The sequence below is a fragment of the Segetibacter koreensis DSM 18137 genome, assembly GCF_000374045.1.
GTDB lineage: Bacteria > Bacteroidota > Bacteroidia > Chitinophagales > Chitinophagaceae > Segetibacter > Segetibacter koreensis.
In genome coordinates this window covers 173,014-288,356 of record NZ_KB893348.1, presented here as the reverse complement: position 1 = coordinate 288,356, position 115,343 = coordinate 173,014, and the positions used below count along the sequence as shown (strand labels likewise).

At 36.4% G+C, this 115,343-nt stretch carries 101 protein-coding genes (2 of these 101 only partly in view); 53 read left to right on the top strand and 48 right to left on the bottom strand.

The features are described 5' to 3' along the window. From gldE to idi, 5 genes are all read left to right on the top strand, one after another. Positions 1-1,101 carry the 3' portion of a gliding motility-associated protein GldE gene (gene gldE / locus B154_RS0120685; RefSeq protein WP_018616274.1) on the top strand. It extends 243 nt beyond the left edge of the window, so only the last 1,101 of its 1,344 coding nucleotides appear in the window; its start codon lies off the left edge, out of view; the stop codon is at positions 1,099-1,101. Positions 1,102-1,302: 201 nt separating this feature from the next. Beyond that, positions 1,303-1,803 (top strand): RNA polymerase sigma factor, encoded by a 501-nt coding sequence (locus B154_RS0120680; protein ID WP_018616273.1) that lies wholly within the window; start codon positions 1,303-1,305, stop codon positions 1,801-1,803. 12 nt (positions 1,804-1,815) lie between these two features. Then, positions 1,816-3,291, top strand: a complete 1,476-nt coding sequence (locus B154_RS0120675; protein WP_018616272.1) for a phytoene desaturase family protein — start codon at positions 1,816-1,818, stop codon at positions 3,289-3,291. A gap of 63 nt (positions 3,292-3,354) precedes the next feature. Next, on the top strand, positions 3,355-4,191 hold the full coding sequence (locus B154_RS0120670) for a phytoene/squalene synthase family protein (protein WP_018616271.1): 837 nt from the start codon (positions 3,355-3,357) through the stop codon (positions 4,189-4,191). Positions 4,192-4,211: 20 nt separating this feature from the next. Beyond that, positions 4,212-4,739, top strand: a complete 528-nt coding sequence (gene idi / locus B154_RS0120665) for an isopentenyl-diphosphate Delta-isomerase (protein ID WP_018616270.1) — start codon at positions 4,212-4,214, stop codon at positions 4,737-4,739. A gap of 99 nt (positions 4,740-4,838) precedes the next feature. On the opposite strand, the gene B154_RS0120660 is transcribed toward idi, so the two are convergent. Beyond that, positions 4,839-5,294, bottom strand: a complete 456-nt coding sequence (locus B154_RS0120660) for a cytochrome d ubiquinol oxidase subunit II (protein ID WP_157580897.1) — start codon at positions 5,292-5,294, stop codon at positions 4,839-4,841. Between the two features lie 254 nt (positions 5,295-5,548). Here B154_RS0120660 and crtD point away from each other — a divergent pair, with 254 nt between their 5' ends. The 7 genes from crtD (at position 5,549) to B154_RS0120620 (ending at position 12,222) form a co-directional block, all read left to right on the top strand. Beyond that, positions 5,549-7,048 carry a 1-hydroxycarotenoid 3,4-desaturase CrtD gene (gene crtD / locus B154_RS0120650; protein WP_018616267.1) on the top strand — a complete coding sequence of 500 codons (1,500 nt, stop codon included), beginning with the start codon at positions 5,549-5,551 and terminating at the stop codon, positions 7,046-7,048. Between the two features lie 15 nt (positions 7,049-7,063). Beyond that, complete coding sequence (locus tag B154_RS0120645) at positions 7,064-7,756, top strand: carotenoid biosynthesis protein (protein ID WP_018616266.1); 693 nt, start codon at positions 7,064-7,066, stop codon at positions 7,754-7,756. Beyond that, complete coding sequence (locus tag B154_RS0120640; protein ID WP_018616265.1) at positions 7,753-8,232, top strand: sterol desaturase family protein; 480 nt, start codon at positions 7,753-7,755, stop codon at positions 8,230-8,232. The genes B154_RS0120645 and B154_RS0120640 overlap by 4 nt, the downstream gene beginning before the upstream one ends. A 106-nt stretch (positions 8,233-8,338) precedes the next feature. Further along, positions 8,339-9,337, top strand: a complete 999-nt coding sequence (locus tag B154_RS0120635) for an AAA family ATPase (RefSeq protein WP_018616264.1) — start codon at positions 8,339-8,341, stop codon at positions 9,335-9,337. Positions 9,338-9,415: 78 nt separating this feature from the next. After that, the gene (locus tag B154_RS0120630; RefSeq protein WP_018616263.1) at positions 9,416-10,282 is read left to right on the top strand and encodes a DUF58 domain-containing protein; all 867 of its coding nucleotides are present in this window, start codon (positions 9,416-9,418) and stop codon (positions 10,280-10,282) included. After that, a complete protein-coding gene (locus B154_RS0120625) occupies positions 10,283-11,209 on the top strand; it encodes a hypothetical protein (RefSeq protein ID WP_018616262.1) in 927 nt (308 codons plus the stop codon). 5 nt (positions 11,210-11,214) lie between these two features. Further along, positions 11,215-12,222: a vWA domain-containing protein gene (locus B154_RS0120620; protein WP_018616261.1), complete on the top strand. Its 1,008-nt coding sequence runs from the start codon at positions 11,215-11,217 to the stop codon at positions 12,220-12,222. A 122-nt stretch (positions 12,223-12,344) separates the two neighbouring features. Here B154_RS0120620 and B154_RS0120615 read toward each other — a convergent pair whose 3' ends face one another. Then, positions 12,345-12,704 carry a diacylglycerol kinase family protein gene (locus B154_RS0120615; RefSeq protein WP_018616260.1) on the bottom strand — a complete coding sequence of 120 codons (360 nt, stop codon included), beginning with the start codon at positions 12,702-12,704 and terminating at the stop codon, positions 12,345-12,347. Between the two features lie 160 nt (positions 12,705-12,864). Between B154_RS0120615 and B154_RS0120610 the strand changes: the two genes are divergently transcribed. Then, positions 12,865-13,458 (top strand): acyl carrier protein phosphodiesterase, encoded by a 594-nt coding sequence (locus tag B154_RS0120610; RefSeq protein ID WP_018616259.1) that lies wholly within the window; start codon positions 12,865-12,867, stop codon positions 13,456-13,458. 160 nt (positions 13,459-13,618) lie between these two features. Here B154_RS0120610 and B154_RS0120605 read toward each other — a convergent pair whose 3' ends face one another. Together B154_RS0120605 and rlmN are read right to left on the bottom strand one after the other, a co-directional pair. Next, the gene (locus B154_RS0120605; RefSeq protein WP_018616258.1) at positions 13,619-14,620 is read right to left on the bottom strand and encodes a fatty acid desaturase; all 1,002 of its coding nucleotides are present in this window, start codon (positions 14,618-14,620) and stop codon (positions 13,619-13,621) included. Positions 14,621-14,794: 174 nt separating this feature from the next. Beyond that, positions 14,795-15,850, bottom strand: a complete 1,056-nt coding sequence (gene rlmN / locus B154_RS0120600; RefSeq protein WP_018616257.1) for a dual-specificity RNA methyltransferase RlmN — start codon at positions 15,848-15,850, stop codon at positions 14,795-14,797. Positions 15,851-16,176: 326 nt separating this feature from the next. On the opposite strand from rlmN, the gene B154_RS0120595 reads away from it, so the two are divergent. The 3 genes from B154_RS0120595 to accC all read left to right on the top strand — a co-directional run bounded on the left by B154_RS0120595 (position 16,177) and on the right by accC (position 19,888). After that, positions 16,177-17,376 (top strand): DUF4407 domain-containing protein, encoded by a 1,200-nt coding sequence (locus tag B154_RS0120595; RefSeq protein WP_018616256.1) that lies wholly within the window; start codon positions 16,177-16,179, stop codon positions 17,374-17,376. A 580-nt stretch (positions 17,377-17,956) separates the two neighbouring features. Further along, positions 17,957-18,451, top strand: coding sequence for an acetyl-CoA carboxylase biotin carboxyl carrier protein (gene accB / locus B154_RS0120585; protein WP_018616255.1), 495 nt, complete (start codon positions 17,957-17,959; stop codon positions 18,449-18,451). A gap of 99 nt (positions 18,452-18,550) precedes the next feature. Further along, positions 18,551-19,888, top strand: a complete 1,338-nt coding sequence (gene accC, locus B154_RS0120580) for an acetyl-CoA carboxylase biotin carboxylase subunit (protein ID WP_018616254.1) — start codon at positions 18,551-18,553, stop codon at positions 19,886-19,888. A gap of 204 nt (positions 19,889-20,092) precedes the next feature. On the opposite strand, the gene B154_RS0120575 is transcribed toward accC, so the two are convergent. From B154_RS0120575 to B154_RS0120555, 5 genes are all read right to left on the bottom strand, one after another. Continuing rightward, a complete protein-coding gene (locus tag B154_RS0120575; protein WP_018616253.1) occupies positions 20,093-20,710 on the bottom strand; it encodes an ABC transporter ATP-binding protein in 618 nt (205 codons plus the stop codon). Continuing rightward, a complete protein-coding gene (lpxA, locus tag B154_RS0120570) occupies positions 20,691-21,500 on the bottom strand; it encodes an acyl-ACP--UDP-N-acetylglucosamine O-acyltransferase (RefSeq protein WP_018616252.1) in 810 nt (269 codons plus the stop codon). The genes B154_RS0120575 and lpxA overlap by 20 nt, the downstream gene beginning before the upstream one ends. Continuing rightward, positions 21,497-22,906 (bottom strand): bifunctional UDP-3-O-[3-hydroxymyristoyl] N-acetylglucosamine deacetylase/3-hydroxyacyl-ACP dehydratase, encoded by a 1,410-nt coding sequence (locus B154_RS0120565; RefSeq protein ID WP_018616251.1) that lies wholly within the window; start codon positions 22,904-22,906, stop codon positions 21,497-21,499. The genes lpxA and B154_RS0120565 overlap by 4 nt, the downstream gene beginning before the upstream one ends. A 114-nt stretch (positions 22,907-23,020) precedes the next feature. Then, positions 23,021-24,082, bottom strand: coding sequence for a UDP-3-O-(3-hydroxymyristoyl)glucosamine N-acyltransferase (gene lpxD / locus B154_RS0120560; RefSeq protein ID WP_018616250.1), 1,062 nt, complete (start codon positions 24,080-24,082; stop codon positions 23,021-23,023). Between the two features lie 76 nt (positions 24,083-24,158). Continuing rightward, complete coding sequence (locus B154_RS0120555; protein ID WP_018616249.1) at positions 24,159-25,373, bottom strand: HD domain-containing protein; 1,215 nt, start codon at positions 25,371-25,373, stop codon at positions 24,159-24,161. A gap of 104 nt (positions 25,374-25,477) precedes the next feature. Between B154_RS0120555 and porX the strand changes: the two genes are divergently transcribed. Next, a complete protein-coding gene (gene porX / locus B154_RS0120550) occupies positions 25,478-27,034 on the top strand; it encodes a T9SS response regulator signal transducer PorX (protein WP_018616248.1) in 1,557 nt (518 codons plus the stop codon). A 179-nt stretch (positions 27,035-27,213) separates the two neighbouring features. Beyond that, complete coding sequence (locus B154_RS0120545) at positions 27,214-27,519, top strand: hypothetical protein (protein WP_018616247.1); 306 nt, start codon at positions 27,214-27,216, stop codon at positions 27,517-27,519. Positions 27,520-27,555: 36 nt separating this feature from the next. On the opposite strand, the gene B154_RS33660 is transcribed toward B154_RS0120545, so the two are convergent. Then, entirely contained in the window at positions 27,556-29,289 is a 1,734-nt protein-coding gene (locus B154_RS33660) for an ABC transporter ATP-binding protein (RefSeq protein WP_018616246.1), read from the bottom strand. A gap of 80 nt (positions 29,290-29,369) precedes the next feature. Then, positions 29,370-32,414: a ligand-binding sensor domain-containing protein gene (locus B154_RS0120535; RefSeq protein ID WP_018616245.1), complete on the bottom strand. Its 3,045-nt coding sequence runs from the start codon at positions 32,412-32,414 to the stop codon at positions 29,370-29,372. Between the two features lie 193 nt (positions 32,415-32,607). Here B154_RS0120535 and B154_RS0120530 point away from each other — a divergent pair, with 193 nt between their 5' ends. From B154_RS0120530 to B154_RS0120505, 6 genes are all read left to right on the top strand, one after another. Next, the gene (locus tag B154_RS0120530; protein ID WP_018616244.1) at positions 32,608-32,862 is read left to right on the top strand and encodes a hypothetical protein; all 255 of its coding nucleotides are present in this window, start codon (positions 32,608-32,610) and stop codon (positions 32,860-32,862) included. A gap of 57 nt (positions 32,863-32,919) precedes the next feature. Continuing rightward, the gene (locus B154_RS29265; protein ID WP_018616243.1) at positions 32,920-33,792 is read left to right on the top strand and encodes an alkaline phosphatase family protein; all 873 of its coding nucleotides are present in this window, start codon (positions 32,920-32,922) and stop codon (positions 33,790-33,792) included. A 521-nt stretch (positions 33,793-34,313) separates the two neighbouring features. Further along, positions 34,314-37,316 carry a PAS domain S-box protein gene (locus tag B154_RS30930; RefSeq protein WP_018616242.1) on the top strand — a complete coding sequence of 1,001 codons (3,003 nt, stop codon included), beginning with the start codon at positions 34,314-34,316 and terminating at the stop codon, positions 37,314-37,316. Between the two features lie 161 nt (positions 37,317-37,477). After that, complete coding sequence (locus B154_RS0120515) at positions 37,478-38,104, top strand: response regulator (protein ID WP_018616241.1); 627 nt, start codon at positions 37,478-37,480, stop codon at positions 38,102-38,104. 243 nt (positions 38,105-38,347) lie between these two features. Then, positions 38,348-38,707, top strand: coding sequence for a response regulator (locus B154_RS0120510; RefSeq protein WP_018616240.1), 360 nt, complete (start codon positions 38,348-38,350; stop codon positions 38,705-38,707). A gap of 198 nt (positions 38,708-38,905) precedes the next feature. Next, positions 38,906-39,343, top strand: coding sequence for a hypothetical protein (locus tag B154_RS0120505; RefSeq protein WP_018616239.1), 438 nt, complete (start codon positions 38,906-38,908; stop codon positions 39,341-39,343). Positions 39,344-39,436: 93 nt separating this feature from the next. On the opposite strand, the gene lptC is transcribed toward B154_RS0120505, so the two are convergent. From lptC to B154_RS0120485, 4 genes are all read right to left on the bottom strand, one after another. Continuing rightward, on the bottom strand, positions 39,437-40,012 hold the full coding sequence (lptC, locus tag B154_RS0120500) for an LPS export ABC transporter periplasmic protein LptC (protein WP_018616238.1): 576 nt from the start codon (positions 40,010-40,012) through the stop codon (positions 39,437-39,439). Further along, positions 40,005-41,333 carry a BamG family beta-barrel-assembly machinery protein gene (bamG, locus tag B154_RS0120495; RefSeq protein WP_157580896.1) on the bottom strand — a complete coding sequence of 443 codons (1,329 nt, stop codon included), beginning with the start codon at positions 41,331-41,333 and terminating at the stop codon, positions 40,005-40,007. Before bamG ends, lptC begins: the two co-directional genes overlap by 8 nt. Then, positions 41,296-42,030: a type III pantothenate kinase gene (locus B154_RS0120490; RefSeq protein ID WP_018616236.1), complete on the bottom strand. Its 735-nt coding sequence runs from the start codon at positions 42,028-42,030 to the stop codon at positions 41,296-41,298. The genes bamG and B154_RS0120490 overlap by 38 nt, the downstream gene beginning before the upstream one ends. Positions 42,031-42,130: 100 nt before the next feature. Beyond that, entirely contained in the window at positions 42,131-42,769 is a 639-nt protein-coding gene (locus tag B154_RS0120485) for an LON peptidase substrate-binding domain-containing protein (protein WP_018616235.1), read from the bottom strand. 102 nt (positions 42,770-42,871) lie between these two features. Between B154_RS0120485 and B154_RS0120480 the strand changes: the two genes are divergently transcribed. Then, positions 42,872-43,744 (top strand): glycosyltransferase family protein, encoded by an 873-nt coding sequence (locus B154_RS0120480; protein ID WP_018616234.1) that lies wholly within the window; start codon positions 42,872-42,874, stop codon positions 43,742-43,744. 3 nt (positions 43,745-43,747) lie between these two features. On the opposite strand, the gene B154_RS0120475 is transcribed toward B154_RS0120480, so the two are convergent. Continuing rightward, the gene (locus B154_RS0120475) at positions 43,748-44,545 is read right to left on the bottom strand and encodes a glycosyltransferase family 2 protein (RefSeq protein ID WP_018616232.1); all 798 of its coding nucleotides are present in this window, start codon (positions 44,543-44,545) and stop codon (positions 43,748-43,750) included. Between the two features lie 44 nt (positions 44,546-44,589). On the opposite strand from B154_RS0120475, the gene meaB reads away from it, so the two are divergent. After that, the gene (gene meaB, locus B154_RS0120470; RefSeq protein ID WP_033412189.1) at positions 44,590-45,477 is read left to right on the top strand and encodes a methylmalonyl Co-A mutase-associated GTPase MeaB; all 888 of its coding nucleotides are present in this window, start codon (positions 44,590-44,592) and stop codon (positions 45,475-45,477) included. Positions 45,478-45,496: 19 nt separating this feature from the next. Here meaB and B154_RS29255 read toward each other — a convergent pair whose 3' ends face one another. Further along, positions 45,497-46,480, bottom strand: a complete 984-nt coding sequence (locus B154_RS29255; protein ID WP_169337683.1) for a glycosyltransferase — start codon at positions 46,478-46,480, stop codon at positions 45,497-45,499. A 135-nt stretch (positions 46,481-46,615) separates the two neighbouring features. Between B154_RS29255 and pgl the strand changes: the two genes are divergently transcribed. After that, positions 46,616-47,350: a 6-phosphogluconolactonase gene (gene pgl / locus B154_RS0120460; RefSeq protein ID WP_018616227.1), complete on the top strand. Its 735-nt coding sequence runs from the start codon at positions 46,616-46,618 to the stop codon at positions 47,348-47,350. Here pgl and B154_RS0120455 read toward each other — a convergent pair. From B154_RS0120455 to B154_RS0120440, 4 genes are all read right to left on the bottom strand, one after another. Further along, positions 47,340-48,500, bottom strand: a complete 1,161-nt coding sequence (locus B154_RS0120455) for an N-acetylmuramoyl-L-alanine amidase family protein (protein ID WP_018616226.1) — start codon at positions 48,498-48,500, stop codon at positions 47,340-47,342. The genes pgl and B154_RS0120455 overlap by 11 nt on opposite strands. Positions 48,501-48,584: 84 nt before the next feature. Continuing rightward, positions 48,585-50,666 (bottom strand): tetratricopeptide repeat-containing sensor histidine kinase, encoded by a 2,082-nt coding sequence (locus tag B154_RS0120450; RefSeq protein ID WP_018616224.1) that lies wholly within the window; start codon positions 50,664-50,666, stop codon positions 48,585-48,587. A gap of 183 nt (positions 50,667-50,849) precedes the next feature. Continuing rightward, positions 50,850-52,637: an acyl-CoA dehydrogenase family protein gene (locus B154_RS0120445; RefSeq protein WP_018616223.1), complete on the bottom strand. Its 1,788-nt coding sequence runs from the start codon at positions 52,635-52,637 to the stop codon at positions 50,850-50,852. Between the two features lie 58 nt (positions 52,638-52,695). After that, the gene (locus B154_RS0120440; protein WP_018616222.1) at positions 52,696-53,145 is read right to left on the bottom strand and encodes a MarR family winged helix-turn-helix transcriptional regulator; all 450 of its coding nucleotides are present in this window, start codon (positions 53,143-53,145) and stop codon (positions 52,696-52,698) included. Between the two features lie 302 nt (positions 53,146-53,447). On the opposite strand from B154_RS0120440, the gene B154_RS0120435 reads away from it, so the two are divergent. The 3 genes from B154_RS0120435 (at position 53,448) to B154_RS0120425 (ending at position 56,681) form a co-directional block, all read left to right on the top strand. Next, positions 53,448-54,263 (top strand): alpha/beta fold hydrolase, encoded by an 816-nt coding sequence (locus B154_RS0120435; protein ID WP_157580895.1) that lies wholly within the window; start codon positions 53,448-53,450, stop codon positions 54,261-54,263. Between the two features lie 20 nt (positions 54,264-54,283). Continuing rightward, positions 54,284-55,429, top strand: a complete 1,146-nt coding sequence (locus B154_RS0120430; RefSeq protein WP_018616219.1) for a glycosyltransferase — start codon at positions 54,284-54,286, stop codon at positions 55,427-55,429. Between the two features lie 169 nt (positions 55,430-55,598). Then, the gene (locus B154_RS0120425; RefSeq protein WP_018616217.1) at positions 55,599-56,681 is read left to right on the top strand and encodes an ABC transporter permease; all 1,083 of its coding nucleotides are present in this window, start codon (positions 55,599-55,601) and stop codon (positions 56,679-56,681) included. Between the two features lie 111 nt (positions 56,682-56,792). Here B154_RS0120425 and B154_RS0120420 read toward each other — a convergent pair whose 3' ends face one another. After that, positions 56,793-57,383 (bottom strand): pseudouridine synthase, encoded by a 591-nt coding sequence (locus B154_RS0120420; RefSeq protein ID WP_018616215.1) that lies wholly within the window; start codon positions 57,381-57,383, stop codon positions 56,793-56,795. A 426-nt stretch (positions 57,384-57,809) separates the two neighbouring features. Between B154_RS0120420 and B154_RS0120415 the strand changes: the two genes are divergently transcribed. After that, positions 57,810-58,760 carry a UDP-3-O-(3-hydroxymyristoyl)glucosamine N-acyltransferase gene (locus B154_RS0120415; RefSeq protein ID WP_018616213.1) on the top strand — a complete coding sequence of 317 codons (951 nt, stop codon included), beginning with the start codon at positions 57,810-57,812 and terminating at the stop codon, positions 58,758-58,760. 96 nt (positions 58,761-58,856) lie between these two features. Here B154_RS0120415 and B154_RS0120410 read toward each other — a convergent pair whose 3' ends face one another. Both B154_RS0120410 and B154_RS0120405 read right to left on the bottom strand, forming a co-directional pair. Beyond that, the gene (locus B154_RS0120410; protein WP_018616212.1) at positions 58,857-59,918 is read right to left on the bottom strand and encodes an NAD-dependent epimerase/dehydratase family protein; all 1,062 of its coding nucleotides are present in this window, start codon (positions 59,916-59,918) and stop codon (positions 58,857-58,859) included. Between the two features lie 306 nt (positions 59,919-60,224). Continuing rightward, positions 60,225-60,971, bottom strand: a complete 747-nt coding sequence (locus B154_RS0120405) for an acyl-CoA desaturase (protein WP_018616210.1) — start codon at positions 60,969-60,971, stop codon at positions 60,225-60,227. Between the two features lie 224 nt (positions 60,972-61,195). On the opposite strand from B154_RS0120405, the gene B154_RS0120400 reads away from it, so the two are divergent. From B154_RS0120400 to B154_RS0120390, 3 genes are all read left to right on the top strand, one after another. Then, a complete protein-coding gene (locus tag B154_RS0120400) occupies positions 61,196-61,654 on the top strand; it encodes a gliding motility lipoprotein GldH (RefSeq protein WP_018616209.1) in 459 nt (152 codons plus the stop codon). A gap of 183 nt (positions 61,655-61,837) precedes the next feature. After that, entirely contained in the window at positions 61,838-62,692 is an 855-nt protein-coding gene (locus B154_RS0120395; protein WP_245542631.1) for a sensor histidine kinase, read from the top strand. 8 nt (positions 62,693-62,700) lie between these two features. Beyond that, a complete protein-coding gene (locus tag B154_RS0120390) occupies positions 62,701-63,411 on the top strand; it encodes a response regulator transcription factor (protein ID WP_018616206.1) in 711 nt (236 codons plus the stop codon). 72 nt (positions 63,412-63,483) lie between these two features. Here B154_RS0120390 and B154_RS0120385 read toward each other — a convergent pair whose 3' ends face one another. Further along, positions 63,484-65,286, bottom strand: coding sequence for a BatD family protein (locus tag B154_RS0120385; protein WP_018616204.1), 1,803 nt, complete (start codon positions 65,284-65,286; stop codon positions 63,484-63,486). A gap of 667 nt (positions 65,287-65,953) precedes the next feature. Between B154_RS0120385 and serS the strand changes: the two genes are divergently transcribed. Together serS and B154_RS0120370 are read left to right on the top strand one after the other, a co-directional pair. Continuing rightward, positions 65,954-67,225: a serine--tRNA ligase gene (gene serS / locus B154_RS0120375; protein ID WP_018616201.1), complete on the top strand. Its 1,272-nt coding sequence runs from the start codon at positions 65,954-65,956 to the stop codon at positions 67,223-67,225. Between the two features lie 144 nt (positions 67,226-67,369). Next, the gene (locus tag B154_RS0120370; RefSeq protein WP_018616200.1) at positions 67,370-68,323 is read left to right on the top strand and encodes an alpha/beta hydrolase; all 954 of its coding nucleotides are present in this window, start codon (positions 67,370-67,372) and stop codon (positions 68,321-68,323) included. Between the two features lie 2 nt (positions 68,324-68,325). On the opposite strand, the gene B154_RS0120365 is transcribed toward B154_RS0120370, so the two are convergent. From B154_RS0120365 to B154_RS0120350, 4 genes are all read right to left on the bottom strand, one after another. Further along, complete coding sequence (locus B154_RS0120365; RefSeq protein WP_157580893.1) at positions 68,326-68,895, bottom strand: L,D-transpeptidase family protein; 570 nt, start codon at positions 68,893-68,895, stop codon at positions 68,326-68,328. 236 nt (positions 68,896-69,131) lie between these two features. Then, positions 69,132-69,977 (bottom strand): outer membrane beta-barrel protein, encoded by an 846-nt coding sequence (locus B154_RS29250; RefSeq protein WP_157580892.1) that lies wholly within the window; start codon positions 69,975-69,977, stop codon positions 69,132-69,134. A 64-nt stretch (positions 69,978-70,041) separates the two neighbouring features. Further along, entirely contained in the window at positions 70,042-71,139 is a 1,098-nt protein-coding gene (locus tag B154_RS0120355) for an anti-sigma factor family protein (RefSeq protein ID WP_157580891.1), read from the bottom strand. A 46-nt stretch (positions 71,140-71,185) separates the two neighbouring features. After that, positions 71,186-71,674: an RNA polymerase sigma factor gene (locus B154_RS0120350; RefSeq protein WP_026260329.1), complete on the bottom strand. Its 489-nt coding sequence runs from the start codon at positions 71,672-71,674 to the stop codon at positions 71,186-71,188. Between the two features lie 358 nt (positions 71,675-72,032). Here B154_RS0120350 and B154_RS0120345 point away from each other — a divergent pair, with 358 nt between their 5' ends. The 5 genes from B154_RS0120345 (at position 72,033) to B154_RS0120325 (ending at position 77,791) form a co-directional block, all read left to right on the top strand. Further along, positions 72,033-72,866, top strand: coding sequence for a penicillin-binding transpeptidase domain-containing protein (locus B154_RS0120345; RefSeq protein WP_018616194.1), 834 nt, complete (start codon positions 72,033-72,035; stop codon positions 72,864-72,866). Between the two features lie 67 nt (positions 72,867-72,933). Continuing rightward, positions 72,934-73,944, top strand: a complete 1,011-nt coding sequence (locus B154_RS0120340) for a VWA domain-containing protein (RefSeq protein WP_018616193.1) — start codon at positions 72,934-72,936, stop codon at positions 73,942-73,944. Continuing rightward, a complete protein-coding gene (locus B154_RS0120335) occupies positions 73,932-74,567 on the top strand; it encodes a tetratricopeptide repeat protein (RefSeq protein WP_018616192.1) in 636 nt (211 codons plus the stop codon). Before B154_RS0120340 ends, B154_RS0120335 begins: the two co-directional genes overlap by 13 nt. A gap of 109 nt (positions 74,568-74,676) precedes the next feature. Next, a complete protein-coding gene (gene ispG, locus B154_RS0120330) occupies positions 74,677-76,755 on the top strand; it encodes a (E)-4-hydroxy-3-methylbut-2-enyl-diphosphate synthase (RefSeq protein ID WP_018616190.1) in 2,079 nt (692 codons plus the stop codon). Between the two features lie 184 nt (positions 76,756-76,939). Then, positions 76,940-77,791 (top strand): aminotransferase class IV, encoded by an 852-nt coding sequence (locus B154_RS0120325; RefSeq protein ID WP_018616188.1) that lies wholly within the window; start codon positions 76,940-76,942, stop codon positions 77,789-77,791. On the opposite strand, the gene B154_RS0120320 is transcribed toward B154_RS0120325, so the two are convergent. The 8 genes from B154_RS0120320 to B154_RS29245 form a co-directional block, all read right to left on the bottom strand. Continuing rightward, on the bottom strand, positions 77,786-78,424 hold the full coding sequence (locus B154_RS0120320) for an SET domain-containing protein (RefSeq protein ID WP_018616187.1): 639 nt from the start codon (positions 78,422-78,424) through the stop codon (positions 77,786-77,788). The genes B154_RS0120325 and B154_RS0120320 overlap by 6 nt on opposite strands. Positions 78,425-78,643: 219 nt before the next feature. Beyond that, positions 78,644-79,381, bottom strand: a complete 738-nt coding sequence (locus B154_RS0120315) for a hypothetical protein (RefSeq protein WP_018616185.1) — start codon at positions 79,379-79,381, stop codon at positions 78,644-78,646. Between the two features lie 145 nt (positions 79,382-79,526). Continuing rightward, the gene (locus B154_RS0120310; RefSeq protein ID WP_018616184.1) at positions 79,527-79,892 is read right to left on the bottom strand and encodes a DUF4296 domain-containing protein; all 366 of its coding nucleotides are present in this window, start codon (positions 79,890-79,892) and stop codon (positions 79,527-79,529) included. Beyond that, positions 79,889-80,812, bottom strand: coding sequence for a type IX secretion system protein PorD (gene porD, locus B154_RS0120305; protein ID WP_018616183.1), 924 nt, complete (start codon positions 80,810-80,812; stop codon positions 79,889-79,891). The genes B154_RS0120310 and porD overlap by 4 nt, the downstream gene beginning before the upstream one ends. Then, positions 80,799-82,001 (bottom strand): bifunctional phosphopantothenoylcysteine decarboxylase/phosphopantothenate--cysteine ligase CoaBC, encoded by a 1,203-nt coding sequence (gene coaBC / locus B154_RS0120300; protein WP_018616181.1) that lies wholly within the window; start codon positions 81,999-82,001, stop codon positions 80,799-80,801. The genes porD and coaBC overlap by 14 nt, the downstream gene beginning before the upstream one ends. A 66-nt stretch (positions 82,002-82,067) precedes the next feature. Continuing rightward, entirely contained in the window at positions 82,068-82,409 is a 342-nt protein-coding gene (locus B154_RS0120295) for a DNA-directed RNA polymerase subunit omega (RefSeq protein WP_018616180.1), read from the bottom strand. Continuing rightward, the gene (locus tag B154_RS0120290; protein WP_018616179.1) at positions 82,384-83,199 is read right to left on the bottom strand and encodes an outer membrane protein assembly factor BamD; all 816 of its coding nucleotides are present in this window, start codon (positions 83,197-83,199) and stop codon (positions 82,384-82,386) included. Before B154_RS0120290 ends, B154_RS0120295 begins: the two co-directional genes overlap by 26 nt. 243 nt (positions 83,200-83,442) lie before the next feature. After that, positions 83,443-85,164: an OmpA family protein gene (locus B154_RS29245; RefSeq protein ID WP_157580890.1), complete on the bottom strand. Its 1,722-nt coding sequence runs from the start codon at positions 85,162-85,164 to the stop codon at positions 83,443-83,445. A 437-nt stretch (positions 85,165-85,601) separates the two neighbouring features. On the opposite strand from B154_RS29245, the gene B154_RS0120280 reads away from it, so the two are divergent. The 3 genes from B154_RS0120280 (at position 85,602) to B154_RS0120270 (ending at position 88,857) form a co-directional block, all read left to right on the top strand. Beyond that, entirely contained in the window at positions 85,602-86,564 is a 963-nt protein-coding gene (locus B154_RS0120280; RefSeq protein ID WP_018616177.1) for a polyprenyl synthetase family protein, read from the top strand. Positions 86,565-86,566: 2 nt separating this feature from the next. Then, positions 86,567-88,267 (top strand): single-stranded-DNA-specific exonuclease RecJ, encoded by a 1,701-nt coding sequence (gene recJ / locus B154_RS0120275; protein WP_018616176.1) that lies wholly within the window; start codon positions 86,567-86,569, stop codon positions 88,265-88,267. Between the two features lie 218 nt (positions 88,268-88,485). Continuing rightward, positions 88,486-88,857, top strand: coding sequence for a DUF6970 domain-containing protein (locus tag B154_RS0120270; RefSeq protein ID WP_211217523.1), 372 nt, complete (start codon positions 88,486-88,488; stop codon positions 88,855-88,857). Between the two features lie 10 nt (positions 88,858-88,867). On the opposite strand, the gene uvrB is transcribed toward B154_RS0120270, so the two are convergent. Continuing rightward, positions 88,868-90,904, bottom strand: coding sequence for an excinuclease ABC subunit UvrB (uvrB, locus tag B154_RS0120265; RefSeq protein ID WP_018616174.1), 2,037 nt, complete (start codon positions 90,902-90,904; stop codon positions 88,868-88,870). 201 nt (positions 90,905-91,105) lie between these two features. Here uvrB and B154_RS0120260 point away from each other — a divergent pair, with 201 nt between their 5' ends. Together B154_RS0120260 and B154_RS0120255 are read left to right on the top strand one after the other, a co-directional pair. Further along, a complete protein-coding gene (locus B154_RS0120260; protein ID WP_018616173.1) occupies positions 91,106-93,067 on the top strand; it encodes a DUF3857 domain-containing protein in 1,962 nt (653 codons plus the stop codon). A gap of 3 nt (positions 93,068-93,070) precedes the next feature. Beyond that, a complete protein-coding gene (locus B154_RS0120255; RefSeq protein WP_018616172.1) occupies positions 93,071-94,987 on the top strand; it encodes a DUF3857 domain-containing protein in 1,917 nt (638 codons plus the stop codon). 141 nt (positions 94,988-95,128) lie between these two features. On the opposite strand, the gene B154_RS0120250 is transcribed toward B154_RS0120255, so the two are convergent. Next, complete coding sequence (locus B154_RS0120250; protein WP_018616171.1) at positions 95,129-95,635, bottom strand: GNAT family N-acetyltransferase; 507 nt, start codon at positions 95,633-95,635, stop codon at positions 95,129-95,131. A 289-nt stretch (positions 95,636-95,924) separates the two neighbouring features. On the opposite strand from B154_RS0120250, the gene B154_RS0120245 reads away from it, so the two are divergent. Further along, complete coding sequence (locus B154_RS0120245) at positions 95,925-97,064, top strand: formimidoylglutamase (RefSeq protein WP_026260327.1); 1,140 nt, start codon at positions 95,925-95,927, stop codon at positions 97,062-97,064. Positions 97,065-97,090: 26 nt separating this feature from the next. After that, the gene (locus B154_RS30925) at positions 97,091-98,410 is read left to right on the top strand and encodes a D-alanyl-D-alanine carboxypeptidase/D-alanyl-D-alanine-endopeptidase (RefSeq protein ID WP_018616169.1); all 1,320 of its coding nucleotides are present in this window, start codon (positions 97,091-97,093) and stop codon (positions 98,408-98,410) included. A gap of 125 nt (positions 98,411-98,535) precedes the next feature. On the opposite strand, the gene mqnC is transcribed toward B154_RS30925, so the two are convergent. After that, positions 98,536-99,660: a cyclic dehypoxanthinyl futalosine synthase gene (gene mqnC / locus B154_RS0120235; protein ID WP_018616168.1), complete on the bottom strand. Its 1,125-nt coding sequence runs from the start codon at positions 99,658-99,660 to the stop codon at positions 98,536-98,538. A gap of 142 nt (positions 99,661-99,802) precedes the next feature. Between mqnC and B154_RS0120230 the strand changes: the two genes are divergently transcribed. The 3 genes from B154_RS0120230 (at position 99,803) to B154_RS0120220 (ending at position 103,692) form a co-directional block, all read left to right on the top strand. Continuing rightward, positions 99,803-101,026: an aspartyl protease family protein gene (locus tag B154_RS0120230; RefSeq protein WP_157580889.1), complete on the top strand. Its 1,224-nt coding sequence runs from the start codon at positions 99,803-99,805 to the stop codon at positions 101,024-101,026. A 105-nt stretch (positions 101,027-101,131) separates the two neighbouring features. Next, the gene (locus B154_RS0120225) at positions 101,132-102,370 is read left to right on the top strand and encodes a M16 family metallopeptidase (protein WP_018616166.1); all 1,239 of its coding nucleotides are present in this window, start codon (positions 101,132-101,134) and stop codon (positions 102,368-102,370) included. 41 nt (positions 102,371-102,411) lie between these two features. Beyond that, complete coding sequence (locus B154_RS0120220) at positions 102,412-103,692, top strand: M16 family metallopeptidase (RefSeq protein WP_018616165.1); 1,281 nt, start codon at positions 102,412-102,414, stop codon at positions 103,690-103,692. A 14-nt stretch (positions 103,693-103,706) separates the two neighbouring features. On the opposite strand, the gene gmk is transcribed toward B154_RS0120220, so the two are convergent. Then, a complete protein-coding gene (gmk, locus tag B154_RS0120215) occupies positions 103,707-104,273 on the bottom strand; it encodes a guanylate kinase (RefSeq protein ID WP_018616164.1) in 567 nt (188 codons plus the stop codon). Positions 104,274-104,523: 250 nt separating this feature from the next. Between gmk and B154_RS0120210 the strand changes: the two genes are divergently transcribed. Further along, on the top strand, positions 104,524-104,796 hold the full coding sequence (locus B154_RS0120210; protein ID WP_018616163.1) for a hypothetical protein: 273 nt from the start codon (positions 104,524-104,526) through the stop codon (positions 104,794-104,796). 251 nt (positions 104,797-105,047) lie between these two features. After that, positions 105,048-105,965: a YihY/virulence factor BrkB family protein gene (locus B154_RS0120205; protein ID WP_018616162.1), complete on the top strand. Its 918-nt coding sequence runs from the start codon at positions 105,048-105,050 to the stop codon at positions 105,963-105,965. Positions 105,966-106,087: 122 nt separating this feature from the next. Here B154_RS0120205 and murA read toward each other — a convergent pair whose 3' ends face one another. The 7 genes from murA to B154_RS0120170 form a co-directional block, all read right to left on the bottom strand. Further along, positions 106,088-107,395 (bottom strand): UDP-N-acetylglucosamine 1-carboxyvinyltransferase, encoded by a 1,308-nt coding sequence (gene murA, locus B154_RS0120200; protein WP_018616161.1) that lies wholly within the window; start codon positions 107,393-107,395, stop codon positions 106,088-106,090. Further along, the gene (locus B154_RS29235) at positions 107,395-108,189 is read right to left on the bottom strand and encodes a DUF4290 domain-containing protein (protein WP_018616160.1); all 795 of its coding nucleotides are present in this window, start codon (positions 108,187-108,189) and stop codon (positions 107,395-107,397) included. The genes murA and B154_RS29235 overlap by 1 nt, the downstream gene beginning before the upstream one ends. A 335-nt stretch (positions 108,190-108,524) precedes the next feature. Further along, positions 108,525-110,777 carry a hypothetical protein gene (locus tag B154_RS0120190; protein WP_018616159.1) on the bottom strand — a complete coding sequence of 751 codons (2,253 nt, stop codon included), beginning with the start codon at positions 110,775-110,777 and terminating at the stop codon, positions 108,525-108,527. Between the two features lie 279 nt (positions 110,778-111,056). Beyond that, positions 111,057-112,877, bottom strand: a complete 1,821-nt coding sequence (locus B154_RS29230; RefSeq protein ID WP_018616158.1) for a response regulator — start codon at positions 112,875-112,877, stop codon at positions 111,057-111,059. Positions 112,878-112,938: 61 nt separating this feature from the next. Further along, complete coding sequence (locus tag B154_RS0120180; RefSeq protein WP_018616157.1) at positions 112,939-113,538, bottom strand: hypothetical protein; 600 nt, start codon at positions 113,536-113,538, stop codon at positions 112,939-112,941. After that, positions 113,492-114,076, bottom strand: coding sequence for a hypothetical protein (locus tag B154_RS0120175; protein ID WP_018616156.1), 585 nt, complete (start codon positions 114,074-114,076; stop codon positions 113,492-113,494). Before B154_RS0120175 ends, B154_RS0120180 begins: the two co-directional genes overlap by 47 nt. Positions 114,077-114,332: 256 nt before the next feature. Then, on the bottom strand, positions 114,333-115,343 hold the 3' portion of the coding sequence (locus B154_RS0120170; RefSeq protein ID WP_018616155.1) for a tail fiber domain-containing protein. The gene runs 2,139 nt beyond the window's last position; the window shows 1,011 of its 3,150 coding nt (coding positions 2,140-3,150); its start codon lies off the right edge, out of view — the gene reads right to left on this strand; the stop codon is at positions 114,333-114,335.

The window sequence follows — 115,343 nt, the reverse complement described above, 5'->3', positions numbered from 1 at the left end:
GCATCGCTGCTGATTGCTAACAGCTTCGTCAATATTGCCATAATTATTATTTCCAACTTCATCATTGATGCTATTATCGTTTTCAATAATCAGTTATGGTGGGTTGAGTTTTTGATAAAAGTATTATCTGTTACATTTTTACTTGTTTTATTTGGGGAGGTGATGCCAAAAGTAATGGCGTCACAAAATAATATCAGGTTTGCAAAAGACTCGGGGCCGTTGGTCGAAGGAATTGCTTTACTTTTTAAAGGTTTAAGTGAGCGCCTGGTAGGCACTTCTGATTTTGTAGAAAGAAAGTTAACTAAGAAATCACACACGTCTTACAGCCTCGAGGAGCTTGATCATGCCATTGACATTACGACTGACACTGAAGCCTCTCAAAAAGAGAAAAATATCTTGAAGGGAATTGTAAAATTCAGCAATATCACGGCACGCCAGGTAATGAAAGCAAGGCTTGATGTAAATGGTATTGAATATTCTACTTCTTTTGGCGATTTAATAAAAAGGGTGGAAGAGCTTCATTACAGCAGGCTGCCTGTCTATAAAGAAGACCTCGATGATCTGGTTGGCATTATACACACAAAAGACTTATTGCCATTTCTTGAAAATCCTCCTGATTTCGATTGGCATTCTTTAATAAGACCTCCTTACTTTATTCATGAGCAAAAAATGATAGAAGACCTGTTGCAGGAGTTTCAAACAAAAAGAATTCATTTTGCAATAGTGGTTGATGAGTTTGGCGGTACAAGCGGCATCGTCACTTTCGAAGACATCATGGAAGAAATAATAGGAGAGATAAAAGATGAATTTGATGAAGATGATGCAGCCCACGCAAAAGTTGATGAGTTCAACTACATTTTTGATGGCAAAATCATGATTCATGATGTATGCAAAGTAATGGAGTTACCAATAGAAACCTTTGATGATGTAAGAGGCGAAAGCGAATCGCTTGCCGGCCTCGTGTTAGAGCTTTCGGGTGAAATACCTGCAGTAAACGCGGTGATAGCAAGTGGTGACTTTGAGTTTACAGTTCTGGAAGTTGAAAAAAACCGGCTTCGAAAAATTATGGTCACTATAAAACCACATTCTTCTCCTCAATAAATTAATTTGGGGCAGCAATAACACTTACTGACCTATCTAAAAGGTATTCTAATTATCATTCAAATAATTATGGTACCTACATATTATTCTATTCCTTCAACTCTTTTTGTTTATAAATTTATTTTAAAATATTAAACAAAATAATGCTTGCTTTTTGAAAATCTTGTTTAACTTTGATTTATGCAAGATTAAACATTATATATGTCAACAGTAGAATTTAATAAGATGCTGGTAACCAATGCAGAGTTTCTTCGCCCCTTTGCAATTACACTCACCCGTGATAATGAAACGGCAAAAGATCTTTTCCAGGAGACTCTATTCAGGGCATTAGCTAATAAGGAAAAGTATAATGTAGGCACAAACATTAAGGCGTGGCTTTATACAATAATGCGAAATATTTTTATAAATAATTATCGCAGGAAAGCCAGGCAAAATACTGTTTTAGACAATAGTCCGAATGAATTTTTATTAGATTATAACCAGACAACTGCAAGTAACGGAGCGGAAGCTACTTTACAACTAAAAGAAATTCAGGCGTCTATTCAACAGCTTCCGGATATTTTTAAAAAACCTTTTTTATTATATTTCGATGGTTTCAAATATCATGAGATAGCAGGTATGTTAAAAGAGCCTTTAGGAACAATAAAGAGCAGGATACACTTTGCCCGGAAACTTTTAAAAGCGCAAATTCAGCGATATTAATTTCCTTATCGAATGTCTCTAAAAAAAGTAGTGATAATAGGAGCTGGATTTTCAGGTTTATCTGCTGCGTGCTTTATGGCAAAAGCCGGGTGGCAGGTCAGTGTTATAGAAAAACATTCTATTCCCGGGGGAAGGGCAAGAAAGCTGGAAGCTGAAGGTTTTACATTTGATATGGGACCGAGCTGGTATTGGATGCCAGATATTTTTGAACGTTTTTTTAATCAATTTGGTAAAACCGTTTCTGATTACTATTCTCTTTCTCGCTTAAACCCATCTTACAGGGTTTATTTTCCTGAAGGTGAGCTTGATATTCCTGCTGATTATAAAGAACTGCAGGAGTTGTTTAATCAAATAGAGCCAGGCAGTGCAAAGAAACTGGACATGTTTTTAAAAGAAGCTGCTTTTAAATATAAAACAGGTATGCAGAACCTGGTGCTAAAACCAGGTCTATCGTTTATTGAATTTATAGATTGGGATGTTTTAAAAGGAATAGTGAGATTAGATGTTTTTAACTCAATTAAAAGTCATGTAGCTCATTTTTTTAAAGACAAGCGTTTAAAGGAATTATTAGAATTTCCAGTTTTGTTTTTAGGGGCTTTACCAGAAAATACTCCTGCCTTATATAGCCTTATGAACTATGCAGATATGATAGGAGGCACCTGGTTTCCAAAAGGGGGAATGTATAATATAGTTGAAGGGATGTACAAACTGGCAACAGAATTAGGAGTGTCGTTTTACTTCGATCGGAATGTAACAGAACTCCAGGTTTCAAGTTCAGTGCTAAAAAAGGTGGTTACATCTTCCGGAGATTTTGAGGCAGATGTAGTAATTTCAGGTGCAGATTACCATTTTACAGAAATGAAGCTTTTAAAGGCTGAACATAGAAGCTATTCTGATAAGTACTGGGAAAGCAGGGTTATGGCTCCAGGCTGCCTCATTTACTATGTGGGCTTGAATAAAAAGCTGAAAAACATTAAACATCACATGCTTTTTTTTGATGCACCGTTTAAGCAGCATGCTGAAGAAATATACAAAACAAAAAGATGGCCCGATGAACCTTTATTTTATGTAAGTGTTACAAGTGCAACAGATGAATCAGTGGCTCCCGAAGGGTGTGAAAACCTGTTCTTCCTGGTTCCGGTGGCGCCGGGTCTTGAAAATGATAATGACGAATTACGCGAACATTATTTTTCTATAATTGTTAATAGATTGGAGAACAAGATTGGTGAGAATATAACTGGAAGTATCATTTATAAAAGAAACTATGCGCACAGCGATTTCGTAAATGATTATAATTCCTTTAAAGGAAATGCTTATGGGTTAGCTAATACCTTGTTGCAGACCGCTGTTTTAAAGCCTTCTATAAAAAGTAGAAAAGTTAAAAACCTTTATTATACAGGTCAATTGACAGTTCCTGGTCCAGGAGTTCCCTCTTGTTTAATCAGTGGCGAAGTGGCTGCTAAACAATTATTAAAAGATTTTAAATAGTAAGTGTTTATAACGTAATACAAATATTGGTAACGCTATTATTAGACATGTAAACTGAAAAGTATGATGCACTTATTTTACGAGGTCAGCCGCGAGTGCAGTAAGATAACGACAAAAAAATACAGTACTTCTTTTTCATCTGCAATAAGATTGCTGCACAAAGATCTTCGTACACCCATTTATAATATATATGGATTTGTAAGATTTGCAGATGAAATCGTAGATACTTTTCATGGTTATGATCAAGGTGCGTTACTGAAACAGTTTAAAGATGAAACTTTTTATGCTATTGAAAGAGGCATAAGCCTTAACCCGATACTGCATAGTTTTCAGCAAACTGTTAATCACTATGGTATCGCAATGGCTTTGATAGATGCTTTCTTCAAGAGCATGGAGCAGGACTTAAAAAAACTAGAGTATGACAGCGAAACCTATAATGAGTATATATATGGCAGTGCAGAAGTTGTTGGCCTCATGTGTCTTAATATATTTTGTGAAGGAGACATGGAAAAATACAGTATTCTAAAGCCTTACGCGCAAAGTCTGGGTGCAGCTTTTCAAAAAGTAAATTTTTTAAGAGATTTAAAGGCGGATACCCAAAATCTTGAGAGAATGTATTTTCCCGGCTGTAATCTTTTGCATATTTCTGATGCAGAAAAACAACAAATTGAGGCAGACATTCAAAAAGATTTTGAGCACGCGTACAAAGGCATCATTATGCTGCCCGTAAAGGCGCGTTTTGGGGTGTATGTTGCATACAAATACTACATGTCATTATTCAGTAAAATAAGAAAAATACAGGCAAAACGAATAATGGAAGAGCGAATAAGAATCCCTAATTATGGTAAAGCCATGATACTTGCAAAAGCAGGTGTAAGACAGCAGTTTAATATGCTATAGCTTTCCCTTATTTTTACCGCATGGAAGAAGTGATTTTAGTTACAGAAGCTAATGAACCGATTGGCACAATGGAAAAAATGGAGGCTCACAGAAAAGGAGTATTGCACCGGGCGTTTAGCATATTTATTATAAATGAGCGAAAGGAAATGCTTTTGCAACAAAGAGCAAAAACAAAGTATCATAGCAGCGGCCTTTGGACAAATGCCTGCTGTAGTCACCCACGCCCGGGTGAAGATACGGAGGCAGCCGCCCTTCGACGTTTACACGAAGAATTAGGTTTTACTGCCCCTGTTACAAAAATTTTTGATTTTCAATATAATGCAGCTTTTGATAATGGTTTAACCGAGCATGAATACGACCAGGTTTACTTTGGTACATATTCGGGTAAAATAAAACCGAATCCTAATGAAGTGCAGGATTATTGTTATAAGAAAATGGATGAGATCGCCAACACAATAAAAACTCATCCGCATAAGTACACTGCCTGGTTTTGCATTGCATTTCCTAAGGTAATGAAATGGATGGAGGGCGGCAAGATACTTTTTTAGAAGTGGGCATTTGAATAAAAATGGAGCATCGTTGTGTCACTCACTTGTACGGCAAATCTTTATGCAACATCATTTTTTTAAAATATAAAAATCAGAATATCATATTTCTGGGAGGCCTTTATCAATTTCAATTTCCTGAATATTTGCGACAGGTTTCTTCTGTAGTGTAACAAATATCGTGATGGCTATCCAACCCAGCCAGAACAAGTAGACTCCAAGATGAAATCGCTCTCCAAGCCAGCGGTGGGAAAGCGTGTTGCGAAAATCAACATATGAAAAAAATAACCCAAAAATTGCTATAGTTAAAAAAATAGGTTGAATGATTTTTGAAGTCTTTTTCCTTACTCTTTTATATAAAACAGACTGGATGAGAAACAATGAAATCCAAACGATAAATACCAGCAAAGAACCGATCCACCAGCTTTTTAGGAATTTGTATTGAGTATAAAATAAACTAATGCCTGCTCTACCAATCAAGGAAATCGCCGATAACAGATACCCGGCGATTAATGAGAAAAAAGCTATGAAAATGACTAAAATAAAATTTCTTTTCAAATTTGTTATTTATGTACAGCAAAATAAGGTTCAACAGGTTAATTTACAAAAAGCAGATGATTTTAGCTGATTGAAGTGTAAACAGTACAAGTGTGCGACGGAACCGAGGTTGAAGAAAATTCTACTGTTCGTAACCAAAAAAGGTTTTTGCTGTTTTAGTCGCTATTTTTATAACAATAATTCTCTAAAGTTTTTCTGCCAGGTTTCAAGAGTTACCGGGAATAACTAATTCACACTTTCGGTTTCTTAAATGTATGTCAACTCATCCTTCAGCAATTATAATAGGCGCAGGTGTAGCAGGCTTAGCAGTCGCTACCCGTTTGGCTATTCAAAAATTTAATGTAACTGTTTTCGAAAAAAATAGATATCCTGGCGGCAAACTGTCTCATTTTGCTTTGGGTGATTACAACTTTGATGCAGGCCCAAGTTTATTTACACAACCCCAAAATATTGTAGAACTATTTGAGCTTGCAGGTGAGCCAATTGAAGAATATTTTCAGTTTGAAAAAGTTCCCTTTTCTTGTAAGTATTTTTTTGAGAACGGAACAGTGATAAATGCATTTGCAGACATAACCGCATTTGCAGAAGAAATGAAAGTAAAAACGGGTGAAGACCCTGAAAAAGTAATTTCTTACCTGCAGCAATCGAGAAAATTATACGAAGAAATAGGAACTGTTTTTCTCGATTATTCTATTAGTAAAAAAAACAGCTTATTGAAAGCGCCGTTAATAAAAGCAATAAAAGCCACAAGGTTAAAATTTGTAGTTGATTCATTAAATGATTTAAATACAAAACATTTTACCCGCCCGGAAACTATCCAACTATTTAACAGGTTTGCTACTTACAACGGCAGTAATCCGTTTAAAGCTCCGGGTATGCTTAGTTTAATTCCTCATCTCGAATTTGGTCTGGGCACTTTTTATCCCAAAGGAGGAATGAAAAGTATAACGGATGCCTTGTATAAACTCGCACTTAAAAAAGGTGTGAAATTTAATTTTGAAAGTCCCGTACAAAGAATCATAAATGTTGATGGGTGGGTAAAAGGAGTAGTTGTAAATAATGCAAATTTTTACGGAGATATTGTAGTTAGTAACAGTGATGTTTATTTTACTTATAAGCATTTATTAAGAGATGATAGTAAGGCGAAGAAATCATTGAAACAGGAGAGAAGCAGCAGTGCATTAATTTTTTATTGGGGAATTAAAAAAGAGTTTTCCGAACTGCAATTGCACAATATATTTTTTAGTGAAGATTATAAAAATGAATTTGAGCATTTATTTGAAAAAAAGACAATTTCTGAAGACCCTACAATTTATATAAATATCACCAGTAAAATGGAAAGCGGGCAGGCCGGCGAAGGAAAGGAAAATTGGTTTGTGATGATTAATGCTCCAGCTAACGAGGAGCAAGATTGGGAACTTTTGAAAAGCAAATGCCGTGAAGCAGTTATTACGAAACTTAACCGGATGTTGAATACTGATGTAGAAAGTTATATAGAAGTAGAAGAAACGCTCGATCCGGTAAAAATAGAGGAACAAACTTCCTCTTTTATGGGTGCTTTATATGGAACGAGCAGCAACTCGAGGATGGCTGCTTTTTTGCGTCATCCAAACTTTAGTTCAACTATTAAAGGTTTGTATTTTGCGGGCGGAACTGTTCATCCCGGCGGAGGAATTCCTCTTTGTTTAAAAAGTGCAAGACTGGTAAGCGAATTAGTTAAGTCTGATATAAAAGGATTGGTCAGCCATCATTAAAGAGGAATAAGGTACATGAAGAAATGGAAGATTAACAGATTTACAGTAGCGACATTTATTGCTATCTTATTTCACGTTAGTGGTTTTATAGGAATGTTCACATCCAAATCTAATTGGTTTGTTGATAATACTCCTTTAAACCTGCTTATAATGTTTGCCTTAATCCTTTGGACAGACAAGGGTAAAAACGCTTCTTTTTTGGCTTTCTTTCTCATTTGCTTTGCGGTAGGTATGCTTACCGAAATCATCGGCGTAAATACATCTTTACTATTTGGAGAGTATGAATACGGAAAAGTACTGGGAACGGGAATATTAGATGTACCGTGGTTGATCGGAATAAATTGGTTTACGGTCATGTACTGTTCCGGTGTTGTAATAGCACATTTGCACCGACAAATAGAACAGAAATCTTCTGCAGCAGAAATCCTTCTTACTCCCCGAGTTAAATTATTGTCTTTTATTTTTGATGGCGCTCTTCTCGCCACTTTTTTTGATTTTGTTTTAGAACCCGTTGCCATTAAATTAGGATATTGGAAATGGCTTGGAAGTGGAAGTATTCCTTTCAGCAATTATTTATGCTGGTTTTTAATAAGCAGTTTGTTGTTGACTGTTTTCAAGCTGTTAAGTTTTCCTAAACACAACCAATTCGCAGTACATTTGTTAATTATTGAACTCCTGTTTTTCGGAGCTTTAAGAACTTTTTTATGAATTGGTTAATTTACATTCTTATTACTATTGGTACTTTCTGCTTTATGGAGTTTGTAGCATGGGCGACTCATAAGTATGTAATGCACAAATGGCTCTGGTTCCTTCATGAAGATCATCATACGAAAGGCCCGGGTTTTTTTGAAAAAAACGATGCATTTTTTTTAATATTTGCCATTCCAAGCTGGTTATCTATAATGCTGGGTAGCATGAAAGGGATGTATTGGCTGGTAAGTATAGGGGCGGGAATAGCGCTATATGGTCTTGCTTATTTCCTGGTGCATGATATCATTATTCACCAACGCTTTAAAATATTCTCACGAAGTAATAATACTTATGTAAAGGTGGTGCGATGGGCACACAAAATGCATCATAAGCACCTCGATAAAGAAAATGGCGAAAGTTTTGGAATGCTTATTGTTGCAGGCAAGTATTGGCAAAAAGTAAAAAATGACATCAGGAGGAACAGAGCGGGCTAATATATCGGTATTGAAAGAAATAGTAAAATAGGTATAACAAACAATTAAGTATGAGGCCGTGAGTAATCATGGCCTTAGTTATAATTTCACTCATTAAAAAATACTAATGCAAACGGCTGAAGATATAAGATTATTGAACAGTAAAATACAAGATAATGCTTTGTTTATAGAGAGGCTGAGATCGGAGCTATCAAAAGTAGTGGTGGGCCAGTTATACATGGTTGACCGGCTTCTGATTGGACTTTTAAGTAATGGTCACGTTTTGCTTGAAGGAGTTCCGGGCCTTGCAAAAACCTTAACAATAAAATCTCTTGCACAGGCTGTTCAGGCAAAGTTTAGTCGTATACAATTTACACCTGATTTATTACCTGCCGATGTAGTAGGCACTATGATCTACAACCAGCAACGCGGAGAGTTTGTAATTAGAAAGGGGCCGATTTTTGCAAATTTTATCCTGGCAGATGAAATAAATCGCGCTCCGGCAAAAGTGCAAAGCGCATTGTTGGAGGCAATGCAGGAAAAGCAGGTAACCATTGGTGAAGAAACACATAAATTAGAAGAGCCATTTCTTGTCCTGGCAACTCAAAACCCGATAGAGCAGGAAGGAACATATCCATTACCGGAAGCGCAGGTAGATCGATTTATGTTAAAGGTAGTCGTAGGCTACCCGTCGAGGAGTGAAGAACAGATGATTATCAGGCAACAAGTGCAAGGTGCGGAAATGCCAAAAGTAAAGCCTGTAGTAAGCACACACGAAATTTTGCAGGCAAGAACATTGGTAAGAGATGTATACATGGATGAAAAAGTAGAGCAATACATTATTGATATTGTGTTTGCCTCCCGTAATCCTGAAAAATATCATTTAGAGCGTTTGAAACCTTTAATTAGCTACGGCGGTTCGCCACGGGCGAGCATAAACCTGGCCTTAGCTGCAAAAGCTCATGCGTTTATGCATAAAAGAGGGTATGTAATACCTGATGATGTTAAAGCCATTTGTAAAGATGTAATGAGACACCGCATAGGTTTAACATATGAAGCAGAAGCAGAAAACATCACCACTGAAAAAATTGTGGATGATATTTTAAATGTAATTGCGGTACCATAAAGGCGGGCACGGCTGAGAGTTGAATGACTTAATATTAACAAATCTTGTATCGTCAACCTTCATCCAACAAATTGCAACATGACTACAGAAGACATACTAAAAAAAGTTCGGGAACTGGAAATAAAAAGTAAGAGATTGACTAATCATCTTTTTACAGGTGAATATCACTCTGCTTTTAAAGGTCGGGGTATGTCATTTAAAGAAGTAAGAGATTATTACGCAGGAGACGATCCACGGTTTATCGATTGGAACGTTTCGGCAAGAATGGGGCATACTTTTAGCAAAGTTTTTGAAGAAGAAAGAGAACTTACTGTTTATCTATTAATAGATGTAAGCGCAAGTAGTTTGTTCGGTACTTTCCGTCAAAATAAAAAAGATCTTATAACAGAAATCTGCGCGGTACTGGCTTTCTCAGCTATCGCTAACAATGATAAAATAGGTTTGATATTTTTTAGTGACCATGTAGAAAAATTTATTCCGGCAAAAAAAGGCCGGGATCATGTTTTGTATATGGTAAGAGAAATGTTATCTTTCAAATCACGGTGCTCCCAAACAGATGTGTTGAAAGCGCTAAAATTTTTAAATAATACCACACGTCATAAAAGTATTGTGTTTGTCTTAAGTGATTTTGCCGATGCAGGTTATCATGAAACTTTGCGCATAGCTGCAAAGCGACATGATGTGGTCGGTGTTCAAGTGTATGATAAGCGTGATGAACAATTGCCGGCGGTGGGTTTAATGCAACTTCGCGATGCAGAAACAGGAAAAATGGTTTTGCTAGACACGAGTGATCCCTATAGCCGCTCTAAGTATAGCCAGCAATTCCAGAAAATATTGGAAGATGCAAAAAATTCTTTCAGAAAAGCAGGGGCGGACCTTTTACAAATATCAACAGGACAGGATTACGTAAAATTATTACAACAATTTTTTATCAGAAGGGCATAAGTGAACTACAGAAAAATATATATTGTTTTTTTTATTGGGCTGATCTCATTAAGTATTCAATCAAATTTGTTTTCCCAAACGGTTAAAGCCTCGGTAAATAGAGACAGGATATTTATAGGAGAACAAATTATATTGAAACTGTCTGTAGAAAATGGAAAAGGTGGCACAAGCTGGTTTAGTTTCCCTGACAGCGTTAATCATATACAGGTAGTAAAAAGAAGCAAAATAGATACAGTTGTAAAGGGAAATTTTACCAATTATTATCAAACAATTTCCATTACTTCTTTTGATAGCGGCAGGTGGGATTTTCCGCCTTTGTCCCTTCCCCGCATAAACCAGTCAACCTCGCCAATAAGTATTGAAGTTTTACCTGTTGACGTGTCTAAAATGCAGGACTACAACGACATTAAAGATATTGAAGAAGTGAAGCCGGGAAATAACTGGCTTATCACCGCAGTAATAGCAGCTATTACTCTTATGTCTATAGCGGCAGTGTACTGGCTATTAATCAGAAAGAAAAAAGTCGCAAAGACAGAGACAGTCTTACAAGGAAAGCTTTCACCGATTGAATGGGCTATGGCTGAATTAAATAAATTAAATGGCCAAAATCCGCAGTCACCAATCGAAGTAAAAAAATATTATTCTGATTTAACCAACATCAGCCGCACTTTTTTTAATATGCAATTACAACAGCGTTCGTTGCAGCAGACAACGGATGAATGGATGATTAATCTTCAACCATTGCAGGTAGATAAGGAAATAAAAACGGCTTTTTTTCAAATTCTCCGCCTTTCTGACACCGTAAAATTTGCAAAATATTTGCCCCCTTCAAATGAAAATCAAACATCTGTGCTTGCGATAAAACAAATGCTGCAAAAAGTTTCTCTCTTACATTCACCAATACACTCAAATTTTCAACCTAAATAGTTCTGATGCTGTATCAATGGTTTCAAAATATCACTTTTGCAAATAAGGAAGCTTTGAGTCTATTACTCATTATTCCGCTATTGGCGTTTTGGTATTATGGCAACATTGAGAAACGGAAAGGTTCTATGTTGGTTACCACAACTCACTTTCTTAATAATATCCGTACATTCAAAACCTGGTTTCAGCATTTTCCTTTTGTTTTGCGTTGCCTTGCTTTAGCCTGCTTAATAATTGCCCTTGCACGGCCGCAGCACAGATTTGCCGAACAGCAGACTGAGGGAGAGGGAATTGATATTGTTCTTTGTTTTGACATCAGCGGCAGCATGACAGAAAAAGACTTCACACCTAATCGACTGGAGGCTTCTAAAGAGGTTGCAGAGTCTTTTGTAAATGATCGCCCCGGCGACCGCATCGGTGTTGTTATTTTTAGCAGGCAAAGCTTTACGCTTTGTCCCATCACTACCGATAAAACAACAGTTCTATCACAAATTGAAAATATTAAAAGCGGCTATCTTGAAGAAGAAGGCACTGCTATTGGCTCCGGTCTCGCTACCAGTGTGGATCGTTTAAAAGATCAGAAAACAAAAAGTAAAATAATTATACTGCTGACAGACGGAGTAGATTTCGGAGGTTTAATTCCGCCTGACATTGCTAAGGAAATGGCAAAGTTGTATAAAATAAAAGTATACACAATAGGTGTTGGCTCAGAAAAGGAAATTGATGAACAGGTGCAAACACCTTATGGAAGTGTGACAAACCGCAAGAAATTAGAATTTAACGAAGGACTATTAAAAAATATTGCATCAGAAACTGGTGGACAATATTTTCATGCAACAGACCAGGAAGCATTGAAGAAAATTTATGCAAGCATAAATAAGCTGGAAAAAACCCACATAAAAGTAACCTCGTACGAACGTTTTACTGAAGAGTTTTTGCCCTGGTTGCTAGCAGCTATTGGTTTACTTCTTTTAGAAACAGTTTTGCGATATACGCTATTTAAGAAATTTCCTTAGATTTTTTAATACCAGCTGTAGAATTTTAGCGCAACATCGTTGCGTCGCAATCACTTTATCAGCAAATCTTTTGGCATCTTTTTGCATTTGCTCACTTCTTGGTTTAATAAAGTGTTGTAAGCTTATTTAATCAGGTGCTGAATTTTAGGCAAAAAAATAATAATACCAATAATACTGCTAATAACAGAAAACCACAAAACTGCTCCGGCAGAAATATCTTTAATAACCTTAACCGCAGGATGAAACTTTGGATGAACCAGGTTACATAGTTTTTCAATAGCGCTGTTGATCATTTCAAGCGAAAGAACAGAAGCTATACAAATAAGTAACACAATCCATTCCCATTTTGACACGGACAGAAGTAAACCCAACAGCACGACTAAAACACTTGCTCCCAACTGTATTCGCCCGTTTCTTTCATGCCTGAAAAAAACAACAAGACCATTGTAAGCGTATATAAAACCTTTCAAAAAATTAATCATTTTACCCTATTTGCTTGAAAATCTACAAATTAATATACAAATAACCTTAACTCGCTCTTTTGCTATCCATGCTACTTTATAAAAGAAAAGTTATTAAGGGCAAAAACTAGCGTTTACGGGCATAATAGTTGCTCGCGTAAGTGCAATCAATGTTCCAGTTATGAATTTTCTTGCCCATGCATATTTGTCGTTTAATCATCCGGAGATATTAGTGGGCAATATGATTAGCGACTTTGTGAAAGGCAAAAAAAAATTTGACTATTCTCCGGGCATTCAGCATGGAATTGCTTTTCATCGCCAGATTGACTCGTTTACTGACGAACACGAAGCGACAAAAGAAGCCAAACAATTTTTAAAACCGGCAGTAGGTTTGTATGCTGGTGCATTTGTAGATGTAGTGTACGATCATTTTTTAGCGAACGATATCAATGAGTTTACAGATACTTCTCTTAACAACTGTGCCATGAATACTTATGGCATTCTTAACAACTATTACGCCCTTTTGCCTGCTGCATTTCAATCAATGTTGCCATATATGCAAACCCAAAATTGGCTTTATAGTTATAAGAGTATTGCCGGTACGAGAAATAGTTTTGGCGGAGTAGTAAGAAGGGCGAGTTACTTATACAGTAGTGAAGAAGTTTTTAAATTATTCCAAAAGCATTACTACTCATTGGAAATGTGTTATAAAAACTTTTTCCCCTTTCTAAAAGAATTTGCTATTGATCAATTTAGGGAGATGACAAACAAATAGCTCTTATGTTTATGTCAACGTCCGTACTACAGTGACCCATCAAAAAACTTAATCTTTAAACTTAATCAGCTTATCATTACTCTAGTTAAATATATAAAATCACAAAGGGTGCAACAAAAAATAAGTTTTTATCACACCCTTTGCCAATTTGTCTTGCTTTTTATTGTTCTGCTTCTACTATTTTAACTGCAGGTATTACAGCCTCTTTTGTTACCTTCACTTTACCCCTGTTAGCGCGGGCTACCCGTGAATAGATAGATATATTTTTATCAAATAAGAAACGAAAAAGCAGGCCAGTGTAAGAAGTATGATAGCCCAGTGTGTCGTAGTAGGAACTTGCGATCTTTTTCACTTTAGGTAACCTGTTCCATGCTACAGAAGGAAAATCGTGGTGCTCATTGTGATATCCCACGTTCAGGTTAACAGTATTAAGAACTCCATAATAGCTTTTAGTTTCCTGGTCACCATGGGTAAGGTAATGTTCCTGTACCCATCTTGCTCCTAATGGATGCAAGCCAACAGAGAAAAAGAAACCAGCAACAAGGTAAACTGTACTTTTTGCACCAAGAAAATAAACAATGGCAAACATAAAACTGAACTGAATAATCCAGTTAATAACGGTCCATTTATCCCATATAGCAATTTCTTTTAAGCGAAGCGGTCTTAATAATTGAAAAAGAGGGTAAAACAAAAGCCAAAGGGCTTTACCTATCCTCGAATTATCTATCAGCCTTGCTTCCCATTGAAAAGGCATATCGGCATCCAGCTCTTCTACACCCTGGAATGAATGGTGCTTGATATGGTATTTTTGAAATGAGACAGAGCTTGGAAAAACCAATGGCAAATTAGCAATTATACCAGACCACGTATTTAAGGTTCTGTTTTTGAAAAGAAGATTATGTGCACACTCGTGAATACAAACAAAAAGTGTATGACATGCAAATGCACCAATTAAATAAGCTGCAACAAAGACGCCCCACCAAGGCGCATCTTTAAGCAATACAGCTGCAGTAAGTTGTATGCCTACACAGAGTAATATAACAAGAAAAGTATATGGATTTCTCCCAATTAATTGTCTTATCTCAGGGTGCTTTGTAATTATTTCCTTTGTCCGTAGCTTATGTGGTTCACTCTCATCTGACCACTTAAAATTTTTTTCCAAAAGTTTTGTAATAATTAGTGTTTTATAAAATTGATACAGGTTAGGATTTACATATTTTATAATGCCTTATTTGAAGTTTTAACACAATTGTTACTCTTAACAAAGAGCCACAAAAGAACTAAGCTACAAAGAAACAAAAACTATAAAATGCTATACTAGCTTTTTTAATAAAAATTAAGCAGTCATTGATTCTACCTTATTCGCCAATTGTCCACAAGCAGCATCAATATCTTTACCCCGACTTCTGCGTAGTCTTGCATTAACACGTGCTTTTGACAAATGGTTCATAAACTTTTCAACTGTTTCTTCATCTGGTTTCAAAAATTTGGCTGCATCAATGGGATTGTATTCTATTATATTAACCAAATCAGCAGGAACCTGCCTATAAATCTTAATTAATTCATCTGCATCTCTCAGGCTGTCATTAAAATTCTGAAACAATATATATTCAAAAGTAATTTCGTTGCCGGTTTGTTTATAAAAGTAATTTAAAGCCTCAATTAATGCTTTTATGTTATTACTCTCATTTATAGGCATTATTTCATTACGCTTTACATCGCTTGCTGCATGCAAACTGAGGGCAAGGTTAAAACGTACTTTATCATCACCCAGTTGTTTAATCATTTTTGCAACACCTGCTGTTGATACGGTTATACGTTTGGGACTCATTCCCAATCCTTCAGGCGATGTTATTTTCTCAATTGCCTTCAATACATTTTTGTAATTTAGCAACGGTTCGCCCATTCCCATAAAAACGATATTGCTCAGCTTTTTATTGTAAACTTTGTGAGCCTGCTGATTTAGCAAAACCACCTCATCATATATTTCATCAAAATCCAGGTTGCGTTTTCGCTCCATGTATCCGGTAGCACAAAATTTACAGCTAAGACTGCAACCAATTTGAGAAGACACACACGCAGTCTGGCGCTCATCTGTTGGTATTAAAACACCTTCAACCAAGTGCCCTTCCACAGTTTTAAAACGACTTTTTACTGTACCATCTTCGCTGTATTGGGTAGTCTCAACCTGTAAAGCAGGAAGAGTAAAATGTTCATTTAATTTAGCTCTTAATTCCTTGCTCAGATTCGTCATGGCATCAAAACTATGGGCCTGTTTTTGCCAAAGCCACTCGTATACCTGCTTAGCCCTGAATTTTTTTTCCCCCATCTGCTCAAAGTATGTAACAAGCTCGTCAAGTGTGAGATGGCGAATATTCTTAGCTGATTTCATCGGGCAAAGGTATGATTAGTGATTTTTATATAGGAATTATAATATGTAAAGTTTTCTCAAATGAGAGGTTTAAACAAAATTTAGGAGTTACCACGATTATGATCCAACCTTTTAATTTTAAAAGCAGAAAAGGCCAACTACATTAAGTGTACCTTTAATTAGGTAACTAAAGGTATAATTGTATTTTTTACAAAAACTGTAGTTAAATTATCGATAAAAGCTTTTAACTTTAATTAAACTATTGAAGCTTCTGGCTAATTTTCTACTTTAATGCAGGCTCCTTTCCTTCTTCAACCACCTATTTTTAATTTTTTAATTTTATGTAAATGCGCCAAAGTATTTCTTCCCTTTCTCAGAGGGAACAGTATACGCCGGGTAAGTGGGATGAATTTTTATGGTGGCTGGGTACCGCCGAGAAGGAACTATTGGTTCAATGTGTAGTTGACAGGAACAGGTATCGTATTATTGGAACAACAGTATTAGCTACGTGGAGCTTTGCAACCCTGGCATGGACGTATTTCTGGAGCACAATTACCAGTAACTGGTTTTTATCGGTACTGCTGGGATTATTTATGGGTTTTATTATTCTTACAATTGACCGTGCTCTTATAAAAGGTATAAACAAGTTTAATAAAAACAGGATAACTCCCCTACTCCTTCGAGGTTTATTAGCTGTTACTCTGGGTACATTTATGGCCCAACCCGCTATTTTATTTATGTTTGATAAAGAAATCAAACTACAAGCCTCGTTGGATAATGAGGTAAGAAAGCGTACCAAGCAACAGGAATTAGATTCATTGTACAATCCCCAAAAGCAGGTTTTGAACACCCAGCGGGCACAACTTCAAAATCAATTAGATTTAAAATATTCGGAGGTGTCAAAAGCCCGCGAAGAATACATTGCTGAAACAGACGGTTCTGGCGGCACCGGAAAAATTGGTATTAAAACTATCGCTCTTGCAAAAAAGGCAGAATATGAAAAATTGGATAATGAATACAAAAACTTGTTTTCTGCCCTTCAACCAAATATTACTTCTATCGATAGCAGCCTTGCTGGAATAAATGCTATCATAAAAAAAGAAAATGATGTATTTGGGGGATTTTTAAATAATGGATTTTTAACAAGGATAGAAGCCCTAAATAACCTGGTTAAAAAAAATACAGCATTACAATGGCGATATTTTTTGATAGTTATAATTCTAATGTTAATAGAGCTAATGCCTGTATTAGCAAAGACACTTTTGCCAGCGGGCACTTACGACGAAAAAGTGCGGTTAACTGAGGAAATGGAGAAGGAAGTTGCCGAGAGTAACCAGTTAAAAGAAAAGCAGCTTAAGGAAATGTATAACCAGTTAGCAAGGGAAAAAGACGAAGCTTTTATTCGGCACTTTTTTGCTTTGACTGAAGCGGAACGAAATGAGAAAATGAAAAACCGTTTAGAAAAATGGACGTCCGATCATGAAGAGTCATTTGACGGTTTTTGGACTCAATTTAAAAAAGATATGCTTACAAAGCAGGAAAGTTGATTTTTTATACTTGCCCACTTTCTTATATTTAGCCGCTCAACTCAAGTACTAATTATACTTTTGACCCATCTAGAATTTGTTACGATCAAGGATAAGAAGATAAGATTTTTCAACAAATTAAAAAATATGTTTAAGCAAAAGCGCCCTTTTACGTTGGGCGCTTTTGCTTAACATAATATTGTTTTATCGGTGTATAAAACATTAAAGTGAATTTAGACCTTTAACTAACTGCTTCTCGCAGTAAGCATCCTGATATTGCAAATCCTTGTTAGCTTAGACTGAACCAGGCAAATTTTTTATTCTAACCTTAGTAAAATTGCGAGCCACATCATCAACGTTGTACCGATTAAAATATATCTTATTTAAAAATATTAGTATAGAAATAGAGAACAACAGTAGCAGTTAAAAGTGAGAGATAAAACAAGGTTGCAGTTTATTATCTTGTTTATATAGAAAAGGCTTTATTTTTGCAGCCGGCAAGAATTTTTTGTGTTTTCAATTGTGTTATTTTAAAAATAGCTATTTTGCCTCCCATTTCTTAAAAAAATCTCATTAAACTTCTAAACCATAAAAGTATTGTATGGACTTTAAACAAATTCAGGAATTAATTAAGATCGTGAATCGAAGCAATATAGGTGAGCTGTGTATCGAAGAAGGAGATTTTAAGATTATTATAAAGCAAAAAGAAGAGCCTGCTCCTGTTTATGCTACAAGTGCCGCGACACCATCGTACTTGCCACCTGCCCCGGCCGTACAGCTGCCCTCTCCCGCTACTCAGACTCCTGCGGCAGGCGTTTCATCTAATGGCCCTGAAACCGTTAAACAGGCAGATAACCTAATAACTATCAAAAGCCCGATGATAGGAACTTTTTATAGAAGTTCTTCTCCCGACAAGCCTGCGTTTGTAAATATAGGAGATGAGATAAGTGTGGGCAAAACAGTATGTATAATTGAGGCGATGAAGCTTTTTAATGAGATTGAAAGTGAAGTAAAAGGCATTATAGTAAAAGTATTAGTAGAGGATGCGACCCCTGTTGAATATGATCAACCTTTGTTTTTGGTTGAACCAGCTTAATTTAAATTGAAATGTAACAATTCTAAAGCTTGAAAAGGCTTTTCAAATTGTTTCATTTTTATTTTCAATTATCACATCTTCAAATTTTCAAATTATCAGATGTTTAAAAAAATATTGATTGCAAACCGCGGAGAAATTGCTCTTCGTGTTATTCGTACCTGCAAAGAAATGGGTATTAAAACAGTAGCTGTTTATTCAACTGCTGATAAAGAAAGTCTTCATGTAAAATTTGCCGATGAGGCAGTATGTATTGGTAAACCTGCAAGTAGTGATTCTTATTTGAATATAGCTCATATTATGGCAGCGGCAGAAATAACGAATGCAGATGCCATTCATCCCGGGTACGGTTTCTTAGCAGAAAATTCAAAGTTTGCTCAAATCTGTCACGATCATAGTATTAAATTTATCGGTCCTACTGCTGATATGATTAATAAAATGGGTGATAAAATAACTGCCAAAGATACAATGATAAAGGCAGGTGTTCCGGTAGTTCCCGGTGGACAGGGACTATTAGAAAGTGTGGAAGAGGCTAAGGGTATAGCGAAGGAAATTGGTTACCCGGTTATTTTAAAGGCAACTGCAGGTGGTGGTGGTAAGGGCATGCGTGTGGTATATGAAGAAAGTGAACTAGAAAAGGCCTACACTACAGCACGTACTGAGGCAGGTGCTTCGTTTAAGAATGATGGTGTTTACATGGAGAAGTTTGTTGAAGAACCGCGCCATATTGAAATACAGGTTGCTGGCGATCAATATGGGACAGTGGCTCATCTTAGTGAACGAGATTGTTCTATTCAACGTCGTCATCAGAAACTGGTAGAAGAAAGCCCTTCACCATTTATGACGCAAGAACTGCGTAATAAAATGGGTGAAGCGGCAATAAAAGCTGCAAGCGCAATAAATTATGAAAGCGTTGGTACAATAGAATTCCTGGTAGATAAGCATAGAAACTTCTACTTTATGGAAATGAATACGCGTATACAGGTAGAACATTGCGTGACCGAAGAAGTGATCAACTTTGACCTTATTAAAGAACAAATTAAAATCGCTGCCGGAGAGCCCATAACCGGAAGAAATTACGAACCGAAAAAACACGCGATTGAGTGTAGAATCAATGCCGAAGATCCTTACAATGACTTTCGGCCTAGTCCTGGTAAAATAACCGTGTTACATCAACCCGGGGGTCACGGCGTTAGGGTTGATAGTCATGTATATGCCGGTTATGTCATTCCTCCTTATTACGATAGCATGATTGGAAAATTGATTACTATGGCCCAAACCCGTGAAGAAGCGATAGACACCATGCACCGGGCACTTAGCGAATACATTATTGAAGGCATTAAGACAACTATTCCTTTTCATCTGCAGTTGATGAAAAATGAAGATTTCCGTAAAGGAAACTTCACTACTAAATTTTTGGAAACTTTTAAAATGGAGTAATTGCAGAAATTGAAATGATACTTTGTGATACAGCGCAATAGTGCTATAATTAGAAAAAGGAGGGCAAATCGAGTTTATCGTATTTCGACCACTTTTAATAATTTGTATTTTTTCTTAGGCTTTGTAATTTATAAAAAAGGCTTTTTAAAAATTAATTTTTAAAAAGCCTTTTTCCTTTCTCCGGAAGCCACCACTAAGTTGCGCCTACTTATAATCCATAATATTGATTACATTCTCACAAAAGGAAAATTCGTTTACATCATTGCTGCTTACAATTATAGTTTTATTTGCGGCGTAGTCAAGTATAAGCTTTTGGTACAATTCAAAACCACTTACATCCAGGTTGGTACAAGGTTCATCAAGCAACAGAAGTGGAGAATCGGAAAAGATCGCCTGCGCAAGTTTAATTCGTTGTTTCATACCTGAAGAGTAATAGCGAATTTGCTTCGTTGCTGCTTTTTCTAATCCGACCAGATTTATAATTTCTGTTATTGAGATTCCCTTTAATAAAGGTTTAAATTGCCGGTGAAATTGCAGAAATTCTGCTGCCGTCATTTCTTCGATTACTTCAACATAAGGTGCGGCAATAGTTAGATACCTGTAAATATTATCTGCTTCAACAGAAGCACCATTCACTTGCCAGTCAATTTTTCCTTCGCTAATATCCATACTACCGGCAACCGTCTGCAACAGCGTACTTTTGCCACTCCCGTTAGACCCTGTGATAGCGTAAGTGTGGCCAGGTAAAAAAGTTAAGTCGGCCTTTCTAAATATCCAGTCTCGGTTAAAGCGTTTTCCGGCGTTAAAAAGGTTTATCCTCATCGCTCTCGGTTTTGGACGGTCGCTTAATGATACCGGTTTTAGAAGATTTAATAAAATTTAGGATCGCATCTCTTTCAGGGGTAGGCGGAAATGTAGCTTCTACTTTTTCGAGAGCGGCAGTTGTTGTATTTTTTTCAATAAAAAGTATCTTATAGATGTCTGTTATTTCCTGAATTTTTGCCGGAGAAAATTTAGACCGTTGAAGACCAACTGTATTTATTCCAGCGAAACTCATAGGTTCACGGGCCGCTTTTACATAAGGTGGAACGTCTTTTCTTACTACAGTATGACCTGCTACATAAGTATGAGCACCAATACGGGTAAATTGAACTGCCCCACTTAATCCGCTCATTATAGCATAATTTCCTATTTCTACATGTCCGGCTAGTTGAACAGCATTGGCAAGAATGACATTATTACCTAATATACAGTCATGAGCAATATGAGCATAGCCCATGATAAGACAATTTTGTCCTACAACAGTTTTCCATTTATCTTTTGTACCACGATTTACGGTTGCACATTCACGTATAGTAGTTCCATCTCCTATTTCAACCGTCGTTTTTTCTCCGATAAACTTTAGATCCTGCGGAATAGCACCAATTACTGCGCCGGGATAAATAACACAGTTTTTTCCTATGTTGGAACCATCCATGATCACGGCATGCGACATAATATGACTTCCATCACCTACGGAAACTTCGCCTTGAATGACAGCAAAAGGTTCAATTGTTACATTTTCGCCGATTTTTGCATCCTTGTGTATATAGGCAAGCGGACTTATGCTCATGCTTTTGGTCTTTTTACAATTTGTGCCACCAAAGTAGCTTCTGTAACAATTTTATCACCGACAAATATGGTTCCCTTCATTTCACAAATTCCCCTGCGGATAGGTTGAAGCAATTCCATTTTTAAAATAAGTGTATCGCCTGGTATAACTTTCTGCTTGAATTTGCAATTCTCAATTTTTAAAAAATAGGTGTCATATTTATCTTCCGTATCTCTTGGTATTGCAAGAAAACCTCCTGCCTGTGCGAGAGCTTCCACCTGTAAAACTCCCGGCATTATTGAGTTGTTAGGAAAATGCCCCTGGAAAAAAGGCTCGTTGTAAGTCACATTTTTTATAGCGACAACAACTTTTTCTGTAAGTTCGATTACTTTATCAACTAACAGAAAAGGATAGCGATGCGGCAAAACCTGTTCGATTTGCTGAACATTTAAAATGGCAGGTTTATTAGGGTCGTATTTAGGAACTTCCTGCCGGTTTTTATACTTTTTAATGTGTTCTTTGATCTTCTTTGCAAATTTTACATTACTTGCATGACCAGGTCTGTTAGCGATAATATGCGCCTTAAAAGGATATCCTACCAATGCCAGATCTCCAATTACATCCAATAGTTTGTGGCGAGCAGGCTCGTTAGGAAACCTGAGTTCCAAGTTGTTTAAAATCCCCTCAGAACTTATTTGTACGTCTTTTTTGTTAAATACTTTCGATATTCTTTCTACCTGTTCTTCGCTTACCTCTTTATCAACCACTACAATGGCGTTATTAATATCTCCCCCCTTTATCAAGTTGTGTGCTAACAGCCATTCCAATTCGTGAAAAAAACAAAAAGTTCTGCAAGGCGCAATACTTGTGTTGAAATCAGCAATATTTTTTATTGCAGCGTGCTGGGTTCCTAAGACAGGGCTATTGAAATCTATGAGAGTATTTATGCGATATTCATTATAAGGTAACGCTACCATTTCCACTTTTTTCTCTTCATCGGAGAAAGTGATATTATGCTCGATGTTATAATAAATTTTAACAGCGTTTTGTTCTTGCAATCCTGCTTTTTGAAGCGCTTCGACAAAAGGCTGGGCACTTCCGTCCAGTATCGGAACTTCTTCGCCGTCAATTTCTATCAAAGCATTATCTACCTGCATTCCTACCAATGCCGCCATTAAATGCTCGATGGTACTAACACGCGCGCCGTTATTTTCTAACGTTGTGCTGCGGTTCGTCTCAACCACAAAGTCCACATCTGCTTTCACTATCGGTTTTCCCGGCAGATCTACTCTCTGAAAATTAATACCCGTATTCGGAGCAGCAGGCTTTATACGCATAGTAACTGATTGCCCCGTATGGATGCCGGCTCCTGAAATACTTATTTCATCCTGTATAGTATGTTGATAAGATTGTCCGCTACTGTTCATAATTATAAAGGGCACGAAAGTATGAAAAGTATCGGATTATATTATAAACGGGTAACGATATATAACTGTTATAGTTATAATTAAAATGAAAATTGAAGGAATAATAAGGAATTATTATAATTGGTTTATCGCTAATCGCTCCTCTAATAAAAGTTTGATTTTGTTTTCCAGCTCGGTAAGACGTTTTTCCATTTCAGGAAGATTTCTCGTGATAGCCTGGCTACGAAGAGCACTGGTATAATCAAATGCCGGAGAACCTGTTACAGTAGATTTTGGTGTTTTTATAGACTTGCTTACACCACTTTGTGCGTTTATTTTACTGCCATCAGCTATCTGGATGTGGCCAACAACACCTGCCTGTCCACCGATCATTACATTATTACCTATTTTAGTGCTGCCGCTTACACCTGCCTGCGCTGCAATGACTGTATTATTACCTACTTCTACATTGTGCGCTATCTGAATTAAATTATCCAGTTTTGCACCTGCTTTTATTATGGTTGATCCTATTGTTGCCCTGTCAATGGTTGCATTTGAACCAATTTCGACATTGTCTTCAATAATCACGTTTCCTATTTGGGGTACTTTTTTAAATGAACCATCCGCCTGTGGTGCAAAGCCAAAGCCATCGCCTCCTATAACAGCACCAGCGTGAATAGTGACATTTTTACCAATCGAACAATCATGATAAATTTTAACGCCAGGATGTAAAATAGAATTGTCCCCTATTTTTACATTATTTCCTATATATACACCAGGAAATACTTTTACATTATTGCCAATTTCACTTGCTTCTCCAATATAAGCAAATGCTCCTATAAATACATTTTCGCCTTTTTTACAAGTTGGGGAAACAAAAGAGGGTTCCTGCACCCCATTCAATTGCTGTGTTTTTAATTGCTCGTAATAGTGCAACAGACTTGCAAAAGCAGTATAGGGGTCAGGTACACGTATAAGTGTGCAGTTTACATTTTGCTTTAAATCAAGTTTTTCTGATACTATAACTACAGAAGCCTGCGTGGTATATAAATATTCCTCATATTTAGGATTAGCTAAAAATGCAAGCTGTCCGTTTTCCGCTTCTTCAATTCTGCCAAAACTGCCAACAGCGGTATCGGCGTTTCCTTCAATTTTTCCTTTGATTAAAACCGCTATTTGATTTGCAGTAAATGTCATTTTTCAGAGTTTAGAGAATTAGACGAGCATTAGCTGTAATTGCCTTTTTCGTAGAAAGGATAATTATTAGTCAATACTATTCGTAATAACAAATGTAAAATTTTTTGACAGCGCTTGAAAGCGTTTTATGTATAAGTGCGTTATCAACTTGTGAAATATTTTTTACCTGCCCGTTTTTAAATAATATGTTTATTTGCTCATCCGTCGTTTTATACATTGTATTTACAGTTTCTCCTGTAAAACATAAATATCCCGCCTCATGCGCATCTATATTTAGTACTTGACAAGCATTGTGCAACTTTTGATGCATTTCCTCTTCGATAAATGGTTGCGCCTCGAGTTTAATCTTTAATAACTTTCTGTCTAAAATACTATTGCACAAGGTATTTAATACAATATCAGGATGAGTACTCCAGGTTTTAATAGCGTGCATAAAATCGAAATCATCGAGCCGTACAAAGTTTTGTAAAGCCTCTTCATTCATCTTGCCGTCAAATTCGCCGATAAAATAATCAACAGCCGTTCCTGTTTTTAGCAAAGAATCGTTTTTGTCAAAAATATCTTTTACACGTTCCGTTATTTTAACCAGCATTTTTTCTGCTGCAAGTACTGTTTTATGCAGGTAAACCTGCCAATACATCAAACGGCGCGCAACCAAAAACTTTTCAATACTGTATATTCCCTTTTCTTCTACCATCAGCTCTCCGTTATGTACTACCAGCATTTTTATTATTCGGTCATAGCCAATTACACCTTCACTTACGCCTGTAAAAAAACTATCCCGTGTCAGATAATCCATCCTGTCTACGTCCAGCTGGCCACTCACCAACTGGTGCAGAAATTTTTTTGGATACTTATCGGTAAAAATATCTATAGCCATTTGCAGTTCACCTCCAAATTCTTCATTCATCAGTCGCATGATATGCAAGCTCAAAGTCTCATGATGCATTCCCTCCAATAAAATATTTTCAAGTGCATGACTAAAAGGACCATGTCCGATATCATGCAATAAAATAGCTGCTTTTGTTGCAACTTCTTCCTCCTCAGTTATTTCTGTGCCTTTACTACAAAGCTCGGTTATGGCGTTACTTATTAAATGGTATGCTCCCAAAGAGTGGTGAAACCTGCTATGTACTGCCCCAGGATACACCAGGTGGGCAAGTGCCATTTGATAAATCCTTCGTAATCTTTGGTAATAAGTATGAGTTGTAATTTTAAAAATAAGCGGGTGATTTATAGTTATAAAACCATAAACAGGGTCATTAATAATTTTTCGCGGTGTAGAAGGCATTGAAAAACTTGTTGTTAAAATAAACTATCGTCCGGCAAATCTACTATTGGCAGTATTAAAAAAGGTAATTTTGAAAAATTGAACATTTAAATACTGTTTGCATTATGTCATTAGGAAAAATTTTGTGGGTAGATGATGAAATAGAAAGTTTGCAAAGTCAAAAATTATTTTTAGAGAATAAGGGATATGAAGTGGACACACTAACGAATGGCTTTGATGCTGTTGAGTATGTAAAGGATAATGCAGTCGATGTTGTACTGATGGATGAAAGTATGCCGGGCTTAACCGGGCTTCAGACACTGGCACAGATAAAAGAAGTTAATACGCAGATACCAGTTGTATTAATTACTAAAAATGAAACGGAAAACCTAATGGATGATGCTATTGGTCACGAAATAAGTGACTATCTTATAAAGCCTGTAAATCCTAACCAAGTTTGGTTAAGCCTAAAAAAAATCATCGATAACCGACGCCTCGTCGCTGAAAAAACCACTACTGCTTACCAGCGACATTTCAGGGATTTATTTATGGCGCTCAATAATAATCCTGATTACAACGAATGGATGGATATTTATAAAAAGCTGGTGTACTGGGAACTGGAAATGGAAAAAAGTGACAGCCCCGAGATGCAGGAAGTATTTCACAGTCAAAAGCAGGAAGCAAATACTGAGTTTTTTAAATTCATCAGCCGTAACTACACCTCATGGATAGACCCAAAGAATAATGGTCCTATTATGAGTCATAATTTGTTGCAGTATAAAGTTTTACCGCACGTGGAGAAAGGAACTCCTACCTTCTTTTTATTAATTGATAATCTTAGGTTTGACCAGTGGAAAGCTATTCAGCCATTGTTTGCAGAAAACTTCAGAATATTGGAAGAAGAAACTTTTTACAGCATCCTACCTACAGCTACCCAATATTCCCGCAACGCTATTTTTAGTGGATTGCTTCCAATTGAAATAGAAAAGCAATTTCCCATAGAATGGAAAAATGATGATGAACAAGGAGGTAAAAATCTTTTTGAAGAAACTTTTTTCAAAGGGTTGTTGAAAAGATTGAGAAAGGACAACATGAAATATACCTACACGAAGGTTGTTAACAATAATGATGGATTGCAGTTGGCTAATAATATTCATAACATGATGGGAAACGATTTGAATATTATAATTTACAATTTTGTTGATATGCTTAGTCATGCCCGTACCGAGATGGAAGTGCTGAAAGAATTAGCAGGCGATGAAATAAGCTATCGTAGTATCACTAAAAGCTGGTTCGAACACTCAACGCTAAACCAGGCTCTTAAAAAAATAGCAGATAAAAAAGTTAACCTCATAGTTGCCACCGATCATGGTACGGTAAAGGTAAAAACTCCCTGTAAAGTAATAGGCGATAAACAAACAACCACAAACCTTCGCTATAAGCATGGTCGCAACCTAAACTATGAAAACAAAGATGTATTGGCCTTCAAAGACCCAAGGCAGGCAGGACTTCCGGTACCAAATGTAAATTCATCTTTTATTTTTGCAAAAGAAGACGGTTTTCTTTGTTATCCGAATAACTACAACCACTTCGTAAACTATTACCGCAACACGTTTCAGCACGGCGGGGTAAGCATGGAGGAGATGATAGTACCGGTAATAAAAATGGTAAGTAAGGTTTAAAGCTTTTGATGATTTTTTTTTGAAACCGGCTTTTTGCACTTAATTCAGTTTTAGTTGCGTCGCACACTTGTACATTAAGTTCTTCACTCAACTTTTTCTGTGTAAGGGCAACCAGAATGTTATAGCAACAAGAAGATTATTTTTAATATATTAATTGAAGCAAATACCTGTAGTAGCGTATGAAATATAATCAGGCAACACTTAATAAAATCGAAAAAGTCCTGGAAGAAGCAGGATATATTGTTAGATACGAGAGAGGCAGTTTTCAAAGTGGCTATTGCATTTTAGAAGCAAGAAAAGTAGTAGTGCTTAATAAATTTTTAAATGTTGAAGGTCGCATAAATACCCTGACAGATTTATTACCCAAAATAACTATTAATATCGATCTTCTTACCCATGAATCGCAAAAGTTGTATCAGAGTATTATAGAAACCAACGCAGAAGCAAAAAATACAACAGAAGCACAGGAACTGGATTTAAAATAATTCTTTAAAATTTGTAAGACTGCGATAAGAGTTTGATCATGCTTCCACAAAACCTTTTGGCATACTTGCTATAAGTTTTTTTGTGTAATCTTTCTGTGGATGTAAGTAGATATCTTCTGCGTTTCCGGTTTCTTCTATTTTCCCTTTGTTCATTACCATTATTCTGTCGCTTACATACCGCACTACGGAAAGGTCGTGTGAGATGAAGATATAAGTAAACCGAAATTCTTTTTTTAGGTCATTTAACAGGTTAAGCACCTGTGCCTGTACACTCACATCAAGTGCTGATACGCTTTCATCACAAATAATAAATGACGGGTGCAATGCCAGGGCTCTTGCAATAACAATTCGTTGTCTTTGTCCACCGCTAAACTCATGTGGATATCGAGAATAATAGTCAGGTGCAAGATTTACCTTTTCCAGCAATTCTATAACCTTTTCCTTTTTTTCGCGTTTATTTTTAACCAGGTTATGCACTTCTAAAGGTTCTCCTATTGCCTGTCCAATAGTCATTCTCGGATTTAGAGAAGAGTAAGGATCCTGGAAAATGATTTGCATGTCTTTTCGTAAAATTCGCAATTCTTCTTTTCGCGCTTTCCGAAGATCTTTTCCTTTAAAAATTATATTGCCTTCTGTTGGCTCAATCAATTGTAATATACTTCTTCCTAAAGTGCTTTTACCACATCCTGATTCTCCTACGAGACCCAATGTTTCTCCTTCATACAATTCAAAGCTCACATCATCAACCGCTTTTATAAATGTTCCTGCCTTTCCAAATAGTTTTCTTTTTTCAGGAAACCAAACTTTTAAATTTTGCACCGAGAGCAAAGGTTGATGCGGTACACCTGCTTCTGTAAACGGCTGTACTAACACTGGTTTTAATGGAAGCGTCTCCTGCAATGAGGTATTGCTGGTAAGTTTACCATTTACAAAATCACTGACCACAGGCAGTCTTTCACCTTTTGCATGTAGTGCCGGCCTGCATGCAAGCAAAGCTTTGGTATAAGAATGTTGAGGGTTTTTATAAACATCGTTTCGTTCGCCTTTTTCAACGATGCGACCTTTGTACATTACTATTATTTTATCGGCAATTTCAGCAACTACTCCTAAGTCATGCGATATAAAAATTACTCCCATGTTTTTTTGTTGCTGAAGAGTTTTTATCAACTGCAGAATGTTTTTTTGCACTGTGACATCAAGAGCCGTAGTAGGTTCGTCGCATATAAGTAACGATGGATTGCAACTCATAGCCATCGCAATCATAACACGTTGTTTTTGACCACCGCTTAACTGGTGAGGATAACGGTCATATATTAATGGAGGTAACGGAAGCTGAACCTGATCAAATAAATCTAGGGTTTTTTGCTTCGCTTTTTCCTTTGATATTTTTTGATGAAGAACAATTGCTTCCATTACCTGGTTGCCACATGTAAACACAGGATTTAATGAAGTCATCGGTTCCTGGAAAATCATTGAAATTTCATTTCCACGTATGTGCCTCAAATATTGCGGGGAAGCATTTAAAAGATTTGTTCTTTTTCCTTCTTTATCTGTAAACCATATTTCGCCCTGTTCAAACTGCGCAAGCGGGGAAGGAAGCAAGTTCAAAATAGATAAAGCAGTAACAGATTTGCCAGAACCCGACTCTCCAACTACAGCAACCAGCTCTCCTTTTTGTACATCGATAGATACACTGGTAACGGCAGCAGAAGTCTTTTCTTCGCTTCTAAAGCTAATTGAGAGATTTTTTATAGAAAGAAGACTTTGCATAAAGAGTTACCACAAAAGTAAGTTTTGCAAGGTTTGGAATTATTGACCGGAAAAGAGCATTTTTTCGCTTTTAGCAGCAATTATTTCAGATCAATATAAAGAACTGCCGAGAAGCTTTTGGTATCAGCGAGTACGTCGATTGTTGCCGGCAGCGCTTCTACTCTTTTCTGAACAAGCCTTTCAAACGCCATTTTAAGATCATTTGCTTGTAAACATTCACAAATAATTTCAATTATGAACTTTGGTTTCATCTGCTTAATATTTACAAAAATTTGTTGGCAGCTGACGTTGTGCACTAAAAAAGTTATCGCTTCTTTATAAAAGAAAAAAAGTTCGTGCCGCACTTTCATATCCAGTTCAAGGGTTTCCACTTTTTCGCCTACAATCAACTCAATATTTTTTTCATAAACACTGCTTGTTCCTTCTGTTAACTCTTTCATACGTATCACTGTTTTCTTCATGCTATCATTCTCCGGGTTAATGCTCCACATGATATCATCCATTGCCTCGGTCATGTACCTGCTTTTAGCGCTGATTTGCTGAATGTATTCTTTTGATTGCTCAATGTTTTTGTCTGCTTTTATTTTGGCAATCTCACTGAGAACATTAATATTATTCAGGGTAGTGGTAATTTCATCGGCGAGGTTACGGCCAATCTGGCTACGAATTTGCTGAAGTGATTCCCTTTTATTCATCCGCTCCTTATCTACCAAATACAAGATTAATACAATCAAAAGTGCAATTAAGCCATAGAACCACCACCGATTCCAAACCGGAGTTCCAACAATTATAGGAATGGAAGCAATTGCACCATTGGCAATGCCATCAGCATTTTCACTTTTTACTCTAAAAACATAATTACCTGGTGACAAATAATTGTAAACAATTTCTGTGGGATGGTCAGAATGTATCCAGTCCTTATCCAACCCCTGCAATTGATAGTAATAATGCAGTTTCCGTTGATACAAATAACTTAATGCGCTGAAGTTAATACCGATAGAAGTGTTATTGTATTTAAGGATGACTTTACCGGTATTCAACAACGAATCAATGGACAAAGGATTTCCTGCAAGTTTAAAAGAAGTAATGTATGGCCTTGGCGGATCACTTCCCTGGGCTATTTTAGCAGGATCGAAAACAAGAAAATTATGATCAGTAAAAAAAATCATTCTTTTATCTGATAATTGTTCTACGCCTGCCATACTAAACTTATCATATGCGATTCCATCTCTCCTGTCGTAGTAGCTAATCACTTTTTTTTGAAGGTTTAGCCGGCATATTCCGTTTGACATCCCAATCCAGACAATTCCATTTCTGTCACGTTGCAATGACTCTGTTGTGTTGGAAGGAAGGCCATCTTCTGAAGTAATAAAGCTTACTTTATTTGTTTTTGTATTAATGATATTTAAACAGCGAGCTGACACAAGTAATGTACTGTCATTGTAGTAGGTCATATCACCAGGAGCATCCATAAAAATCCTTTCGCCGGGCTGGCTATTTGTAGTAAAAGTGCGCACAACTTTATGTGTTCTGGTATCAATTTTAATGAGGCCTTTGCCCAAAGTACCCAACCATATATAACCAGCGTAGTCATAATGAATCTTTAGAATTTGGGCAGTCTGATAAATAACTTCATATCCTTTTGAGGGATCGTTGCCAGACCTTTTGTAATCCCATTTAATCAATTGGCCGTTTTGTGTGCCAAACCACAAGTTGCCCGATGTATCCTCATCAATCTGTCTTATGGTGGAGCCTCGAAAAATCTTTGGCGCAAGTCTTACAGTCCGATCTGCGTTAGGATCATACACATCCAATACTCCATCCTGCTGGGTTATCCATAATTTTTTACTTCTGCTGTGAAAAGCCATGTCCCAGATCAACATATCCTTATACCTGCTTTTAAAAGAAACTGGCAAGGAAAGAGGATTAAATGCGGTATCAAAGCAAAATAAACCTTGTCCCCAACACCCAACAAAAATTCTTCCGTCACCTGTTTCGGCTACAGCCTGTACAGGTGATTCCAGCATCTTTTCTCCAGGCCTTACTAAATTATAAGTATTAAACACCTGTGCGTCCGGATTAAAAAGAAATACGCCATTGTCTGTCGCTATCCATATATTATTTTCCCGGTCTTCTATAGCATGAAAAGGATAATCGAAGTTTATACTTTGCTCGTTTTTGTATTCATTGGCTAAAGAAATAAAGGGTCTTTTTCCATCAGTCCATTCTGCAAAAAACGGCATACCGTACACCCATAACCTTCCATTATTTTGCAATAAAAATCCTGTGATCTCGTGATAGCCTATTTGCAGTTCGTTGCTAAGTAAATAACGTTCGGCCTGTTCCAGTTCACGGTTGTAACGCATTAAATATGGTGCCGGTTGATGTAAATACCAATAATAGAAAAAAACGTTTCCTTTGGCATCAACACGAACATTGACAGGAGAACGTTGATTGGCAAATGCTTTAATGACAGGATCCGCATCAATATTATGCCCCTGGTAATTTAAATGTTTTGTTGCCGGATCATATTGAACTAACCCTGAGTCGCAACTCATCCAGTATCTTTTTATCCGGGCATCCCAGGTTATTTCATTTGGTTTCCACCTGGTAGGATGTGGTAATATGTAATCTGCGTTTACAAACTCGTTTTTATCTTCAACATACCATAAAACTGCCCGATTGTTTTTAATAAGCAACAGTTCGCCAGTTGGCAATTCAACAAGATGTTGTGGCAGAAAATAATTTACTGTGTCCTTTGGTAATCTTACGTTATTATATACAAATTTTTTTGTGTCAAAAATGCCAACGGTATTATTATCAGTAAGAAGCCAAAGATTGCCTTTTTTATCAGAGTATAAAGTATTAATGTCATTGGAAGGAATGGTGGAAGGGTTATTTTTTTGTGTCGTGAAGGTAAGAAAACTATGTCCGTCATACCGCTGCAGTCCGTTGGTGGTAGCTAACCAGATGTAGCCATCTTTATCCTGATTTATCGAAGTAACACGGTTTGAGGCAAGTCCATTAGAAACAGAAAAATGCTTAAAAGAATATTGTTTGACCTGTTGGGTAAAGGCAGGGATTTGAAAAAAAACCGATAAAATACAAATTATAATTTTCGTCAAAGCAGTTTAATATTCAATAATCAAATTTAATACTCTAACCGGATTATTTATAGACAATTCATACTCTCATTTTTCCAGTTTATACAGCTTGTCCTTTGAATACGCTGATATTAAAATCAATTTTATAGCTAATAAAATGTTCCTAAAAAGGCTACTGCAGAAATTATTAGATCGCAAATAATATTGATCAAAAATGCAAAAAGTTATTATTATTTTAATTTCTATTGTTACAATAATTATTACTAATGGTATTATTGCCCGTTGCAACAATCAAAACATTTCTGCAACTAAAAATAGTCAGCTGCCCAGTTGTAGATGTTTAGTACCTGCTACCGATCAAAGCGATCACTATTCATTTCTTAATAAACTGCACAACAACAAAAAATATAAGGAGAGGGAGTTATTGTCAGGTGAGCCTGCTGATATTGTATTTTATAGATTCTTTTAAAACGCGCTTGCCAGTCTGGCTTAAAACTTGGTCAATTTTTATAAATTGTAAGGCAAAATGGTACTCCGTGTAAAGTCTCCATCTTTACTAATATTCCTGATCCTTCCTTTTTTCGGCTGTAAAAAGGATATTCGAAATATACAAAGCCAGGAAATTAGCACACCTCTCCCGCATCCTGACCATATTATTTTTGTTTGGTTTGAGAACAAAAAATATAGTAGCATCATAGGAAGCACTGATGCTCCCTATATTAATTCCCTTGTTGCAAGCGGAACATTATTTACCAATATGCATGCTATAACTCACCCGAGTTATCCAAACTATGTAGATTTTTTTGCAGGTCAGCCTAATGGTATAACTAATGACAATTGCATAGATTCGACAGCTCTTAGAGCCCCAAACCTTTTTACAGAATTAAATAGTGTAGGTAAATCGTTTGCATGGTATAGCGAAGGATTACCATTAACAGGCAGCATAGTATGTAAATCTGGCTACTACGTGGAAAAGATTAATCCTACTCCCATTTTTGCAAATGTTCCGCCTTCAATAAACAAACCCTTTTCAACTTTTCCTACAGATTATACAAAACTCGAAAATGTGGTATGTATTAGTCCTAACTTGATGAATGACATGCACGATGGTAGTGTGTCGGCAGGAGATGAATGGTTAAAGACTCATTTATCTTCACTAGCAGAATGGTGCAGAACTCACAACAGCATATTTGTTATTTATTTCGATGAAGATGATGGTTCAGCAGGCAATCGAATACCCGTTATAGCTTTAGGACAACATGTAAAAGTAAATTACAAGGCAACAACAGTCTATGATCATTACAATTGGACACGCACTATTTGCGATATGTTTTTTGCCCCTTCAAACTGGACAACCAATTTACGTACAAGAACTAGCATAAACGGTTGTTGGCAATGATGAGTAAGTTCATTAGGCAAACTTTTATGCTTCTAAAATTTTTTATTATAGTTACCATAAATCTTATAAAACCATTTAAGAAAATTAGAAGCCTTCACAAATGAGTGAAGGCCTCTTTTTAGGGGGATTTTAAAAACGAAGACTTTCCAGCTTATTTGTTATTAAAGTTACTACAACAATAAGCCTAAAACCTAATAAAGATAATAGCCTAATCAGTTTAAGTTGCAATTATATGACTGATAATTAAATTAATTTATAGTGTTTCAAAAATAATTTGAATATCTAAAAATACAATGCCACTAATTAGTGAAATTTATCGCTCAAATAATTATCGTTCTTTGATTATACAGGTTTTCTGTTGAGGTTAAAAGTTATAGTTTGATTCGCCGTCTTAATCTGACTTAACCAAGAATAATCATGCATGTTTTGTTCTTTAACTTTTCGTTGCTAATCAGTTAGGTCTCCCATGTACTTTAAAAGGTAATTTTAACCCTTATTTTTCTTGAATTTAATTTTTTTGTATGTCAATTAACCCGACTTATGAAAATAACCATTGGGAAGATATCTGTCTTTTAAAGGCAGCCTTTGCTTGTTCATCAGACAATATTTTCATTATTGATCCCCAACTCATGAAAATTGTAGATGCAAACAAAACCGCTCTTACATCTTTAGGTTATACAAAAAAGGAGTTGCTTGAATTGGGACCTGCAGATGTCGATGGAAATTTTACTTCTGAAATGATTGCCACACTTTTTACCAGTGTTCTTACCAGCAAAGAGCAGTACGCAATTATTCCAACGGTCTTTAAGCGAAAAGACAAGACCGTTATAAATGTAACACTTTGTCTGAGGGCTTTTATAGAAAACAAAAAAACTTTTATACTTGCTTCAGCAAATGATGGTAATCATGACGATATAAAAGGAACGGTATCAGTAATTAAAGACATTGATGAAATCAAGAAAAAGGATGACCAGATCACCTACCTGGCCGGCCTGGTAAATAAGGTAAATGACGCCATTATTTCAGTTGGAAAAAATTATAACATAGTCAGCTGGAATAAAGGCGCTGAGTCAATATACGGGTTTGAGGAAAAAGAAGTGATTGGTAAAAGTATTTTTAATTTATGGATGAGCTCAAATCCTTACTGGAGAAGAGAAGAAATATTAACTATTCTTCAAAAAAAAGGTTGTTGGGTGGGGGAGATTAAGCACTATCATAAAAATAATTTTGAAAAATGGACGTTGGTTTCGGCGACAGTATTAAAAAATGAACTAGCCATTATAACAGGATTTGTGGTTGTGGCAAAAGATATTACCACACGCAAAGCATTAGAACAAGAATTAAAGGAGTTAAATGACCGACTTGAACACAGGGTAAAAGATAAAACCGAAGAAGTCGTTAGCATTTTTGAACGGATTACAGATGGTTTTGTTGGACTAGATAATAACTGGAATTTTACTTATGTAAATAGAGAAGCCAGTAGGATACACGGAAAGGAAACAAAGGAAATGATTGGTAAAAACATATGGAAGGAATTTCCGGAAGTGATTAACCATACATTTTATTATGCTTGTTGTCAAGCAATGGAAGAACAAAAAGTAGTTCAGGTGCAAGACTATTATCCTCCACTGAATAAGTGGTTGGAAGGGTCCATCTATCCCTCAGCTAATGGCCTTTCCATCTATTTTCGCGACATTACCAATAATAAAAAAGCGGAACTGGCACTGAAAGAAAGCCAGGAGAGATTTAGAAAAATTGTAGAAACTTTACAAGAGGGTATATGGCAGATCGATGAAAATAATATTACCCTTTTTGTGAATGAATATCTTGCTTCCCTTTTAGGACACACCGTTGAAGAAATGATTGGAAGAAATGCCTTTGATTTCCTTTATAAAGAAGACATGAAAAAGGCTCTGAACAGTATAGAGGAAAGAAAACGAGGCATTTCGAAACTTCATGAACTTACTTTTTATAATCATAACAATCTCCCAATTCATACTTTAGTACAGTCTACACCCATTTTTAAAGACGGTAAATACGCTGGTTCTATATCTACATTATTAAATATTACAGAAAGAAAACAGGCGGAGCAACGAGTAATTGCACGAAAAAGGCGATTTAGGGCTTTGTTAGAAAATAGTTCTGATGGTATAGTGTTACTTTCTTCAAAAGGTATTATTCTATATATCAGTCCATCTGCCGAAAAGATGCTTGGATATACAAAAGAAGAAATGGTAGGCACTGATCGCCTTAACTATTTTCATCCTGACGACAAGAAAACAAATTTCGATTTTTTTGCAAATATTATTAATAATCCGCAGGGTGTAAAACAGCTTGAATTAAGATGCAGACTTGGTGATGGAAGTTATAAATACATTGAATGTAAGTATACTAATTCGCTGAACGATCCTAATATAAATGCAATTATTGCTAATTTCCGTGATATTACTGAACGAAAGAAAGCAGAAAAACAATTGCAACAAAATGAGGAGCAATTATCGCTGATTTACAACAGTACGCTCAATGCAATGTGGCTTTTAAAAGTAGAAGAAAATGGCAAGTATAGATATGAAGCTGTAAATACCGCGTATACAACACTTATTGGAATAAAAAAAGAGGAAGCAATAGGTAAAAATTTTGGAGAGGTAATTCCTTTAAGAAATATTGACAAGTTTACGCAGGCCTTTAGTGATGCTATTGCTTTGGGACAAATCATAAAATTTATAACCTGCAATGAACTTCCTTCGGGATTAAAAACTGCTGAGGTAACTATAATACCCATAAAAAATGAAGAAAAAAAAGTAACAGAGCTTTTGGTTACGGCTAATGACATTACTGAACAGAAAAAAAGCCAGGAAGAGTTGCTGCAAATGAATAAACAGCTACGTGAACTTGCGTCTCATCTTCAAAATATAAGAGAAGAGGAAAGAACAAAAATGGCGCGGGAAATACATGACGAGCTGGGTCAGCAGTTAACCGTTCTGAAAATGGATATTTCATGGTTAAATAAAAAAATACCAACGCGGGATGAAAATGTAGACCTTAAAATAAAAGGAATGCTTGAACTGATTGATGGAACTATTAACAGTGTAAGAAAAATATCAACAGAATTAAGGCCAAGCATCCTCGATAATCTTGGTCTTGCAGATGCCATAGAATGGCAAAGCAACGATTTTACCAGGCACACTGGTATTCCTGTAGAGTTTTCTTCTAATGTTAGTGATAACAAGTTTTCCCCCGATATTTCAATTGGTGTGTTTAGAATATTACAAGAGTCTTTGACTAACGTTGCAAGACATGCACATGCCACTAAGGTAATTTGCAGACTAGAAAAGTTCGATAATTTTCTCAACCTGTTTATCTCCGATAATGGTTCGGGGTTTGATGTAACTAAAAAGGGGGAACGAAAAACGCTGGGTCTATTAGGAATGAAAGAGCGGGTAGCAATGTTAAATGGAAAGTATAATATTGCAAGTGAACCTGGGAAAGGTACAGAGGTTTCTGTGCAAATATCTTTGATATAAGTAGCTAAACAACAACGAATAAAAGCATATAATTGCACTCGTTGGGTTTAATGAAACTGTAGAATATATTCGAATTGACGTAATTTAACATTAAAACGAAGAAAAATATGAAGTAGATTTTACTTTTGTATAATCAGTTGATTTAAAAGAGGTTAAAATTAATGCGTATTTTGATTGCCGATGATCACGCTGTTGTAAGAAGGGGTCTAAAAGATATCTTACTTGAAGAATTTCAATCTGCTGAAATTCATGAGGTAGGAGATGCAGAAGATTTGATAAAAACAGTCAATGCCGATGCGTGGGATGTAGTAGTTACCGATCTTTCTATGCCGGGAAGAAGTGGTTTAGAAGCATTGCAGTATATCAAGCAAAATCACCCCAAAATTCCCGTACTAGTATTAAGTGTGCATCCCGAAGAACAATATGCGATCCGAGCTTTAAAAGCAGGCGCTGCCGGATACTTAAATAAGGATCTTGCTACGGAAGAATTGGTAAACGCGATACACAAAGTTTTATCAGGAAAAAAATATATTACAGCTTCCATTGCCGAAAAGCTTGCTTCTACTTTTAATGATCAATCAAATAAGTTGCCCCATGAGCTTTTATCTGACCGGGAGTTTGAAGTATTGAAACTGCTTGCGGCAGGAAAGTCAGTATCAGAAATAGCCAGCATGTTCTATTTAAGTGTTACGACCATAAGTACTTATCGTGCTCGAATAATGGCAAAAATGAACATGAAAACCAATGCGGATCTTACACAATACGCCTTGGAGCATAAACTCATTTGAAAAAAGATAGTAATTGAAGAATTTGTAGAGGTTATGACATAAGGACATAAAAAGGTAATACTTGGTTTAATAAATTAATCGACAAAAATTACTGATGTAAGAGAATTTTGCGCTGGCAAAGAGTTTGATACTTCTGATTTGCTACTATCCCATTCCTGCTTTTCTCTATGAATGACCCTCTTAACACCCAATAATCCTATTTATTGTTGTAATTCTATTGAGTCTCATATTCAAATAGAAAAAATGAAAGTTCTGATCGTTGATGATTCTCCTTTAATCGTTAAAAAATTTGAAGAACTTCTTAAAGAATTTAAGGAAATTACTCATTTAACAACCTGCGGAACCTATGCTCATGCTGTTGCTATACTGGAAGATTTAAAACCTGATTTAGCAATATTAGATATCGATTTGCCTGACAAGAGTGGAATTGATTTGGTAAGGTATCTAAAAGATAACAAGTTTGCTACCACAATAATTATGTGTACAAATCAAAGTGATGACTATTATAAGGCGTGGTCAAAAAAACTAGGCGCAGATTTTTTTATTGATAAATCAAAAGAATTCGAAAAGCTACCACTACTTATTGCTTCCCTTTTTCATTAATTATCGATTTTTTTATTGCAAATATTACACATCTTACATCTGTTACTTCCTTCCTTTATTTATCAGTGATGTTTAACCTAATCATCGTTTGTCGAACATATACTACAGGATTTACTTATTATATTCTACAGAAGATTAAAATTTTGCTCTATTTGCCAGTAAATGCACTTAGACTTTCTTTGCAAACACAAAAAGAGAATGGAAAGAAGATTGAATGTTTTAATTGTTGAAGGTAGTATAGCTGTTGATAAAACATTATTGGAACAAGTAATTGAACTGAACAACATAGCTACAATTTCAGCAGCATCAACGGCAGAAAAAGCATTTTCTTTAATTTCAAAACAAACAGATGTTATAGTTTGGGGACTTGAATTTAACGCAGAAATCGCTTCTTCCTTAAAGATTTATAAAGAGAAAAATTGCTTTTCGTTAATGATTGTGTCCAAATTCATTTATGAGGAGTTTAAGAATAATGATATTGAAATTCCAACTGGTGTTGTTTTAATTAAACCGCAGGAAATAAAAGATTTACCGAGGATTATTCATCAACTTTCAGTGACTAGATCTACTATATCGTCTTTTTTTAATTACCCTGAACACAGTACTTATAAGTTTACCAGGGACCCATTGTTTTGATGAAACTATAGTAATAAAATAAATAACAAATCGTTATAATCCCCCAACACTTGATTATGTAAGCCTCTGAAAAGGGGCTTACACAGGTGTTATTTAATCTCCTAAAAAAGAACTGTCAGGAATATTAAGATAACTGTCGTGAGGATGTTTAATAGTAAACCATTTGAAGCTCTGATCAGCAATTAAGCCATTTCCAAATACCTTTTGGTCAGGCTTGTGTATGATGACATTTTTATCAGTATAAAAAATTGCTTTATTCTGATCCCAATACAATTCTTTACAAAAAAGCGTATCGCCCGACATATTAAAAACAACCACGCTGTCCCTTAAAAAAACCTTGTTTTCATTTTCGAGGTATCGGCCATATTTTGAAAAAAGTTTACTTTCTACTTTTGTACTGTCATCAAAAAAATCAACTCTAAGAGAATTAGGAAATTCCACTTTGGGCGTATCTAACTGGTATCGAAGCATTAGTGGTGCGGTTAGCTTAGCTTTTACTTTTCCATCCTGGCTAAGATAGCTTTCGATCCCTTTTGCTTCCTCAATTCCAAGCGTTTTCTGATTTAAATTTTGCACTTCACGAATGTCATTCTCGCAGGAACAAACAAAAAAGCAGCCGAGAAAAAAGGCTGCTGCTATTTTGAATATCCTTAAAGTTCCATTATTCATATTTTCTTTTTATAAACCAAATATCACTTAAGTTAAGTCCGAAGGAGAGCCGGAAAAAGCTTTCTGTTATATTATTGTTCTTATTTCCTCTTTTTCCAATTTCTATTGCAGTATTAATAATAGTATATTGGTTGTCAAAAGATCTCCATTTACGAATAGGCAAGCCTGCTCCTAATGTTAGCGCATACACCGGCAATTCATTCCCCTCTACATTTAAAGCTTCTTTACCATAGTAAAATCCGGCGCGGTAATTAACTCTGTCCCAATAACTTTTAATGCTTAAGGGATTAGGTGTTAACTGTCCGCCAACTTTAAACTGCCAACTATTAATAAGTTTATCAGGCTGATCAAAGAAACGGTAATCTGCCCATTTGGTTGTTTCATATTCAACTGCCAGTATGCTTTTTTCAAATTTGTTACCTAAATGATCTATAACACTTGAATTGAGACTTATGCCTGCAGCATATGAAAGGGGAAATTCAATTTTTCCTGCTTTCTCCTGTGGTTGGTAAATACTGTCCACTTTCTGCATAGAGCCATTTGCGTCGTAAGTAATTGTTTCCCTGTTTATTTGTTGCTGCGCATTCAACTTTTGTTTCAGATTGCCAGAAAAGCCAAATCGCAAGGTCGTTGTCTTACTTAACATCGCATCATATTGAAGGCCTGCATTGAAAAATATCTTGTTGAAAGTAGTAAGCGTTTGTGAATTAGATGTGTAGGTAGAAACACTGTCTACAGGAGTGGTTATTGTACTATTTTGTTTAGTGCCAAACATATATCCTGTATTTATGCCAATTCGCAGTCCGCCCCAGCGCTTGCCGATACCTACAAAAGCCTGGTAAAGACCGCCGTCTCCTTCATACAAATAATTAATGCTATCCCCATAAATTCTCTTATTGTCTTGAATAGAATAGCTAACCCGAGACAATGGCTTTAGCCCGAAAGCAAGCCCTAAATTGTGCTTTTTGCTCAACGGCATACCCAAGGCTACATAAGAGGGAGTCAGATTAACAGAGTTGTATTTCAATACAGGATTAGCGCTTTTTAACGAGCGGGTATCAAGTGCTACACCAATATCGTATGTTACAATCTTTAATTCGCTATAAGCAGCAGGATTGCCTAGATTGACGCTCTGACCATTTGCATAAGTGCTTGAGATATTACCCATTGCACGGTTGATAACATTTTGAGAAGGATAGACATCTCCCAATCCATATCTCGAAAAAGGCGAGTTTTCCTGTGCGTTTGCAGTATAAAAAGTTAGTATAAGAAAAACAATAAAGCTAAGTTTTGGATTCATGATTGTAGTCACTGATGGCATAAAGCCCTTTGTATATTAAAGAAGGGTCTGCAAATATCTTATTTTTAAGCAGGGAAGCAAACCAGGATATATCCCCACCGGTTAAATGCACGTTAAAGTTCTCGTACTTTTCCTTATATAAATCTATAATTCCATCTATTTCTTTTGCCATTCCGGCAATTACCCCACTTTGAATATTGGTTTTGGTATCATAGCCCAAAAGAGGAAAATTCCAGTCAGCCTCTACAAGTGGTAGTTTTGCCGTGTAGTATTCGAGCGACTTAAAACGCATTTCCATACCCGGAGAAATACTTCCCCCTATAAACTGGTGATACTTGTTGACAAAATTGTAGGTGATGCAGGAGCCAAGCCCTATTACCAGGTTATGCTGATCAGGGTAAAGGTTTACTGCAGCTACAACCATCGCTATCCTGTCTGCTCCAATGGTATGAGGTTTGCCGACAGGTGATGTAACAGGCAATTTACTATCGTAAGAAAGTTTATGAAAAGTCGTTTTTTCCTTCAGAATTTCTTCAACTGCAGGATTATGATCAATTACTGAGGAAAGAATAGAGCGATGAGGCTGATACTTTTCTAAAAGCTTTTTCATTTCTGCAGCAGAATCATCAGGCAATATCAATTCTTCGGCAAAATCTTTATTAATAAAAACAGCACATTTAAGACGGGTATTTCCAAAGTCGAAACAAAGAGTTGTCATAACAGAACTACGATTAAAGAAATAGAGGGTTTTAAAGGCAATAAATTATAAAACAATACTTACCGGATTAAAAAGTGATCCGGTAAAACACTTAGTAACATTATAAATCAAAATTGCCTGAAAGATTTTTAAAATGGCCATTTAATTTTATCCGCTCCTTCAGGGCCTCCATTTCATTTACCACCGGCAACACCTTATTCAAATGCCGTTTTATATATTCGAGGCGTTGATCTTCGCGAAGCAGCCCCAGTAACTCGTATTCTTCATCTAATGACAACCCAATATGATGCGCGATATCATAAGCCAACAATTCGTCATCCGGCTTATTAAATCTTTTATTCAATTTGAGAATATCATGCAAGTCCCTGATACTTTTTACAACTTTTCTTAAAAGGGGAGTAAATTGCCGCTCCTCATTAATGGGGTAATTTACTATAGCCCCGCTATACAACTTTTCAGGAATGCTTTTTACCACTTCTAAAATTCTAAAAACAGAAATACCTTTGGTTTTAATATCAAGCTTTCCATCTTCGTACACTTCTACTATCTCTTTTACCTCTACAAGTGTTCCTCTTTCACTTAACCCGTTTTTTAAAACAGTGGGAATGCCAAAAGGTTTTGCTTCAGCAAAACAGTCTGTTATCAGTTGCTTGTACCTGGGCTCAAATATATGCAGGTTTAGGTCTTCGCCGGGAAATACAACTATACCTAAAGGAAATATCGGGATAAAATTGGTCATATCGATTCTAATAATTTTTTCTATAGGTTTTAATCAACACAAATGCCAAAAAATTTACAGAGTTAGAAAAAAAATCGTTCTTTGACAATATAAAAAAAGTTAATGAAAATTTCCGGCTTCACAATTATCAAAAATGCCATCATTAACGATTACCCTATAGTGGAAGCTATTACCTCTATTTTGCCGGTTGTAGATGAAATGATAGTATTGGTTGGTGATAGCAGCGATAATACCAAAGAATTGGTGCAAAGTATTAATAGTGAAAAGATTAAGATATTTGACAGCGTATGGGACAAGTCTTTGCGTAAAGGCGGAACTGTTCTTGCGGTGGAAACCAATAAAGCTTTTCAGTTGGTCGATAAAGAAAGCACGTGGGCTTTTTACATTCAGGCAGATGAAGTGGTGCATGAAAAATATTTACCGTCGATACTTGAAGCTTGCTCAAAATACAAAGATGATGTACGTGTAGAGGGCCTTTTATTCAAATACTTGCATTTTTATGGTACATATGATTATGTGGGAGACAGCAGAAAATGGTATAACCGCGAAATAAGAATAATCAGAAACGACAAAAGTATTCAGGCTTATAAAGACGCGCAGGGTTTTAGAAAAGGAAACACGAAACTGCGGGTAAAACCGGTGGATGCATACATTTATCATTATGGCTGGGTAAAAAGCCCTGTACAAATGAAAAGAAAAATGAAAGATGCCTCCAGATATTGGATGGACCAGGAAGAATGGGAGTCTTTTATTAAAACCGAAGATGTGTTTGACTTTGAAGAATTTGACTCAATAGAAAAATTTTCAGGCACTCACCCTTCAGTAATGAAAAAAAGAATTGGAGATATGAACTGGAATATTGAACTGGATACAAAGAAAAAAAACATGTCTTTTAAAAATCGTCTTTTATATTTTTTTGAAAAACTAACGGGAGTCCGATTATTTACCTTTACCAATTACAAAATACTGAGGTAGCCTTCAAAAAGACTGATTGCTGATCTCTTTTAAAAACTTATATTTTTTATAATTATAGTTAAAGTGAGCCAGCGCTATTTGCAAACCCTTTTTACCATCTAAAAAACCCATTTTTAAAAAATAGTTTTGAACAAAGCTGAAAACAGGTGAAAAATATATTTTGTACAAGGGAGCTTTCTTTCCGCTTTTAAGGTATTTTTCTGCTGCAAGCAGGGCATATTTTTCCAGTTTTACTTGATACGTTCTAATGTCGGGTGATGTATAATGATGGATTCGCCCCTTCAACTTAAATTTGTTGACAGGTGCATCGATGATCAATCTCTCATGTACCTCGGATATATCCCAATGAGCAAAATTTTTATTAAATAGTCTTATTACCATATCATTGCTCCATTCGCCAAACTGCATTGGCTGTTGGCCCAGGTAGTTCAGTCTTTTTATAATACCAACCATGTTTTTATGCTGCGGCTCAAATTGTCGGATAGCTTTTATTAATGTATCATCGATGTATTCATCTGCATCCAGGCTTAGTATCCAATCGTTTAAAGCTCCTTCATTACCAATATTTTTTGCGTTGCCATACCCTTTCCATTGTATTTGTATAAGCCTGGCTTTATCGGCTGATATTTTTTCCAGTGTTCCGTCTGTACTTCCGCTATCTACAACTACCACATCGTCTGCTAACATTAGCGACGATCGTATTGCTTTTTCTATTGTAGAAACCGCGTTTTTACAAATTATTACTACTGAAATTTCATTTTTACGCATGGGAAGATGCAAAATTAAACTTTGAATTGCCATTACCTTTTATATTCCTTTATTATTTCTCTTTAGGTTTGCGTATTATGCTACAACAGCAAATTGCATTATTAAAAAAGGGAAATTATAAAGCACTGGCAAGAGTGATTTCCCTGGTTGAAAATGAAGTAGAAGGATATGAGCAATTGCTGTCTGAATTGCCCTTACCTCCCGTGCCTGTAATAGGCATTACGGGACCACCGGGCGCAGGCAAAAGCACCATTACAGATGCATTAATACAGGAAATAACAGAAGCAGGAAAGACGGTGGGTGTGCTTTGTGTTGATCCATCTTCTCCTTTTAACTATGGCGCTTTATTAGGCGATAGAATTCGAATGAGTCAATGGTACACGCATCCTTCAGTTTTTATTCGTTCGTTGGCAACAAGAGGCAGCCTCGGAGGGTTACACCCAATGATAATTGAGATAACCGATTTAATGAAGGCTGCGAACTTTGACTATATTATTGTTGAAACGGTAGGTGTCGGCCAAAGCGAAGTAGAAATTGCAGGATTAGCCGATGCAACTATTGTTGTGGTAGTACCCGAGGCAGGCGACGAAATACAAACCATGAAGGCCGGCCTCATGGAAATAGCAGACATATTTGTAGTGAATAAAGCAGACAGACCTAATGCTGATACCTTTATCAAAAACCTCCGCATGATGTGGGCTCCTGCTTTTAAAAGTCATGAGGCAATAGATATTTTAAAAACAGTTGCAACAGAAAAAAAGGGTATTGCCGAACTGTTTGCATCAGTAAGAAAGAAAATACACCAGGTACATATTTCGGATAAGAAGTATTTTCTTCTCGCTGAAAAGGCATATTATCTTATACAAAAGAGAAGAATGAAAGATGTAAATAAACAACAGCTTTTTGACGAGATAAAGCGAAATGCAGTAACAAATCTTTATGCCTTTTTAAGTAATAAGAAGTAGTATAACAGCTAAATGCTTTCTAAAAAGAAACTCCTTTGTTTTTAAAATTCATCTTTGCATATTTGATTGCATATTTTAAATAAGAGACATCAGGAAACATTCGTTTTTTATGACCAAAAACAATTTTCCTGTCTCTATATAAAAATTGAAATAATTTAAAATCAAATCCTTTTTCTTGTTTGTTATGTCTTGTCACCAGCTCTAAAAATGCAGTAAGGTAAGTTTTGCTTTCCTCTTTAAGTTCTTTTATTGTGGAGAATAACTTTAGAGAATCTTCCAAATCCAATTCTTTTTTCTTCGAAGCTGCATTCTTACTGAAAAAGCTATTTTCACTATGTATTCTATGATAAACAAGAAATTCATTTACTGATGCTATTTTGCCATAGCAAGTAGCTGTTACAGCAATCCACCAATCGTACATCATCCCTTTGGGTATAGGAACAAATTTATTCACTAGTTCTTGTCTAAACATCATATCATGTCCGTTTACCTGGTTAAACATGAACAGTTTGCGGGTATCGTTGCCTTCGAAATGATAGTGCAACTGCGCGCTTTTAAACCTTAGCCGCCCATTTTCCAATCTTACTGACCGGTTATGAGCAAGAACAATCTTTTCGTCATTAAAAGGTTGCAAAAGTTTGGTCAGCTTCTGCGGCAGCCAGATATCATCCTGGTCAGATATAGCTATAAAATCGCCGGAAGCAAGCAGGATGGCTTTTTCAAAATTTTTATTATAACCCAGATTACTTTGATTTTTATATATTGTAATTAGATTGCTTTTTTCTTGCCACGCCTGCAATTTTTTCCATGTGTCATCAATAGAATGATCATCTACGATAACTAATTCAAAATTCTCATATTCCTGGTTTAAAATAGAAGTTATTTGCTCATCTATAAATTTACTTCCATTGTAGGTGCACATAACAACCGATATTTTCCTATGCTCATTCATTTCATTTTTCATTAGTAGGTCATCCTGGTATTTTACACACTTATTACTCAATAGATACATTCAAATTTATACCGACTTTTTCCGTTTACAATCGATTAATTTCCGGTAATTATACAAAAACACCTCGGCGTGTTTTTTGATTGTTATATATTAGATTAAAATTAATAGGAATTTTAACGGTAGGAGATGCCGAAGCTTCATATATATAAAAATGAAAAGGAGACCTGCCAAGCTTTTGCAGCGTGGTTCGCAGAACAGGTAATCGATACACTGAAGTCGAGGGAAAGGTTTACGGTAGCTTTTTCAGGAGGCGATACACCTAAACTTTTTTATAAGATACTCGCTTCTGATTTTAAAGACAAAATAGACTGGAACAAAATACATGTCTTTTGGGGAGATGAAAAGCTCGTTTCTTCGTCAAATGAAACCAGCAATGCTGAAATGACGGAGAAAACATTATTTCAACAAGTGCCAATTTCAAAAGAGCATATACACATTATAAGAACAGATATTTCTCCTGATAAATCGGCAAGGCAATATGAGGACTTGCTGCACACCTACTTTGACAACGAGACAACAACATTTGATCTTGCTATTTTAGGAATGGGAAAAAACGGAAATACACTCTCATTATTTCCCGGTAATAATGAAAATAATGAAAAGACGGCATGGGTAATACCAGTTTATAATAAAGAGGAAGATCTATACAGAATTACTCTCACCAGCCCTGTAATAAACGCCTCTAAGGAAACTGCCTTTCTTGTGACAGGAAAAAGTAAGCAGGATGCCGTACAGCACGCACTAAAAGGCAAATACGACCCGGAAAAATATCCAGCCCAATTAATTCAAACAGCAGATAAACCAGTGCATTGGTTTTTAGATGAAGGAGCTGCAGGAAAACTCATTCGTCTTATTCCTTAACACTCTTTAGCCAGTCTTTTATCCCTTTATATATTTTTTTAGCAACGGCCTTTTGAAACCTTGGGTTAACAATTTTTTTCTCATCTTCGGCATCGCTTAAAAAAGCAGCTTCTACTAGCGTATTTGGAAAATCAGTGGGTGCATTTAATGTGTAATTATAACTGCCAATATTTCCAAACTCACTCACGTCAAGCTGTAATAAACGATTTAGAATTGCAGTTGAAAGAGACCTGAAACCAATATGTTTATAATAAGTACTTGCCCCCTTTACATCTGCATTTGTTGATGAGTTGAAGTGCAGGCTAATTAATACATCGGGCATGGCATCCTGTAACATTAAAACACGATCAATGTTATCGATGGTAGTATCAGACGTCCGGGTCATAAAAACGGCAGCTCCTTTTTTCTTAAGATACTTTTCCAGTTCGTTGGCAAAACGTAGTGTATAGGTTTTTTCAAGCCCTTTGCCCGTAACACCCACAGCGCCGTCATTGCTGCCACCGTGGCCCGCATCAACGGCAATTAGAAGTTTGTTTACTTTTAAAGTTGAAGGGCGGCGGCGTATTCGTACACACAGCTTGTTTTTGTTGTAATAAACTGAGTATCCCCAATGTTGTTTGTGCTTCAATTCTATTGTTACTTTTACAACATCATCTTCGGTCTGGTTAAAGTAGACTTCTTTTATTTCTTTTACACTCCTTAATTGTGTTATCCAGTTCGTGTTGCTTTGAACGCCATATACTTCAAGGAATATTTTTGCAGGATTAACTTCCATCCAACTTTTATAAGGCAACTTCTCGTCGAGCGAAATATTTACATAATCGTATAGTTCATCGCCTTTTACACTGAAAGAGCTTGTTAGATAAAATGGACGATCTGTGGTTGAAGTATCGATTCTGATGTCACTCTTATTAATGTAAGCCTTATGTGACTTTGACAATTGCACATGATACAATTGTTTGGATGAATCTGTAATTTTAAGAAGTACAGAAGTATCAAGATAACCAAGTTTAGCACTGCCAAAACGGTCTTCACCAAGGCTATAAGCAAGCATAGCAAGCCTGGCTGAAGTTCTGGCAAGAAGAAAGCTATCATTTTGCTTTTGTGCAGCTGTGGTAAAAGTAGTCAGCAAAAAAATAATAGCCATCATTCTCATACAATGAAGATAAATAATTAAAGAGATAATTGAAAGCTCTACAGGTTTTGACCATAATCCGGTTATAGTATTAATAAGTCATACGCCCTTTAGTTCGACAAAAAAAGCTGTTCCTTTGCCAGGTTCACTTTCAAACCAAATACTACCTTCATGTGCTTCTACTATTTGTTTACATATTGATAAGCCTAATCCAAAAGGTCTTTCACCCGATGTTCCCATTCGCTTTGCCTCGGTAAACATATTAAATACTTTATTTTTTAAATTTTCGGGTATACCAATTCCATAGTCTTGCACTACAATTTGCAATGAGGTATCTTTTTGAATAGCTTTCACTTCGATAGAAGAACCAATACCACTGAATTTAATTGCATTTGTAATAAGATTATTTAGTACCCTTGCTATTTTTTCTTTATTTATTAGGATATCTTTATTAGTTTCTGACGGAAATAATATAAGTTTTTGTTGTTTTTCGGCTGCTTTAAAACGAAGTAATTCCACCGAATTTTTCAAAAGGTTATTAACGTTTGTTTTCCCCTTTGACGATTTTGTGTTGTTTTCCATGCCCGCAGCTTCCAATATTTCATTAATAAGGTTAAGTGAATTATCTGCAGATACCTTTATTAGTTTGATCATCTCTTCCCGGCTGCCTTCACACTTTTCGTCAAGAATCATTTCTGTAACCATAGAGACAGAAGCAAGGGGTGATCTAAGGTCGTGAGCAACTACTTTTAAAATTTTATCCTTTTCCTTGTTCTTTTCTTCCAGTTGCGAAAGTGTTTTTTCAAGAGTAGACTTTTGTTGTTCTATCTGCTTATTGAGTCCCTCAAGTTGCTTAATATTTTTTCTGGTATTCCTGAGAATAAATAAAGAAAACAAAATTATAACTGCAGCAAGAGTAGTTACTACAATGAAAAGAAGGATATAAAGATTTTTAACCTGATTTTCGTTTTGCAAATTTTTTATCTCATTCTCACTGTCTATAATCTTTATTTGCTCGCTTACGTTTGAAGAATTGAGAGAACCACTTTTTTGAACTGAGTCCTGCAGTTGGGTAAAAGCTTTTAAATACTGGTAGGATTTATTTACGAAGCTGGTGGTTTCATAATACTTCCACATCAACCTGTTCCACTCCATCTCCGCTGCCACGTTTTTAATGGAGTCCATACTTTGCCTTGCTTGTTTTAGCCAGAAGTTTAAGCCATCAATATTATTCGTTTTATAGTACAAGTTAGCCAGCACAAGCATTGTCAACTGCGCATCACCATCATCGTAACCCTTTTTAGAATTTATTTCAATACTTTTTTTCAAAACATTTTCGGCCTGCTTATAATAGCCTTTATGTACAAAAGTCTCACCCTGGCCATGATATACAACACCCTTTGCTATATCATTAAAAAAAAGTTTATTGACGAATTTGCCATCATGTTTAGTTATGTATGTAAGAGCTTTATTAAAATAGACAAGCGCGCTGTCATCCATGCCTGCTTTTTGAAAGCTTAAGCCTGTATTATTCAATAATTCCTGCCGTCTAAAATAGTTTACGAAATCATCGTCGCATTTATTTGTTTCAATGTATGCCTGCTTAAAATTTTCTGCAGCTTCAGTAAATCTTTTCTGCTGAAATAGTAACATGGCAATCCTATAACTGTATTCGCCCAGGGTACACGAGTCCAATGAATTTCTTCCAATAAAGCGAGCCTTGTAATAATGCGTATACGCTTCGGTTGATTTATTCATCAACAACAAAATATCTCCTTTTGAATAATTGGCTAAAGAATATTCTTTTTGGAATTTTTCCGGATCATTCTTTGCAACGAGGCACATCATGCTATCCGCATACAACATTGCATTCTCTGAATCTTTTAACCGGTAATAGTAGCCGCATTTAAAACTCAGTACTTTAAACTTCTCCCTCACATTCAATTTTCTTTCAGCAATTGCAGAGTCTAAATAGTGTAAACCTGCATCTATTTTACCTGTATCTGATTTTTGAGAAGCTTTTTCCAGCAACTGATTAATATATTTTTCATCTTCATTGTCAAAACGAATACTCTGAACATTTGAACAGGCTGCAAATAGAAGGATGACAGCAATACAATTGATTGAAATAGGAGGCCATCTTTTTCGAATTAAAAAAGATGGTTTCTTATGAAAAATCATTAAAAATTTCTGTTGATATTAAAAATAGGTCTAAACTTTTATAAGTTTTAGGGCGAAATATGCCAAAACGTTATACCTATTAAAACTGATATATTCTTGAATTATTGCATTATAAAATAAATAAATATTGTAAAAAACGATTATGGGGTATCCAACATGTCATAAGACGATTTACGTGTCTTTTTACAGCGCGTACCTTCCCTCTGATATCAGTCTTTCAGCTATTCTTCTTCTTGCAGCTTTGGTATTATAAGGTTCTGTTTTTGTGAATCGTTTAATTCCTAAAAGCATCATTTTTTGTTCATCACCTTCTGCAAATGCATTCACAGCATCTTTTCCATATTTATTTATTTTGTCTGCCGCATCTGTCAAATAAGTCCTCATCATATCAGTTTCATATTGAATGGCTGCTTCACCCTTAATTGAAGCCAGCTTTATTACCCGCATTAAAGCACTTTCTGCAGTAAATGTTTCAATAGCCATATTAGAAATGTTAATGATTATTTCCTGTTCGCTTTCCAGCTTCGCCATAAACTTTTGTACGGCAGCACCTGCTGTCATTAATATTGCCTTCTTAAAGTTGGCAATTGCCTTCAGCTCCTTTGAAAATAGTTCCTCATCTTCAACACCAAAATCAGGAATACTCATTAGTTCTTTTTGAATGCTCATCGCGGGCCCCATTAAGTTAAGACGACCTTTCATAGAACGTTTTAACATCATGTCCACAATAAGCAAACGATTAATTTCATTGGTTCCTTCATATATCCTGTTAATCCTGCTATCACGGTACGCTCTTGAAATCATGTATTCATCGCTATATCCATTTCCCCCATGAATTTGCACGCCTTCATCTACTGCAAAATCCAGTAATTCGCTGCCCAGTACTTTTAGTATTGCACACTCAATTGCAAATTCTTCTGCGGCGCCCAACACTGCTTCATTAAAAGGTTTACCGTTGTTTACCAGTTCTGTTTCTTTGTTATCAATCCACTTAGCTACGCGATACAGTGCGCTTTCTGCTGCCCATGCTCGCAAGGCCACCTCTGCAAGTTTATGTTTTATTGCGCCGAAATTACTTATTGGTTGTTTAAACTGCTCGCGGGTGATTGCGTATTTTAGTGACATGTCTAACGCTCTTTTTGCACCGCCAACAGTAGCGGCGCAGAGCTTTAAACGTCCAATGTTTAGAATGTTAAAAGCAATTATATGTCCTTTACCAATTTCGCCCAATACGTTTGCCACAGGCACTTTACAATCCTGGAAATACAATTGCACTGTAGACGAACCTTTAATACCCATCTTATGTTCCTCCTGCCCGCGGGTAAAACCTTCAAAACCTCTTTCTATAATAAAGGCCGTAAATTTATCTCCATCAACTTTTGCGAATACTGTATATACATCCGCAAAACCTCCGTTTGTAATCCATATTTTCTGCCCGTTCAATAAATAATGCTTTCCATCTTCGCTTAATCTGGCGGTTGTTTTAGCTCCCAATGCATCACTGCCGCTATTTGGCTCAGTTAATCCATACGAACCTTTCCATTCGCCCGATGCCAACCTGGGAACATATTTTTGTTTTTGCTCTTCAGTACCAAAATATAGTATGGGCAATGTGCCAATACCAGTATGCGCAGACGCAGCAACCGAGAAACTAAAGCCGCCACCCAATGCTTCACTTACCAATGTTGATGTTACAAAATCTTTCCCGAGCCCTCCAAACTCCTCAGGTAACGATACCCCCAACAGTCCCAGTTCGCCTGCTTTAGTCAGAAGTGACGGCATAAGGCCTTGCTCCATTTTGTCAATTCTATCAGCAATGGGCATGATCTCATTATCCAAAAAATCGCAGCACGTGTCTTTTACCATTTGCTGTTCTTCTGTATATTCTTCAGGTATAAAAGTTTCAAAAGGAGAACTTTCTTTGATAAGCCATTCCCCACCTTTTAAAACAGTTGTTTGCGATGTTTCCATACTATAAAGTTTTGCCCCATTTGAAGGGATGGTTTTAAATTTATTAAAGGGAACCCCGCTAGGGAATGGGGGTTAAATTATCATACACCTTTTGCAATACTGCCTTGCACACTTCTATATCGTCATTACGTACACCTTCCAACGCCTCATTGAGTGTTTGATTGGCCATATTTAGCGTTTCTTCCTGTAGCTTTCGGGCGGCTTCTGTTAAATAAACAAGATTTATACGCCGGTCCTCTTTTGAAGGCACCCTTTTTACAAGCTTCAGTTTTTCAAGGTTATCGACAAGCCTTGTAATACTTGGTTTATCTCTGAAGCTTCGGCTACACAATTCCTGCTGACTAAGACCATCCTCTTTCCACAAATGGTACAAAACGCTCCATTGCTCTATCGTTATTTCAATGCCTGCTTGCTTAAAATTTTTTTGTAATCTTCTTGCTACCGCAGTAGACGCCATACCTGTTATAAAACTGTATAGCTCCCCTCTTTTAAACTCGTTATAAGGCATATAGTTAGTTATGCAACTAATTCCGAAGTTAAACAATTTTCTTTCCCTCTCGGCATTTTTTCAATTAATTATTTTCATAATTTTTTACCAAAAACTTTTAAAATCTTTATCGGCATTCCTACTTATTTACATAGTAATTTCTTTGTTTCCACCAGTTAAATTCTTATTGAGCTTCCTTGGGTCGCACCTTTTTGCGGCAACAAAAAATCAGCGATATTTATTTTTTACCTTTCTTAAACACTTTTGTGCCTGAAGTATTAGCACCGTTTTTGCATAATTTACCAAACCTCTGTATCAAGGTCATGAAAAGTCATTATATAACCTTTAAAAACTCAAACGTTCATTACCGTCAATTTGGTAGTGGAGCTAAATTGTTGTTTTGCTTTCATGGCTATGGAAGAGAAAGCGATACATTTTATATTTTAGAAAAAAGATTAGGAAGCGCCTTTACTATCATAGCAATTGATGTTCCTTTTCACGGTCGCACCGAATGGAAAGATGAGATTGTTTTAAAGCCGAAGTATTTACAGCAATTCATCAGGCAGATCAGAAGTGATTTAGATAAAGAAAACATTAAATACAGTCTACTCGGTTTTAGCATGGGAGGTCGCATTGCTTTGCACCTGGCCCAACTTATGCCGCAAGAAGTGGAACGTCTGATACTGTTGGCGCCTGACGGTTTAAGTTTTAATTTCTGGCGGTGGATGGCAAGTGAAACTTGGGTCGGCAATAAACTTATTAATTATACCATTCATAATGCTGCCTGGGTTTCTTATATTCTTCGCAAAGCTGAAGATTTACATATCATTCATCGAAGCCTTGCTGATTTTCTTGGTTATTATCTTCACAACGAAGAGCACAGAATAAACTTTTACCACAGGTATATTTCAATGCAAAAGTTTAAACCTTCTCTTAACAAACTAAAACGATTAATAAAAAAATATAGCATCACGGTAAAAATGCTGTTTGGCAAATATGATAATATTATTCCTTATACGGATGGTGAAAAATTTAAAGCAGGAATTGAAAAGTTTGTCTCGGTAAAAATCGTTGATTCAGGACATCATCTACTTAGTGAAGTGCATGCTGATGAAATAGCAAAATTGATAAATGGCTAAATCTTGTTTTCTTTGCTTAAATGGCTTTTATCCTGATATTCATTATAGTGCTGCTGCTAGGTCATGCTTTACTTATAGAAAACTACCGCCGGTGGTTTTTAAAAATAAAGCCATTCACTCCTTCGCCTGACACGCGACCTTCCACTTTTTTTTCTGTAATCATTCCCGCACGCAATGAAGAAGAACATATTGGTGCATGTCTTGAAATGGTTCTTACGCAAAACTATCCTCCACATTTATTTGAAGTAATCGTGGCAGATGATTATTCAACAGACAATACAGCAGGTATAATACAAACAATTCAACAGCAATTTTCAAATCTTCATCTTATACAACTTGAAAAGTTATTACATCAAAAACAGTTGAACAGTTATAAGAAAAAAGCTATTGAACTCGCCATAGAACAAGCAAAAGGTGAGTGGATTGTAACAACAGATGCTGATTGTACTGTTACCAAAGAATGGCTTATGAATTTTGATAATTTTATACAAAAAAACAAATCGGTTTTTGTAGCTGCGCCTGTAACGTTTACTAACACAGGTTCATTTGTATCCATTTTTCAATGTCTTGATTTTATGAGTCTGCAGGGCATTACAGCAGCTTCGGTGCATCATGGTTTTCATAGTATGTGTAACGGTGCAAATCTCGCTTATAACAAAAAGGTTTTTTATGAAGTGGGTGGTTTTAAAGGCATTGACAATATAGCAAGCGGGGATGATATGCTGTTAATGCATAAGATCTACGTTAGGTATAAAACAAAGGTTCATTTCTTGTTTTCCTCCAAATCAATTGTAGCAACGGAGCCAATGGAAACATGGGAAAAATTTTTTAATCAAAGAATACGGTGGGCAAGCAAAGCAGATAAGTTTGACGATAAAAGAATATTCTTTGTACTTATTTTCATTTACCTGTTTAATCTTTCATTTATTCTGTTACCCTTTGCCTCTATCTGGTATAGAAATGTTTGGTGGTATTGGTTAGCAATGATTGCGGCGAAGACAATCATAGAGTTAAGATTTATGGTTCCTGTTGCAAAGTTTTTCGGAGAACAAAAATTATTATTATGGTTTCCTTTAATGCAACCATTTCATATCTTATATACCATTGTTGCGGGCTGGTTAGGCAAGTTTGGTAAATATACCTGGAAGGGAAGAGTTGTTAGATAAAGCTATTCGAGCTTATTTCAAAAACTGCTTCCCTGTTTTTGAATACCTTGGTTGCGCTTAACACCAACCATTATAATGTACTTGCCGCGTCATCTTCTCTATAAAACCTTATCTGTCAACTATTATCTTTCTCTTTACTTTCAATCTTCTTTCTTGTATTTTTGAAAACATGTCTTTCACTGATTCATATACTAAAACTTTTGTAAAACGTCTTTTAACAAATAAAGGAGCAATGTTTGGATTGGTCGTTATATCGCTCTCATTTGTTATTGCTTTTTTTGCCTATTTCATTGCCCCTGACCATACTCCTAATGCAAACCAAATGACAGTTGAAATTGGTGGAAAAAAACCAGGCTTTACAATGCAATTTTTAAAAGTAAGAAATGCTCAAGTTGAGAAAACCTCTTTTCTTCAGAGGCTTTTAAATGGCAAAGAAGAGCAGTATGATTTACTTCCTATAACCGGTTATAAAAGAATAAAAGATAGTATAATTGTTGAGAAATATATAGATGAAGGATTAGAAGAAAGACAATCATTTCATGTAGGCCAACTGGAGGATAGTTATATAACTACAAGAACGTTTTTATTAGGTTCAGACAAGTTTGGACGAGATATATTAAGCAGGCTAATAGTGGGTATTAGAGTAAGCCTCAGTGTGGGTTTAATTGCAGTTACTATATCCTTATTATTAGGTATTATGCTTGGTTCTTTAGCCGGCTATTTTAATGGTTGGACAGATGATATAATTATGTGGTTTATAAATGTTATCTGGAGTATACCGACTTTATTATTGGTGTTTGCGTTAACCTTATTATTGGGGAAAGGATTTTTGCAGGTTTTTATAGCTGTAGGTTTAACAATGTGGGTAAATGTAGCAAGGCTTGTTCGTGGACAGGTGATGGCCGTAAGAGAGCTTGAGTATATAGAAGCAACAAGAGCATTAGGATATTCTAATACGCGTACAATTTTTTTTCATATTCTTCCTAATATTCTTGGCCCTGTTATGGTTATTGCTGCAAGCAATTTCGCTTCGGCAATTGTTATTGAAGCAGGCTTAAGTTTTTTGGGAGTAGGTGTTCAGCCGCCACAGCCAAGTTGGGGTTTGATGATTAAAGAAAATTATAATTTCATCATCACTCACAACCCTGCGCTTGCATTAGCTCCCGGTATTGCTATTATGATTTTAGTGCTTGCTTTTAATATGTTAGGCAATGGATTACGCGATGCATTGAATGTAAGAGGAAGGGTATAAAGAAAGATAACCCCTTTAGTTTTTTTGTAAGTTTTGTCCTAAAACTTTCTTCTTAATGTTGCAATATTCTTATAATATTCATTACTGAATTTATTACTCCATAAAGATGAATTATGTAAACAATGCCTCGTAAATTTCCTCTTTAGTCAGTTCTTTCATTTCACCTGGTCGCATATCCGCCAATGTCAGTTTTTGTATCCTGTATCTTATTAATCTCAATGTAGGAAATCCAACTTTAGCCGTCATCCTTCTTACCTGCCTGTTCTTACCTTCGATAAGTGTAAGACTAATCCAACTTACAGGTATATTTTTCCTAAAGCGTATAGGTGGATGTCTTTCAAAAACAGTTGGAGGCTCAGTAAATGAATAGGCTTTGCAGGGCAACGTTTTATGTTGTTTTCCATCTATTGAAATGACTACACCTTTTCTCAAATCATCAATCGCTTGTTTAGTTATAGATCCCTCAACCTGCACCCAATATTCACGCTCATGCTTGTATTGTGGATTTAGTAATCGATGATTAAGTGAGGCATCATTAGTAAGTATCAGCAAGCCCTCACTGTCATAATCTAACCGGCCAACAGGGTACACATCTTTGGGAACATTAAAGTGCTCTTTCAATGTAGTTTTACGATCCTCTGACGAGAACTGTGTAAGAACATGGTAAGGTTTATAAATGATAAAGTAGCGGTGCATAAACATAAAAAAAGCCCGGTTAAAAACCAGGCTTTGCTATATGAATGGGTTAGTAAGTACAAGGAAATAAATTTCCTTACACAATATTAAAAATTGTTTTGCCTAATGCAAAAAATTTCTTTAAAAATTTTATACACATTTTTAATTTTTCTGTTAATAAGACTACTAAATCTATATGATATGAAAGAGCTTGATTTGCATTGAAGACATCAATCACAATAAAATCATAAGCACCATATAAAATAATATGCTCCGGCTATTATTTCCATTTCTCATCCTTCTTATTTCTGCTTGTTTGTAATCTTTTTATTGTTCATAATAAAAATGTTTCTTTATGAACTTTGTTATTAATAGAGATGGCTCTGTGATAATTGCATTTATTAAAAAAGATTAGCAACGCATCAATATTATCTTTACCAAAATCATTTAAATATGAAATTTCCTTCTCCTGTTTCTATAGTGTGGATGGCTGAATTAATAGGTGCTCAAGTACTGGGAAATACTGCAGCATCAGCTACCGGAATTAATGAGATACATCGTGTTGAAAGTGGAGACCTTTGCTTTGTTGACCATCCAAAATACTATGATAAATGTTTAAATAGTGCAGCTACATTTATTATTATTAATACAACAAAAGTTGCTATACCTGAAGGCAAGGCACTACTAATTGTAAATGAACCTTTTGAAGCATATTTAAAAATTGTAAACCACTTCCGACCCTTCACTCCCTCCCGCATGTGTATAAGTGATTCTGCAACTATAGGAGAAGGTTCTGTCATTATGCCAAATGCATTTATAGGTAACCATGTTACTATAGGAAAAGACTGCATAATACATCCAAATGTTACTGTGCTTGATTATACAACTATAGGTAATAATGTTGTTATACAAGCCGGAACTGTTGTAGGTAGTGATGCCTTTTATTATAACACAAAAAAGAGTCGTGGCACCTGGTATAAGAGAATGCAAAGTTGCGGAAATGTTATAATAGAGGATTTTGTGGAGATAGGAGCAGGTTGCACTATAGATCGTGGAGTAACTGCCGAAACAAGAATAGGCGCAGGGACAAAAATGGATAATATGGTTCATATCGGTCATGATGTGGTAATTGGCAAAAACTGTTTGTTTGCTGCCCAGGTTGCTATTGCCGGTGGAACAACATTGAAAGATGGGGTCACATTATGGGGACAGGTTGGAGTTAGTAAAACATTAACTATAGCAAATAATGTTACCGTTCTTGCTCAGAGCGGTGTTGGCAAAGACCTGGAAGAAGGTAAAGTTTATTGGGGCTCTCCTTCTGAAGATGCTCTTACCAAAAAGAAGGAACTTATATGGATAAAACGTATACCGGAGTTATGGAAGAAAGTGATGGAGACAAAATAAATATGAGAGAAGTTATTTAAAAATGTTCCTAAAAAACCTGCATTATTTTTATCGCCTCCTTATCCTTAATCTCAATCATTTGTCGTAAAAAGCAGGTTAGCCAGAAACCGTTTGAGGAAAATTTTTTTCCTGCAACTCTTTGCAAACACGTTTAATTGTTTCCTCTAAAGGTGTGTACTCAAAAAAGGGAAGGTTATTTCTTAGTTTGTTGTTATTATAGCTTACTACAGCTTGTGCTGACTGCGCAGTTTCCTTTGTTAATAAACTACCTTCATTTGTAAACATTGATTTCAACACTTCAAGGCGCCATATCAAGGATGCAATAAAAGGAGTAACTTTTTTATAAGGAGGTGCCTTGCCAAAAGCATTTGCAATGGCAGTAAAAATATCTCTGTATTTCCTGTTTTCAGCACTTATAATAAAGCGCTCAGCACCTATATTGCTTTCCATTAATTGTACCATTATTCGTACAACATCATTTACATCTACAAAGCCTGTTTTGCCCTGTGAATACCATGGAAATTCTTCAAATGCCGTTTTAAATATTTTTGTAGATCCTTCATTCCAATCTCCTGCACCTAATATAATTGCAGGATTTACAATTACTGCATTTAGCCCTTCACCAATGCCCCGCCAAACCTCCATCTCTGCTAGGTATTTACTTCTGCCGTAATTGCTGTTATGCGTTTCTTCGCTCCAACCCATAGTTTCATCTATTTCCTCACCTTTTCTTTTTTGCCCCAAAGCTGCCACTGAACTAACAAAACATAATTTTTTTACCCCTGCATAAATGGATGCATTAACAACATTAGCAGTACCTTCTACGTTTGTTGCAAACATCTGGGGTTTCTGCCGCGGATCATATGAAACAATACCAGCACAATGATATACCTGATGAACATTTTGTAATGCTTCTTCGAGAAAAACAATATCAAGAATGTCACCTTTTATCCATTCAACCGTGTCTTTATTTCTTATACCTGGCATTTGACTTCTGTATAAAGCTTTTACAGATTTGCCTTTTGTCGTTAATTCATCAATAAGATGAGAGCCTACCAATCCTGTTGCCCCTGTTACGAAAACGCATCCACTGTCTTTAACACCGGGAGTATTAGAGGAGCCAGGATTTTTATATTGATATTTTTCACTTTCACTCATTCAGAAAATGAAGATAGTAACCAAATTTTGTTTACGTCGATTAATAAAAACTTTTTATAAACATGATTGTTTAACAGCTTGTATTATTCTCCGCGAACGTGGTATACTAATTTTATTTTAATGTTGTTTCATAGGCCTATCAGAACTTTCATCGCACCTAGTGCCAACGTCTAACTTTTATTACAAAACTGATAAATATTCGTAAGAATTACTGTCTTTCAAACGTTGATTATAAAAAAAATCCTGTTTTCAAGTTACAGTTAAGTTAATTGAAAACAGGAAATAAAATAGTATTTATTGAAGAAATTATCTTCTAATGGCAACAGGCTTTAACCTGATGATACGTAGTGCATGCATGCCTCTCATTATTACATAAGTAACATCGAACTCAAACCACTTCTTAGCAAAATTTGCACTGTCTTTGGCATAGTGGTGATTGTTTTGAAACAATTCCCCCATAAGAAAAATACCCCATGGAGTTGAGTTTCTGGAGTGATCACCATTATTAAAATTCTGGTAACCCAGTTTATGACCAAACCAGTTTACAATAGCGCCTTGAATAGGGCCCATTAAAAAGTGGAACGGAAGCAACAAAAACCACCAATATGAAGGAGCAAAAGCTACATAAAAAGCTATGTAACCAGCTGCAAAAATTAATCTTGTAATCCAGCTATATCCAATCCTGTCCAATTTATCCCATATAGGCAAATATTCCCTTGTAAACTGTTCTTCAGGCAATCTCTCCTTAGTCAGAAATGCCTGGTAAATTTTTGCTGTATGCAACATCATCTGCACCACATCATTGAAAAAATGAGGAGAGTGAGGATCTTTTTCTGTGTCGCTATACTCATGATGCATTCTGTGCATTACACCATAAGCGCGGGGTACAAGAAATGAAGAACCTTGCGTAAACCAGGTTAGGAAATAAAAAACTTTTTCCCACGTCTTGCTTGTAGTATACATTTGATGAGAGGCATACCGGTGAAGAAAAAACGTGTGAAAAAACAATGACAAAAACCAGTGAGCAAAGAAGAAAATAAGAATAGCAAACATTACAACTAATTTAAAAATAATTTAAGTTGCAAAAGTACAAGTATCAAGCCAAAAAACGTATAATTATTCGGCTAAGCTTTGTTAAAGCGAATTGAGAAAAAGAGAATTGGTGTATAAATATTAGAAATAACAATATACGAATAAGGGAGTTTTGGTTCTTTTAACCACAAAAACTTCTATCTTGGTATACCGATTGGCCTTTTATCTTTGTAAAAAATAAATATTTGAACAAGTACTTATTTGTATTACTACTGATAGTCGGTTTAGCGTCGTGCCAGACAATTGATATCTTTGAAAAAACAACTGCTTTTAAAACTCATAATTGGAAAAGTGCGGAGAGACCTTCTTTTACTTTCGAAATACAAGACACTACTTCACTATATAAAATTTTACTGGTATTAAGGCATGAAGACGCATACAATTATAATAACATCTGGGTTAAGCTAGTTGTAAAAGGTCCCGCAACTGTGGATACTATAAGGCGTGAATTTATTTTAGGCAATAATAAACAAGGGTGGCTGGGCAGCGGAATGGATGATGTTTTTGAACATCGGATTCCTTTCAATGACAAGCCTGCTCCTTTAAAGAGAGGTAAATACACATTCATACTACAGCAGGATATGCGGGAAGATCCTTTGGAACATATAATGAATGTTGGTATAAGGGTCGAAAAGGTAAAATAGATAACTTCACAAATATGATAGTATGAACCTTTTTCGAAACACGATCGTAACTTCCACTTGTGAGCTTGTATGTTAAAAACAAAAAGAATTAAACTTATCATTGTTGTTTACTGGTTTCTGCTAACGTATATTGTTGCAGCGTTGGTTTGGTGGTTTATTTCCCTACAACAGCAAAATACTAAAATGTCCGATCTCCTGCTGAGTGAGTTGAGGCACGATGAAAGAAATTATTATAATAAAGCAACCGCTATCCTTGATGAGAAAAAAAGAAAAACTTCTCAATATGTTGGAGAAGGAATCACTTTTTTAGCCCTGATATTACTAGGAGCAGTTTTTGTGTACCGGGCCACCCGTCGACAGCTAACTTTATCGCATCAGCAGCAAAATTTCATGATGGCGGTTACTCACGAATTAAAAACTCCTATTGCAGTTGCACGCCTAAATCTTGAAACCTTGCAAAAAAGAAGGTTTGAAGAACAACAGCAGCAAAAGTTAATCGGTATAACCCTGCAGGAGGTTAACCGGTTAAACTCTTTGTGCAATAATATTTTACTTGCTTCACAGCTTGATGCAGGTGAGTATAAAATTTCTAAAAATGAGGTGAATATAAGTGAACTGGCAAAAAGGGTTTATACAGATTTTAGTGTCAGAAATTCCGCGCGGAATATTTCAGCAACGTTCGATGAAAATTTATTCGTTGCAGGAGAAGAGCTGCTTTTAGAAATGATGATGAGTAATCTCATAGAAAATGCGCTTAAATATTCTCCCAAAAATGCTGCCGTTGCTATCAGTTTACATAAAGATAAAAGAGGAATACATTTCAGGGTAAAAGATGAAGGGCCCGGAATTGCAGAAGAAGAAAGAAGTAAAATTTTCGACAAATTTTATCGGGTTGGCAATGAGGCTACACGAACAGCAAAAGGAACAGGACTTGGTTTATATTTGTGTAAGCAGATTGCAAAAGATCATAATGCTGAAATAACTGTCGAAAATAATGATAGTAACGGTTCTGTATTTACCGTTACCTTTAATGTATAACAAATAGTATGATAAGGGAGCAAAGCAAAGCCAACATTTTGTTGGTTGAAGATGAAGAAAACCTGCATGATGCATTGAAACTGAACCTGGAATTGGAGGGTTATGAAATTACCTCTGCCTACGATGGTAATGAAGCTTTAAAGGCTGTAAAAGATGAATATTTTGATTTGATAATAATGGACGTTATGTTGCCTCAGATGGATGGTGTGGCTGTAACAGAAACGATACGCATACAAAACAACGAAGTACCTATTCTTATACTAAGTGCTAAAAACTCGAGCGCAGACCGGGTGCTGGGCCTAAAAAAGGGCGCGGATGACTACATGGTGAAGCCTTTTAATTTAGAAGAGCTTTTATTGCGGGTTGACAAACTAATTTTAAAGAATAAGAAGCTAAATGATAAGGAAACAATAGGTGACACCTATGAGTTTGGAAATAATAAGGTTGATTTTAAAGCGCAAGTCGCCACTACGTGGAATAACAAAACGATTGAATTAAGCAAAAAAGAAGCAATGCTGCTGAAACTGTTGATAGAAAACAGGAATGATGTGGTGACCCGTGAAAAAATATTACAATCAGTATGGGGATATAATGTATTTCCTACTACACGCACTATTGACAATTTTATTCTAAACTTTAGAAAGTACTTCGAGAAAGACAGCCGCAATCCTGTATTTTTTCATTCGGTTAGAGGAGTTGGTTATAAATATACCGAGTAATTGCAAAGGTTTCAAATGTTTCGTTTCGCATCGATTCTCCTCCTGATCCAAAGTCACCCTTCTTTATGCTTCTTACAGGTTTTCAAGCTTGTTCAAAACCTCTATTGCCTCTAACCGGTGTTGCATTGCCTGTTCAATTGTAAAGACGGGAGTATACATACCCAAACTACAATCGTCACTTAATTCCTGCATTTGTTGCAGAGGGGCCGCAAGTTCCGGATGCTGTTCTATATAGAGTGGCAACTGCTCAATCTCAATACCGAACTTGCTATTGATATAAGAGCACAAGTTTTTGCTTAATTGTTTATAAAAGAAAGAACTGTCATTATCAGGCTGCAATGCCCTTATGGCAAATAAAAATTCAGAAGAATCATGTTTTACATTTTCTTCCCGCTTTTCTTCTTGCGTAATAATAGGCGGAGGCGCAGCTTGGGTACGGGGTTTTTGTTTTCCATTAAACCATATAAGACCTATCAGCACAGCCACGAGGCCTCCACCTAATAATATATATAACCGCTCCTTGAAGCCCCAAGTGTCGTTTGAAGCGTTGGAAGACTGAAAAAACGTCTTTTTTCCCCATTTAACAGGAAGTGTAAATGCACGGGTAGCCTTCGTAACGTACCGATTGGCATTAGGATCAAAATAGGTAAATTGTACAGGAGGAAATGTGTAAGTTCCTTTGTTATTTGCAATAAAAGGAAATGAAAACGTTTTTTTGAATTTGGCCGGAAAGCCTGACTTATCTTCATCGGTTTGTTCAGTTGTTTCAAAAACCTCAATGCCATTAGGCCATTTTATTACCGGTGCTTTTACCTGCTGTATATTACCTTCACCTTCTATTACAAAAAGCAGATGATTTGTAGTATTTGTTGTTATGTTATTTTCTTTAATTGCAATTGCCGCATCAAAGTTGCCGATAGCGCCGCTAAAGTCAGTATTACTAACAGACGGAATTGCAGGCAGACTTTTCACTTCAATTGTTTCCGGTTTATTTTGCAATGTTACTAATTGTTCTTCCACCGGTACTTGGGGTGGTTCATAATACAAGTCTCTATAGCTTATTTTGTCAGCATTATAAAAAGACACCCTGTTTTCCACACTTGTCTGGGGTAGAACGAGCTTACCCGCCTCAAGAGGCATTAGCTGTACTTTTCTTATAACAAAGACGTTGTAGGGAACTCCATTTATTTTTTCAACATGCTGGTCCTGGTCTTCACCCGTCAGTTCCACTACGGTACAGCCGTTAAACTGAGGTTGCTTAATTACCTTTGATTTAGATCTTAATCTTGTACATAACTTATAAGTAGCCAATATCGGTTCGCCTACATAGCAACTACGCTTATTTACCTCAAGCCTTATTACAATATTATTTTTTATTTTATCAATAGCCTTTTCGCCTTTCTTTAAATATTGAGTGGCAGGAACTTCATCTTCCAATGTAAACGGGTCAAAAAGAGAGCGTGACCGAGCCTGCGCAGGCAGTTGGCTTCCTGTTATATGGGCTACGCTTTTTACCTGTATAGCCACCGGATTACTTCTTTGAGGTTTATTATTAATTAGTGCTGTTGCTCCGGCCACCATAAGTGACCCTACAGCATTTGGTTTTACTATAACTGAGTACACGATTTGCTGTTTTATAACTTTTCCTGCCTTCATTGTACTGCTGCTCAAATTTGGCCCCGATACAACTGTCCACTTATTAAAGTGAGGTAGAACAAATTGCTCCATTGTTACATCATTTGCTTCATATTCTATTTGTAAAACATCATTTTTACCAATAGTGGTAGCAGAAACCTTTGTAATGAAAGATTGCGCAAAAGACACTTTAGAAAACAGCAGAACGATTAAAAATATATATCTATTCAATAGTTTCATAACGGATTATAGCAAATGTAGTATTTACTAATAGCCTAACAGATGAATAGCGGTTAAGTCACAGTTAAAAAAATGAATATAAAACAGAAGAGAATTAAACGCGGTTATTCGCAGAAAATTTTAACCCATTGTACTTTATGGATCAATTAAAAAATTATAGAAACAGTAGAGCGGCAGATATGAAGAGCTTAATAAAGAAGACGGGTTTTTTACTGTCTAAAAAGGATACAATCAAAAGTTTTATGAACAAAAAAAAAGCATGACGCATAAAGCAGCATGCTTTTTTCAAAATCCTTCCCTTATCATATAGCAATTACAAAAGGAAAATTTTCATACAGCATTAGTAACAATCGTTAAAGGCGTAAACTGTTAAAATCTTTAAATTTCAAAAAAGCAAAATACAATCGCAGAAAATTTATATCATACAGCAAACAATCTTATATAAAGCAATTTTTCGTTAGAGGCGCTTGAACTGTGATAATTCGGACACAAATAAACAATATAATTTTTGAACTAACAAACGTTAGTTCATTTTATTTTAAATTTTTTTCGCTTTAAAAATTTAAAACCACTTGACTGTAGGCGATGAATTGCACAATTCTTTATTCGTCTATTTCCTACCTCCGCACTTCTTCAACTGTTATCTTTGCGGCAAATTTTACAATTTATGCTACAGGTTAATTATATAAGGCAAAACCGGGATAAAGTGATTGAAAGGCTAGCTATAAAAAATTTTACACAAACAGGACTGGTGGATGAAATAATTGCTTTAGATGATGAAAGAAAAAAAGTGCAGGCTGCATTTGATAATACGCAGGCAAGAGTAAACAGCGCATCTAAAGAGATTGGTCAATTTATGCGATTGGGGCAAAAACACGAGGCGGAAGCCTTAAAAGCTGAAGTAGCAACTTTAAAAACTAATATTGATCCCCTGAAAACAGAAATGACCAATGTAGAAAAGCGATTAACCGAAAAACTACTTTTACTTCCAAACCTTCCATCAGACAAGGTACCACAAGGTAAAACTCCTGAGAACAACATTGTAGTGCGGGAAGGAGGCGTAAAACCCACACTTGAGGAGGCTGCGTTACCCCACTGGGAACTTACAACTAAATACAAACTCATAGATTTTGAATTAGGTACTAAAATAACGGGTAGCGGTTTTCCCGTATATACAGGAAAAGGTGCAAAGCTTCAAAGAGCGCTTGTACAATATTTTTTAGATTTTAATACCTCTGCCGGCTATGTCGAATATCTTCCTCCTTTTATGGTAAATGAAGAAAGCGCCTACGGTACCGGGCAGTTGCCCGATAAAGAAGGCCAAATGTATTATGCAGCTGCTGATAATTTTTACCTTATACCTACAGCCGAAGTTCCGGTAACAAATGTATACAGAGATACTATTTTAAAAGAAGCTGATTTACCAGTAAAAATGACTGCGTATTCACCCTGCTTCAGAAGAGAGGCTGGCAGTTATGGCAAAGATGTGAGAGGACTAAATCGTTTACACCAGTTTGAGAAGGTCGAGATTATACAAATTGTTCACCCTGACAAAAGTGATGAAGTTCTTGAAGAAATGGTAAATCATGTAGAAAAACTATTAAAAAGTCTTGATCTGCCCTATCGGATATTGCTTTTATGCGGTGGAGATATGGGATTTACCAGTGCTATCACATACGATTTTGAAGTATATAGCGCAGCACAAGGCCGTTGGCTTGAAGTTAGCAGTGTGAGTAATTTCCAGGACTTTCAAACTAATCGCCTGAAGTGCAGGTTTAAAGATGGGGCCGGTAAAACACAACTTACCCATAGTTTAAATGGAAGCTCTCTTGCTTTACCAAGAATTGTTGCTTCCCTCCTTGAAAATAATCAACAGGCAAACGGAATTATGTTACCACCAGCATTGCATCAATACTTCGGTGCAGAGTGGATTATGTAATTCATATTTTAAATAAATTTTATAGCAAAGGCATACAACGTACTGTATGCCTTTGTTGTCTATTATATTGGGAAATGCTGGACTTTCTCCAAACTCCGCCCATTATCTTTTAAACATTATTAATAATTTCAAAAATCTCATTTTATGAAGAAATTATTTAAGGGAATAGGAGCCACTGTAGTGACACTTGTGCTTTCTTTAAATGTTATTGTCGCCTTTCATGCTTACAAATTCACCCATTTTTACGATAATAAAACGGGGGCAAATAAAAAATATGAGTTAATGTCAGGCTGGGATGAGGCAAAAGCTCTTTTGTTTGGAGTTGATTATTATAAGGCTAAAATCAATAGCAAACCCGGTTATGCTTATCAAACCTTTCATATCAAAACAAGTGATGGCTTTTTGCTGGAGGGATGGTATATCCCAAAAGACAGCGCAAGGGGTACCGTAATTTTATTTCATGGCCATGGAGGAAGTAGAAGCAATATAGTAACTGAAGCAAATGCTTTCCACAATTTTGGTTATAATGTTTGCATGACCGATTTTAGAGCGCATGGTAAAAGCGAAGGTAACACCTGCACTATAGGTTTTCATGAAACGGCGGATGTAAAGGCGACCTATGATTACGTTGTTTCCAAAGGAGAAAAAAATATTATTCTTTATGGTATCTCTTTAGGAGCCGCAACTATCACTAAAGCAATGACAGATTATCCAGACATTCATCCTTCTAAAGTAATTTTAGAAATGCCATTTGGATCTTTAAAAGATGCTGTAAAAGGGAAACTGCGGATAATGCATTTACCGTCTCAACCCTTGACAGACTTACTTATTTTTTGGGGGGGAGTGGAGCAGGGGTTTTGGACTTATCATCTTGCACCGACACAGTATGTTAAAAACATACACGTACCAGTACTTTTACAATGGGGAAAAAAAGATGTACGCGTAACTGAGCCCGAAATAGATAGTGTTTATAAAAACATTGCAACTACACAAAAACATCTTGTTATCTATAATCGCAGTGGCCACGAAAGCTTGCTGCAAAATGAGCCTGAAAAATGGCTGAAGTCGATAAAATCTTTTTTAAATAAAAACAGTTAAAACTATTTTTGAATAATAACCCTTGTTCCGATTGGTATCATGTTGTATAACTGCTTTACATGCTCGTTTTTCATACTAATGCAGCCTTCTGTCCAGTTTTGATATTGGTCCACGGCATTTTCTTCGTGTGGCCATGTTCCGTGTATGCCTATACCTCCACCCTCCTTTGCATATGGCGGTACCAATCCCTGCTGCTTTCTCAAATTAAATTTATTAATATCAGCGGCAGTAGGAAAGTCGAGGCCCATGTAACGGCACCACTTGTTATGTATTCTTTTGCTTACAATTGTAAATGAACCTTCAGGCGTTTTTCGGTCGCCCGCTACTAATTTATCTCCCTGGTCATCGTTTCCAAAAACAACGGGAAAAGCTACCAGCCACCCCTGCGCGTCATACACATTTAATTCGTAATCACTTTTGTCAATAACTATATAATAAGCACTCTTGCTGTTATTTCCAGTATAAAACGAAGTGTTTACAACCAAAACAACAGCAAGAATTAAAATGAAACGAAGCCGCATCATACTGTTCCTTGTAATAATTTTATTTTGATGGAAAATTACCAAGAACATTTAAATCGTTTCTACATTTCACAAAAGTTTACGAAGCATTTAGCCCTGTGCTGCCGCATTGGGCGAAGCATGTTGATAATTAAAAATCACCTGCAAAGTTATTAACTCCAAGAAAAATAGTATCTTTTTTGGACACAGCATTAGTTCAATTATCGACTTCCGTTGTGTCACTCACTTGTACCTCATAATTTCATAGCAGCGCAAGGCAGCTCTCTGTTTTTTTAAAGTTTTACCGATCAAAAGTTGCTAAATCTTATCCCAATGCTGTAGGGGTACTGCTCTAGACCATTTTCGTGCAATTTATGGATGCTGTAAGTTCCATAAAGATGAATTGGGCCGATGCCAAGCTCACCAATATAGGCAAGGCGAAATTTTTCCAGGCCAAGGTCTCCTTTGGTTTTTACTTTACCCCTTTCGCCGCTTATTTGTTTATTATGGCTTCCAATCAGGTAACCTGCGCTTACTCCCGCACTAAAGGTTAGTCCGTTGTGACCCGGATTTGTGTTTATATTTAACATGAAAGGAACGGACGCATAAGCTGCATATAATTTGTTTTTAGAAAAATTGACGGTATCCCTGAAAATATAGACAGGATTTTTATTATAACTTATATTGCTTTCGTACCGGAAATTAAACATTTCGACCCCTAACCCATATTTAAGGTTTACATAGCCTTTTTCAAGGTTAAGCCGCTGCATAACAACCCATATGTTTACGTTTGAGCTTTTACCAGCTCTCAGTTTCAGGTCATCTTTAGTTATTGGCTTATCTCCAGGCCTTATCGTATGTAGAAAGCTTTGTGCATCAGCACTTGCATAATTTGTTTTATCATTGATATTGGCAAAACCAAGATCGAAAATCCACCAATTGGTTTTTAGCTTCGAAGGTGTATATGGTCTCTTTTCTATAGAAATTTTATTTGTTCTATTATCCCTGTTCTTTTTAATGATAATAAAATTTCCAACTACAAGAGTGTCACCTCTGTTTTGCGTTGTATCCGTAATGCTTTTAGTAGTGTCGGTTTGTGCAAATCCTGCCAGGGCAACCAGCAAGGTTGCGAGAATCATGTAAATCTTTTTCATTGCTTTTTGATAATTTGGTTGTAGTGTAGAGTTCTTTTCTTTGGTGTTGATGCTATCAATTTTATTATTCGTCGTTTCTGCGGATCTTCTTATCTAAAAAAACGGATGCTTTTTTTAAAAGCCCTTTTAGTTTGTTCTTATTTATTTCGGCCGACCCTATATATACATTTCTTTCTTCCTCCACATTGTCAGTTTCCAGGTATACAGCGTGAGTTGCCAGCGGCTTCTCTTCTTTAACAATTGGTTCATTTATCATTACAGCGTTTTTTTCGCTGGGATTAACTAAACCAGAAGTATTATTGTTATCGCTAAAATGGTTCTTTTCTATAGGTACCTCAGCAAGTTCTGGCTCCTTTTTAACTGTTCCTATATTTACTACCGGTTGTTGCTCAATCTTATTTTCAGGTTTTTTTACATTAGTAGCAACCGATTCTTGCTTGTTTTCAATTATTTCAACCTTTTGATTACGAACTTTTTGAAACGCGGCTTTATTTGCTGGTAACTTTTTTACCTTATCAGTTCTTTCCTTTGTAGTGTTTAACGATGCCAGTGGATTTTCTGTTACAAGTTTTTGAGCTTTATCTGCCTTATTTTTTTCTACAACAATTTTTGCAGTTGTTCTTTTAGAATTTATCATCCGATTCTTAGCACTGCTGTTGGTATCGGTGATGTTTATAAAAGAAATATAAGCAATGCCAACAATAGCGGCGGCCACCCCCATTCTCACCCAAACCAATGGTACAATTCTTCTTACGCTTTTCTCTCTCCGATACAATTTCTCCTTGCCTGCAAATGCAACTACCTCAGGATGTAATCTTGTTTTTTGCAGTATTGTAAATTCATTTTGCAGCTCCGGATGTTTTAAAACGAAATTTTCAACTTCTGCAGCCTGTTGTTCATTCAATTCATTATCTGCACCTAGCAAAAAATATTCTTCATAATTATGGATGGATATACTGTCCTCTTTTTTATATAAAAGTTCTTTTTGGGTAAATAAAACTGTATTGTCTTCAAGGGTTGCCCGTTGCAAAATATCCAGTTCTTTAGCAAGGTCAGGATTTTGGCTAACGAAACTTTCAACTGCTGCAAACCCCTCCGCATCAAGTTCTTTGTCTACATACAACAGAAAAAACTCTTCATAATTATGTCTGTTAATCATCACTGTTTTCGTATTTAATGTTTTTCAGCTCAACCATCTCCTCATTAACTTATATCACATTCTCCTGGCTCACTAAATAATTTCGCAATGTTATCCTCGCTCTGTGCAGGTACACTTTCACCTGACTTTCGTTCAGTCCTGTTATCCGGCCTATTTCTTCATAATTGTACCCTTCATAGTCCTTAAGCATAACCAGGCTTCGCTGTGTTTCATTCAAACGGTTCAATGCTTCCTGCAACGTTTTTTGCACGTTTTTGTTAACCTGGTATTGAACTCCTTGGCTCGTTTCCGAAAAATCTTCTGTCAAGTGCACCCGTTTTACTTTTCTTACGTGATCGATCATCTGGTTATAGGCTACAGTAAAAAGGTACGATTTGCTTTTTTCATTGTCCACTGCATCTTTGTTTCGCCACATCTTCTCAAACGCAGTTTGTACTATATCACGTGCATCCTCTTCATGGCGAAGGTTTTTCACTATAAATCGGTACACATTGTCTGCATACATGTTAACACACTCATTATATTGTTGCTCCGTCATAAACAGCAGTAGGCTTCTGGTAGTTATAATTGTGATACGATTTCATAAACAAAAAGTTACAAAAATTTCTAAAAAGGATATTGTTTTAAAAAAGGTATTTATAACAATTTTTAATACTACTAATATTTTAGCCTTAAAATACCTTTTATCCTAAAAAACTACGCGCAGGTGTATAGAAGCTTCAGTTCAAAAATTTTATCAGGCAAAAAGTGCATCAACAGGAGTTCGGTAAGATGAACTATTTTTTATCGAACAACCATTGTTTCCACATCAGCGACTAACTTTTTTAATTATTCTACCTGGTTTAGGTTCTGGGACTTGTTGTCATTATTTAAATAGCTTTGCACAAATTTTTTTAATGAAGACTTGGTATGTTTTTCTGCTCTTTGCTGTTGGCTTCGCTGCTTGTAACCAAAACAATGTTACAATTGATAACAGTCTCAAAAAGTATTTTGATGAAAACCATGTACAGGGTACATTTGGTTTATACAATAACGGTTCAGGTCAATTTACAATATATAATTTACCTCGCTTTAAAGACAGCGCTTACCTGCCTGCTTCCACTTTTGAAATTGTAAATTCTCTCATTGGTCTTGAGACAGGCAAAATCAACGATGAAAAAATGGTGATTAAGTGGGATGGTATTAATCGAATGAATTCCGATCGTGATACTGCAACTGAATGGAATAAAGACCTTACTATGGCTCAAGCTTTCAAAGCATCAGCAATACCGTACTTTCAGGAAGTTGCCCGGCGCATAGGTAAAGACACTATGCAGTTTTGGCTAGATACACTAGGGTATGCATCGAGATACAAAAAAGCTATAATAAATAAGATTGACACTTTCTGGCTCGACAACTCCATTAAAATAACGGCAGATGAACAACTCGGACTTGTAAAAAAACTCTTTTTTGACCAGTTACCTTTTCAAAAAAGAAGTATGAGGCTGGTAAAGGAAATTATGGAGATGGAAAAAAATTCAAATTATACACTGGCTTATAAAACGGGCATGGGGGTTCGTGAAAACGGTAATGCGGTTGGGTGGGTAATTGGCTGGGTTCTAGAAAATCAGCATCCTTATTTTTTCGCTCTTAATATTGAAGGCACTCGTAGTATGAATATGCCTCTAATAAGAATGAATATTTTAAAAGGTGTCTTAAAACAATTAGGTTACCTGCAGGGAAAAATGTAATTGGTTCATTTTTTGTTTTCATTAGTAAACATAACAGTAGCTTGCACCAAATGCTTTCTTTTTATTAATGTTATCGTTTCAACATATTGAGTTTCTGCCGGGCCTGCTTGTCCTTGTACCGCTTTGCACCTTATTTATTTTTTTACTAAGATGGAAGAAAAAAGTAAAAAACCAAATAGGTGATGAGGAATTGGTTAATGCTCTCACTTCTGACTATTCTGCAAAAAACTATAATTACAAATTCTTGCTCATAATTGCAGCAATTGCATTGTGTATAGTAGGAGCAGCAAACATAAGAAAACCTGCAAAAGGTAATACTGGTAATCGTGCGGGCATAGATGTAATGATTGCGTTGGATGTGAGCAATAGCATGCTTGCGCAGGATATAAAACCAAACAGGCTTGAAAGGGCTAAACAGGTCATTAGCCGCATTATTGATAAAATGGGTAACAACCGTATGGGTATGGTTGTATTTGCCGGCCAGGCTTTTTTGCAAATGCCAATGACCTCGGATCTTGCTGCGGCCAGGTTGTATGTTTCTAATGCAGGTCCCGATGCTGTGCCCACGCAAGGAACGGTTATTGGCGATGCATTAAGATTGTGTAATACTGCTTTAGATACAAAAGAAAAAAAATACAAGGCAGTTATACTGATCTCAGATGGTGAAGACCATGATGAAAAAGCAGATGCCGCATTGAAGGAGCTTGAGGATAACGGAGTAGTCGTTTATACAATTGGGATAGGGTCTCCGCAAGGCGCGCCCATTTTTGATCCCGCTCTTAATGATTATAAAAAAGATGAAAATGGAAATACAGTAGTTTCTAAACTGAATGAAAAAGATCTTCAAAAAATTGCAACACAAACAGGTGGTCAATATCTTTTATTTACCAGTGCTGATGATGTAGCCACCCAGCTAGCTGCTTCAATTGATCAAATGGAAAAGAAACAGATCGGTGGTACCGGCATAAGAGTATACAGTTCTTATTTTCAGTGGTTTTTGTTGATTGCTTTTATCCTTCTGCTGCTTGAAACAATTATTCCTGAAAGAAAAATGAAATGGTTCTCATGGGAAAAATAGTTTTTATAATAATGTTACTGCCGGTAACTCTAATTGCTAAAGGCCAGGATGACCAATCGCTCGTGGCTAAGGGCAATGAGCTATATAAAAAACAGCAGTTTGAGAAAGCCGCAGAGGAGTATCAAAAAGCTGCAGACCTGAATGCTAAAAATGCAAAAGCACAATATAACCTTGGAGATGCTTTATACAAATCAAAAAAATCAGAAGCTGCTGAAAAGGCTTTTGGCGAGGCTGCTGCTAATACGAAAGATGAAGTAGCAAAATCTAAAGCATTATACAATAGAGGCGTTACATTAAGCAATCAAAAGAAATTATTGGAAAGCATAGAAGCTTATAAGGAATCGCTTCTACTAAATTCCACCGATCAAGAAGCAAGAGAAAATCTTCAAAAAGCGCTGAATGAATTAAAAAAGCAATCTCAGCAAAACCAGCAAAAACAAGAAAACAAAAAACAGGATAAACAGCAAAACCAAAAACAGCCTGAGCAACAAAAAAACAATAGCAAGCTAAATGAAAAACAGGTAGAGCAAATGTTGAGTGCCTTACGGAAAGACGAAAAAAAGCTGCAACAAGACCTGCAAAAGAAAAATAATACCGGCAGATCAAATAGTAAGGACTGGTAATATAGAAAGCCCTAAGGCTTCTTTCACGACAACTACAAACCCTTTCCGGCAATAGTTTACTATTTTTGTGTTTCGTTATCTTGTAACGAATTAGACCATTTTAAAGATCATGCAATTATACTGCAATTCACTTCCTGAATATAGAAGACTGCAAACCCGTGAGGTAAAGGTTGGAGATTTGTTGATTGGAAATAATCATCCAATACGTGTGCAGACGATGACCACTACCGATACTATGGATACGATGGCAACTGTAGAACAAACCATCAGGTGCATTGAAGCGGGCGCAGAGTTAGTTCGAATAACTGCCCCCAGTAAAAAAGAAGCGGAAAACCTACGAAATATAAAAGATGAATTAAGGAAACGAGGTTATACAATTCCCTTAATTGCAGATATACATTTTACTCCAAATGCAGCGGAGATAGCGGCGCGGATTGTCGAAAAGGTTCGTGTAAATCCAGGTAATTATGTTGATAAAAAGAAGTTTGAATTTATAGAATATACTGATGTTGAATACAACGATGAGATAGAAAGGATTCGAGAAAGATTTACGCCACTCGTAAAAATATGTCGGGAATTTGGGACAGCCATGCGTATTGGTACTAACCACGGAAGCCTTAGCGATCGTATTATGAGTCGTTACGGTGACACTCCAATGGGAATGGTGGAAAGCGCGATGGAGTTTTTAAGAATTGCGAGGGCGGAAAGTTATCACAACATTATCCTTAGCATGAAAAGCAGCAATCCACAGGTAATGGTGCAGGCCTACAGGTTACTGATACAGCAAATGATGCAGGAGTTTAATGAATGTTACCCATTGCATTTAGGGGTTACGGAAGCAGGAGATGGCGAAGATGGGCGGGTAAAAAGCGCAGCCGGCATAGGAACCTTACTAGAAGATGGTATCGGCGATACCATTCGTGTTAGCCTTACCGAAGACCCGGAATTCGAAATACCGGTTTGCCGTGATCTCGTCAAAAGATACGAGAAGAGGACTGAAACGCTACCCTATGATGAACAGGTGACAGATAATTCAAATATTTCCGGGTTTATCCCTCCAATTATTAAAGTGCCTTATGATCCATTTATTTATCAAAGAAGATCAACTTTTGCAGTAGACAATATTGGTGAAAAGCATGTGCCTGTTGTAATTGCTGATTTAAGTAAAATCGAAAATATTACAAGGGAAGATTTGCAAAGCGTCGGCTACGCTTATAACATGGCAACAGATAAATGGACAATCAGCGATGCTGCTGCAGATTACATTTTTACCGGCCACCAAATTTTGCCTTTTGCTTTACCTGGTACTTTAAAAGTAATAGTTTATCCTTCTGCATGGCAGCAAGCACTCAGTTCGGAAGCGTTTGAAGCCAGTGAAAGAGAAAATACCTATTTTCCTATTTTTCAAGATAGTGGTTTCGTACAATCCGAAGTCAAAAACAAGCACCTGAATTTCGTAATGATTGACTGCTTTAATGATGTAACAGCCATTAATGACTTTACTTATTTAGATGCAATTTCCAATGATAAGACCGTTGTTCTTTGCCTTAGCAGCACCAATCCCCGTCCGATGCCGGCTGTTCGTAGAATGTTTATGGAACTTATACAAAGAAATATTCTTAATCCTGCTGTTATTATGTGCGATAGCTATTGGAAAACTGCAGATGAACACCTCATTCATTATGCTACTGAGTGTGGGGCGTTACTTTTAGATGGATTTGGCGATGGCATTTGCCTTGGCATGACGAGTAAGGCCTATGAAAATGCATCTGTTACAAATGCTTCCGGCAGAAACTACTTCAACAATTTAACGGTTGAACAATTTATAAATTCAACTGCTTTTTCTATTCTGCAGGCTACCCGCACACGAATCTCAAAAACGGAATATATTTCCTGTCCTTCGTGCGGTCGAACTCTTTTTGATTTGCAGGAAACGACTGCTAAAATACGTGCTGTTACCAATCACCTCAAAGGGGTTAAAATAGCGATTATGGGCTGCATTGTCAACGGCCCGGGAGAAATGGCTGATGCCGATTTTGGCTATGTTGGTAGTGGTGTTGGCAAAATTACTTTATACATGGGCAAGGAAGTGGTAAAGCGAAATGTAAACAGCGATATCGCAGTGTCTGAATTGATTAGGCTGTTAAAAGAAAGTGACGCGTGGGTAGAACCAGCAGCGGTTGAGTAGACCGTTATGAGGTCGTGTGTTGTAAAAGTATCAGCACCGGTTGCGTCGCACACTTCAGGTTTTAGTCTTTCATTCAACAATATGTTAGCAGCCGGTTAGGTTTTGTTTGAAACAGAAAAAGTCCAATTTCTAAAGAAAAGTGCTTGTTTATTTTCTCTTAAACATCTCAGTAGCTTATAGTACCATGATCGCATTTGTAAATAACCAATTTATAGAAGAAAGTAAAGCCACTCTTGGAATTTCAGATCTGTCCATTCAGAGAGGTTATGGCGTTTTTGATTTTTTTCGTACAAGTAATTTCACTCCGCTTTTTCTTGATGATTATCTTGACAGGTTTTTTACATCTGCGGCTACACTTCGTTTACAACCTATGCATTCCAAAAAAGAATTAAAGAAGATCATAGGCGAGATGATACGACAAAATAACATTGCTGATGCAAGTTTCAGGTTGATTTTAACGGGCGGATACTCCGATGATAGCTATCAGCCTGCCTCACCTAATTTTATCATCATTCAACAAGCTGTACAATTACCAGGAAACGAAAAATTTATTAAGGGAATTAAAATTATTCTGCACGAGTATATGCGTGATCTTCCAACTGCGAAATCAATAAATTATCTTATGGGAGTATACTTGCAGGAAAAAGTAAAGCAGAAAGAAGCAGACGATGTGTTATATCATAAAGACGGATGTGTATTGGAGTTTCCCAGATCAAATGTGTTTGTGGTTACAAAAGACGGAAAAGTTGTGACACCTGCCGAAAATGTTTTGAAAGGTATAACACGGAAGAAAGTTCTCGAACTTGCCCGACAAAAGTACACCGTTGAGGAAAGAGCGGTAACTATCGATGAACTTAAAAATGCTGCCGAAGTTTTTTTAACCAGTACAACAAAACGAATTATCCCGGTTCTTTCAATTGACAATACAGAAATTGGTGATGGAAAGCCAGGTGAGATAACCGCTTTTTTGCTTGAGGCATTTTTGAAAATGGAGGCAAATTTAATTGCTGCTACAGCAGAAAAATATGCCTTATGACGCGAAGCTATGTAACATCCCTTCCTTCACTATCATCAAATTTTCATCGTCATTATAAAAACAATTTAAGATAGAATCCATTGATTCTATACCTAAGGCAATCGCATCTACTTTATACCTGTATGAGGGTTCAATTAGAAAGGCCAATGGTTGATCTACGCTATTAAAATAAGTAAAAGCAGCCTGAAGCTTATTATCCCACTCTTTGTAAAAATGCAACAAATCATCGGGCATTACACACGTTCGGCTTGTATCCTGTTCCGGTAGACAGACAAAAGGCTCTAAACAATTGAGATACCCGTAATCATCTGTAAGTTCTTCACCAGGGTGAATATCACGTACAGCAAGTTCAAAATTGTAAGCAGTTGAAATACAATTTGAGTTAAAGCTATGGTTTACAAATCGTGAATTGTCCCAGCATAATACGTAATTGCCCTTACTATCCCGGTAACAATATTTATGCAAAATATCTTTGTACACTCTGTCCAGAGATTCGATATCTGCAGGAGTAAAAGACCGGTCGAGTTGGTCATATGCCCATGTAATGGTGCCTTTAGGAATAAACTCCGTAGCTACAACACCGTAGCCCACTTTATCATTAATGAATCTTAACTCAGTCTTGGGATGGATCATATAGGCAAAAACAGAAATTTTTATACTTAATTATTATTCTAAAACTACAAAACATTTTAAATAAATAAATATATTATTTTAATAAAAAGCATCTGAAATTGTATGGTTATAATATTATAAAAAATAAAGATTAGGGAGATAGTAAAGGAAAACTTAAGTCGGGTTAAAATGCAGAAAGTACAACCTCTCTAGTGACTATACCATAATCATCAGAACGTATCAGACTAGCAGATGTTTTAATTTCCCAACATATTGCTGGTATTGATTCATTAATTGAATTCCCATTGCCCGGTTAAGACCACTAATTTTTTTTATACTGGTTTCTACCAATTCTTCTACTTTTTTAAGGCCCGAAGCATCTAGTCCACTTTCTATAAATGCATTTTCATCCCCGGTTTCTTTATCTGCTTCTATGTCTTCTGCATCGTCTAAAAGTAATAAAGTGCTAATGAGAGCAAACCATTGTTCTGCAATTCTTTCGTTTAATACGGGTGCAAATGACAATGCACATACTGAAAATAAAAACAAATCTCCTCTCTGCAACGCTTTAAAAGGCACAGATAGGTTGGTGAAAAAATTATTGTTGTTATTAGCGAGGTAATTAATAACATTGTTATACCAGTCGATATCCTTACATATCTCTTTCACCAGCTCAACGCTTTTGCTTATTGCATCATCTTTAGTTATTTGTTTTGTTTCTTCCAAAGCACTTATATGGCCGACTTGTTCCATTGTTGTAACAAATTCTTCAGATATAAGTTGCTGCTTGTCTATGCCGAGGCGATAAAGTAAATCAACAATTAAGGGAATAAATAGATATCCTGCAGCTGGTCTCAGGTACAGCAATTTATCTTTCCAATACAAGTTGTTTGCAGGAGGTTCGCGATCAACAAAAAACTTTGCGATTTCATCATTTACTCCATAATTGATCTCTAGATAGGAGGAAGAAATAAACATAAAGGATGTCTCTGTTAAGAACGTTCTGACAAGCTAATAGAAGCACTGATAAAGGTTGCGAAAATACCAATAAACAGACTTAGCATCGATATTATATTCAAAAGCATTCGCAAAAAATATTGCTAAAAAAGCAGGGCTATAGCTTTTACTTTGCAGGCTTTACTGGTAAAACATGTGGAACTACCGAACTTCCTCTGGCGGCCTTTGCTGATACCGAATCAAATAATGTTTTTTGAATGTCAGGATGTTGTTGATAGTATCTATAGCTGGTATAAAATTCTTTTCTGGTGGTACTGTGCAATTTAAAAATTTGTTCGTAAAAAATACTGCGCTTCATTTTTATATTAGCAGTTGTATCTTTTGAAACGTAATTGTTTATGTATTCATCTACCTTAAGAAGATCATATACGATTTTCTCCATACTATCAGGCGGAAGAATCTCTTTAGGAACAGGACGATGCGAACAGCCAATAAAAATAAGAGTCAAACAGATATAAATGCAATTTTTCATTTGAGGTCCTGTTGATACTTCGCGATATTAGCTACGTCTAATTTTTGCAAGGTTTCTAAAACACGGGCTTTCTCAGGTGGTGTTGCTTTTTTAAATAAACGAGATAGTTCCTGGTATTTACCCGCCATAAAAAAGGCTACGACCATCGAGTTAGGATTATCCTGGTTAAGGGTTTGTAATTGCAATAATGCATTTAATATTTTACCTCTTGCATCTGCTTCTTTCTCATACATATTATCCAACCCTTGCCTGTAATAAGTATAAATAACATCGTGAACCAGGTTAAAACGAGTATTCATAAAATTTTCTGCAAGCCAATACCTGTTTCTCGTACCATCAAAGGCTTTCCAGCCAGTTATATTTTTATTTTCCGGAGCATTATTTACAATGTTCTGGCATTTTTGAAAATATGCGTCTCCCCCTTTTGCAGCAAAAGAATCGTAATCTAAACCTAATATCATATTTACATAATATGCAAAAGTTGCAGTCAGGTTGCTTGCCAATGCGTCAGAGCCCTGCACACGGTTCTCATTGAATTCTACGGGCTGGTATTCAACATAACGAAATGTAAGATCTGCATCCTGGAAGTTTATCAGAGCAGTAGAATATGAAGAATTGTAAACAGGACGTGCGGCCTGAACTGTTAAGCTTGCTTTATACACATCTGGCTCTACAACACTTTCTATATTCAATAGAAAACTGCATTCAATTCTTTCCTGCGGCTGAAAAACATCAGGAGTCCATTTGCGATTATTTATAAAATTAGTAAGCTGCGTCTGCAGTGTCTGAAAAATCTTTTTATTGACTGTACTTGGCACGCGCGATGCCATTATAGTTACCTTTGATTGCAGTTCCTGACTGTAAGTAAAACTAGTAGACACAAATATGAATAATAGCAGGAAAATATTACCTTTTTTCATTTAACTTTTTTATTATCAGATCAACAATATCTGTTGCAACAAGTGTTTTGCTTTTAGCTTCAAAAGAATAAGCATTTCTGTCCCTATCAAAAATGGTTACTTTATTTGTATCCTTTCCAAATCCTGCGGCTTCATCTTTAAGACTGTTTAGCACAATCAAATCAGCATTTTTTTCTGACAGTTTTTTTATTGCATTTTCATTTTCATTTTCGGTTTCCAAAGCAAAACCTACTAAAAATTGTCTTTCATTTTTTATTTCTCCAAGGCTTCGTAAAATATCTTTGGTTTTAGTCAACTCAAGTTGAATGCTATCATTATTCTTCTTTATTTTACCAGGAGAAACATGTACGGGTGTATAGTCTGCAACAGCTGCAGCCATGACAGCAATATCAGCATCAACAAAATGAGACAAACACGCATTATACATTTCTTCAGCAGAAGTCACACTTGTAACTCCAATATCTTTAAATCGAGGCAATTTATTAACAGGACCACAAACCAAACGGACGTTTGCACCTAATGAATAAAGAGCCTCTGCTATTGCAATTCCCATTTTACCACTTGAGTGATTACCAATAAATCTCACAGGGTCTATGGCTTCGTAAGTTGGACCAGCCGTTACCAACGCATGTTTACCTTTTAAAACTTCTGACCTAAAAAACCTTTCTTCAACAAAAGTAACAATATCGTGAGGCTCTGCCATTCTTCCTTCACCATAAAGTCCACTTGCCAACTCACCTTTCCTGACAGAAATTACAGAATTTCCAAAACCCTCAATCGTTTTAATGTTTTTTACTGTTGATGAATGAAGCCACATGTCCTCATCCATGGCAGGAACCGCTACGACGGGGCAAGTGGCAGATAAGTAAGCTGCCAGCAAAAGATTATCGCATAGCCCATTTGCCATCTTTGCCAAAGTATTACAACTTAAAGGAGCAATAACCATAACATCGGCCCAGCGCCCCAACATAACATGGTTGGCCCAGGTATCTTCATCAGCAAGGGCAGAAAGAACTTTATTTTTACTTAAAGTAGCCAACGTAAAAGGTGAGACAAAGTCTTTGGCCGAGGGGCTCATTATTACTTTAACTTCCGCGCCCGCAATCACTAACAAACGGACAAGAAAAACAGATTTATAAGCAGCAATGCTTCCTGATATCCCTAAAAGAATTTTCCTGCCACGTAACATAAACGTAAAGTAACAAAAAACGACAGTCTTAAAAACTGTCGTTACTGTTAATAATAAATATTTTTCTTAGCTGAACAGGTCAGTGTCATTTTTGCGGAAATATATCTTATCATCCATAAATTCCTGGGTTGCCAGAATAGCAGGATTAGGCATCTTTTCATATGCTTTTGAAATCTCAATCTGCTCTTTATTCTCGTGAATCTCCTCCAGGCTGTCCGTATGGGTTGCGAATTCTTCCAATTTGTTATGCAATTCTTCCTTTAAAACAATATTAATCTGATTTGCCCTTTTCGCCACAATAGCAATAGACTCATATAAATTACCGGTTTTACCTTTAATGTCAATAAGGCTTTTTGTCTCTACCACACTTGCAGTATTTGCACTAAGCTGCCTTCTTAGTTTGCTCATTTTTCGATTTTATTTTATTTAATGATTCTGTTTTATAATACTCAACAGTCTCCAATAGCTTACTGTCAGGAAATCTATCCCGGAAATCTGTACACTCGGTAACAACCTTATCAAATCTTTCCGGCTGTTTTTCTTCTACACTATTATTTGCATAAAGGTAATAAGATTTAATCACCATCAGTTTATATTCATCACCCTGGTTACTATCAGGGTAGTTTTCAATTAATCCATTAAAGGCTATACCAGCAGCTTTATAATAGCCGAGATTATAGTATAACTCTGCGCTTTTAAAATCTTTAATTTGCAGTTTGGCCCTCATTTGATCAATAATGGCAGTAGCTTCAGCAACTTTCGGCGACTGAGGATGATTGTTTATAAATGCCTGCAATTGCCCCATAGCCTTCGTTGTATTAGTCTGGTCCAATTCGGGCTTGGGAGATTGTTTATAAAAACAGTAGGCCCTCATATAATCCGCCTCTTCAGCTTTACTACTCGTGGGAAAGGTCTCAACAAAAGTCTTGAAGAGATTTTCAGCATTAGCATAATCATTCAAATAATAAGAAGTATAAGCATACTTGTAATACAGATCTTCAAACTTCGCAGTTCCTTTAAACACAGGAAACAAGTCCTCAAATAAGACCTGAGCGTTATTATACTTCTTTTGTGCGAAGTAATTCTCAGCGACCTTTAGTTTATAATCACTATCAGTGCTTTTAAGGGTTTTGCCAAGCTTACTGGCACATGAAGAAAATAGAACCAAAAAAACCAGAAATGAAAAAAACCTATTCATAAAATTCTTTGTCATAGCCATTTGATGGCAAATTATAACCTTATAGCTAAAAAAAACAACAAGTTTAGTTAATTGTTGTCAAACAGAAAGAACTTAACAAATTTTCAGGTGACCCTACCATCATCGATAGATCGACTTACAATCTATAAAACATTAAACGTAGTTTCTAAAAAATTCACTATCATGTTAAAAAAGCCCTTCGAAAAAACGAAGGGCTTTCAAAATAATTCCTATCTAATTCTACTATTTTCTTTTCTGTAAGTTCGGGTGAGGAGCAGGAACTGTGCTAGGTCCAGTCTCAGTAGTACCCTGTAAATCAACAGTGTTTGGATCACCTTCACCTTCTTCCTGGTAAGAGAAGATTAATCTGTCCTCACTGATACCTTGTTTCTCTACAAGATAGCGTATTACCGTATTTACTCTATCCCAACTTAATTGCTGAGCACGCTTGCTGCTCTGACCTGTACCTAAGTGCCCGATTACTTTAATTCTGCAATTAGGACTGCCTTTGATTTGTTCAGCAGCACTTTGCAATAATCCCATAGCATCTTTACTTAGTGTTGCTCTTCCAGACCTGAATTGTACACTTGGTAAATTGGTTAGGGTACAGCTAGTAGCAGCTGATAGACTATCCATTCTGGTTCTTAGCTCTGTGCAGCACGCTGGCTCAGGGCAATTACCAACGCCATCAGCATCAACAGGGAAACATTTCTGTGGAGTAAGAAGCTCTTTATCTTTATAATCAGGAACGCCATCACCATCAGAATCTTTAGCTACACCACGTACATCAACAGGAGCTCCTGCAGGTGTATTTGGTTCCATATCGAATTGATCAGTTACACCGTCACCGTCTGCATCAGGTAATACCGGTGTTGGTATTTTCATGTGTTGTGGACGGTTTAACTCATTATAGATGAAGTTATTTCCGTTAAGCCACCATAATGGTTCAACTCTTTTGGAAGAACTACCTAAATTAATATTAAGTCTAGCACTGGTAAAGCTATAAATATCATTAGACTTTCCACCTATATATCCGTCAAGTGCATCATAAGATCCACCAGTGAATCTTTGTTCAATTCCAATATTAATTTTCTTGCTAAGCTTTACTGCAACACCTGCACCAACGCTGGCTGCATTCAGTAAAGACCAACCTTTCCTTTCACCGACCTTTTTACCGCCGAAAGTATTAATTCCCGGGAAAAGTCCTGACCTGTTATTTGGTTGTCCGGCACCATAATAAGTACCATAAGCGCCATCGATTTGAGTTGTGCCTGTTCCTCTTTGGAAAACTTTCGCAGCAACTAAACTATAACCGGCTAATACATATATATTAGTCTTAGGATTTCCTCTGTAGTGGCTATTTGGATTAAGAGAAGCTATCAAATCAAGACCGCCCATATGTGTCCAGTTTTGATAAGGTCTTTTACCAGTCAACAGCTGGTATCCGCTACCATAACCCTGATTGTAAGATCCAAAGTAACCAATTCTGTAAGAAAAGGTATGTGATATAGCATGACGTAATGTTATACCACCACCAACATCGGCCTTTGATTTAATATCACCGAAAATCATACTGTTTCCAGCGCTGAAACCCAATTCCCACATGCTTCTCGGCTTTGCTGGGTAAGGGTATTGGTTATTTACAAACTCACTCTGTTGAGGAAGTCTTCTTGTTGGAATTTTTGAAGAATCTCTCCAATCATATCCTGCATCTCCGGTCGTAGGAGTATAAGTTTCTGCACCTGCTGCAGCACCAACACCTGCGCTTGTTCCAACACCTGTGCCGGTTCCGGTTCCAGTTCCAACACCAGCACCTGCACCTGTTGTATCAGTGCCTGTTGCTGCTCCTGCATTCTGTGTTGTATCGGTTTTCGTTGCATTACCGGCTGTATCCGTCTGCGCATATGAGGCAGAGGATAACAGGCTTATTAAGCCTAACATTAATACGTAATTTTTACTAGCCATAGAAGTGTTTGTATTTTTTGTAATAGAATATATTGTTAGGATTCCCGTGCAAAAGTATGCTATGAGAATGAATAACCAAATATTTACTGTTTATTTTGTTAAAAAAACTATACCATGCTTACAATGAATAAATTAGACAAGAGTTATTGATATTAGCTGCATGGCTGATGTAGATTTTTTTTCCCAAAGCAGTCATGATCAAAATAATAATATATAACATGGCTTTAAGACTTCAAAACAGTATTTATTTCATTATCTCATTTTTATCATATTATTATTATTTTATTTTTATAACTGTTCTTCTTAATCGACATTTTATTTTAAAAAATTAAATTAAGGAGGAAATTGAATCTTTATTTGTACGTCTAATACTAACTCTATCAAACGTCCTTAATTGTAATTCTATTAATACAATTATCTTGCGTTCAACAAAGAATATGGAAATAGCGCAACGTATATTGGCAAAGGAGTTAAAGGAGTTTGAAAGTCATTTCAGACAGGCCGTTAAAAGCAACGTTTCTTTGCTCGATAAAATAATGCAGTTCATCGTTAAGCGAAAAGGAAAGCAACTTCGACCCATGTTTGTTTTATTAAGCGCAAAACTGGGAGGTGAAATAAATGAAAAGACTTACAGGGCTGCCTCGCTTGTTGAATTGCTTCATACAGCTACTTTAGTGCACGATGATGTTGTGGATGAGTCATTGGAAAGAAGAGGTTTTTTTTCGATTAATGCTCTCTGGAAAAATAAAATAGCAGTTTTAGTAGGAGATTATCTTTTATCAAAAGGCTTGCTTTTATCTCTTGACAATAATGATTTTAAAATACTACAATTATTGTCTGAAGCTGTTAAACTAATGAGCGAGGGAGAATTGCTGCAAATAGAAAAATCAAGGAACCTAAATTTAAAGGAAGACATTTATTTTCAAATAATAAAGAATAAGACAGCTTCGTTAGTGGCATCTTCCTGTGCTGCAGGTGCATCAACTACTTTCGATGATGATGATGCCATTAACAAGATGAGAACCTTTGGTGAAAAAGCAGGCATTGCATTTCAAATAAAAGACGACTTATTCGATTATGGAAATGCTGATATAGGAAAGCCAACGGGAAATGATATTAAAGAGAAGAAATTGACATTACCGCTCATTTATACTTTAAACACTGTTAGTCCTTCACTAAAAAGACAATTAGTGTATATTGTAAAAAACGAAAATACAAAAAAGGATAAAGTAAAATTTGTAATAGACGAAGTTCAAAAGGCGGGAGGAATTGATTATGCAAGAAAAAAAATGCTTGCTTACCGCGATGAAGCTCTCGACGTGCTTTACGAATTTCCCGATAGTGAAGTCAGAAAAGGATTAGAAGAACTTGTAAGATATACTACAGACCGTAATTATTAATAATGGAAAAACGTTGGAAAGTACTGAGTGCAGAACAGGAAAAGGTAAATTCTTTACAAAAGGAATTAAAGATTAACGAGGTCATTTGTAAAATACTTGTACAGCGCGGCTTTGATACTTTTGAAAAAGCAAAAGAATTTTTCAGGCCTCAATTGACAATGCTTCATAATCCGTGGTTGATGAAGGATATGGAGAAAGCAGTGAAAAGAATATTAAAAGCAATAAAAGATGAAGAAAAGATTTTAATATACGGCGATTATGACGTAGACGGTACTACTGCTGTTGCCACTATGTACCAATTTATTAATAGCTTTTACCACAATATCGAGTTTTATATTCCTCACAGGTACAGAGAAGGGTATGGCGTTTCAAAAGAAGGAATTGACTACGCAAAGAAGAATGGTTTTACGCTCATTATCTCTCTCGACTGCGGTATTAAATCCATTGATTTAATTGCCTATGCAAAAACACTTAACATCGATTTCATTATCTGCGATCATCATCTTCCCGATACTCAGTTACCTGCCGCTGTCGCCATCCTCAATCCTAAACAACCTGGTTGCGGTTATCCTTATAAAGAACTTTGTGGGTGTGGGGTAGGTTTTAAACTAATGACTGCTCTTGCAGAAGAGTTAGGCTTACCTGATGAAAGTTATTTATGTTATTTAGACCTTCTTGCTACTGCCATTGCTGCCGACATTGTTCCTATGACGGGAGAAAATCGCGTAATGGCATATTATGGTTTACAAAGAGTAAACAATAACCCGTGCCATGGTATAAAAGCTTTAATGCAATTAGCTGGTGTGCAGAAAGAAATGTTTATTACCAATCTTGTGTTTATAATAGCACCAAGGGTTAATGCTGCAGGAAGAATGGATGATGCCAAAAAAGCCGTTCAGCTTTTTATAGAAAAGGATTGTGACAAGGCTTTGGAGTTCGCAGAGTTGTTACATATAGATAATACAGACCGTCGTACAGCTGACTCCGCAATAACCGAAGAAGCACTTGCTCTTATTGAAGAAAATGAGTTGACAGACATTCGCATGACAACTGTTCTTTACCAGGAACATTGGCACAAGGGTGTTGTGGGAATTGTTGCTTCAAGATTAATAGAAACTTATTATCGGCCTACTATTGTACTTACGAGAAGCGGAGAAGTAGCTGCCGGAAGTGCACGGAGTGTTGCGGGCTTTAATTTGTATGAGGCCATTCACGCTTGCAAGGAACATCTTTTGGGTTATGGAGGTCACTTTGCTGCGGCAGGAATGACGTTGCTCCCTGAAAAGGTTGAAGCATTTACAAATATGTTTGAAGAGGTTGTCCGTAACACCATTCAACCCGAGTCGCTGACGCCTGTATTAGTTATAGATACAGAAGTATCGTTTAATGATCTCACTCATTCTTTTTACAGGATCATTCACCAAATGGAACCCTATGGACCCGAAAACATGCGACCAGTTTTTGTAGTTAGAAATGTTATGGATTCAGGAAACTCTAAACTTATAAAAGATCAGCATGTTAAGTTTTGTCTGAGGCAAAACAACAACAGTTTCAAAGGTATTGGCTTTAATATGGCAGAAAAATTTCCGCTTGTAGAAAGCAAAAAACCTCTTGATGTTGTCTTTACCCTTGAAGAAAACGAATGGAATGGACAAAAAATGTTACAACTAAAGGTGCAGGATGTACGGCTTTCGCAAGATTAAAACGAAAGGTTTTAGGTTGAAAAATATAAATATTTACCTTTTTAAGACCAGTCGAAAGAATAACTATTTGGCTTGGGTTTCAATGCATAACGTTCATCTTTTATAATTCTATCTGACCTTTAAAATGTTATCTGTGGAAGATAGTTTATTTATTGTATCATTACTTTTGATCACACTTTATCAACAGCTAACCAAATTTGTTTTTTAGAATAAAAGTCATGAAATTCTTTATTTATAGCTGTTTTGTCTATATGGCAATATTCGCATGTCATAGAAAAACAGTGTCTGCAGTCGCAGGCGCTGACACTGGTGTACCTGCTTGCATTCTGAAAAAGATTGATAGTATTAAGCAACAGCCAGTATGGAACCCTCCGGCAGAAATTGATGAATACCTCTATGTGGGTAAAAAAGTATATCTGATATCGGCACGATGCTGCGATATTTATAGTATAGCAGTTGATGAAAATTGCAATTATGTTTGCGCTCCTTCGGGCGGCTTTACAGGAAAAGGAGACCGAAAATGTGTAGACTTCGCTGACAAGGCAAAACTTTTACGGGTGGTATGGAAAGATGAAAGAGAAAGAAAGTAACCCTTACTCATCATGCCTTCATTCCTTCCAATTCTTTCTGCATTTTAAACATTTCATCTCTTAATCTTGCGGCTTCAATAAAGTCCAGGTCTCGTGCAGCTTTTTCCATCTGTTTTTTTGTTTGGGCGATAGACTTCTCCATTTGAGGAATTGTTTTATAAACAGTCTCCGACTCTGCTGCTCTTGTTATCAGTGAACCTTCATCATCTATTGCATATTGGTTTACCGGCTCACCCTTAATATCAAGTACAGACGTTTGTTTCATTATCTGTTCAATACTTTTCCGTATGGTTTGTGGGGTAATTCCATGCTCTATATTATAAGCAATTTGCTTTTCCCTTCTGCGGCTGGTCTCGTCTATCGTCCGTTGCATGCTTTCAGTAACTTTATCCGCATAAAAAATAACCAGGCCATCAACATTACGTGCTGCCCGTCCAGCAGTTTGGGTAAGGCTTTTTTCATTTCGCAGAAAACCCTCTTTATCAGCATCTAAAATAGCAACAAGCGAAACCTCAGGAAGGTCAAGACCTTCGCGAAGAAGGTTTACGCCTACCAACACATCAATTTCACCAAGACGCAGTTGCCTTAAAATCTCAACACGTTCCAAGGTGTCTACTTCACTGTGTATGTATTTGCTTTTTATATTTATTCTTCCAAGGTATTTATCCATTTCTTCGGCCATTCGTTTGGTAAGTGTGGTTACCAAAACGCGGTCGCCTTTTTGCACCCGTTTGTCTATTTCATCCAGCAAATCATCTATTTGGTTTACGCTTGGTCTTATTTCAATTGGCGGATCCAGCAAACCTGTTGGCCTTACTACCTGTTCTACTACAACTCCCCCCGTTTTTTCCAATTCATAATCTCCTGGTGTGGCGCTTACAAAAACGGTTTGATTCAATAATCCTTCAAATTCATTAAAATTAAGCGGTCGGTTATCTAAAGCACTGGGCAAGCGAAAACCAAATTCTACAAGTGTGAGTTTTCTACTGCGGTCGCCTCCGTACATCCCCGCAACTTGTGGAATGGTTTGATGACTTTCATCTATAACACATAAAAAATCTTTAGGAAAATAATCGAGCAAACAGAATGGCCTCGTTCCTGGTTTTCTTCGATCAAAAAAGCGGGAATAATTTTCAACCCCATTGCAATAACCTAACTCTCTTATCATCTCGAGGTCGTAGTTTACTCTTTCACTTAGCCGTTGAGCTTCTATAAATTTACCGGTGTTTTTAAAATATTCTACCTGAGCTGCCATTTCATCCTGTATCTCGTACAGCACCTGTTGCATCATGTCTTTTGGCGCTATGTACAAATTAGCCGGAAAAATTGCCGCATCCTGTATCCGGCTTATCCGTTTTCCTGATGAGAGTTCCAGCGTTTCAATGCTTTCAATTTCATCGCCGAAAAAAGTAATGCGGTAACCAAAATCAGTATATGGAAGATTAATATCTATTGTATCACCTTTTACCCTGAAAGTTCCCCTGCCAAAATCTCCCTGGCTGCGACTGTACAAGCTATTAACGAGCGAATGCAAAAAACCTTGTCTCGAAACTACCTGACCTTCTTTAATACGAACAATTCCGTTTTCAAACTCAGTAGGGTTACCAATACCATAAATACAACTTACCGAAGCAACCACAATTATGTCACGTCTTCCTGTCAATAGCTGTGAGGTAGCCTGAAGGCGTAATTTATCCAGTTCCTCATTTATACTTTGGTCTTTTTCAATATAGGTATCGTTGACAGGCATGTAGGCCTCAGGCTGGTAATAATCATAATAACTAACAAAATATCCAACAGCATTGTCAGGAAAAAACTGCTTAAATTCTCCGTATAATTGCGCGACAAGTGTTTTATTATGTGTAAGAACGAGCGTCGGCCTTTGTACATTTTGTATAACATTTGCCATGGTAAAAGTTTTACCACTACCTGTAACACCTAACAAAGTCTGGTATCTCTCACCCTGCAAAATGCCATCGGTAAGTTGCTGAATTGCCTGAGGCTGGTCACCCGAAGGCTGATATGAAGAAACAATATTAAAAGGCATGTTGCAAATTACTGAATGTAGCGGTGCAGCGATTACTTAAGTTTCTATCAAAAGAATTTTAACGCTTGTATTAAAATAGAATTAAAACATACTATCCTCAAAAGAAGTTCGTTTTAAATATCTAAAAAATATTGCCGTTGTTCAAACAAACTCCGACTCAATATTCTTTACATTTAAAACCATCCCTCTTTAATAACATTTATGTTTACTGAAAAATCAAAATTCGCTGTTTTATTTTTTTCTGTGTTTTTAGTTTCCATCAAAATTTGCCGGGCACAAGAAGAAATAACTGAATTTGGAAATTTTACTCCTGAAGAAATTAGTCTCAAGCAATGTGACTTCGATAAAGATGCAGATGCAGTAGTGCTTTTAGATAAAGCAGTATCATACTACGATGATAATTACACTCTGATCACTGAAAGAAGAATACGATTCAAAATTTTAAAAGAAAGAGGAATAGAGAGAGGAAATGTTAATATCACGTATTATAGTGACGCTGGTTTTGAAACCATTTCAGGTATTGATGCCGCTGTTCTAAGTTTCGATAACGCGAAAAACGAAGTATGGGGCAGATTAGAGCAAAAGTCCATTTTCAAAAAGAAACGTAATAATTATTATTCTGAGATAAGTTTTGCTTTACCCAACATTAAGGTAGGAAGCATAATTGAGTATAAGTACCAGAGCCGCATGAAAAATTATGGCGGACTAAGAGAATGGATATTTCAAACAGATATTCCTGTTGTATTAAGTTCTTATGACTTAACCGTTGTACCTAATACTGAATTTCAATATAGCGTTCATAAAAGCGCCGACATGCCAATAGTTGTTAAGCCCGATTCTCATGCTGGCAGCATTTCGTTTAAAATGAGTAATATACCAGGATTACGGGAAGAGGCCTACATGGGCGCTGCACGTGATTATCTTCAACGAGTTAGTTTTCAGTTTGCCGGCTACAAAAGAGCAGAAGAAATGGGCTATGGCAATCATTTTTCTACAACCACGAGATATGTAACAACATGGAAAGAACTGGCAAAAGAGCTGTTGGATAACTCGAACTTTGGCTCACAAATCAATAAAAGCTTACCTGTTGCAGATATTATACAACAAATCCGGTTGGACCAACCTGATTCCTTTACAAAAATGAAGTTGATACATGACTATGTAAAATCTCATTTTAGCTGGAACCAAATCTATTCAAAGTATGCAGTTGAGGGATTAAAAGAGACGTGGGAAAAGAAAACAGGGACAAGTGGAGACATAAACCTGCTCATGATTAATTTATTAAAATCCACAGGTCTTGAAGTTGAGCCCCTTCTAGTAAGTGAACGTGATTATGGAAAAATTGATACTACATATCCTTTCATTGACCAGTTTGATAAAGTGGTTGCTTACGTAACCATAGATGGAAAACATTATATTTTAGATGCAACTGATCGTCAGACTCCCTCATTTATAATACCCTTTAATTTATTAAATACTATCGGGTTTGCTGTAGATAAGAAAAATCCTTCTCTTATAAAAATAGTTGATGATGCAACAAAAAATTTAAACCTGGTAAATGTAAGAGGCAGTATCAGTAATGCGGGATTACTGCAGGTAGAAGCAGCAGTAGACAACTACGCTTATTCTAAAATCGAACGAAAAGAGAAATATAAAAAAGACCAAAAAAAATACGAAAAAGATTTTTTAGAGCCGTACGCTCTGTCTGATATTGATTCTTTCGATGTTAACGGTGTAGAACAAGACTCACTGCCCCTGCAACATCTTGTAAAATTCAGCTCGGCCTTAAGCAAAACGTCAGATTATTTTTTATTAAACTATAACTTATTTACCGGTCTCAATAAAAATCCATTTATAACAGCATACCGGTTTTCAGACATCAACTTCGGCTGCAAGTATTCATATATGTTAAATGAGACTTTTACTCTTCCAGAGAACTTGTCAACGGAAACATTGCCCAAAACCGTAAGATTAGTTACACCAGATAAGACAATGACAGTATTCAGACAAGTACAACAATTTGAAAATACGATACAGGTAGGAATTAAAATTGACTTTTATAAAACAGAATACAAGGCAGAGGATTACCCCATCGTGCAAGGCTTTTACAAACAAATGATAGAAATATTAAATGAGCCAGTGGTTCTGAAAGCTAAATCATAAGAAATGAAAATTAAGATTATAGGTACATACTTTTTCATACACATCATAAGTTTTGCATTTGCACAGGAACCAGTTTTTTTAAAATATGCAGTAAACAATATAGCGGAAGATCTAAAAAAAGATGCGAAAGCTGTATACAGGCTCGATGAGGCCTACCTGGAAGTCTTATCACCTTCAAAATATATTTTAAAAGTACACCAGATCACAACTATTTTAAGCCCGGAAGGCGCAGAACACTTACAGCAATCCTTATGGTTTGATAAGTTTAACAGAGTTGTTGATATTGAAGCCACAGTTCTTAACAGTAGTGGAAGAGAAACGCAGAAGTATAAAAAGAAGGATTTCAGTATCCAAAGTTACAACGACGGCATCTCATTAGCCACAGACGACAAAATTATGCATTTGTCTCTCTCTGCACCCGAATACCCTTGCACAATTGATGTAACATATACAATAGACGTTTCTGGTTATATTGATTTACCTAATTGGTATATGAATAATTCCACCAGTTCTGTAGAGCAGTTTCGCTATATAGTAAAAGTTCCGGCAGATTTAGGCATAAGATATCGTAGCCTTAATATGAATTTATCTCCTGTTATAGAAGATAACGGAAATGCAAAAGTGTACACGTGGGAAACTAAAAATATAGCAGTAAACACGATCGATGCCGGAGGGTACGAAGGTGGCCGATATTTACCACAAATTGAAGTAAGTCCCAACGTATTTGAATATGATGGCCATAAAGGCGAATTTAAAAACTGGAGCGACTTTGGAAAATGGTGTTATGGACTGTATGAAGAAAAAGACCCTTTCTCTGAATCACGAACTGCAGAAATTAAGAGATTGGTTAATAGCATTGCTGATGTAAGGAGTAAAGTAACCGTACTGTATGATTATTTGAAAAAGAACATGCGCTATGTTAGTGTTCAGTTTGGCATTGGTGGTTACAAGCCATTTCCTGTTCGCTTTGTGGATGAGAAAAAATATGGCGACTGTAAAGCGTTGACCAATTATATGAGAAATTTGCTTACTGTTGCTGGAATAAAATCTTATCCCGCCTTAATTAATGCAGGATACAATAAAGCCCCGGTAGCTCCTGAATTTCCTCAAAATGTTTTTAACCACGTAATATTATGTGTGCCGGATGGTCGTGATTCAGTTTGGCTGGAATGTACCAGTAATAATAGTGAAGCAGGTTTTTTAGGAAGCTTTACAGAAAATAAAAATGCGTTATTGTTAACCGAAAATGGAGGTGTTATAGTTTCTACGCCAAAAAGCAACTATAACAAGAATGTATTTACAACCATAAACGATATTGCGATAAATGAAGAAGGCGGGGCAGAAGTAAAGAGCACCTTAGAAACCTCAGGAAGCTTTTTTGAATTGCTGGACCAGGTAAGGCAATTGGAAGAAGGAAAACAAAATGAATTATTTGTACAATATCTTAATTATAAAGAACCTGATGAATTTCATTTGGCACAGCACGATGAATTTTCGGAGAAGCACCAGTTAAACCTTAAGCTTACTTATGCCAAACTATTTGATTTTAAAGCGGGAAATAAATTCTTCTTTCCTAAAACTATAAACAAACTTTGCGATGAAAGATTGAATGCAGTTAATTCGAGGAAAATTGAGTACGTTTTTCATTTTCCATATAAAAAAGTCGATACCACAATTTTTCATTTGCCTGCTGATTTCAAAGTTGAGTCTCTTCCTGAAAACAAACAATTAGCAGATGAGTATATATCATATAAAAGGGAAGTAGCCTTTGACGAAACATTAAATACACTAAAAATAGTGTCTACCTTGTCTCTCATGAAAAATGTAATTGCCCCCGAGCAGTACAATAAGGTATGCGAATTATTTAATGAAATTGAAAAAGAAGAAAACACGAAACTAGTATTGAAGGGACTAGATTAGCTATTGTTTACGCACTCTTTCTTCTAAAATCACGAAAGGTGTTGAATGATTGAAGGCAGGAGAAAGTGTCTTTTATGTCTTTCTCCTGCCTTCTTTTTATTCTGATTTTTATTTATTAATCTAAAAAACCTGGTCCTGTTTCTATTCCAAAAACTTCACCCACACATAATCATCCAATATAACATTATTTTTTATTACGGCTTTTTCCCGCACGCCCTCAAGATGAAAACCATTTTTTTCAAGCACTTTCATGGAAGCTGCATTATGACTAAAGACCTCGGCATATACGCGGATAACATTAAAATGGCTTTTTATATATTCAAGTAGTAAACCTACAGCCCTTGTTGCAATTCCCTTCCCCCAGTATGGCTCACCAAGAAAATAACCAATTTCAATGCTTTTTCTGTAAATATCATCTTTTGGCATAACTCCTATGCTTCCGGCTATTTGGCCATTATATATGATTGCCATATTCTGTATTGGCTTCTGCAAAAGCGTAAATGCAATCCATTCTATTGAATTGGAAACCGTGTAGGGATGCGGAAAACGGTCACGGACGTTTAGCCATATTTTTTTATTATTACATATCGATGCCAATGCCGCAGCATCTTCCGGTTTCCATGGCCTTATTTCAACTTGATTATTCATTTATAGAGCAACATTCGTAATGCAAAAGGAATGATTTGAGAATAAATATAACAGGATTCGTTTTTTAAATAATATTTTATTGCCGCGGAAGAAAAAGCCGAAAAAAGAACTGCGGATAAACGTACTGCGACGCAACGATGTTGCTATGAAAAACAAAAGGTTGTAACAAAAATACTTTTCTTTTAAATTATTCAGTTTATTGTTAATTAAACAAATGTCTTTTTCTGATTATTCCCATAACCAGTCTTACATTTTTTTTTTGCTATGTTTGTTTAAAAGCAAACGCGGAATGAGTCCATTTGAAACTATTTTTGATTTTCTTGAACCTATTAATTTAGACGAGCTTTCAAACGACGAAGGCTTTAAAGACACGCAGTTAGGTAAACATGTGTCGGTAAATGAAGAATATTTTCCTGATCTGGAAAATGCTGATTTTGTAATTGTAGGTTTTGGAGAAAACCGGGGATGTCTGCCTTCTGAAACGATACATGAGGGACCGGATGCAATACGAAGACAATTTTACTCACTGTTTCACTGGCACAATGAAGTGCAAATAGCGGATATAGGAAATGTAAAACCAGGTGCAACGCTTCATGACTCCTACGCCGCCTTAAGGTCTGTTATTAATGAGCTTATCCAGCACAAAAAACGGGTTGTGATATTAGGTGGAAGCCACGACCTCACACTGGCTCAATATAAGGCATATGCTGATATGGAACAAATAATAGAGGCAACCTGTGTAGATGCAAAAATTGATTTGGATGTAGATGGCGTGTCTCCCGCTGACATTTTTTTGATGGAAATGCTAACAGGTGAACCCAATTTTTTAAGACATTATAACCATATTGGCTTTCAAAGTTATTTCGTTCATCCTACGATGTTGGAAACGATTGACAAACTCCGGTTTGACTGCTATAGGGTTGGGCGGGTAAAAGAGAGATTGGAAGAAATGGAACCGGTCATCCGTAACTCTGATCTATTTAGTTTCGATATTTCGGCTATTCAACACTGTCACGCCCCTGCTAACAGGCTTACTCCCAATGGCTTCACGGGCGAAGAGGCATGTACACTAATGCAATACGCAGGAATGAGCACAAATGTAAATACAATTGGAATATATGGATATTTGCCAGACCAGGATGAGCATGAACTGACAGCCAAACAAATTGCCCACATGCTTTGGTACCTGATGGATGGAATGAATAAAAGTAAGCACGAAGCAAAGTTGGAAGACAGGGATAGTTTTAATGAATTCCGCCTTGCTTTTGCAGAAATTGAAACCACCTTTTTACAAAGTAAAAAAACCGGGAGATGGTGGATGGAAACGCCGGATGGAAAAATGATCGCATGCAGTCATTATGATTATATGGTTGCTGCCGATAATCACATTCCTGAAAGATGGATGCGTGCTGCTGAAAGAAGTTTTTAAGTAAAAAGAAATCAGGAAAAATTCAAATGAAAAAATTTGTGCAGAAACCTTTCAATGTTTTCTTTCTTCTTTCAGCATTTTCCTTATTGTTCTCCTGTTCTGTGCAAAAACAGATATCAAATAAAGCGAAAAAAGAAATATTAGGTTCTTCAGACTTAGCTTCGGCAAATATTGGTATTAGCATCTTCAACCCCACTGCGCGCAAATTTTTATACAACTACCACGCAGAAAAAAACTTTATACCTGCCAGTAATACCAAGCTGTTCACCTTGTATGCCGGAATGAAGTATTTGGAAGATAGTCTTGTTGCGGCAAGATATAAAGTGGAAGATGGAACTTTAATGGTCCAAGCCACTGGAGACCCTACTTTTCTGCATCCGGATTTTAAAAACCAGCCGCTATTAAACTTCTTACAGCAAAAAGAAATCGATAAAATAAGCCTGATCACTCCGTTCGCTTCTGAGTCTTTTGGTCGCGGGTGGGCGTGGGACGATTTTAAGGAGGAATACATGGCCGAAAGAGATCCCTTTCCTATGTATGGCAATCTTGCAACAATTTCATTTAATGGAGATAGTTTACAAACAATTCCAGCGCTTTTAAAACCATTTGTAATAGGAGCGCCAGCTAAAGACCATGTATGGGAAATTGACCGTGAAATTGGCGGACATATTTATACAATTGATACAACAAAAGGAACTGTTGGTAATGATAAAAAAACAACGCTGGCTATGGATAAAGGACTTTTTGCCAGCCGTTATCTCGACGACACGTTACATAAAGAAGTGATAAGAGAATATAATCCTTTCGCACCGGGTGAAGGAATTCCTATTTATTCTCAATCAAAAGATTCGCTTTTTAAAATAATGCTTCATCGATCGGATAATTTATATGCCGAACAAACATTACTAATGGTCAGCAATGAAAAGTTAGGCGAGATGAATGATGTAAGAATAATTGACACGCTTTTAGCTACTGATCTTAAAGATTTACCCCAAAAACCAAGATGGGTTGATGGAAGTGGACTTAGCCGTTACAATTTGTTTTCTCCAAAAGATCTTGTCTGGATACTAAACAAACTCAAAGAAGAATATAGCCTGGAAAGATTGAAAGTGATGTTACCTGGAGCAAATGAAGGAACACTGAAAGGATTATTTAATGGTTATGAGAATCATATTTATGCAAAAACCGGATCATTTAGCAACAACCTGGCACTTAGTGGTTATCTCGTAACTAAAAAGAACAAAACATTATTATTTTCCATTCTTATAAATAATCATACGGCATCTGCTTCTGCAATAAAAAAGCGGATTGAAATGTTTTTAGAAGGAATTATTGATAAGTATTGAAATCATAAGAATTGGATCATCCTTTAATCATCGTTATTAAAAAAGAATTTTTCTATTTGATAAAAAGAAAGCCATCCCTAATTTTTGAGATGGCTTCTTCATAAAAAATAGTTTCAATAACAGTTTTAGTAAGTTATTACCTGCTCTTCCATCATCTCGGGCATTTTTCTAAATTCATATTGCTGGTTTCGCAACTGGGGTTCAAATCCTGCTTCGCGAATTGCCTGCTGAATGCCTTTACTGGTAAACCTGTGCGGCGCTCCGGCTGCACTAACTACATTTTCTTCAATCATTATACTTCCAAAATCGTTGGCGCCTGCATTTAAACAAATTTGTGCAACCTGTTTACCCACGGTCAGCCAGCTTGCCTGTATGTTTTTTACGTTAGGCAACATAATACGGCTGATGGCTATCATTCGAATGTATTCATCGGCAGTGGTCAGGTTATGCACCCCTCTTATACGTGCCAGCAATGTATCAACATCCTGGAAAGTCCACGGAATAAAAGCAATGAAACCTTTTGCGTAGTCAGGTTTTTTAGCTTGCACTTCCCTTATTTTTACAAGATGTTCCATTCTTTCCTCTACAGTTTCAACATGGCCAAACATCATTGTAGCACTAGTCGTTAAATCCAACTTGTGTGCTTCAGTCATTATATCGAGCCATTCCTGTGAGCCGCACTTTCCTTTACTAATTAGTCGCCGAACTCTGTCAACCAATATTTCCGCTCCGGGACCCGGCAAGCTATCCATTCCTGCGTTTTTCAGTGCTGCCAATACTTCGCGATGTGTACTCTTTTCCAGCTTTGTTATGTGTGCCACCTCTGGCGGCCCTAATGCGTGAAGTTTAAGCGTAGGAAACATTTCCTTCAGCTTTTTAAATAAATCAACATAATACTGGAGTCCCAGCCCAGGATGGTGCCCGCCCTGCAGCAACAATTGCTCACCCCCATATCGAAATGTTTCTTCAATCTTTGTACGATATGTTTCTATATCAGTTACATAGGCGTCAGGATGACCGGGAATTCGATAAAAATTACAGAATTTGCAATTTGCTATGCAAACATTAGTAGTGTTGAGATTGCGGTCTATTATCCAGGTTACTTTTCCATGAGGTACTTGCTTCTTTCTTAACTCATCGGCAATATTCATCAACTCTGCTGTAGGAGCATTATTAAACAAAAAAGTTCCTTCTTCTACACTCAAAAATTCAAAATTCAATGCTTTTATATAGAGATCGTCTAATTGCATGTGTACAATTTATAAAATAGCGAAATTACAACATGCTTTTTTATTCTTAGGTTCTTTATTACTTTCTTAAAAAATACAAATAATAAAATTTTGTTTTGTAATTTCATTTTCAAGCCGATAAAGGAACTAAAAGCCGAAGTGAGTGACACAACGATTGACTAATAAAAATTCTATTGCATGTCTCATCCAGTTTTTATTGGTTTTAATTCTTTTCACAGGTAGCGAAGTTGCCAGTGGGCAAAATGACAATGCGCCCTCTTCGACGCTTATAACCCGCTTTCCTTTTACAACACTTTCAGGAGGTATCATTATTATTCAGCTTCGGCTCGATGACTTTCCTGATACACTTAATTTTATATTAGATACCGGAAGTGGAGGTGTTTCTTTAGACTCTACAACCGTCAGTTACTTTCGTTTGCCCATCACCCCGTCAGAAAGAAGACTGAGAGGTATTGGCAGCATGAGGAAAATAAGTTATGTAATGAACCGTACTTTACATCTTCCTAACCTTGATGTAGAGCACCTTGATATTCATATAAATGATTACGAACTACTGACAAGTGTGTATGGCGTAAGAATAGACGGAATAATCGGCTACAGTTTTCTTAGCAGGTATATTGTAAAAATAGATTACGATAATAACGTTGTGGAGGTATGGAACCAGGGCAAAATAAAATATCCAAAATCGGGCATTCTTTTAAACCCCATTATCAATGGCATTCCTGTATTTGATGCTTCGGTAATTGATAACACCAGTATCAGTAGCCGCTTTTATTTCGATACAGGAGCAGGATTATGTTTACTGATGTCAGAAGCTTTTGAACAGGACAGCAGCATTTTGTCGAAAGGAAAAAAAATTATATTAACGCAGGCAGAAGGACTTGGTGGAAAAACACAGATGAAATTGACGACCGTTAAGCAAATTAAAATAGGGAAATATAAATTTAAAAAAGTTCCTGCCCATATTTTTAAAGATGAGTACAACGTAACGGCTTACCCATCTTTAGGAGGATTAATAGGAAATGATTTGCTGCGACGTTTTAACCTGATACTTAATTATAGCGAAAAAGAAATACATCTGAAGCCTAATTCTCATTTTAAAGAGTCCTTTGATTATTCGTACACGGGCCTTGGCATTTATGTAGAAAATAACCAGGTTATAATCGAAGACGTTTTGAAAGACTCACCGGGAGAAAAAGCAGGATTAATTCCGGGCGATGTTATTATGGGTATTGACAACAATGTCAGTGGCAATATACAAGCTTATAAAAATATTTTGCAAGATGTGGGAGCAAGAGTAAGAATTTTAGTAGTAAGAAATGGAGAACTGCTTGTTAAGCATCTCAAAGTAGCAAGTATTTTGTGATATAGCTACCAGTGCATGTTGCAAATATTCGCCAACCCTTCTTTCAAAAAAATTAAGAATATCCTTTTATGTAAATGGTATAATTTGCACTCCTTTTTATAAAGTATGATACAATACGAACGATTTGTGTTAGACAATGGTTTACGGGTGATAGTGCATGAAGACCATAGCACGCCAATGGCGGTAGTAAACGTAATGTACGACGTAGGCGCAAGAGACGAAAATCCAAATAAAACTGGCTTCGCTCACTTGTTTGAGCATTTAATGTTTGGTGGAAGCATTAATATTGAAGATTACGATGAGCCCCTGCAAATGGCAGGAGGCGAAAACAATGCTTATACAACAAATGACCTTACGAATTATTATATACAACTACCGTCTGAAAATCTTGAAACAGCTTTTTGGCTTGAAAGTGACAGAATGCTAAGCCTCGCTTTTAGCGAAAAAAGTCTTGATGTACAACGAAAGGTTGTATGCGAAGAGTTTAAAGAGCATTATATAAATAAGCCCTATGGCGATGTATGGCATAAACTAAGGGAACTCTCTTACAAAGAACATCCGTACCGGTGGATGACAATTGGTAAAGAATTGAGTCATATTGAAAATGCACAACTAGCAGATGTAAAAAGTTTCTTTTTTAAACATTATCGTCCTGTAAATGCTGTTCTTGTAGTTGCCGGACATGTGTCGCTGGATGAGGTAAAACGGCTATCAGACAAATGGTTTGGCCCTATACCAATGGGAGAAAAATATATAAGAAACCTGCCGCAAGAGTCAAAACAAATGCAGGCGCGCCTGCTTGAGGTGGAAGCAGATGTTCCTTTAGATGCTTTTTATAAAACCTGGCACATGGCCTCAAGGCTGAGCAAACGTTATTATGCTGCCGACCTTTTAAGTGACATTTTAAGCGGCGGCGGCTCATCAAGATTATACCAGGCATTGGTAAAAGAAAAGCAGTTATTTAGCCAGGTAGATTGTAGCCATATGGGTAGCGTAGATGCAGGATTACTGACAATTGAAGGCAAGCTTGTAAAGGGAGTAAAGATGTCTGATGCAGAACAGGCAGTGAAGGAAGAAGTGGAGAAAATGAAAAGCGAGCTTGTAAATGAAGCAGAATTGCAAAAGGTAAAAAACAAGACAGAAAGTATGATAGCTTTTGAAGACATGAGCGTGATGAACCGTGCTAACAGCCTTGCTACGTACGAACTATTAGGTGATGCAGAAATGATGAATACAGAACTGAGCCGTTACCAGGAAATAACTGCTGAAGATATAAAAAAAGAAAGCGAAGAAATATTTGATGAAAATAACAGCAATACCATGCATTATTTCAGCAAAAATTAATTGGTAAATTTTACAACTGCGTTTTGAAGAAGAATAAAAATATGTTAGACAGAACAGTAGCTCCACAAATAAAAGATGCAGTCGAATTTAACCTGCAACTTAAAAAAAGCGAACAATTTACATTAGACAACGGTATACCTGTTTACAGTATAAATGCAGGCGCACAGGAAGTAACATTGGTAGAACTTGTTTTTCATGCCGGCAATTGGCATGAAGATCAGAATATAATAGCCGGCACCACTAATTTTTTGCTTAAAAACGGAACCTCAAAAAAATCCGCTTTTGAGATAAATGAGCATTTTGAGTATTACGGAGCTTATCTAAACCGTAACTGTTATAATGAGACTGCTAACATTACTCTTCATTGCCTTAATAAATATTTGAAAGATGTTTTGCCGGTTGTTTCTGAGCTAATAACTGATTCTGTTTTTAAAGAAGAAGAACTTGCCATTTATAAGCAAAACCAAATTCAGCGACTAAAAGTAAGCCTTCAAAAATGCGACTTTGTAGCCAATAGGTTTATCGATGAATATCTATTTGGCTTTGATCACCCTTACGGCCGTTATACTTCAATACCCGATTTTGAAGCGCTGAACAGAGATAAGATCGTAAAGTTTTACAATGATTATTATATAAATGGAAAGTGTATAATTTTTGTAGCCGGCAATTTGCCTGCTGATATTTTTCAGCAGCTAAATACTGCTTTCGGACATTTACCTTTAAATAAAAATTCTATCGCCGAGAAAAGATTTACAATTTCTCCTGCCACTGAAAAGAAACAACGAGTTATAAATGACCCAAACGGAGTGCAGGGAGCTGTACGTATGGCGCGTCCTTTCCCCAATCGTCATCACCCTGATTTTATGAAAGTGCAAGTATTAAATAACTTGTTCGGCGGTTTTTTTGGCTCGAGGCTAATGAGTAACATACGTGAAGACAAAGGCTACACCTACGGCATTCACAGTTATTTTGAAAATCATGTTCAGGACAGTGCGTGGATGATAAGCACAGAAGCAGGAAGGGATGTATGCGAAGCAACCATCGGTGAGGTCTATAAAGAAATGGAAATTTTAAAAGAAGAATTGGTTGACGAGGAAGAATTATTACTGGTAAGAAATTACATGATAGGCAGCATTTTGGGAGACCTTGACGGTCCTTTTCAAATTATTGGAAGATGGAAAAATTATGTACTAAACGGTTTGGACGAATCTTATTTCTATAAATCTATAAATACTATTAAAACAATTTCCGCTGAAGAAATACGACAACTTGCACAAAAATATTTTGTACCTGAAGAATTTTATGAGTTGGTGGTAGTGTAGAATTTCAAAAGCCTTTACAGATCAACAAATTCTTTTATTGCAGCTTCAGTTTCTGCACAGGCTTCTTCAAGATTATCATTTATAACAACTTTATTAAAAGAGTGCACAAAAGATAATTCATAAGTTGCTTTATTAAGTCTTGTAGCAATATTTTCAGCAGTTTCTGTACCTCTCGACTGCAGCCTGCTTTTTAGTTCTTCCATAGAAGGTGGCAAAACAAATATGGAAAGTGAGTTATGCGGAAACTGTTGTTGAATGTGTATTGCTCCTTTTACATCTATATCAAGGATGGGGGTTTTTCCTTCAGACCATATTCTTTGTAACTCGCTTTTTAGCGTGCCATAATATTTGCCCTCGTACACCATTTCCCATTCTGCAAAATCATTATTCTCAATTTTATCATGAAATTCTTCTGAACTCATAAAGTAGTAGTCAACACCGTTTTTTTCAGTTCCTCTCGCCTCTCTTGTAGCTGCGCTGATAGAAAAAGCCAGCTTAGGATATTTATTCAATAAATATCGTGTAATGCTCGTTTTTCCTGCACCCGAAGGAGCAGTAATGATGATAATTTTGCCAATCATATATGTAAATGAAATGCAAATAAAGGAAACTAATTTGATCGATCCGTGTTGGGCCAATTAGAAACCCTGTAAATCTTTTTACAACAAATTGTTCTTCTATTTTTCTTGATAAAAAGCAGTAATTGATGAAGTACTTATACTTCTTTTTTGTTGCAGCAATACGTTAATATCTTCATTTGACCTAATTTTTTTACTTTTTTTGCTTCGTATTCCTTAGCTTTACCTAATTCTCTTATATAAATTAATTAATATGTTACCAGAACAGATTGCAAAATTTGTTGAAACAGAACAGTTAGACAACCCGACGGTTAAGGTAGAATTTAAAAAACGAAACACCATTATTGGTCTTTTTGTTCAACTTAACGATTATGATGAATTAAAGTCTAAGAATTTTTGGAGACTCGTCACAGAACCTAATCTCGATAATTGGCATAAGTCTAAAGATATAAACAATGCCAAAATGTTCAACGGAAGCGAATTTACTCGTTTATCTCTCTTAAAGAAAAAGGCTGAACTTAAATAATATACCTTTCTTGCGGAATCTTATTTTTTAGCAGGTGATGAATATAATATTTATTGCCTGCTTAGAATTTGATTATTAAACCTTTTAATTTGTTGACGAGTGCCAATTTTGAAAGCTTCTACTGCATTTTTTATTCTTTCTTTTTTATTCCAAAACGGTGAGCATCCAGATAATTATTTAATTATCCCCCAAATTTTTAATTGTTCCTGATAAATTTGAAATCCAGCCTTTACTTCGAAAACTTTTAAGCTATGTTAAGGATAAGAGTAAAGGAGCTGGTTAGAATTCTTTCAGTATCATTTGATGAGTTTAAAAGCAATGATCCATTGCGTCTTGCAGGCGCTACAGCTTTTTTTACCACATTTGCTCTTCCACCCATTTTAATCATATTAGTTCAGGTAATAGGGCTGGTATTTAAAATAGAAAACTTAAGAAACCGATTTTTTAGCCGGCTTGCAGAAACGTTGGGAAGGCAAAGTGCAGCGCAGGTAAAGGAAACTTTTTCTGGCTTTACCGCTTTGGCAAAAAACTGGGTAATAACAATATGCGGATTTATTTTTTTAATGTTTGTTGCAACTACGCTGTTTAAAGTTATTAAGGACTCACTTAACCAACTGTGGAAAGTAAAAGCCAAAACTAAAAAGCCTATTAAAGTGCAACTTAAAAGCAGGGCAATATCAATGCTTGTAATATTGCTCTCAGGTATTTTATTTATTGGCGGAATGATTACCGAGGGATTTGTGAGTGTACTTCGTGAGTATACAGGGGAGCTGCAATTTCATACAGCCAATTCTTTAAAAACTATTCTTAACCACGGCGTTTCTATACTGATAGTGACTGCCTGGTTCTCTATATTATTTAAAGTATTGCCCGATGCTAAAGCTTCATGGAAAGTAGTTATTGCAGGTGGGTTTTTTACAGGCATTCTTTTTACCGCAGGTAAAATCGTTATTCGTTACGCTTTATCTTTAGGAAACATCAAAAATGTTTTTGGTGCTTCAAGCTCACTCGTTTTACTGCTCTTATTTATGTTTTATTCCTCTTTTATTTTGTACTATGGAGCATGCTTTACAAAAGTTTTTGCAAGCTTTATTAACGAGCCAATAGAGGCAGGAGAGAATGCAGTTAAATATAAGATAGTAGAAGTAAAAAATTCTGAAGAGATCTAATCAAAAGTAATTTGTGTTGGTAAACAATCTTTCACTGTGTACACGATCGAGTTCGAGATGGGGAAAATGAAAGAAATGTTAGACGCATTCAATTAATAAAAATCAATAGAATTTGAAACAGTTCAATCAATTCGCCTTATATATGCACCTAAAGCATTAAGACGTTTATCTATGTATTGATATCCCCTGTCAATCTGCTCTATATTCTGAATAACACTTTTCCCTTCGGCACTTAATGCAGCAATAAGCAATGCGACGCCGGCGCGTATGTCGGGACTGCTCATCGTTATCCCTCGAAGCCGGTGTTTTCTTCCTAATCCTATAACTGTTGCTCTGTGCGGATCACACAAAATAATTTGTGCTCCCATTTCCATTATTTTATCTACAAAAAAGAGCCGGCTCTCAAACATTTTTTGATGAATAAGAACACTGCCCTCAGCCTGTGTTGCCACTACCAAAACGATACTTAGCAGATCAGGCGTAAAGCCAGGCCAGGGATGGTCTGAAATAGTTAAAACAGACCCATCGAGAAAAGTCTGAATTTCATATTTTTCCTGTGAAGGAATATAAATATCATCGCCCCTAAACTCCATTTTGATACCTAGCTGCGCAAATTTGTCGGGGATAATTCCTAAATGTTCTATTCCTGCATTCTTTATAGTAATCTCGCTTTGTGTCATAGCGGCAAGGCCAATGAAGCTACCTACCTCTATCATATCAGGCAACATGCGATGTTCTGTTCCGGCCAGCTTTCCAACTCCTTCAATAGTCAACAGGTTACTGCCAACACCACTGATCTTTGCTCCCATGCGGTTAAGCATCTTACACAATTGCTGAAGGTATGGTTCGCAGGCAGCATTGTAAATGGTAGTAGTTCCTTCAGCAAGCACAGACGCCATTAAAATGTTAGCAGTTCCCGTAACGGAAGGCTCATCAAGAAGTACTGAGACTCCTTTTAATCCGTCAGTAACTAACTCAAAATAATGTTGTTCGGTATCAAAATTAAAATGGGCTCCAAGCTTTTCAAAGCCAATAATGTGCGTGTCTAATTTTCTGCGACCAATTTTATCTCCACCAGGTTTGGGAATATATGCTTTTTTAAACCTTGCCAGAAGAGGACCGGCAAGCATAACTGAACCCCTGAGTTTACCACTTTTCTTTCTAAAGTCTTCAGAACCTAAATGATGAACATTTACATCATCAGCCTGGAAAACACACGCATCCCGAGAAACTCTATTAACTTTCACACCCATTTCCTGCAGCAGTTCTATCTGCAGATTTACATCAGTAATGTCGGGAATGTTTGTAATAGTTACTTTCTGGTCTGTAAGTAAAACTGCTGAAATAATTTGAAGTGCTTCATTTTTGGCTCCCTGGGCAGTTATTTCACCACTGAGTTTTTTGCCACCTGTTACCTGGAAACTGCTCACTAATAACGTTTTTTATTACCGCCAAATTTATTGTTGTTGCGATTATCTCTGCCGCCTCCACCGGTATTTGGAGCATTGCGACTATCTCGACCTCCACTAAGGCCGGCATTACGGTTATCACGATCGCGGTTGCTTCCACCTATTCCTCCGCCACTTGCATCGCGATTGCTACGTTGAAAAGTTCCCTGGTTAACATTGCGCTTAAACCTGTTCTCGCCAAAACCACCGCCACGACTATCCCGTCCTTCATTGCTGCGATAATGTTTTACATAAGGCGTGCTGTCAAAATCGAGCTGACCATGCGTTATGATATTTAATTCTGAACGAATGCCATCATCATGTACAAGCTCTTTGTGCCAGTTGCTGTACGAAAGCTTCATATAGTAAGCTATTGAGTTTGCAAAGCCAACACGCTTTTCGGGGTTTTCTTCCTTCAAAGCTTTGTCAATAACAATCTCAAGGTTTTTACCTAAGTGAGAGTATTTGGGTTTGCGTTTAGGGTAAGGAAGCGGATCTGGTTTCTGCTTGTATGTCTCTTTCGTTGGTATGGGGTATGGGCAATCAACATCAAGTTTAAAATCGCTTACAAAAAACAAATGATCCCAGAGTAAATGTTTGAAATCCTCCACATTTTTTAAATGAGGATTCAATGTACCCATCAACTCAATCACCACCTGCGCCTGTTGCTGGCGCTTCTGCCTGTCCTCAATTGTCAGCACATACTCTACCATGCGTTGAATATGTCGTCCATATTCTCTCATAGTTAAATAATTCCGCTGCGTATTATATTCCATGTTCAAAAATTAGTTAGCAAATGTAATAAAGCTTTTTCAAGGAAAAGAATATTATAAAACCTTTAAATACCACTCAAAATAGGTAAAGATGAAAAGCTGGCAACAACAGTATCATTCCGAAAAATCTTTTAAAAACTATTTTTAAAAATTTCACCTTGTCTTTGGCCACACTGTTTCGTTAAATCGCATTAGCAGCAGAATGTGTTAGCTGACGCCTCCACCCCGAACTTTTAAAATTTAAAAAGAGCCCATTAAATGTAGTAAGCTAAAATTAAACAAAAAATGTATCATATCATCCCATCTTTAGAAAATACTATTTCTATTTAACAATCCTGTTATTGAATCAAAACAGATATATTTTTTAATGCCCCACCTCCCGACACTTGCAAATGATAAACACCAGCAGGTAGTAAGTTTTTAATTTTTAATGAGTAACTGGCAGAACCGGTCTCGTGATTAATATTATCGCTATACACGGTCTGGCCATTGTTATTTATCAAACTCAATAAATATTTTCCTTTTTCAATATTTCTAAAATTTGCTATCAGGGAATTTTTATCTCCTTCAGCTGAAGCAACAGAAATAGATCCTTCTATAGTCTCGATGAGAACCTTTGCAACATGGCTATATTGTACCTCACCTGTTTTATTAACATACCTGATACGATAATAATTATTCCCCTTTACAGGATTTTCATCAAGCCAGTTATTTACATTTGATGCGCCCCCCATTGCTTTTGCTTTTATAATACAAGCAGGAAAAAAACTTTGAGCATTGCCAGACTTTTCTACGATATACTTGTCTATATTATCTGCAGATTTTGTTGCCCACTCTACCTGGACTCCTTTATATTTTTGATAAGCATTGATCGTTGACACTTGTGAAAGAAGAGTTTCTGCGTTTTTTAATACTATTCTAAATCTTTCGTGAGCTTTAGATAAAGTATCTGAAGTAATTGTAAACGACATCAGTTGAGCAGTATCATTACTAAGTTTGGTACTGGTATGCAGAAATGCATCTTCAAGATAGCTATCTACGTTATCATCAAAGTTTTTAAGGGAAATTTTTAAAATATAGTTTTTTGAAGTAAGCTGCCACATCTTTAAAGGTATTGTATCATTTGATGTTACTGGTTTTCTTCCTTCAATGCTTAATGTTTTACCATCTCTGAGAATTGCTATATTTTCATCCTGGTTTGTAAATTTATAAGAGTCTTCGTTACCAATAGATGGGCTAAAATCAGTTGAAAAGTATGCAGCCAAGCCATCTGCAGCGCCAGGTGAAAATTGTTGACTTGGTAATATCAGTTGCAAAGATATTTTCGCCACCCTGGTTGGCGTTCTAAAAACTTTTCTGTTCAAGTTTGACTTGTAGCTCTCTCTGAAAGTAACTGATGGAGATGATCCGGTTGTTTGCACAAAAAAAGCCTGCCCCGACTGAATATTATTATCAATTTTTGAGCTATCATTACTGCTACCAGTAAGGCGATTAAAAGCGACATAACCACCTCTGCCGTATGTGCCGGTAATTGTAGGGTCAAAGATGTATATCGAACTGGAAATATCTTTTATATCTAATAATGACCAGTCTACAGGGGCTGCATAAGGATTTGCAATAAAACTATAGGCGTTGGTAACAGCAGAAAGTTCAGGCATACCAGGCGTGCCTCCTGCGCCTGCAGACTTCAATACCACCGTACCAGTGACCAATGCACCTTTTGCACGAAGTGTTGTAGGTGATGGCGTAGCAGAATTACTATTAAGATTTGTGCTCCGGCTTCCCCTAACCATAATACTGAACGCCTGGCCAGCTTTTAAAATCGTGTCAGTATTTGTGGCAGATACCCACCTTTGAGTCTGGCTATTGTAGGTGCTAAGAGACGAGTTGTTTGTAATTGTTTCGTCAAAATGATTTAAATGACCGCCAGCACCTGTAATGTGGGTTCCAAAATTAGGAACAGGATTTAAATTGCCTGAAGTGGTATTAGGATTATATACGCCCTCCATCCAATTGTCTCGTATAGTTGTGGTTGCATTTACAGGGGCAGTTAAAAAACGAAAAGCTCTTTTGGCAGTAATAAATCTCTCTACAATCACATCTCCGCTAATTGGTGTAGCTGCTACAGAAGTAATGGGAGCAACTCTTGCCGTGTTGCTATCGTTTGATTTTAAAGTAAGAAATCCTTGAGATATCAGATTACCCTTTGAAACAGTCAAAACATCTGTAATGTTTAGCGTATCATTTACAGTTGCTCCAGCGGTATTACTGATAGTGAGAGCTCGCACTATTTTTCCTGCAAAGGACTCGGCGGCAAGTTGCTGGGCGGCGCTTCCGCTTAACTCGGCGGTACCTTTTCTAACATCTATTGCCCCTTTGCTTGTTGTACTTCCAGCTATCTTAATAGTTGATTGAGCAACATTTACTAAACTGTTACCTGAAACCAATATATCGTTTGTGCTTAGATATACTGAATTTGCCATGTTTATTTTGGCCCCATTGACTACTAATTTTGTTTGAGCAACAGAAATGTAAGACGCAGTCAACAGGAACGTAAGTATAGTTATTGGTCTTACCTGCAACTGTTTCATAAAATGAGTGTTGCTTTTAAATAGCTTGAAACTAACCATACCTCGAATTTTAACTGCAGCAGTTGTTTTTTATGTCTGAGATTTGCCCTAGAAACAGGTTAAGCACCTCCAACTTTTACAATTTCAGCTTAGCCTTTCTGTAAACAGTAAAACGAATTATACCCTTTATTATTTTATATTAAAGCGATATTTCTTAATATATCTATTTATAGAAATTTCAATCAAAATGTATTTGAGAAAATTCTTCTTAATTAGTTTTAAAGTACCGGCCCTACCAATTCAGTTTTTCCATTTCGATTTCTGTTTAACCTGCCATGCCCATTTTTCTAATACTATAACCAGATCTTTTATGTTTATAGGTTTGCTTATATAATCATCCATGCCCGCCATCATACACTCTTCGCGGTCACCCTGCAAACTGTTTGCTGTCATAGCAACAATATGAGGTTGTTCCGCAAGGCAAACACGAATCATCTTTGTAGCCTCAAGTCCATTCATTACCGGCATTTGTACATCCATTAGTATCACATCATAATTTCTTTGGCTTACTAATTCCAAAACCTCCTGCCCATTGTTGGCAATATGGGGCTCATATCCCAGTTTATTTAAAATTTTCAGTGCAAATTTTTGATTCAATTTATCATCTTCTGCAACCAGAATATTTAGTGGATATTCTTTAGAAAACGCGGTAGAAAGCTTTTGCTTATAATTTTGCTCCTCAGGTAATAAATTATTGCTCTTAAGTCTAAGGCTACGGAAAACCTGCTTGCTTAATATATGATGCCGTACCGGCTTGTTTATGACTGCAGTAAAAAGTTCATCATGTTGTTTAAAGCTTTCATCACCACTTTTATTTATGAGAATAACAGGTAAGTCGGGGTAAAGTTGTTTTATGGTTTGTGCAAGTTGTAATCCACCCATTTCTGTCATATACCGGTCAGTAAGCACTAAGTCAAAAGCAGGATTTTGCTTTAGAATTTCCAGCGCCTGCTTACCTGAAGTTGCCAATGTAGAGTTTAGTTTCCATTGTCTTAGCTGGCTTTTCAATGAATTGCAGACAGTTAAATTGTTACTGACTACCAATACTTTTTTTCCTTCAAGGCCGGCCATTTCAACATTTGTATCAGAACGAAGAGTGTGGAGGCTCGCCCTGGTCCAGATAGTAAATTTAAAAGTAGTGCCGGCTTTTTCGTTGCTATCTACCTTTATAGAACCATTCATCAGGTTCACCAGCCTTTTGCAGATAATTAGTGTGAGGCCTATAGCTTCGTTAGCCTCAGCAAATGTTTCTGATCGCGATAAGTCTTTAGTAACCTGTGCTAACTTTTCAGGTGTCATTCCAATGCCCGTATCCCTAACATCAAATTCGAGTTTTACCCGGTTATTATCCCGGTGCTCTATACAGCTAACACCTATAAAGATCTCACCACCGGTAGTAAACCTAAAGGAATTTTCAACTAAATTCATCAGTATCTGTCGTATTCTAAAAGCATCGCCTACAATCTGGGACGGAACATTTTCATCAATATTGTACACCAGCTCAAGATTTGCTTTTGCGGCTTTTACCGCAAATACATCTAACACTTCCTCTATATTATTTCTCAAATCAAAATCTTTTTCCTCCAGTTCATTACCTGATTCTACTTTTGAATATTCCAGGATGTCATTCATCAGGATCTCGTTGATTACACTTAGAAGTGTTTCTCCAGAACTTTGAATAGTAGCTGTATATTCCCGTTGCTCCTGGGTTAGAGTCGTTTCATTTAAAAGGGAAGCCATTCCCATCATCGCATTTAAGGGAGTCCGTATTTCATGACTTATTTTTGATATTAGCAGCGTTTTATTTTTATTTTCAATATCAGCTTCCTTACGGGCTTTTTGCTCATTCAGTTTTGAGTAAGACAACATTTCGTTTCGCTCATGCACTTGTCTTTCCAGGTCAGCTTTTTCATTTTTTAACTTAATAATCCTAAGCCTGTGAAAAACAAATGCAATTGCTGCCAAAAATAGCAGTGCCAGCAGTTGAAGACCCCATGTTAGCCAAAATAATGAAAGAAGCACATTTCCTGCCTTTATATTAAGTATATAAACCGTATTCATAAACTTTTGGATTAAAATTGTTTGTTTTTGATTTGTTCTTTTACACCTGTTTACACACCTTTTACCAATTAAAATTCAGACCCATTACAAAATATCTTTCTTTTGAAGAAGGGCTGAAAACATATAGTGGAATTGTCCATTTATTAAATGATGCTCTCACAAAAATTCCCTTCTCCAGCCGGCATTGTTCTTTGTACAGTTTGGTTTGTTGAATGGAAAAGCCAGCATAAATGTTACTTACAGCCTGGTAAGAGAAGTCGGACCAGTTGTAGAGAAAGCTTTCTGTTTTGTTTTTAATTGAAAACGTGTACTGTAGTTGCGATGAGAAAAAATATCTTTTATAATCGGCCTTGCTATTTACGCCAATTGAACCACCATTAAAGTTACCGGTTACCACGCCTACAACAGGGCTTGCGGAATAAGATACTGCTGATTTTTTTTCAAAAGTTTTGCCTGCGTAAACAGACATTGTGTTTACAGCTTCATAGTTATACCGGCCTTCCATGTACCAGTGGTTGTTTGTTTCATAATATACAATAGGAACCATAGTAAAAGCCTCCCTTTCTCCCAAATAGTAATATTGTTCTGCTCCCCCTTTGGCCTGCGTATGCCCACTATGCCACAACTCTAAAAGAATTATCAACAATATTAGTTTTTTCATTTTCAATTATTATTGATTCTGATGTAGCAAGTTTATGCAGCAGATTTATTTCTTTAAGATGAGGGTTCCAATGAAACATAAGTTCGTCTAATGGATGCCATAATATAACCCAGCTGAAGACATCAAGACTGTTAATAAGTCCGGTATGAAGTTGCGGATTGTCATTAAACATCATTGGTAAAAATCCATGAAATATTATTGCTACCAACACACTTAACGCAAGTACCACAAAGTTTCTGCGTTTAAATTTTGTGAATTCCTTTTCCCTATCCTGTTTTTTCGCTAAAAAATGTCGGCGTATAGCGTATAACAATGGTTCTGCATACTGTTTATCAAGTTCTTTTGCACATTTTAATTTATAAAAAACGGGAGAGTATCTTTTTGCAGCTGCGACTGAAGACATAATATAGGTTTCAAACTGATGACTTAGCTGCCGTTTATAAATAGGCGAAGGATCATGTTTATTGAAATAACCTTCAATAACACGAGGGTCAAGCGTAAGAAAGATATTTATACTTGGAGAATCAGACGGGGTCATGGCATAAGGAAATTTTGAAAAAATTTTTTGGATTATTGCAAATAATAGTTTTAAGCTTTGTTGAAATGCCAGCCTGTTAACATTATTCTATTTTCACTTTTGTTAATAATAAATTGTTCTATAGTTTAAGGCGGCAATAAATCATAAACGAATAAAAACAGTTTTTCGTATGTGTTATTGTATTAGAAGAAAGTCTGGTAGAAGGTGTTATTGAATGAGAAGAATATCGGTATTTGAAAAAAATACCATAGCTGTTTTATTTCTGAAGTTTTTTCACCATTTCCTTCAAACCATCTATTTGCTTTTGCTGCTCTTTTATAGCATTGATTAAAACAGGAACTAATTCGGCATAATTCATTCCCAGATTTTCTTTTGCTTCATCACCGGTTACCACTTCTGGAACAAGTTTTTTTACATCCTGGGCTATCAATCCTATTTTGTTGTCTGTAGTTGGCTTTTCTTTCCAATTATAACTAACCGGCTGTAAAGCCAAAACTTCTTTCAAACCATAATTCAGGTTTTTTATATTAGTTTTTAGTCTTCTGTCTGAGGTTTGGATAGTGCCGTTAGTAGCATACAAAGCAGTCCATTTGTAAGTTGCTGTTCCTAATGTTCCACCGCCGCTTGTTCTCGGTACAATATTGCCGGCAACAACTAATCTCTCGGGGTTAAGAGTTACGTTGCCTTGATTATCTCTTGCTGTACCACCGATACCTACATTACCATTGCCTTGTATTCTTATTGCTTCAACACCGTTTGCAGTTAGATTGCCTGCGGAGCCAGAGTTTGTAAAAAACACCATACCTTGATTGGTTGCGCCGTTGCCAATAAAAAAATCCGAGGTTGCATTTGTGTACAAGTAACCAACATTAGGTCTGTTTAATATATTGGAAGCGTTGTTGGCATATCCGGAACTGTTAATACCCATATCTATATAATTTGTCGTATTTGTTCCGTTATCGGCGGTCGCTACTATATCAGAACTTGCACTTGCTCCACTATTTAAGTTTTGTACACCAATTTGTACGTAATCATTGATATCGGCATAAGCTCCAACTAAGTTATTTGAAGCTGAAGTACCTCCATCAATAAGTAGTTTTTCAGGCTGAGAAGCATCAAAATCAGTACTTCCAATGCCAACATTACCTCCTGATGTTATAGTCATTCTTGTAGTATTGTTGGTAATTATAGGAAGGTCATAAGTTGAAGTGGTACCAAGCTTTGTTGTTGCAGAACCCGTATTTCCTACTAAAGCCCATGCATTGGT

Coding starts and splice junctions, on each gene's coding strand:
- B154_RS0120245 (WP_026260327.1), top strand. CDS start 95,925: ATGAGTCCATTTGAAACTATTTTTGATTTTCTTGAACCTATTAATTTA.
- B154_RS0120205 (WP_018616162.1), top strand. CDS start 105,048: ATGTTAAGGATAAGAGTAAAGGAGCTGGTTAGAATTCTTTCAGTATCA.
- B154_RS0120630 (WP_018616263.1), top strand. CDS start 9,416: ATGACTACAGAAGACATACTAAAAAAAGTTCGGGAACTGGAAATAAAA.
- pgl (WP_018616227.1), top strand. CDS start 46,616: ATGCCGAAGCTTCATATATATAAAAATGAAAAGGAGACCTGCCAAGCT.
- B154_RS0120325 (WP_018616188.1), top strand. CDS start 76,940: ATGATCGCATTTGTAAATAACCAATTTATAGAAGAAAGTAAAGCCACT.
- B154_RS0120340 (WP_018616193.1), top strand. CDS start 72,934: ATGTTATCGTTTCAACATATTGAGTTTCTGCCGGGCCTGCTTGTCCTT.
- B154_RS0120620 (WP_018616261.1), top strand. CDS start 11,215: ATGCTGTATCAATGGTTTCAAAATATCACTTTTGCAAATAAGGAAGCT.
- B154_RS0120480 (WP_018616234.1), top strand. CDS start 42,872: ATGAAAATTTCCGGCTTCACAATTATCAAAAATGCCATCATTAACGAT.
- idi (WP_018616270.1), top strand. CDS start 4,212: ATGGAAGAAGTGATTTTAGTTACAGAAGCTAATGAACCGATTGGCACA.
- B154_RS0120315 (WP_018616185.1), bottom strand. CDS start 79,381: ATGTTTATTTCTTCCTCCTATCTAGAGATCAATTATGGAGTAAATGAT.
- mqnC (WP_018616168.1), bottom strand. CDS start 99,660: ATGCAATTAGACGATCTCTATATAAAAGCATTGAATTTTGAATTTTTG.
- crtD (WP_018616267.1), top strand. CDS start 5,549: ATGTCAACTCATCCTTCAGCAATTATAATAGGCGCAGGTGTAGCAGGC.
- B154_RS0120610 (WP_018616259.1), top strand. CDS start 12,865: ATGAATTTTCTTGCCCATGCATATTTGTCGTTTAATCATCCGGAGATA.
- B154_RS0120595 (WP_018616256.1), top strand. CDS start 16,177: ATGCGCCAAAGTATTTCTTCCCTTTCTCAGAGGGAACAGTATACGCCG.
- B154_RS29245 (WP_157580890.1), bottom strand. CDS start 85,164: ATGGCTAGTAAAAATTACGTATTAATGTTAGGCTTAATAAGCCTGTTA.
- B154_RS0120555 (WP_018616249.1), bottom strand. CDS start 25,373: ATGCCTTCTACACCGCGAAAAATTATTAATGACCCTGTTTATGGTTTT.
- B154_RS0120645 (WP_018616266.1), top strand. CDS start 7,064: ATGAAGAAATGGAAGATTAACAGATTTACAGTAGCGACATTTATTGCT.
- B154_RS0120485 (WP_018616235.1), bottom strand. CDS start 42,769: ATGACCAATTTTATCCCGATATTTCCTTTAGGTATAGTTGTATTTCCC.
- B154_RS29230 (WP_018616158.1), bottom strand. CDS start 112,877: ATGAATACGGTTTATATACTTAATATAAAGGCAGGAAATGTGCTTCTT.
- B154_RS29235 (WP_018616160.1), bottom strand. CDS start 108,189: ATGGAATATAATACGCAGCGGAATTATTTAACTATGAGAGAATATGGA.
- B154_RS30925 (WP_018616169.1), top strand. CDS start 97,091: ATGAAAAAATTTGTGCAGAAACCTTTCAATGTTTTCTTTCTTCTTTCA.
- B154_RS0120370 (WP_018616200.1), top strand. CDS start 67,370: ATGAAGAAATTATTTAAGGGAATAGGAGCCACTGTAGTGACACTTGTG.
- porD (WP_018616183.1), bottom strand. CDS start 80,812: ATGAAAAAAGGTAATATTTTCCTGCTATTATTCATATTTGTGTCTACT.
- recJ (WP_018616176.1), top strand. CDS start 86,567: ATGGAAAAACGTTGGAAAGTACTGAGTGCAGAACAGGAAAAGGTAAAT.
- B154_RS0120175 (WP_018616156.1), bottom strand. CDS start 114,076: ATGACCCCGTCTGATTCTCCAAGTATAAATATCTTTCTTACGCTTGAC.
- B154_RS0120430 (WP_018616219.1), top strand. CDS start 54,284: ATGGCTTTTATCCTGATATTCATTATAGTGCTGCTGCTAGGTCATGCT.
- B154_RS33660 (WP_018616246.1), bottom strand. CDS start 29,289: ATGCAAAGTCTTCTTTCTATAAAAAATCTCTCAATTAGCTTTAGAAGC.
- meaB (WP_033412189.1), top strand. CDS start 44,590: ATGCTACAACAGCAAATTGCATTATTAAAAAAGGGAAATTATAAAGCA.
- B154_RS0120405 (WP_018616210.1), bottom strand. CDS start 60,971: ATGTTTGCTATTCTTATTTTCTTCTTTGCTCACTGGTTTTTGTCATTG.
- B154_RS0120510 (WP_018616240.1), top strand. CDS start 38,348: ATGAAAGTTCTGATCGTTGATGATTCTCCTTTAATCGTTAAAAAATTT.
- B154_RS0120220 (WP_018616165.1), top strand. CDS start 102,412: ATGTTAGACAGAACAGTAGCTCCACAAATAAAAGATGCAGTCGAATTT.
- B154_RS0120675 (WP_018616272.1), top strand. CDS start 1,816: ATGTCTCTAAAAAAAGTAGTGATAATAGGAGCTGGATTTTCAGGTTTA.
- B154_RS0120425 (WP_018616217.1), top strand. CDS start 55,599: ATGTCTTTCACTGATTCATATACTAAAACTTTTGTAAAACGTCTTTTA.
- B154_RS0120575 (WP_018616253.1), bottom strand. CDS start 20,710: ATGAGGATAAACCTTTTTAACGCCGGAAAACGCTTTAACCGAGACTGG.
- B154_RS0120385 (WP_018616204.1), bottom strand. CDS start 65,286: ATGAAACTATTGAATAGATATATATTTTTAATCGTTCTGCTGTTTTCT.
- B154_RS0120210 (WP_018616163.1), top strand. CDS start 104,524: ATGTTACCAGAACAGATTGCAAAATTTGTTGAAACAGAACAGTTAGAC.
- B154_RS0120455 (WP_018616226.1), bottom strand. CDS start 48,500: ATGATGGCTATTATTTTTTTGCTGACTACTTTTACCACAGCTGCACAA.
- B154_RS0120475 (WP_018616232.1), bottom strand. CDS start 44,545: ATGGCAATTCAAAGTTTAATTTTGCATCTTCCCATGCGTAAAAATGAA.
- B154_RS0120435 (WP_157580895.1), top strand. CDS start 53,448: ATGAAAAGTCATTATATAACCTTTAAAAACTCAAACGTTCATTACCGT.
- B154_RS0120515 (WP_018616241.1), top strand. CDS start 37,478: ATGCGTATTTTGATTGCCGATGATCACGCTGTTGTAAGAAGGGGTCTA.
- B154_RS29265 (WP_018616243.1), top strand. CDS start 32,920: ATGGTACTCCGTGTAAAGTCTCCATCTTTACTAATATTCCTGATCCTT.
- serS (WP_018616201.1), top strand. CDS start 65,954: ATGCTACAGGTTAATTATATAAGGCAAAACCGGGATAAAGTGATTGAA.
- B154_RS0120225 (WP_018616166.1), top strand. CDS start 101,132: ATGATACAATACGAACGATTTGTGTTAGACAATGGTTTACGGGTGATA.
- B154_RS0120320 (WP_018616187.1), bottom strand. CDS start 78,424: ATGATCCATCCCAAGACTGAGTTAAGATTCATTAATGATAAAGTGGGC.
- B154_RS0120280 (WP_018616177.1), top strand. CDS start 85,602: ATGGAAATAGCGCAACGTATATTGGCAAAGGAGTTAAAGGAGTTTGAA.
- B154_RS30930 (WP_018616242.1), top strand. CDS start 34,314: ATGTCAATTAACCCGACTTATGAAAATAACCATTGGGAAGATATCTGT.
- rlmN (WP_018616257.1), bottom strand. CDS start 15,850: ATGAAATCAGCTAAGAATATTCGCCATCTCACACTTGACGAGCTTGTT.
- coaBC (WP_018616181.1), bottom strand. CDS start 82,001: ATGTTACGTGGCAGGAAAATTCTTTTAGGGATATCAGGAAGCATTGCT.
- B154_RS0120270 (WP_211217523.1), top strand. CDS start 88,486: ATGAAATTCTTTATTTATAGCTGTTTTGTCTATATGGCAATATTCGCA.
- B154_RS0120615 (WP_018616260.1), bottom strand. CDS start 12,704: ATGATTAATTTTTTGAAAGGTTTTATATACGCTTACAATGGTCTTGTT.
- B154_RS0120290 (WP_018616179.1), bottom strand. CDS start 83,199: ATGAATAGGTTTTTTTCATTTCTGGTTTTTTTGGTTCTATTTTCTTCA.
- B154_RS0120345 (WP_018616194.1), top strand. CDS start 72,033: ATGAAGACTTGGTATGTTTTTCTGCTCTTTGCTGTTGGCTTCGCTGCT.
- B154_RS0120390 (WP_018616206.1), top strand. CDS start 62,701: ATGATAAGGGAGCAAAGCAAAGCCAACATTTTGTTGGTTGAAGATGAA.
- lptC (WP_018616238.1), bottom strand. CDS start 40,012: ATGAATAATGGAACTTTAAGGATATTCAAAATAGCAGCAGCCTTTTTT.
- B154_RS0120260 (WP_018616173.1), top strand. CDS start 91,106: ATGTTTACTGAAAAATCAAAATTCGCTGTTTTATTTTTTTCTGTGTTT.
- B154_RS0120365 (WP_157580893.1), bottom strand. CDS start 68,895: ATGTTCTTGGTAATTTTCCATCAAAATAAAATTATTACAAGGAACAGT.
- gmk (WP_018616164.1), bottom strand. CDS start 104,273: ATGATTGGCAAAATTATCATCATTACTGCTCCTTCGGGTGCAGGAAAA.
- B154_RS0120680 (WP_018616273.1), top strand. CDS start 1,303: ATGTCAACAGTAGAATTTAATAAGATGCTGGTAACCAATGCAGAGTTT.
- B154_RS0120295 (WP_018616180.1), bottom strand. CDS start 82,409: ATGAGCAAACTAAGAAGGCAGCTTAGTGCAAATACTGCAAGTGTGGTA.
- B154_RS0120415 (WP_018616213.1), top strand. CDS start 57,810: ATGAAATTTCCTTCTCCTGTTTCTATAGTGTGGATGGCTGAATTAATA.
- B154_RS0120350 (WP_026260329.1), bottom strand. CDS start 71,674: ATGACGGAGCAACAATATAATGAGTGTGTTAACATGTATGCAGACAAT.
- B154_RS0120530 (WP_018616244.1), top strand. CDS start 32,608: ATGCAAAAAGTTATTATTATTTTAATTTCTATTGTTACAATAATTATT.
- B154_RS0120420 (WP_018616215.1), bottom strand. CDS start 57,383: ATGTTTATGCACCGCTACTTTATCATTTATAAACCTTACCATGTTCTT.
- B154_RS29250 (WP_157580892.1), bottom strand. CDS start 69,977: ATGAAAAAGATTTACATGATTCTCGCAACCTTGCTGGTTGCCCTGGCA.
- B154_RS0120190 (WP_018616159.1), bottom strand. CDS start 110,777: ATGAAACAGTTGCAGGTAAGACCAATAACTATACTTACGTTCCTGTTG.
- bamG (WP_157580896.1), bottom strand. CDS start 41,333: ATGCCATCAGTGACTACAATCATGAATCCAAAACTTAGCTTTATTGTT.
- lpxD (WP_018616250.1), bottom strand. CDS start 24,082: ATGACATTTACTGCAAATCAAATAGCGGTTTTAATCAAAGGAAAAATT.
- B154_RS0120310 (WP_018616184.1), bottom strand. CDS start 79,892: ATGAAAAATTGCATTTATATCTGTTTGACTCTTATTTTTATTGGCTGT.
- B154_RS0120410 (WP_018616212.1), bottom strand. CDS start 59,918: ATGAGTGAAAGTGAAAAATATCAATATAAAAATCCTGGCTCCTCTAAT.
- accB (WP_018616255.1), top strand. CDS start 17,957: ATGGACTTTAAACAAATTCAGGAATTAATTAAGATCGTGAATCGAAGC.
- B154_RS0120670 (WP_018616271.1), top strand. CDS start 3,355: ATGATGCACTTATTTTACGAGGTCAGCCGCGAGTGCAGTAAGATAACG.
- B154_RS0120505 (WP_018616239.1), top strand. CDS start 38,906: ATGGAAAGAAGATTGAATGTTTTAATTGTTGAAGGTAGTATAGCTGTT.
- B154_RS0120250 (WP_018616171.1), bottom strand. CDS start 95,635: ATGAATAATCAAGTTGAAATAAGGCCATGGAAACCGGAAGATGCTGCG.
- B154_RS0120635 (WP_018616264.1), top strand. CDS start 8,339: ATGCAAACGGCTGAAGATATAAGATTATTGAACAGTAAAATACAAGAT.
- B154_RS0120565 (WP_018616251.1), bottom strand. CDS start 22,906: ATGAACAGTAGCGGACAATCTTATCAACATACTATACAGGATGAAATA.
- B154_RS0120545 (WP_018616247.1), top strand. CDS start 27,214: ATGAAATATAATCAGGCAACACTTAATAAAATCGAAAAAGTCCTGGAA.
- B154_RS0120395 (WP_245542631.1), top strand. CDS start 61,838: ATGTCCGATCTCCTGCTGAGTGAGTTGAGGCACGATGAAAGAAATTAT.
- B154_RS0120490 (WP_018616236.1), bottom strand. CDS start 42,030: ATGACAACTCTTTGTTTCGACTTTGGAAATACCCGTCTTAAATGTGCT.
- B154_RS0120255 (WP_018616172.1), top strand. CDS start 93,071: ATGAAAATTAAGATTATAGGTACATACTTTTTCATACACATCATAAGT.
- porX (WP_018616248.1), top strand. CDS start 25,478: ATGTCATTAGGAAAAATTTTGTGGGTAGATGATGAAATAGAAAGTTTG.
- ispG (WP_018616190.1), top strand. CDS start 74,677: ATGCAATTATACTGCAATTCACTTCCTGAATATAGAAGACTGCAAACC.
- B154_RS0120445 (WP_018616223.1), bottom strand. CDS start 52,637: ATGGAAACATCGCAAACAACTGTTTTAAAAGGTGGGGAATGGCTTATC.
- B154_RS0120440 (WP_018616222.1), bottom strand. CDS start 53,145: ATGCCTTATAACGAGTTTAAAAGAGGGGAGCTATACAGTTTTATAACA.
- B154_RS0120450 (WP_018616224.1), bottom strand. CDS start 50,666: ATGATTTTTCATAAGAAACCATCTTTTTTAATTCGAAAAAGATGGCCT.
- uvrB (WP_018616174.1), bottom strand. CDS start 90,904: ATGCCTTTTAATATTGTTTCTTCATATCAGCCTTCGGGTGACCAGCCT.
- B154_RS0120180 (WP_018616157.1), bottom strand. CDS start 113,538: ATGAAAAAACTAATATTGTTGATAATTCTTTTAGAGTTGTGGCATAGT.
- B154_RS0120640 (WP_018616265.1), top strand. CDS start 7,753: ATGAATTGGTTAATTTACATTCTTATTACTATTGGTACTTTCTGCTTT.
- accC (WP_018616254.1), top strand. CDS start 18,551: ATGTTTAAAAAAATATTGATTGCAAACCGCGGAGAAATTGCTCTTCGT.
- B154_RS0120335 (WP_018616192.1), top strand. CDS start 73,932: ATGGGAAAAATAGTTTTTATAATAATGTTACTGCCGGTAACTCTAATT.
- lpxA (WP_018616252.1), bottom strand. CDS start 21,500: ATGAGCATAAGTCCGCTTGCCTATATACACAAGGATGCAAAAATCGGC.